The organism is Kribbella soli (genome assembly GCF_004331345.1).
In the GTDB taxonomy this organism is placed as follows: Bacteria; Actinomycetota; Actinomycetes; order Propionibacteriales; family Kribbellaceae; genus Kribbella; species Kribbella soli.
The window spans coordinates 568,275-681,831 of the sequence record NZ_SJJZ01000002.1; the positions used below are offsets into that span (position 1 = coordinate 568,275).

The following is a 113,557-nucleotide window of genomic DNA, read 5'->3' on the forward strand; positions in this document are numbered from 1 at the left end:
GGCGCAGGTGCTACCGGCTGCCCAGGGGGCGGCGCGTCGTCGGGGTGAGCCGGCTCTTCCGCGGGCGGCTGCTCCGCCGAGATCCGGCGCAGCATGTCGCGCTGCCAGTCAGGATCAGTCATTCCATCCGGTCGTCAGAACTTGTCCAGCAAGGTGGCGTAGACGCCGAACACTCCCAGCGCCAGGGGGACCATCACGATGATCACCCCGACCTCAAGATAGTCGAGCTGTTGTGTGAGCCGCGCGCGAACATGCTCCGCCGGTGCGAAACTGAGACCGAAGGCGCAGAACATCGCCACGAGCACCAGCAGCCCGAGTGCGATCAGCGCACCGCCCTGACCGTTGGCCGCGGCGATCAGCACGCATCCCGACACGATCGTGAACGCCGCCGCGAACAGGACGGCGACTTCGCTCGCCAACGGGTACAGCCGCGACCGCGACGCGAGCAGGAACGCCAGGACCAGGGCCAGCCCGACCGCCCAGCCAGAGCCGTACCGCAGCAGCATGATGCCGGCGACCGCCGACGACACAGCGATCGGCACGGTGGCGAGCGCGAGACCCAGATGCGCCGCGTTGAGTGCACTCCGCACATCGGTCCGCATGATCTCGTGCCCGGCAGCACGCTTGTCGTCAAGGCCCGGCAGCCCGGAGAGCGCGAGGGCCATCCGCGGCAAGATGCCCAGCAGTACGACTGCCAGCAGCGCCGCGAGCGCGCCGACCCGGTCCGCAGCCAGCCCGGTGCCGACACCGATCATCCAGACAGCGACGAAGAGCACCGACGTCGCACCAGCGACCACCCCGCCGCCGACGAGCCCCGCGACCGCGTAGAGCATCGGGCCGAAGGACAGGCAGAGCGCGCCGACCGTGAACACCAGACCGAGCTCCCAGCCCGCGTCCAGTGCCCAGAAGCCGATGGCGAGTGCGACGACGACCGTCGCGACCGTGACCAACGGGACCGCGACGAACTTGTTGCCGGCCCGGCCGATCGCGATACCGACGAACGCACAGATCGCGGCGACCAGGAGCAGCGCCGCCGCGGTCACCGCATGCGGTGCGATGACCAGGACCGAGAGCGCACCGGCGATGATCGAGAACCCCAGCCCCGCGCCGGCGAGGATGCGCCGGTGCTTCGGTGTGAACGTCGCACCCCGGCGTTTCAGGTCCTCGACCGCTTCCTCGGTGACGTCGTACACGGTCGGCGTCGGTGGCACCTCACCCTCGGCGGCGAGCCGCAGTACCGCGCCGTCGATGATCTGTGCGGACGCGAGCGTTCCCTCCGGTGACACGAGCGCACCGTTGGCAGTGGTCAGGAAACGGCGTTGCGGAGTCTGCTGCATCGGCTCGTCCAGCATCCGCAGCAGATCCGGAAGCAGTACGCCGAGCGGCTGGTCGGCGGGAAGCACCGCATCCAGGCGCTTGCGCTGACCGATCACCGTGACCCGGCTGTAGATACTCATGTCCGCCCTCGCTCGGCCCCAGGGATCAGCTTCTTCATCAGGTTCGCGTAGGTCTGCCAGTCGCGCGGGCTGCGCCCGTCGCCGATCGGATACCAGACCGCCGGCGTATGCGCGGGTCCGATCGCCAAGGCGCGGCTGATGCCCTCGACCTTCAGCACCTTCTCGAGGCTCGACGCCCGGACCGCCTCGTTCCCTGCGGCGACACCGATCGGGCAGGCCATCCCGAGGAACCGCGGTTCGTACGTCCCGTCCGCCGCGCCGTACGAACCCACCGCCATCGCCGACACCAGTTCGAAGTGGTCGGCGATCTCGTCGACCCACGCGCCGATCCGCTGGACGTCCGGGAGCTCGGGTCCAGGCTGAGCGACCGCCAGGGTCACGGTCTCGTCCAGTCCGGACCGCGTACGGCGGGTCTCTAGGGTGCCGACCGACGGCCCGACTCCCGGTTCGGGCGCACCAGCCAACACCAGCCAGGTCGGCTGTGGAGCGCGGCCGCGGCAGTACTCGGTCAGCGCCTCCGTGCTCCATTGCTGAGTCACAGGCTCGGACGTCGACCAACCGGCCGGCCCGGACCCGGAGGCCGCGGTGAACAACCGCTCGGCGACCCGCCCCAGAACGACGCTCGCAACGGGCTTGTGCCGCACCCGCACCGTCAGCTGCAACTGGCCGAACGGCGGCTCCTGGACGACGAAGTCAGGATGCAGGTCCGCGTTCTGCTCCCCTTGCACTGCTGGTGATCGAGCGATGAACAGGTCGCCGTTCCACTTCAGCCGTACGCCGTTCAGCCCGTCGAAGTACTCACCGTCGTCGCCGGTCACCACCCACCTGGAGAACGCGGTGCTGAACAGGGTCGACCGGACCGGCCAGGTGATCCGGGAAGTTCTCGGCGTGACCAGCTGGACCGCACGTCCGGCCGTCGTGGCCGACGCGACCGCATCACTGAGCCAGGCCGACATGCCGACCACCGGGCGATCCTGCATGACGACGGCGACCTTCTCGGTGATCAGGTCGACGCCAGGACTGAAGGTCAGTGCGTTCGGCATCTCACTCGCTCCCCTCGCTGGTGGTTGCCAGGCCGGTGAGGGTTCGGACGCCTGCCGACGTCCAGACCTGTCCACCGAGCCGGTTGATCAGAGTGGTCGCGTAGCGTTCCGCGAACTCCCGGGCGCCGTCCCGGGCCGTCGCGCGGATCTCCACCCACCACGCGGGAGTCGTGACCGAGCCGACCGCCGTACCGAGCATTCGCTCGACCTCACCCGGCACCTGGATCAGCAGCGGCAGTTCGATCGACACCAAGGGCTGGTCCTCGTCATCACACAGCTGGATGACGGCGCCCTCGCTCACTGCGCGGACACCCAGCTCCTCCCCCGCGGCGGCAAGGCCCGCCAGGAGGTCTTCGGTCGACGGAGGCTCGTCGACGAGAGCGACCAGGTCGTAGGTCATGTTGCTCCTTCTGCGTTGGTGACCGGGTCGGCCAGCGCGGTGTGCACGAGCTGCGGCCCGTCGCCCCGTCGTACGAACAAGCCCCGGCCGGGCGGGTAGTCGCCGGGGTATGCACCCGTGAAGAGCTGTCCCTCGCTCCGTTCGCCGGACAGCACCAGCCCGGCCGCTCCGGACTCCAGGACCGCTGACAGGAACGGCTCGTACATCTGCCGCGACGCGCCCGCGGCCCGCCGGGTCACGATGAAGTGCAACTTGATGTCCCGTCCGGAGGCGGCGTACGGAAGGAACGCGGCCATCGGCGACTGGCCGCCGGTAGTCAGCAGGTCGTAGTCGTCGGCCAGTACGACGATCCGCGGCCCGCCCTGACCGGCCTCCGGAATCTTGCCGGTGTCGTCCGGCATCCGCTTCGCCAGCTCCTCGGCGACGCCGGCCGCGAGCCCGGCGGCGACCCGACCGGTCGGCGCATAGCCACCGACATACGCCTGAGGTACGACGTCACGCAGACCGCGGCGCGGATCCATCACCGCGAACACCAACTCATCGGGCGTGTGCCGCTCGAGCAGCTGCTGCACGATCAGCCGCACGAGGTTGGTCTTGCCCGAACCGCTGTCGCCGAACACGACGAGGTTGCTGTCCCGGCCGGCCAGATCCAGGTACACCGGTGCCAGCGCCCGCTCGTCCACCCCGATCGGCAGCACGGCCGGCTGCCGAACCTCGTCGGCGACCTCGGCCCGCGGCAGCTTCAGCGGCAGGATCCGGACCTGCGGAGCGCGCGGTCCCTGCCAGGTGGACCGCACCGCCAGCGCCTGGGCTTCAAGGACCTCCGACAACCTCTCGTCGGACGCGACGCCGTCTACCCGCGGCAACGCGAACTGGGCGAACAGCTTGCTGCCCGGAACCAGCATCCGTCCGGGGCCGGCCTTCCGCAGTACCTCCTGCAGGCGTCGGTCGATGTTCGAGTCGGACGCATCGTTCAGCCGCAGCTCGAGCATGGTGCCGAACAGCGACTGGCTCTGCATCCGTACGTCGTTCCACCGCAGCATCGACGCCACCACATGGACGCCGTAGTTGCCACCCCGCTGCAGAATGTCGGTGACCGGCCCGTCCAGCTCGTCGAACGCGGTCCGGATCGCACCGATGTTGTCGATCACCAGGACAACGTCCGCAGTCGGCAGTTCGGGGATCCGGCCGGCCGCGTGCTCCTCGCGGAGCGCGTCCATGGTGTCGATGGCGTGGTTGCGGAACACACGCTCGCGGTGGTCGATCATGCCCCGGATCTCCTCGACCGTCCGCCGGATCTTCTCCCGGTCGGTGCGCAGCGCGACCCCGCCGACGTGTGGCAGTTGTTCGAGCGCCTGCATACCGCCGCCCGCGAGATCGAGCGCATAGATCGCGACCTCCTGCGGAGTGTGAGTATGAGCCAGCGAGGTGGCCAGCGTCCGCAACGCTGTCGTCTTCCCGGACTGCGGACCGCCGACGATCGCGGCATGTCCGCCCGCGCGGGTCAGGTCGAGCGGGAACACCTCCTGGCGCTGATTGCCCGGGTCGTCGATCACTCCGACCGGCGGCTGCATCCGCGGCGTCGACGCGGGCAGTTGCAGACCACGCCCGTCAACGAAGTCAGCGCGGCCCGCCAGCGCATCCAGCGTGCATGCGGCCGGTAGCGGCGGCAGCCAGATCTTCAGCACCGGCTCAGCCGCACGGCGTACCTGGTCGACGAAGAGCGTCAGCTCGGTCGGTCCCGTCGTACGCTCGGTCGCCTTCGATTCGACCGGCGCCTGCACCTCGTCCACGATCACCTGGTACGGCGGCAGCACCATCGGACGGGCGTCCGTCCCTTCGTCCTCGATCGTCTCGTCGGTGTCCGCGACGTACGGCCCGGAGATGTACGCCGCCCTGAAGCGCTGGTAGACGCTCGTGTCGACCTTGAGGTAGCCGAATCCCGGCAGCGGCGGCAGATGGAACGCGTCGGTCGTGTCCAGCACCGTCCGGCTCTCCTCCTCGGAGAACGTCCGCAGACCGAGCCGATAGGACAGGTACGTCTCCAGCCCGCGCAGCTTGCCCGCTTCGATCCGCTGACTGGACAGCAGCAGGTGAACACCGATCGACCGGCCGATCCGGCCGATCGAGAGGAACAGGTCGATGAAGTCCGGGCGTTCGTTGAGCAGCTCGCCGAACTCGTCGATGATGACGAACAGGTGCGGCAGCGGATCCAACTCCGGTTGTTGCGCACGCAGCAGCCGGTAGTCGGTGATGTTGGCGATGTTGCCGGCGTCCTTGAGCACCTGTTGGCGGCGCAGTACCTCGCCTTCCAGGCTCTTGTACGCACGCTCGATCAGGCTCGCGTCGTCGCGCAGGTTCGTGATGATGCCCGCCACGTGCGGCACTCCTTCGAACGGCGCGAACGTCGCGCCGCCCTTGAAGTCGACCAGCACGAACGCGAGATCCTCCGGAGAGTGCGTGGCCTGCAGCGCCATCACCATCGTCCGCAGTACTTCGGACTTGCCGGAGCCGGTCGCACCGATGCACAGCCCGTGTGGGCCCATACCGAGCTGAGCCGATTCCTTCAGGTCGACCAGGACGACGGAGCCGTGGCTGTCGACGCCGAGCGGCACCCGCAGGAACGCTCGATCCGGACGCGGCTGCCACAGCCGGCCGAAGTCCAGCTGGGCGACATCGCTGATCCCGATCAGCGCCATGAAGTCGACGTCGCCGCGCTGCGCGTCCTCCTCCAGCGACTCCGCGGACAGCCGCAACGACGCGAGCTCGCGGGCGATGCCCTCCGCGACCGCGGCCCCCGTCCGATCCACCTGCCCGCCGGCGACCATCGGGTACTGCCCGCGCAGGTCCTCGACGCGCACCTCGTCGCCGAAGACCGTGATCCGCATCGTCACCGCACTGGGTTCCTGCACCCGGTCGGCGACCAGGTGCAGGACGGTGACTCCGAGCTCTCCCGGTACCAGCGTGTCGTCGGCCTGAGGGCGCACCTCAGCAGCAACGTCGCCGTACGTGTCATGCAGCACCAGCAACCTCTTGGTCAGCCGGCGCCGATCCTCGAATGCCACCGATCCACGGCGCGACTCGGACGCCCACCGGACCCGCGCGCCCAGGTCGTCGGCGAGCAGCCTCGTCAGTTCCTGCGGCGTCTCCGCGATCCTGCGAAACGGCACCGGACCTTTCCTGCGGTCCTGGTCCACGACGTGCGGCAGCCAGTTCATCCACTGCCAGTCCGCCAAGGCAGCCGGCCGGAAGCAGGCCGCGATCGCGACATCCTCGGGCGCGTGGAACACCGCGGTCTGCACGAGCAGCGAGCGAGCCACCCGTACGACGCCCTCGCGGTCGCCGACGATGCTGACATTGCCGACGTGGTCCAGCGGCACCGTCAACGGCATGTCGGGCATCAGCGTGAACCGCCGTACCAACGCCTCGGCCTCGGCCGTCATGAACTGGTCCGGCGGCTCCATCGCGGATCCGCCTGGGCCGACCACCGCCGGGACTACCGGCACCCGGCCGGTACCGCAGCGAGCCTGCAGGAAGTCACTGTCGGTACGTCGACGCTCCCACAACCGCGACACGTCCGCGACGCAGTCGATCAGTGCGTCCGGCGGCGGATTCAGCTCGAGCGCCTGTGCGCGGGCCTTGCGTTCCGCTGCCGAGAACTCGTTACGCATCCGCTCGAGGTACTCGAGATAGCGGGTCCGCTGCTGCTTGCGATCCTTGCCGCCCTTCCCACGGGACGCCAGCATGCCGCCGAGCGACGCGATCAGCGTCAACCCGAGCAACCCGACGCCGACCATCACCGTGGGGCCCGACCGGCCCATTGTCATCATCGCGACAGAGCCGAGACTGCCCACCATCGGCAGCAACATCTGCAGCGAACCGCCGGCACCACCTCCGCCGGCACCACCGAGCGACGGCGCAGGTTCGATCACACGTTCCTGCTGCAGCCCGGGAGCAGGAGTCCGCCGCGCAGGGCGGTGCACGATCCGGCTTGCCACTAGGGGTTCCTCCGCCGACCGGTGCCCCGCACCGTGGGGGACTTCGGCGAGAGACTGACCGGTCCGGACGGTGTCGGTGTCGGTGCCGGCCGGTTCTGCTGCTCCTCCTCGGCCATCGACGACTTGAAGTAGGACACCCCGGCACAACCCGCGCAGGCGAGCGCGCCGATGAGCACACTCGCGAAGACCTTGCCGGTCTGCTCGTTGAGTGTGTTCTTCGTCCGCTCGGCGCCGAACAGCCAGGCCTCCCGCAGCCGCCGGCGCCGCACGGCCACCGACTCGATGACCTGCGTCCCGTAGTTACCTGACACTGCCGCTCCCCTGGTCCGGTCCGTCCGTGACATCTACCGGCCCGCTGTGGTCACGGACGCGCACATGCCAAATCCGGTCCGCTTCGTCGAAGTACTTCTCGTACGGATAGAACTCGGTGTGCGGCGGGTGGATCACTTCGTCGATGCGGCCCGGGCGGTCCAGGAACGACATGTCCTTGCCGTGCTGCGCATCGATGTGCACCACGACCCGGCCGGCCGAGTACTTGCTGCCACTGAACTCTTCGGCATCAGCCTCACTCTTCGCCGAGTGCTGGAACGCGGGTTCCCGCACCGAACCACCGGGTTCGTACCGGCTCAGGAACGCCTCGCGGTCCGCCGCCGTGTCGAAGGTGATGCCGCGGTGGATCTCGCCCTGGTAGTCGGGCAGCTTGTTCATCGCCGACGTCGCGACCCGGACGAGCGGCTTCTGCTCGACAGTCGAATCGCCGGAACGGAAGCGCTGGTTGATGTCCTGGTGGTCTATCCCCAGCATCTTCTCCATCGCCGTGAGATCGGCGTCCGACAGCTCGTCGATCACGTCTCCGAGCTGCCGCCGACCGCCCTCGCGATGCTGGGACATCCGCGGGTTCTCGCTCTTCAACGTCGCGTTGAACGCCTCCTCCTCCCGGGGCGACGCCCGGAACGAGCGGTCGGCCAACTCCGACGACGGCCACTCGGGAGCAGCCGGACGGCGGACCGGCTCAGCTCGGCCGTGGACCGGCTCAGCGTGCGGTGACGGTGACGGCGTCGGCGTCGGCGTCGGCGTCGGGTCCGGCGTCGGGTCGGGTGACGGCGTCCGGTGCGGCTGAGCCGACGGCGCATCGGGGACCACCGGGCGTGGATCCGGCGATGCCGTCTCCGGGGGTCGGGCGGACGGCGGGACCAGCTCTGTCAGGTCGTCCCATTCGCTGCGACCGGCGTCTTCCGCGTCCGGCGTACGCGACTCCGGGGTGTTCGGATCGTGCGGGTCCGGCACGTGGGGCTGGTCGCCGAGAGGGGTCTGCGGACGCAGGAACTGCAACTGCGAACCCGGCAGCATGTCCGGACTCCTCGGGACGCCCTCCCACCGTCCGCCCGGCTCCCGGATCGCGAACTGCATGGAGTTGATGTCGATCGGGTCCCCGGAACGCAGGTCCCGGTACGGATTGTTCGGGCGCGGATCCGTACTGCCGTCCGGGAACGCGTCAACGAGCCTGCCGCCAGGGGGCTGCGTGTCGAGGAACTTGACCTTGCCCCGCTCGTCGACGAACGCGTTGAAGACGTGGCCTCCGCCCGGAACGCGCGGATTACCGGACTCCCAGGTCACGAAGACATTCGCGTGGGTGCCTGGCTTCCTGCCGGCCAATGCGTCGCACAGCGTCCGGTAGGCGCCATCGGTGAACTCGGCCGGAGTGCGCGCTCCGTTCGGCGCCGCCAGCTTGTGCTCCGGCTTGAAGTCCGCCAGATCCATCCACTCGAGCGAGCCTTCCGGGTTCTCGCCGGCCTTGAACGTGTTCCCGGCAGCGAGCCGCGGGCGGCCACCGTTCAGGATGTCGGCGGCGTTGCGCCCCGTCTCCGGGCAGTTCATCAGGTAATGCCTGCTCTTCCCGGCGTCCGGGTTGACCAGGCCCTTCCAGGCATTCACGTTGCGCAAGGGCGCATTCCCGACCGCCTCGGTCAAGGCACCCCAGCGCGGATCGCGCACGTCCGGCGGGAGGTGCGAAAACGGGTCGACTTCCGGTCGGGGCTTGCCTGGTTCCGGACGCAGGTACTCCGGTTTCACCTTGTCCAACTCGACCTGCCGACGCAGCGGGTTGTCCCACTTCGGGTCGTTCGCAGCGTCGTACGGCGTGTGCCGCGGCGCCGCCGGCCGCGGCGGCCCGAACGGATGCTGCTGCACCGGCCCGAACGGCCGCACCGGCTCCTGGTACGGCGTCCTCGTGGATCCGGCCGGGTTGTTCTGGGTCCGGTGCGGCGCATCAACATGCCCCGGCACAACCGGTTCCCCGGTCCGCCCAGCCGGCACCTCACCCCCATACCCACCACCTGCCTTCCCCTCGGTCGTGCGCGTGGACTCGGGTGTGCGCGTGGACTCGGGTGTGCGCGTGGACTCGGGTGTACGCGTGGACTCCGGCGTGCGGGTCGACTCAGGTGTACGGGTCGACTCAGGTGTGCGCGTGGACTCAGGCGTCCGCGTCGACTCAGGCGTCCGGGGTCGGGCAGGTTCGGGCGTGCGCGTGGACTCGGGCGTACGCGTCGACTCCGGCGTCCGGGTGGACTCCGGCGTACGCGTCGACTCCGGCGTCCGCGTCGAGTCGGGCGTGCGCGTGGACTCGGGCGTCCGGGTGGACTCCGGCGTCCGGGTGGACTCCGGCGTCCGCGTCGACTCCGGCGTCCGCGTCGACTCCGGCGTCCGCGTCGACTCCGGCGTCCGCGTCGACTCCGGCGTCCGCGTCGACTCCGGCGTCCGCGTCGACTCCGGGGTGTGGGTGGTTGGGGTTGGTGTGCGGGGGTCGGGGATGGTGGTGCGGTCGGCGGGCGTGGTGGTCGGCGGGTCGGTGTGGGTGACCGGGGTCGTCGTACCAGGGTTGCTCGGGGATTCTGCTGTTGACGGGGTGTCGACGTTCGATCTGTCGGTGTTGCTGGGTACGTCGACTCCTTCCGTGTTGGCCGGACGCACCGGCGCGTCCGGACCGGCCGGGGTGTGCGTGAAGTCCGAACCATCCGGCGACGGCACCTCGACGTCCACCCGAGGGGTGCCCTCCAGCTTGAATCCGTCGCCGAAGACCGGGATCTTCGACAACCCGTTGACCACGTCGGCGACCGTCGGAATCTTCGTCACCGTGCGGAGAACACCGTCGTGCAGAGCGATCCGCGTGTTCTGAGCGATCTCGGCGACCCTGGAAACCCGTGCCACCGTCGTGCTCATCGCACCGAACCGCCCTGCGATCGCCGCAGTCCTGACAGCACCGGCCGCACCACCGCTCGCCACGACCGACACCACGTTGGCGAGCGTGATCCCGAACGCCTTGCCCGGGTTCTCCTTCCACTCGTCCCAGGCCACGAAGCTCTTGCCGATGCCCTCGGCCAGGTCCAGGCCCGACTCGGTCCACTCCTTCATGTCTTCGGTCCGTTCCACGCCGAAGACGGTCTCCTGGACCCACTCCGAGAACTGGATCGGAGCGGTCGCGACCTGCGCCGCGACGAAGCCCAGCCCGACCCACGCGTTACCCGCGTCCTCCCATTTCGGTATGTCGTAGTTGAGCGTGTCCTTCGCCCACTCCCGCAGTCCGTCGATCTCACCGAGCAACGGCAGCACCGGTACCAGAGTCAGAATGCTCTCGAGCGTCTCGCCGGCGACCGTGAGTACGCCGAGTACGACGTTCCCCGGAAACTCGAGCGTGTCCCGCCACCACGGCTTGTCCAGGTTCTCGGTGGTCCCCCATGGCGGCTCTTCCGATATCTGCTCGTCCTCAGCATCCGGCGGGTCCTCGCCGTCGCGTACGCCGGTCTCCGGATCCCACGTCTTGCCGCCGTGCAGCTTGACGATCTCGTTGGCAGCGGTGAAGCACAGCTCGGGGAGCCGGTCCGTCATGATCACCTCGACCATGCCGACGAGCATGTTCATCTCGTCGACCATGGCCTGATCGCTCTGCCAGTCCGGGTCGGCGTCCTTGCGACCCTGCCAGTCGTAGGCGCTGTCCCGGAGGCTCTCGAGCATCCCCAACCAGCCACGCGCCTCGTCGGCGAGTGTGGTCAGGTGCGTCGCCATCGCCGGCAGGCTCGGACCGAACTCGGTGAGATTGGTCTGGATGTTCACCGTCGAGCTGACCAGCAGCTCGCGCTCCGGAGCCTCGTAGACCTCGTTCAGCCCCTGGAACGTGTTGTGGATGCTGTTGCCCAGATCGCTGAAGTGGCCTCCCAAACCGCTCAGCTCCGCGACGTTCTCGTCGAGCGCCGCGACGACCGCGGCCACTTCCTCGACCGGGATGCCCTCGGGTTTGATCATGCCGGTTCGGTCCTCGCTCGGGCCGCCGCGATCGCAGTGGCAACCGTCTCCTCGCTCGGCGCGAACGAACTGATGCCGTGATCCGCCACCAGGAACATCAGATTGGCGTACCCCGGCGGAACGAACAGTAGGCACTCCTCCACCTGGTACGCCGTCCAGTCCGCCAACTGCTCCGGTGTCGCACCGAGCTCACGCTCCGATGCCTGGGCAGTCAGCCACTCGGCGAGGCGCTCCCTGCCCGCCCGGGCGACCCCGTCCGGTACCGCCGTCTGGCCGGTCATACCGCGGTGTCCCCGCCGTTCGGGTCCGTCACCGTGGACCCGGGAAGCTCGGGGATGTATCCGATGGAGGCCTGGTACTGGGCGTTCATCGCCATCTCTTCGTGCCCGTCCACGTAGGCCTGAAGAGCGTTCTGCAGTCCGGTCAGCGAGGCACCGACCTGCGTCGCCGCCGCGTTCAGGGTCGGCGCCCAGTGTTCGGAGTACTCGCCGACGGCCGTCGCCACCAGTGCGAAGATGTCGTAGTTCAGCCCCTCCATGATCGCCGCCAGGCTCTCGCCGTAATCCGTCGCGAGCTTGTTGAACGGCGCCGCCGCATTTGCCGTGCGCATGAGGACCAGGCCCGAGCCCTCGAGGTCGATGTTCCAATCCACTGCTGCTCCTCAGGTCTGCCGGTTCAGCCGCTGATGCCGTCGACGGCGGCCGACGCCTTCCGCAGCGTCGCGGCCGCGGTGGCGTCGTTCTGCACCAGCGTCTCCTTCAGCGAGGCGATGATCGCCAGGGTCGCGTCGGCCGCGGTGTTGAACTTGTCCTCGACGGCGCGGTAGCTCTCGGTCACGCCACTCGCCGAAGCGTCCGACAGCGCGCCCTCGACGTTCTGGCGGTGAGCTTCGATCAGGCCGGAGATCCGCCCGGAGAGGTTGTTGATGGTCGTTTGAACCTCGCTGGAGGCAGCGGTGTCGTAGCTGTTGCGGTTCGCCATCGTCGGATCCTCTCTCAGCGCTTTCCGAACCTGGCGCCGGTGAAGTCGGCGGCGCCCTGGTTCTTCTTGGCGGTGTCAGCCATCTCGGTGTCACCGGTGCGGAAGGCGGCATCCATGCCGGCCTGGCCCTCGGTGATCGCCGCGAGTCCTGCGTTCAGGTCGGCCGCGATGCTGTCGACATTGGATTTGAAGGAGTCGAACGTCGCCTTGCCGGAGCCGTTCATCTTTCCTTCCAGCGGTTCCGCCGCCGCGACCAGTTGCTTGACGAGCCCACCCAGGTCTTCGGTTCCCGTCGAGGTCTTCTTCACCAACTGGCCCAGGGTGTCCTGGCCCATGTCCCATCGTCCGGTCACGTTCTCTCCTTCGCACGGCGACGCTTCGACCCCGAGTTCACCAGGCCGTGCTTTCCATCCGCTTACTGTTCGCTTTCTGGTCCGTGCGGTGCGGGCCACCAGGGGCTGCTGGTCCGCGTCGACCCCGCACGCGGCACACTTTGGAGGGTGGGAGAGGCCTGGAGATGACTGGTACGACGAATGATTCGACGGTTCTGAAGGCGATCGCGGACCTGGCGCCGATGTGGATGCCCGGGTGCGTCGTCGACACCGCCGAACGTACGGTCGAGGTCGGCTGGGGCCGCGGCTCGCTGCAGATGTCGGCCGTGGTCGGTCTCGGCGAGATCATCGAACGGTGCCGTCAGCTCCCCCAGCAACTGTGGGCCGAGCAGATCGAGGCGTGGCTGCGCGCGGTCGTCGCGGAGGGCGAGCTGGCCACGGAGGAACATCGGTTCGGCGACGTCGCGGTCCGCCAGCGCGCGATGCTGCTGCAGCGCGGCTGGTCGGCGCGAACCTCCGGTCCGGTGGCGGACGCGTTGATCCCGTTCGGTGACCATTTCGAGGTCGTGGTGTTCGTCGGCACCGGTGCGGACTTCCGCCGGCTGACCGTCGTACGGCGCTCCATGCTGGGGCTCGGCGATCCCGACGTACCGTCGCCGGTGCAGTTGACGCTGGAGCACATCTCGGACCTGCGGCCGGTCGAGCACGACGGCTTCTCGGTGCTCGCCAGGGACGACGATCCGCTCGTGTCGATGGCGATCGTGGACCGCGAGAAGTTGTTGCCCCAGGCCTCCATCGGTCTGGGCGTGCTGGTCGGCGTGCCGAGGTTGAGCACTGTCGCGTTCTGCGCCGCCGATGCGGGGCAGCAGGCCGCGGACCGGTTGGCGCAGTACGTCGCCGACACCTATCGCGATGCGCCGGACCAGTGCAGCCCCGACCTGTACTGGTTGCAGGGCGACCGCATGGTTCAGGTGCCGGTCACGCTCGCGAAGCCGCCGGCAGTCATGTTGCCGGCGGCGTTGCTGCCGTCACCGCGTCGCACCTGGGTCCGGCACCTCTGGCAGCAACTCTTCCGCCGCTGAGTCGCCGGTCAGCCGGCGACGCGCTTCCTGGCGGTCGTCTTCTTCGCGGGCGCAACCTTCTGCGCAGTCTTCTTGGCCGTCGTCGTCTTGGCCGCTGTCTTCTTCGCGGCAGCGGTCTTCTTGACGGCCGCCTTCTTCGCCGGTGCCGACTTCACGGGTGCTGACTTCGCGGCGGCCTTCTTGGCGCTCGGCTTGGCGGCGCGGCCGGCAAGGATCTCGGCGAGGAACTGGCCGGTGTACGACGCGGGGTTGGCCGCGACCTCCTCCGGCGTACCTTCGGCAACCAGGGTGCCGCCCCGACGCCCGCCGTCGGGACCGAGGTCGATCAGCCAGTCAGCCGTCTTGATGACGTCGAGGTTGTGCTCGATGACCAGCACCGAGTTGCCCTTGTCCACCAGGCCGTTGAGGACGCCGAGCAGCTTGCGGATGTCCTCGAAGTGCAGACCGGTCGTCGGCTCGTCCAGCACGTACACCGTGCGCCCCGTCGACCGCCGCTGCAGCTCGGACGCCAGCTTGACGCGCTGCGCCTCACCGCCGGACAGCGTCGGCGCCGGCTGCCCGAGCCGGACGTACCCGAGGCCGACCTCGACCAGTGTCTTCAGGTGCCGCGAGATCGCCGGGATCGCCGCGAAGAACTCGGCCGCCTCCTCGATCGGCATGTCCAGCACATCCGCGACGGTCTTGCTCTTGTAGTGCACCTCGAGCGTCTCGCGGTTGTACCGGGCGCCGTGGCACACCTCGCACGGCACGTACACGTCCGGCAGGAAGTTCATCTCGATCTTCAGCGTGCCGTCACCCGAGCAGGCCTCGCAGCGGCCGCCCTTGACGTTGAACGAGAAACGGCCCTGCTGGTATCCGCGGACCTTCGCCTCGGGCGTGTCCGCGAACAGCTTGCGGATGTGGTCCCACACGCCGGTGTACGTCGCCGGGTTGGATCGCGGCGTCCGGCCGATCGGCGACTGGTCGACGTGGATGACCTTGTCGACGAGCTCCATCCCGGAGATCTTCGTGTGCCGCCCGGGCACCGCGCGGGCGCCGTAGATCTGCCGCGCCAGCGACGTGTAGAGGATGTCGTTCACCAGCGTCGACTTGCCCGAGCCGGACACTCCGGTGACCGCGACGAACACCCCGAGCGGGATGGTGACGTCGAGATCCTTCAGGTTGTTCTGGCGGGCGCCGTACACGGTCAGTTCGCGGCCCTCGGTGAGCGGCCGCCGGACGTCCGGGATCGGGATCTCCCGGCGGCCGGAGATGTAGGCGCCGGTGATCGAGTCCGGGTGGTTGCGCAGGTCCTCGACCGTGCCGGACACGACGACCTGGCCGCCGTGCTCACCGGCGCCCGGGCCGATGTCGACGACCCAGTCCGCGTGGTCGATGGTGTCCTCGTCGTGCTCGACGACGATCAGCGTGTTGCCCAGATCTTTCAGCCGGACGAGCGTCTCGATCAACCGCCGGTTGTCGCGCTGGTGCAGGCCGATCGACGGCTCGTCGAGCACGTACAGCACGCCGACCAGACCCGAGCCGATCTGCGTCGCCAGCCGGATCCGCTGCGCCTCGCCGCCGGACAGCGAACCCGCCGGCCGGCTCAGCGCCAGGTAGTCCAGGCCGACGTCGAGCAGGAACCGCAGCCGCTCGCCGATCTCCTTGACTACGCGCTCCGCGATCTGCTTCTCGCGCGGGCTCAGCTCCATCTGTGACAGGAAGCCGTGCACCTCGTCGATCGACATCGCACTGATCTCCGCGATGTTCTTCCCGCCGAGGGTGACCGCGAGCGAGATCGGCTTCAGCCGCGCGCCGTTGCAGGCCAGGCACGGCACCTCGCGCATGTACTCCTCGAAGCGCTCCCGCCCGGTGTCGCTCGACGCCTCCGCGTGCCGTCGCTCGACGTACGGGATGACGCCTTCGAAGCTCGTGTAGTACGACCGCTCGCGGCCGTAGCGGTTCTGGTACGAGACGTGGACCTGCTTGTCGTGGCCGGTGAGCAGCGCCTTCTTCGCCTTCGCCGGCAGCTCACCGAACGGTGTGCTGGTCTTGAACTTCAGGTCCTTCGCCAGCGCGTCCAGCAGGCGCTCGAAGTACTGCGAGACGTTCTGCCCGGACCACGGCTGGATCGCGCCCTCGTCGAGCGACTTCGACGGGTCCGGAACCAGGAGCTCCGGGTCGACCTCCATCCGGGTCCCGAGACCGACGCACACCGGACAGGCGCCGTACGGCGAGTTGAACGAGAACGACCGCGGCTCGAGCTCGTCGATCGCGAGCGGGTGATCGTTCGGGCAGGCGAGCTTCTCGGAGAACCGGCGCTCGCGGTGCGGGTCGTCCTCCGGGAGGTCGACGAAGTCCAGCACGAGCAGCCCGCTGGCCAGACCGAGCGCGGTCTCGACCGAGTCGGTCAGCCGCTGCTTGGCGGAGCTCTTCACCGCGAGCCGGTCGACGACCACCTCGATGTTGTGCTTCTTCTGCTTGTCGAGCTTCGGTGGGTCGGTGAGCTGGATCGTCTCGCCGTCGACCCGGGCCCGGGACAGGCCTTGACCGGTCAGCTGGCGGAACAGGTCCAGATACTCGCCCTTGCGGCCGCGGACGACCGGTGCGAGCACCTGGAACCGGGTGCCCTCCTCCAGCTCGAGCACGCGGTCGACGATCTGCTGCGGGGTCTGGCGCGCGATCGGCTCGCCGCACTCCGGGCAGTGCGGGCGTCCGGCGCGGGCGAACAGCAGCCGGAGGTAGTCGTACACCTCGGTGATCGTGCCGACGGTGGACCGCGGGTTCCGCGAGGTGGACTTCTGGTCGATCGAGACGGCCGGTGACAGGCCCTCGATGAAGTCGACGTCCGGCTTGTCCATCTGGCCGAGGAACTGCCGTGCGTACGCCGACAGCGACTCGACGTACCGCCGCTGGCCCTCGGCGAAGATCGTGTCGAAGGCCAGGCTGGACTTCCCGGACCCGGAGAGGCCGGTGAAGACGATCATGGCGTCCCGCGGCAGGTCGACCGAGACGTCTTTCAGGTTGTGCTCACGCGCTCCGCGCACGATCAGACGGTCAGACACAAGCTCTACTCTCAGCCGTTCTCGAGGGGTTCCAGGTGGTTCTCCGACTTGCCCGGTCATGCTAACGAGGCCCACCGACAAAAACTTCCGCCGCCGGATCCGGAGGCCGTTTCGAAAGTATATTCGATCGCCGAGGGTGGTCGCTGCGCCGGTGGTCCGGAGGTGCGAGGATCGGCGTGTCACCGAGATCAGGGAGAGGCAACATGCCGGAGTACCACGGGAACGTGAAGGTCGGCGGGGCAGCGCAGACCCACGAGTTGGCCCACTTGATGATCACCAAGGTCGCGGTCGGGCCGATGGACAACAACGCGTACCTGCTGCGCTGCCGGCAGACCGACGAGCAGGTGCTGATCGACGCCGCGAACGAAGCGGACACGCTGCTCCGGCTGATCGGTGACGGCGGCCTCGCGCGGGTGATCACCACGCACCGCCACCAGGACCACTGGGAGGCGCTGGCCGCCGTCGTCGCCCGCACCGGCGCCACCACGGTCGCCGGCCGGTACGACGCCGAGGGCATCCCGGTCCCCACCGACCAGCTCGTCGACGACGGGGACCACATCGCCGTCGGTCAATGCAGCCTCCGCGTCATCCACCTCGTCGGCCACACGCCCGGCTCGATCGCACTGGTGTACGACGACCCCGACGGCGCACCGCACCTGTTCACCGGCGACTCGCTGTTCCCCGGCGGCGTCGGCAACACCCAGGGTGACGCCGAGCGCTTCACCTCGCTCCTGAACGACGTCGAGACCAAACTCTTCGGCGACCTCCCCGACGAGACCTGGGTCTACCCCGGCCACGGCTCCGACACCACCCTCGGCACCGAGCGCCCCAACGTCCCTGTGTGGCGCGAACGCGGATGGTAGTCGGACGCGACCAACGTCGAGAGGCACGCCGGGCGCGCTTCCAGCAAGAGTTCGGTCGCAACGCGACGGTGGCGCTCGAACTGATAGAACTCACCGAGCTCGCCTGGCACGACTGCTACAACGAGCCGACGTTCTCCGACGAGATCCTCGACGACCTGCTCCTGGTTGCGGGTGGAAGCATCCAGAATCTGGTGCATGGCGCCTGGCTCGCGGTCACCGACTGGCGGGACCTGCGCGTCGCCGCGAACGAGCTCCGATCACCCTGAGATGCGTGAGCGGGCGCCCTCGATCTGGTCGATGATCGGCACCGCGCCGACCGAGGCCGCCAGTTCGGCGGCCTCGTCGGCCAGCCGCCGAGCATCCTCGGGACGGTCCTGGGCGATTGCCAGGTAGACGAGGCCGACGAGGTTTGCTGCGACGCCCGGAGTGAAGTTGAGGGTACGGCGGAGTGCTGTGGACTCCTCCAACAGCTCGCGGGCCTCGACGTAGTCGCCCGCCATGTGGGCGGCGATGCCCAGGTGGCGGAGGGCGTAGGACAGGGTGAGTTGGTCGCCGGTCTTGCGGGACAGGTCGGCGGCGTTGGTAAGAAAGGGGACGGCCGTCGGGTTGTCGTCGCGGACGACCTGGTGGAAGCAGCCGATCCAGAACTGGGCCTCGGCCTCGCCGCGCTCGTCGCCGACGCCGCGGAACAGGTCCGCCGCGCGCTCGAAGTACGCCAGCTCGTCCGGCGGCTCGACGCGCGACTCGAGGAAGCGGCAGTGCAGGATCCGCCCACGTTGCAGGAGCAGCCGCGCCTCGACCGCGTCCAGCGCGCGGTCCGCGTCGGGCAGACCGTCGTACTCGCCGTTGAAGACCGCCCGCTCGTACAGTTCGTCGACCTGCCGCATGAGTTCGTCCACGCGGCCGATCCTAGGATGCCTGCATGACCGGCTTCGCGGAATATCAGCCCGGGGCCGCCCGGCAAGCAGTCGACGTCCTGGTGCGCCCGGCCGTGGACGCGGATCTCACGACCTGCGCCGAGCTGATCGTGACGCGGACCGGCGGCCCGGTCGACGAGCGGCGGAGCCGCCTGGAGGCGGATCTCCAGAACCCCGATCGCTACACGGCGGTCGCCGAGATCAACGGTGAAGTCGTCGGGTACGGCGCGGTGATCCGGCACCAGGCCTCCCCCGCCGACCCGCCCACGACGGCTCCGGACGGGTACTACCTGATCGGGCTGATCGTCTCGAGCGAGTGGCGCCGCCACGGCATCGGCGACCTACTCACGCAGGACCGGATGCGCTGGACCACCGAGCGCGCCGACGAGATCTACACCTTCGTCAATCTCGCCAACGGCGCCATTCTCGATCTCACCCGGCGCTTCGGGTTCAGCGAGGTCACCCGCGACTTCACCTTCCCGAACGCGCCTCTGAAACCCGGCACCTGCGTCCTGCTGCACGCCGGGCTCAATCGCTGAGTTCGGCCGGATACGCGATCACGTCGACGAGCGCGTTGTTCCGGATCGCGGTGAGCTCGGTACGGCGGGCGATCGCGTCCTCGAACAACTGACGCTGCAACGACTGGGCATCTCGAAGCTGTACGCCGTTCACGGCCAGGACGAGGTCGCCCTGCCGTAGACCGGCTGCCGCCGCGGGGCTGGCCGGGATGACCTCGACGACCCGGAGCGCCGTGCGCTGGTCGAAGCGTTGCGCGAGAGCCGGCTGCAGTGGCGCGGGCTTGGTGACCAGCCCGAGGTACCCGCGCCGCACGCGACCGTCGTGCAGCAGCGAGAAGATGATCCGCCGCGTGGTCGGATTGACCGGGACGGCCAGGCCCAGCCCGATCCCGGCCACCGCGGTGTTGATCCCGATCACCCGCCCGTTGCCGTCGGCAAGCGCTCCGCCGGAGTTGCCCGGGTTCAGCGCGGCGTCGGTCTGGATCACGTCCTCGATGATGCGCTGAGCTGAGCCACTCTGGACCGGCAGGGATCGCCCAAGAGCACTGACCACGCCGGCGGTCACGCTCCCGGCCAGGCCGAGCGGATTGCCGACGGCAACCACCAGGTTCCCGACCTTCAGCAGGTCCGCGTCGCCGTACTCCGGCGGATCAGGGATCTCCCGGTCGGCCCGCAGTACGGCGAGATCGGACAGCCGGTCCACTCCGACCACCCGGGCCTGCGCCGTCGTACCGTCCGCGAACTCGGCCGACGCCTCGACGCCGTCGCCGACCACATGCGCGTTCGTGAGCAGATGGCCGTCGCCGGTCAGGACCACGGCGGAACCGGACGAGTCGCCCCGCCGGCTGTGGATCCGCAGGCTCGCGACCCGCGGGATCAGGTGTGCGGCCACGCCCGAGACCACTCGGGAGTAGGCATCAAGGACGTCGTCCCCGGCAATCTCGTCAGCCATAGCTCTCGCCTCCTGAATTACATCATTACACCGAAGACAACCGCGTGAAGCGGACCACAAAACTGACCGATCGGTTGAAAACTGGCCGATCGGTCAGTCATGATGCATGACATGGCAGTTACCACCCCGGCGCGGGAGCGGACCAGGCGCGAGATCGTGCGTCAGGCGATGGACCTGTTCCAGGCCGGCGGCTACAACGCGACGTCACTGCAGGACATCGCGACCGCGGCCGGCTGCTCCAAGGCGACCGTGCTGTACCACTTCAGCGGCAAGCCCGCCGTACTCGCCGCCGTCCTCGAGCCCGCCGCCGCCGACGTGGCCGCGCTCGTCAAGGCCGCCGCCGAGCTGTCCCGGGCCGACGCACAGGAGCTCGCCATCCAGAGCTTCATCGATCTCGCCGTCGTGCACCGCGGCGTCGTCGACGTGCTCCAGGACATCCTCCCGGTGATCGAGCAGATGCCCGAGGTCGCGCAGCTGGTCTCCGACGGCATGCAGCTGTCCGACTACCTGGCCGGTTCCGACGACCCACTCGAGCGGGACCTGGCGAAGTTCGCCATCAACGGCCTCCTCGGCGAGTGCCGGCACGCGCACGAACGCACCGACGACGACCTCCGAAAGCTCTGCGACATCGCCCTGCGGAGACTCCTCCGCCGCGCCTGAGCACCGAACCCGACTCCCCGCCGCCACGGGGCGATCACTTCTGCCCGTACGCCGTACCGATCTGAACGGACGCTCTTCACGATGGCCAATCTGCTGTACCGGCTCGGCCGGTTCTCCTACCAGCGCAGGCGCCTGGTCGCCGCGCTGTGGGCGCTGTTCCTCGTCGTCCTGGGTGTCGGTGCGCTGACGCTGGGCGGCAAGACCGCGAACACGTTCTCGATCCCGGGCACCGAATCGCAGCGCGCGCTCGACGCGCTCAAGCAGGAGCTGCCGGCCGCCAGCGGCGCGTCCGCCACGGTCGTGGTGAAGGCGCCCGACGGCAAGACGCTCGCCGACCCGACCGTGAAGGCCGCCGTCGGCGCCACCGTCGCCAAGGTCGCGAAGGTGCCCGAGGTGATCGCGGCGATCGACCCGTTCACCAGCAAGGCGATCAGCCCGGACGGTACGACGGGATTGATCAGCGTCCAGTTCGACAAGCCGGCCGACGAGCTGTCACACGAGAGCAGCGACGGGTACGACGGACTGAGCGGACTCAGCTCGGGTGATCTCCAGGTGGTGCCGGGCGGACAGATCAAGGCCGGAGTCCCGGAGATCGGTGCGACCGAGGTGCTCGGTGTCGCGGTCGCGGCCGTCGTACTCGTCGTCACGTTCGGATCGCTCGTGGCGGCCGGCATGACGCTGGTGACGGCGCTCCTCGGCGTACTGGCCGGGATGGCCGGGTTGTTCATCGTGACCGCGTTCACCGACGTGTCGTCGACGGCGCCGATCCTGGCGCTGATGCTCGGGCTCGCGGTGGGGATCGACTACTCGCTGTTCATCAGCTCGCGGCACCGGTCGCAGCTGGGCGAGGGAATGGATCCGGCGGAGTCCGTCGCTCGAGCTACTGCGACGGCCGGGTCGGCGGTGTTGTTCGCCGGCGCGACCGTGGTGATCGCGCTCGCCGGCTTGTCCGTGGTCGGCGTACCGTTCCTGACCGCGATGGGCCTGGCCGCGGCGGCGACCGTGCTGACCGCAGTACTGGTGGCGTTGACGTTGCTGCCGGCGTTACTCGGGTTCGTGGGCAACCGGGTGCTGCCGCGGAAGCTGCGCAAGGCGCCGGCTGCGGCCGCACCTGTCGAAGGCTTCGGCTTCCGTTGGGGTCGGCTGGTCACCCGGTTGCGGGTGCCGATCGTTGCTGTCGGCATCGTCGGGTTGGGCTTGCTGGCGATCCCGGCGAAGGACATGCAGCTCGCGCTGCCGGACGGTGCTTCGGCGGCGGCCGGAAGCAACCAGCGGGTCGCGTACGACCTGACGGCCGCGGCGTTCGGGCCGGGCGCCAACGGGCCGCTCGTGGTTGTTGTGAAGAGCAACGACGCGGCCACGTCCAACGCGCTGGTGCAGCAGGTGCTGGGCAAGGCGCAGGGTCTTCCGGATGTGGTTGCGGCACAGCCGGCCGCGGCGAGTCAGGACGGTACGACGCGGTTGCTGCAGGTGATCCCGAAGAGCGGACCGGCCAGCGAGGAAACCGCTGATCTCGTGAAGAACCTGCGGTCCGCGGTGCAGCCGCTCGCCACCGGCGACGCGAGTATCTCCGTGACCGGGAACACGGCGGTCGGGGTCGATGTGTCGAACAAGTTGTCCGACGCGTTGCCGACGTACCTGTTCGTCGTGATCGGGCTGTCGTTCCTGCTGTTGCTGCTGGCGTTCCGGTCCGTGCTGGTGCCGTTGAAGGCGACGCTCGGGTTCGTGCTGACGATCGGGGCGACGTTCGGGATCACGATCGCGGTGTTCCAGGAAGGGCATCTGGCGAGCCTGGTCGGGATCGACTCCCCCGGCCCGCTGGTGAGCTTCCTGCCGATCATCATGATGGGCATCCTGTTCGGGCTGGCGATGGACTACGAGGTGTTCATCGTGTCCCGGGTGCGGGAGGAGTTCGTGCACGGCCGGCACGCGAACGACGCGACCGTCCAGGGCCTCGGCCACGGCGCCCGCGTCGTCACCGCCGCGGCCCTGATCATGGCGTCGGTCTTCGCCGGCTTCATCCTCGTCGAGGACCCGATCATCAAGGCGATCGGCTTCGGCCTCACCATCGGCGTCCTGATCGACGCCTTCGTGGTCCGCATGACCCTCGTCCCCGCCATCCTCAGCCTCCTCGGCGACCGAGCCTGGTGGTTCCCGAAGTGGCTAGACCGCCTCACTCCCCGGGTAGACATCGAAGGCGAAACCCTGCGGGTCGACGAGACCCCGGATCCCAAGGAACTCGCGAGCGTACGCTGACACCGGACGTGGGGCGTCCATCGCAACAGGCGCCCCACCCAGCAAACTCGACGCATCGCCCACCCGGTACGGCGTGTAGTTCGCAGCCGAGATGCTCGTGCGGCCCGCGAGCACGGCACTCGGTATGACGTAGATGCTGCCGTCACCGAGAACGATGAAGAACAGGTCGATCGAGTCAGGGTCGTAGGGCATCTTCCCCGCTGTCTTGTCGAGCACGTACGGACGCCGACCGATACCGACATGCCAGTAGCCGCGCTTGGTTGGCGCTGCACAGGACTTCACTTGCACGCGCTGGACGCCGTCGGGCGTCGTGACCAGCAGGTCATATTCCTGAGGCTCGATTGGCAGTGCAACGGCACATCCGCGCAAGGTGAACCACGCCATCGCCAGCGCAGCTGCCGAATATCGAAGCATCTCGGGCCGGACCGGCTGGTCGAAGACCTCGATCGGTGCCGGCTGGGCCAGCGGCGACTTCAGATGCGTGCAGTCCAAGCCCAGTCGGACGGCATGACCCTTGATCCGCACCCGCTCTGCTCCGTTGTCGACAATGCCGAGTTCGACGATCACGTCCGCCCAGCAGCTCGCGCTCGCCACGGCCTCGCGGAGCCGCTGATCAGACCAGCGCCGCTGTCCCGTGAAGTGCGACGTGTCCAGCTCGAGGCGCAGTGCGTGCCGCTTGATCGCTGCTGTGGAGGTCTCCTTCAACCCCAGTGCACGAGCGACCGCCCGCCAGGACGGATTGCTCTCGATCGCCTCGGACAGTTGGGCATCGGTCCAGGTCCGTCGGTTCTCGGTGTTCGCCATGAGGACAAACGTAAAGAGGGGCACCGACAAATCGGTGCCCCTCTTTGGGTCGGGCTGCCGAGATTTGAACTCGGGATCTCTTGTCCCCCAGACAAGCGCCTTACCTGACTAGGCCACAGCCCGGAACCCGCTCCTCGAAGCGGACCGGGGTAAACCATACCCCATCCAACCGGGTGGTTCTTACAGGGTTCGGTCAGCGTTTCTTGTTCTTTTGGCGGGCTCGGATCTGGACGTGGACGGGGCTGCCGACGAAGCCGAAGTCCTCGCGGAGACGGCGTTCGATGAAGCGCTGGTACGACGGCTCGATCTGGCCGGAGGTGAAGATGGCGAAGGTCGGGGGCATCGTGGTGGCCTGGGTGCCGAACAGGATCTTCGGCTGCTTGCCCGAGCGGACCGGGTGCGGGTGGGCGGCGACCAGGCGGCCGAGGAACGCGTTCAGCTGCCCGGTGGGGACCCGGGTCTGCCAGCCCTCGAGCGCGGCCTCGATGGCGGGCACCAGTTTGTCCATGTGCCAGCCAGTGAGCGCACTGATGTTCACCCGCGGCGCCCAGCGGAACTGCACCAGGTCGCGGTCGATCTCGCGCTCCAGGTAGTAGCGCCGCTCCTCGTCCATCAGGTCCCACTTGTTGTACGCGATCACGAGCGCCTTGCCGGCTTCCTCGACCGCGTTCATGATCCGGAGGTCCTGCTCCGTCAGCGACTCCGAGGCATCGATGACGACCACGACGACCTCGGCCCGCTCGATCGCGGCGTTGGTCCGTAGCGAGGCGTAGTACTCGTGCCCCTGGACGTTCTTCACCTTGCGCCGGATGCCCGCGGTGTCGATGAACCGCCACTCCTGGCCGCCGAGCGTGATCAGTTCGTCGACCGGGTCCACCGTCGTACCGGCGACGTCGCTCACGACGACCCGGTCCTCCTTGGCGACCTTGTTGAGCAGCGAGGACTTGCCCACGTTCGGCTTGCCGACGATCGCGACCCGGCGCGGTCCGCCCAGCTCGCCGTCGCGCTCCGCCGGTGCCTCCGGAAGGGCCTCGAGTACGGCGTCCAGCAGGTCGCCCGTACCGCGGCCGTGCATGCCGGACACCGGGAACGGCTCACCGATGCCGAGGCTCCACAGGTTCATCGCCTCGGACTCGATGCGCTGGTCGTCGACCTTGTTCGCGGCCAGTACGACGGGTTTGCCGGACTTCCGCAGCACCCGGACGACCGCCTCGTCCGCGTCCGTGATGCCGACCACGGCGTCGACCACGAACAGCACCGCGTCGGCGGCGTTGATCGCGACCTCGGCCTGGGCGGCGACCAGAGCGGCCATGCCGACCGCGTCCGGGTCCCAGCCGCCGGTGTCGACGACCGTGAACTCGCGGCCGGCCCAGTTGGCGTCGTACGACACGCGGTCCCGGGTGACGCCCGGGGTGTCCTCGACGACCGCCTCGCGGCGGCCGATGATGCGGTTGACCAGCGTGGACTTGCCCACGTTCGGCCGCCCGACGATCGCGAGCACCGGCAGCGGGCCGGTGTCCTCCCGGTCGTGCGTCGGTAGTTCGGTGGGCAGGTCAGTCATCGGGGTCCTTCTGGTCTCGCCAGCCCGGAAGCGGGTGGCCGGTTTCGTCGACGGCCGCCTTCACATGGGCGCGCAGCACGTCGCCGATCCGGTCGGCGACCGCCTGTACGTCGGAGTGTCTCCTGGGAAAGGGTACGCGCTCGACGGCGAAAGGCTCGCCGTACACCACGTCGATCCGGCTCCCGGCCGGCGGAAAGCCCTCCACGTCGCCCCCTGGCAGCCGCGTCCCCATCAGCGCGACGGGCAGGATCGGCGCCCCGGTCACCATCGCCAGGTACGCCACTCCGGTCCGGATCCGGCTGAAGTCGCCGGGGCCGCGGGTGCCCTCCGGGTAGATGTTCAGCACCCGGCCGTCGCGCAGTACCTTGATCGACTGCCGGACGGCGAGTACGTCGTACGTCGACCGGTCGACCGGGATCTGACCGGTCCGGCGCAGGATCGCCCCCTGGAGACCGCCGAACACCTCGATCTTGCCGAGCTGGTGCAGCATCCGCGGCGCGATCGCCCCGAGCAGCGGGCCGTCCAGCAGACTCAGGTGGTTCGGCGCCATCAGCAGCGGACCGGTCAGCGGGAACCGGTCCTCGTGGTGCACGGTCAGTTTGTACTTGCGGCGGAAGTACGGCCTCGCCAGCCTTCGCAGCGGAAGCGCGAACCGGTACGGCAGTGCAGGTAGATCGTCAGTCCGGGGCAGGTCCTTGTGCCCGGTGACTTCAGCCGTCATAGCTCCCGGCCTCGAGGGACGGTCTCCTTGGCGAGCCGGCTGATCACGTCGACGACCTCCTCCAGGGTCAGATGGGTGGAGTCGACAGTGACCGCGCCGTCGGAGGCAACCAGGAACTGCGAAACGGTGGCGTCGTCGGCGTCGCGGCGGACGATCTGGTCCCGGAGTTGCTCGGCCGTCACCGAACCGGACTCGAGCTCGGCTGCCCGCCGGGACATCCGGGCGTCCTGGTCGGCGGTCAAGTGGACCTTGAGCTCGGCGTCGGTGGCGACCACGGTGGCGATGTCACGGCCCTCGACCACGATCCCGCCGCTCGACTGCGCGGCGTCGATGACGGCTCGCTGCCGCCGGATCAGCTCCTTGCGGACGTCCAGGTTGGTGGCGATCTTCGACACCACCTCGCTGATCCGCGGCTCCCGGATCGCGGCCGTGACGTCGGTCCCGTCGGCGATCACGAACTGGTTGCTCGGATCGGTGCTGACCTCCAACTCGAGCTCCCGCGCACGCTGCGCGACCGCCGCCGTGTCGTCCAGGTCCAGCCCGCGATCGACGGCCGACCAGGTCACCGCGCGGTACGTCGCACCGGTGTCCAGGTACCGCAGGCCGAGGCGGGTGGCCACTCCACGGGCGGTGCTCGACTTACCGGAGCCGCTCGGCCCGTCCACAGCGATGATCATGCCCCGAAGATTACCTTCGCCCGGGGACAGCTCAGCGGTGGACTACCCACCCTCGCTCGGTCAGTACGTCGACCAACTGGTCCACCGAAGCCGGCTTGACGGCCAGCTCGACCTCACCGGCCGGGCGGCCGGGGCTGTGGTCGATGCGGAGGTCCTCGACGTTGGCGCCGGATTCGGCCGCGTCGGCGAACAAGCGGGCCAGCTGGCCGGGGCGGTCCGGGATCGTGACGAGGACCGTGACCAGGTCGATGTGCGGCGTACCGTGCTTGCCCGGGACGCGGACCGCGCCAGACACGCCCTGGCCGAGGATCGCGGTCAGCTCGTCGCCCGCCTCTTCCTTGCCGAGGGCAACGAGCAACCGGTCGAGCTCGCCGCGGATCTGCTCCAGCAGGCCGGTCAGCGCGGTCGAGTTCGCGGACACGATCTGGGTCCACAACCGCGGGTCGCCGGCCGCGATCCGGGTCACGTCGCGGACGCCCTGACCGGACAGTTCGAGATGGGAGGACGGCGCATCCGCCAACGTGCCCGCGGCGAGCGCCGACATCAGGTGCGGAAGGTGCGACACCCGGGCGACACCGAGGTCGTGGTCCTCCACCGACAGCTCCACCGTCCGCGCGCCACAGGCCTCGGCGAGCCGCCGTACGAGATCGACCGCTTCCGGAGCGCTCGTCGCGTGCGGGGTGATCGCCCAGGTGGCGCCGTCGAAGAGGTCCGCGCGCGCCGCCAGTGGGCCGTTGCGTTCGGAGCCGGCCATCGGGTGACTGCCGACGTACCGGCTGACGTCATCGGTCAGGCTGCGTGCGTCGGCGAGCGGCTTCGACTTCACACTGGCCGCATCGGTGACGATGGCGTTGGTTTGTTGGAGTTGCTCGGCGACCACGGCACCGACATGGTCCGGCGGTACGGCGACCACGACCAGCTGCGGCTCGATGTCGACCACCCGCGAGCCGGCGCCGATCCGCTCGGCCATCAGCGCGTTGTCCGGGTTCCCGTCGACGAGCTCCACGACCACACCGAGCCGCACCAGCGCGAGGCCGATCGACGTACCGATCAGCCCGGTGCCGACGATGCGAACCGGGCCGCGCAACTCGCTCACTGTGCCACCCTCATTGGGCGCCGGTCAGGTCCGGGCGGAGCGCGACCGCTCCGTGCAGGTACACGTGCTGGATCTTGTCCCGCGACCGCGGCGTCTCGGTGTGCACCATCAGCCGCACCACCCGCGGCAGCGCGTGCGGCACCGGGATCTCCTGCATGCACATCAGCGGTACGTCGGTGAGCCCGATCTGCCGGCCCGCGACCGCGGGGAATTCCGAACGCAGGTCCGACGTGACGGTGAACAGGATGCTGATCAGATCCTCGTTCTCCAGATCGTTCGCCTCCAGGACCGCCTTCACCAGCTCCGCGGACCGCTCGAGCAGGTGCTCGCGCTCGTCCACGTCCAGCTGGGTGGCACCCCGGATCGCCCGTACCGCCACGTCCGCCTCCTTAGATCTTGTCCCCCAACCCTAGGCCAGAGTAGTCAAAGAGTGGACAGCCGTCTCAGCGGCGTCGACCGTCTGCTCCAGCAGCAGCGCGATCGTCATCGGCCCGACCCCGCCCGGGACCGGCGTGATCAGCCGGGCCACCTCGGACGCCTCCGCGAAGTGCACGTCACCGACATTGCCCTCGTTGTACCCGGCGTCGACCACGACCGCGCCCGGCTTCAGCCAGTCGCCGCGGACGAAGTTCGCCTTGCCGACCGCGGCGATCACCACGTCGGCGGTCCGGACCAGCTCCGGCAGGTCCCGGGTCCGGGAGTGCGCGTACGTGACGGTGGCATTCGATGCCAGCAGCAACATGCCGGCCGGCTTACCGAGGATCGGGCTGCGGCCGATCACGACCGCGTGCGCCCCTTCGAGCGGTACGTCGTACGCCGCCAGCAGCCGCATGATCCCGCCGGGCGTGGCCGACCGGAACCCGGGATCGCCGAAGGCCATCGCCGCGAACGACCGCATCGTCACGCCGTCGACGTCCTTCGCCGGGTCGATGGCCTCGAACGCGGCCCGCTCGTCGATCTGCGGCGGCACCGGGTGCTGCAGCAGGATCCCGTGCACGGCCGGGTCGTCGGACAGCTTGGTGATCTCCGCGACCAGCTCCGCGGTGGTCGTCTCGGCCGGCAGTACGACGCTCAGCGACGCGATCCCGGCCTTCTTCGAGCGGTTCTGCTTCATCCGCACGTACGTCGCCGACGCCGGGTCGTCACCGACCAGTACGGTCGCCAGACACGGCTGTACGCCGTACTGCTCCTGCAGGACCCGCGCTCGTTCGGCGGCCTTGGCGACCATGTCGGCGGCGAGGTCGGTCCCGATCATCAGTTCTGCGCTCATCTGCGCACTCCTCTGCGTTCGAAGTGTGCCCAGGCGCGCGGCGAAGCCGGATGGCAGACCGTTCCCCGGTGGTCGTCCACCTCAGCGCCAGTCGCGGTCCGCTGCCAGAATACCGACCCAGCCCCGTCGGAACGGCCGCGAGCCATCGATCCGGTCCTGGATCGGGCCCAACTTTGAGAAGCCACCGATCATTTCGCGGCCCCAGAAATGATCGGTGGCTTCTCAAAGTTGGCGGGGTGCGGCACTCGCGGAGTGCGGCCTCAGCTGTGATGTGCTGGGTCGGTAGGGGCGATCGTGGTGGATGCGCCCAAGGGCAGGGACTCGAGTTGTGCCGCCTCAGCCGCATCGATCAGGCCGCGCTCGCGCAGGCGTGCGATCGCCCGTCGACGCTCACTGAGCAGCTTGTCCCGTTCTTTGGATTCGAGCGCCTCGACCAGCCCGGTTGCCAGCTTCAGGTCCGGCGTCCCGATGGGGCGAAAGTTCCTCGGGACCGGGACCCGGCGCCCGCGGGAGAAGAGCAGCACGGCGGCGAGTAGTGCGGCGGCGAGCCCGGCGGCTGCCCAGACCGGGATCGACGGCGCGGCGAAGGCGTCGACCCCTCGCTCGCTCACGAGCTGCCCCAGAGCGAGAGCACCGCAGGCGACAGTCGCCACCAGATAGCCGACCTCCTTGGCATCCCGGTGACGGTCCGTCCGCAACCACCGGACGGCCACCGCCAGGACGCCGACCAGCACCACGGCGAAACACCACGACGTCAGCGGTACGCCGAGGTCGTTGTCGAGCGGATCCGCCGTGCCCGTTCGCACAGTCCGGCCACCGGACGTACTGAACATGTCGCCGCCGAGTGTGCTGACCCCGCCGACGAGCGCGAACAGGAACGCCGTGTGGACAGCCCAGCTGAGGAAGGCCCGGGGCGTCGGGCCCTCGACCCGCTCGTAACCGAGAACGCGCAGAACGTCGTCGTGATTCTTCAGCACGTACAGGTCGAGGTCACTCAACCGCAGGCCGTACGAAGGGACCGTCTTGGACCAGGTCCGGACGTTGATCGTCTGATTCGCCTTGGCCATGGAGTCCTCACCCGCCGGAAGTTCGTCACGGTCGTGCAGCATCGGATTCGCGGTCCGGCACAGAATAGCGGCGGGACGAGTCAGAGCAGGCCGGCGTGGTCGAGCGCGAGGTAGGCCGCGTCGACTCCGGTCATCGCACCGGGTGTGCGCAACTCGGCACGGAACGCGTCCACGGACAGCTCGACCGGGACACAGTCCTCGGCCTCGTCCAGCTGCTGCTTCCCGTCCGGCCGGCACCCCCGCGCGATCGCGACGTACTTCCGGTACGTCGAGGACGCACCGGACCACTGCCAGCCGACCACGTCCAGCGTCTCGCAGGTGTAGCCGGTCTCCTCCTCGAGCTCCCGCGCACCCGCGACGGCCACGTCCTCGTCGGCCTCCACCAAGCCGCCGGGCAGGTTCGTGACCACGCTGTCCGGACCGGCCCGGAACATCCGGATCGTGACGATCCGGCCTTCCGGTGTCAGCGGCAAGACGGTGATCCCAGTCGCCATGCCGCCCTCGGGCCCGAGGACGTCCCATTCGACCTCGCGGCCGTCGGGCATCCGGTACCGCCGCAGTCGCACGGTGAGGAACCGCTGGAACCCGGGCTCCTCCCCAAGCAACTCCCACGGCGCTGGATCGGCGGGCCGAGAAAGCTCAGCCGCCACCTCGTCGGTGGCGGCTGAGTTCTCGATCTGGTCCGTCACAGCGGACGGTCGTCGTCGGGATCCTCCGGCGGCGCGATCGGTGCGTCGTCGACCGGCGGAGCGACCGGGGTGTCACCCGCAGCTGACTCGCTGGAGTCATCCGCGTCCGAGTCAGCGCTCGTGTCGGCGTCGGACTTCTCGTCGACCGCCGGGCTGGACTCGCTCAGGATGCGGGCCAGCGTCTCCTCGGAGATGCGCTTGAACTTGCGCACCTGGGTCCGGGTCCGGTCCAGGACGGCGACCTCGAGCTGGTCCGGCGTCAGCTCCCGGACCTCGGTGCCGTCGTGGCCCAGCGCGTCCACCGCGAGCCGGAGTGCACCGGCCAGCGAGATGCCCTCGGTGTAGTGCTCGCCGATGTACTCCGCGACGGTGTCGGCCGCGCCGCCCATCACGGCGTACCCGCGGACGTCCGCGATCGAGCCGTCGTAGGTGAGCCGGTAGATCTGGTCGTCGGCCACGCCGACGCCGACCTCGGCGACCAGGATCTCGACCTCGAGCGGCTTCTCGCCGCCGGAGGAGAAGATCGCGCCGAGGGTCTGCGCATACGCGTTGGCCAGCGCCCGGCCGGTGACGTCGCGCCGGTCGTAGGAGTACCCGCGCATGTCGGCGAGCCGGACGCCGGCGATCCGCAGGTTCTCGAACTCGTTGTACCGGCCGACGGCGGCGAACGCCATCCGGTCGTAGATCTCGGCCACCTTGTGCAGGGCGGGCGAGCGGTTCTCCGCCACGAACAGGATGCCGTCGGCGTACTGCAGCGCGATCGCGCTGCGGCCCTTGGCGATGCCCTTGCGGGCGAAGTCGGCCCGGTCCCGCATCAGCTGCTCGGGCGAGACGTAGAACGGAACGCTCATCGAAGGTGTCGTCCTCTAATCAGTCGATCGGGCAGGGTCAGGTCAGGGACGTCGCGGCGGGGCCGTCGGGGCGCTCGTGCCGCTGGGCCCAGGCCGCGTCGACGAGCGCCGCCACCTCGTCCTCCGGCAGCCGCCGGTAACCGTCCGCGGTGACCACGCCGACCACCGGGAAGATCCGGCGCAGCATGTCCGGGCCGCCGGTCGCCGAGTCGTCGTCGGCCGCGTCGATCAGCGACTGGATCGCCACCGTCGCGCAGTCGGTCTCGGACAGGTCCTCGCGGTACAGCTTCTTCAGCGCGCCGCGGGCGAACAGCGAGCCCGAACCGACGCTGTAGAAGTGGGTCTCCTCGTACCGGCCGCCGGTCGGGTCGTAGGAGAAGATCCGGCCGCCCTTGATGTCCTCGTCGTAGCCCGCGAACAGCGGCACCACGGTGAGGCCCTGCATGGCCATCGGCAGGTTGCCGCGGATCAGCGCGCTGAGCCGGTTGGCCTTGCCGTCGAGGCTGAGGGTGGCGCCCTCGAGCTTCTCGTAGTGCTCCAGCTCGACCTGGAACAACCGGACCATCTCGATCCCGAAGCCGGCCGAGCCGGCGAACGCGACCGCCGAGTACTCGTCGGCGGGGAACACCTTCTCGATATCACGCTGGGCGATGATGTTGCCCATCGTGGCCCGCCGGTCGCCGGCCATCATCACGCCACCGGGGAAGGTGGCGGCGACGATCGTCGTACCGTGCGGGACTTCGCTGGACAGGTCACCCTGCCCCAGGGACCGTCGTCCGGGCAACAGGTCGGGCGCGTGCCCGGCCAGGAAGTCCATGAACGACGAGCCGCCTGGGGTCAGGAAGGCTTCCGGCAGCCGGCCGGAGGCATCAGATGTCATCGAGCGGTTCACTCCCCACCCTTTTGCACGAATCCGCGGACGAACTCCTCGGCGTTCTCCTCGAGGACCTCGTCGATCTCGTCCAGGATCGAGTCGACGTCTTCGTCGAGCCGCTCTTTCCGCTCCTGGACGTCCTCCGACGCCTCGACCTGCTCGACCTCTTCCTCGGTCGACGAACGCTTCGGCTGCTTGTGCTGCTGACCGCCGTCCTTCGCCATGGCACACCTCCTAGAACCGCTGGGAGGGCCGCCCAACCGGCCCTCACTAGCGACCCTACCCGGCGGCACCCCCAGTAATGGTGCGAACCAGGTCACTTGCGGTGTCGCATTGGTCAAGAAGTGCCCCGACATGCGCTTTCGTGCCTCGCAGCGGGTCGAGGGTCGGGATCCGCTGCAGCGACTCCTTGCCGGGCAGATCGAAGATCACCGAGTCCCAGGAGGCGGCCGCGACCTGCGGCGCGTACTGCTGCATGCACCGGCCGCGGAAGTACGCCCGGGTGTCGGTCGGCGGGTGCGCGACGGCCATCCGGATCTCCTCGTCGGTGACGATCCGCTGCATCCGGCCGGATTTCACCAACTTGTAATACAGACCCTTGTCCGGGCGCAGGTCGGCGTACTGCAGGTCGACCAGGTGCAGCTTGGGGTCGTCCCACTCGAGGGCGTCGCGGTCGCGGTAGGACTGGAGCAGTTTGTACTTCGCGACCCAGTCGAGCTGGTCGGACAGCTTCATCGGATCGATGGCGAGCTGGTCGAGCACCTGCTCCCAGCGGTGCAGCACGTCCTTGGTCTGCCGGTCCGCGTCGTCGCCGTACTTGTCCTCGACGTACTTGCGGGCCTGCTCCAGGTACTCCGTCTGGAGCTGGACGGCGGTGATCTTGCGGCCGTCCTTGAGCGTCAGGAGGTGCGTGCAGGACGGGTCGTGGCTGACCTCGTGCAGCGCCGTCACCGGCCGGTCGACGCTGAGGTCGTCGGTGAGCCAGCCGTCCTCGATCATCGCCAGCACCAGCGACGTCGTCCCGACCTTCAGGTACGACGAGATCTCGGACAGGTTCGCGTCGCCGATGATCACGTGCAGCCGGCGGTAGCGATCCGGGTTCGCGTGCGGCTCGTCGCGGGTGTTGATGATCGGCCGCTTCAGCGTCGTCTCCAGGCCGACCTCGACCTCGAAGTAGTCGGCCCGCTGGCTGATCTGGAAGCCGTGCGCCGCGCCGTCCTGTCCGATGCCGACCCGGCCGGCGCCGGTGACCACCTGACGGCTCACGAAGAACGGTGTCAAGTGCCGCACGATCGACGCGAACGGCGTCGACCGGCGCATCAGGTAGTTCTCGTGCGAACCGTACGACGCGCCCTTGTTGTCGGTGTTGTTCTTGTAGAGGTTCAGCTGCGGCGCCCCGGGGATCAGGCGGGCCTGCCGCGCGCCCTCCATGATCACCAGCTCGCCGGCCTTGTCCCACACCACCGCGTCCCGCGGGTTGGTGGTCTCGGGCGCCGAGTACTCCGGGTGGGCGTGGTCGACGTACAACCGGGCGCCGTTGGTGAGGATCACGTTCGCCAGGCCGGTCTCCTCGTCGGTGAGTTGGCTGGAGTCCGCCACCTCCCGGCTGAGGTCGAATCCTCGCGCGTCCCGCAGCGGGTGCTCCTCGTCGAAGTCCCACCGGGTCTTGCGCGCGAGCGGCTGCGTCTGCGCATAGCCGTTGACCACCTGGCTCGAGGTCAGCATCGGGTTCGCCCCGGGCTGGCCCGGCACCGAGATCCCGAACTCGGTCTCGGTACCCATGATCCGCCGAACACTCATGCAGCCGAGCCTACGCGGTGCCGACGACTAAAGGGCTTGCTGTGTCCACAGGGTTACCGTGAAACTGCGCGGGTGGACGAGATGGTGGCGATTCTGGACGAGGACAACCATGTCACCGGGGCGGTGCCACGGTCGGTGATGCGGCGCGACAACCTGCGTCACTCCGCGACGGGTGTCGTCGTACTGAATCCGGCCGGACAGATCTACGTGCACCGGCGGACGGCGACGAAGGACGTGTATCCGGGCCGGTACGACTTCGCCGCCGGTGGGGTCGTCGCGGCCGGTGAGGATCCGTTCCATGCCGTCGTACGGGAGCTGGACGAGGAGCTCGGGATCGCCGGTGTGGAGCTGACGCGGTTGCCGGAGGGCGACTACGCCGACGAGAACACCCGGTACCACGCGTACCTGTACACGTGTGTCTGGGACGGCCCGGTGCGGCATCAGCCGGAAGAGGTCGCCTGGGGCGCGTGGATGTCGCCGGCCGAGCTCGTGGCCAAGTTCGACGAGTGGTCGTTCATGCCGGATGCGCTGGCGCTGCTCGGTCCGTACGTGCGGAGCTTGGTATGACGATTGTCGAGGGGTGGGACAGCCACGCCTGGATCGACGGGCCGTGGATCCACCGGGCACCGCGTCGCGCGGAGGTCCGTCCGCGGCTGCTCGCCGAGGCGACGCTCCTCCCCTGGCTCGCGCCACAGCTCCCGCTGCCGGTCCCGGTACCTGAGCTGACAGCAGACGGCGTACGCCACCTGCTGCTCCCCGGCGAACCGTTCACCGACGGCGGCGTCGAGACAGGCCGGGCGCTCGGTGCCTTCCTGAAGGCGTTGCACGCGGTCGACACCGCGGAGGCCGTGGAGTACGGCGCATTGGACGCAGCGACCGCTACAGCGGAGAAGACGGCCGCTCTGGGCGAGTTCCGCGACCAGGTCGTGCCGTTGCTCCCGGTAGAGGTCCGGAGCACGGCGCTCGAGTTGCTCGACCGCGTCGCGAACGTCAGAACCGCGTTGGTCCACTGCGACTTCGGTCCGGACCACATCCTGATGACCGACGGACAGATCACCGGAATCATCGACTGGACCGACGCGGTCATCGGCGACCCTGCCCTCGACCTCTGCTGGCCCCTCAACGGCGCGCCGGAGGCCGTGGCCGCCGGGGTGCTCGAGGTCTACCAACCAGCCCCCGACCTGGTCGAACGCTCCAGGGACTGGGCGCGCCTCTCCCCCTGGTACGGCATCCATCGCGGCCTGCTCCTCGACCTGCCCGGCGACGTCGAGACCGGACTGGCGGAGATCGTCGCCGCGCTGTGATGCAACCACTTGGCATGCGGCCGGTCATTAGGTGATGTGAAGATCATCCTGACTGACGATACGGAGCCGTCGATGGGATCCGCAGGCGGCGGATCAGCGAGCGATCCGGGCTCGGACCAGGAGCTGTGGGAGCGGTTGCGCGCCGGGGACCATTTCGCCCTCGGCGAGCTCTTCGACCGGTACGCCGACGCCGTACGGGCGTTCGCGTTCCGGCGGACCGCCTCCTGGAGCACCGCCGACGACGTGGTGCAGGCAACGTTCCTGAGCACCTGGCGGCGGTTCGAGCGCAATCCACCGGGGCCGCTGACCGGATCGAGCGCTCGCGGCTGGCTGCTCGTCGTGGCCGGCAACGAGTGCCGGACGCTGGCCCGGACGGCGAGCCGCTTGCGGAACCTCGTCGATCGCCTGCCCGGTCCCGCACCCGATGACGACCATGCGCCGGACGTCGCCCGCCGCCTGGACGACGAGCTGCGGATGTCGGCGATCCGTCGCGCCGTCGCGAAGCTACCCCGGCACGAACGCGAGACGCTCGAGCTCGTCGTCTGGTCCGGTCTGACCACCTCCGAGGCGGCGGAAGCTCTCGGCGTACCGATCGGGACCGTCAAGGCCCGGCTGCATCGCACCCGTCGCCGTTTCCCCGACCTGCTCACCCGGGTCGCACTCAACGAGGAGCTCTCATGAACACCGAACTCGAACCGCCGCGCGTTGCACCGCTGAGCGCCGCCGAGCGCTCCCGGATGCGCAGCCAGCTGATGGAGCGGACCCGGCCCGCCACCCGGCGCCCGGCGCGGCACTGGGTCGCCCCGATGGTCGGCGTCGGAGCCGTCGCGGCCGTGGTCGCCGGCACGCTGGTCGTCACCCAGAACTCGCCCGATGAACCGGGCGCGGCCGGTGGGTCGACACCGCTCGCCTCGCCCGAGGCCAAGGTCGGGGTCGACCTCGGCGCGGTGCCGCAGGGCGACGTGGCCAAGATCGTCGCCGACTGCCAGTTCCCGGGCGAGACAGGTCCTGCCCAGCTCGTCTGGAGCCGTCACGTCCGGGGCATCACCAAGGACAGCAGCACGCTGGTGGCACTCGCGCTGAACACCCAGCGCGCCACTGCCACCAGCGCGCCGCCCACCGCGACCCGCGGTGGTCGCAAGCCCGGGTCGGGAGGAGCACCCGCCAGCGCCAAGCTCGGGTACCGGTTCTGCCAGACACGCATCCCACCGAGCGGCGAACTCGGCGCGGTCGGAGCCGTCGGACGGGTCGAGGACAAGGCCTGGCGGACCCAGGCAACGGCGCAGCGCGGTCTGGTGGCACTCGGCGGTTCGGACAGCGACTTCACGAACAACCTCACCACGTTGCAGGCGTGGCGGCTCTACCGGGCGCATCCGGACGTCGCCAAGGTCGAGGCCCGCTACGTGCTGGACCGGAAGACCGGCCCGTGGACGAACGGGGTCGTCGACGGCGGCTTCGCCTATGTCGAGGTCCAGGCGAACGGGAAGTTCAGGCTCGGTCAGCCACTCAAGACCGAGGTCCGTGCGTTCGACGCCCTGGGCCGGCCGGTACCGGTCGGCTAGCGGCGGCGGGCCATGGTGCGGGCGAAGTTGATGGCGACGAGGCCCGCCCAGCAGATCACGACGCCGAAGGGCCCGATCATGCCGGCCGCGATCGCGGTGATCGGGATCGCGGCGACGATCGACACGATCGCCAGCGCGAGCCCGCCCGGGTCGTTCTCGCGACTCGGGTGCCGTCGCGGCGCGGGCTCCGGCAGCAGCCCGGCGCCGCGATGCCGGTCCCGCGCGTCGAGCTTCTCCAGGAAGCTGTCGATGATCTCAGCCTCGTACTCCGGTCCCAGCTCCTGGCGCGCCGCCACAGCAGCACGCAGGTCCTTCCGCACCTCGTCCGTCGCCATATCAGCACGGTAGGCCCGCGCAACCGGCGTACCAATCGGGGAAACCCCCCGATCTCACCGGGTGTTAGACCTACCCCCACCACGCAGCAGACCGCCCTCGGACGAGTTGTCCGAGGGCGGTCCGCGTACGGCGCTGTTACAGGTACTGACCCGTGTTGGTCGCGGTGTCGATGGAGCGACCCGGCTCGGTGCCCTGCTTGCCGGAGATGAGCGTACGGATGTAGACGATCCGCTCGCCCTTCTTGCCGGAGATCCGGGCCCAGTCGTCCGGGTTCGTGGTGTTCGGCAGGTCCTCGTTCTCCTTGAACTCGTCCACGCAGGCCTGCAGCAGGTGCTGCACCCGCAGACCCTTCTGGTTCTCGTCCAGGAACGCCTTGATCGCCATCTTCTTCGCCCGGTCGACGATGTTCTGGATCATCGCGCCCGAGTTGAAGTCCTTGAAGTACAGGACCTCCTTGTCACCGTTGGCGTAGGTGACCTCGAGGAAGCGGTTCTCGTCGGCCTCGGTGTACATCCGCTCGACCGTGCGCTGGATCATCCCGTCCACGCAGCCCTGCCGGTCGCCGCCGAACTCACCCAGATCGTCGACGTGCAGCGGCAGGTTCGCGGTCAGGTACTTCGAGAAGATGTCCCGCGCCGCCTCGGCGTCGGGGCGCTCGATCTTGATCTTCACGTCCAGCCGGCCGGGCCGCAGGATCGCCGGGTCGATCATGTCCTCACGGTTCGAGGCACCGATGACGAGGACGTTCTCCAGCCCCTCGACACCGTCGATCTCACTCAGCAGCTGCGGGACGATGGTGTTCTCGACGTCCGACGACACACCGGATCCGCGGGTGCGGAACAGCGAGTCCATCTCGTCGAAGAACACGATCACCGGCATGCCCTCGGAAGCCTTCTCCCGGGCCCGCTGGAAGACCAGGCGGATGTGCCGCTCGGTCTCACCGACGTACTTGTTCAGCAGCTCGGGGCCCTTGATGTTCAGGAAGAACGACTTCTGGCCCTCGGTCCCGGTCCGCTCGGCGACCTTCTTGGCCAGCGAGTTCGCGACTGCCTTGGCGATCAGCGTCTTGCCGCACCCCGGCGGGCCGTAGAGCAGCACGCCCTTCGGCGGCTTGAGCTCGTGCTCCAGGAACAGGTCCTTGTGCAGGTACGGCAGCTCGACCGCGTCCCGGATCTGCTCGATCTGGCCGGACAGGCCACCGATCTGGGTGTAGTCGATATCCGGGACCTCTTCGAGGATCAGCTCCTCGACCTCGGACTTCGGGATCTTCTCGTACACGTATCCGGAGCGGGCCTCGAGCAACAGCGAGTCACCGGCCCGCAGGGGTACGTCGAGCAGCGGCGACGCCAGTCGCACCACGCGCTCCTCGTCGGCCTGCGCGATCACCAGCGCCCGCTCGCCGTCGGCGAGCAGCTCCTTCAGCATCACCACGTCGCCGACGACCTCGAAGTCACAGGCCTCGACCACGTTGAGTGCTTCGTTCAGCATCAGTTCCTGGCCGAGCTTGAGCGCGTCCAGGTCCACCGACGGGCTCGCCGCGACGCGGAGTTTCCGGCCGCCGGTGAACACGTCGAGCGTGTCGTCTTCGTTCCGTCCGAGGAAGGTGCCGAAACCGGACGGCGGTTGCGCCAGCCGGTCGACCTCCTCCTTCAGGGCGATGATCTTCTCTCGCGCCTCCCGCAGCGTGTCCGCCAGCCGCTCGTTCTGAGCGGTGACACTCGCCAAGGAGGCCTGGGTTTCGGACAGTCTGCCTTCGAGCGACCGGCTGTCCGCCGGGTGCTCGAGCAGCCGACGTCGCAACGCCGCGACTTCGGCCTCCAGGTACCGGACCTGGTTACGCAGTTCTGCCGCGGTAGGACTCTCGTCTCCAGCCACGATCATCACCTCACCATGTGGGGCTCGACCCTATGGACCTTACCCAGAAAACCTCGCCGGGCAAGCTGAATCCCATCACGTGTCGGTTGCGGATGGAGTCCGTTGCCTACGGCATGTCGCCGGAAGTTTCTGCGGATGCATCGGACGACGGCTCCGCGCGGCGCGGACCGGCGTAGTCGTCGCCGTACGCGCCCGGTGCCGGACGGCGCTTCTTCCGGGGTGCCTGCACCCCGTGCGCCATCCTCCGGGCGGTGACCAGGAAGGCCGTGTGTCCTTGCATCCGGTGGCCCGGACGGACGGCGAGACCCTCTACATGCCAGTCTCGCACGAGTGACTCCCACGCGCGCGGCTCGGTGAACTCGCCGTGTGCCCTCAGCGTCTCCACAACACGGCTCAGCTGCGTCGTGGTGGCTACATAGGCACAGAACACACCACCGGGTGAAAGTGCGTCAGCGACCACGTCAACGCACTCCCACGGCGCGAGCATGTCGAGGACGACACGGTCGACGTCCTGCTCGTTCAGCTTCTCGACCAGGTCGCCGACCTCGAGCCGCCAGGCCGGGTGCTCGCCGCCGAAGAAACCGGTCACGTTCTTCCGCGCGACCTCGGCGAAGTCCTCGCGGCGCTCGAACGAGATCACCTGGCCGTGGATCCCGACCGCCCGTAGCAGCGCGGTGGTCAGCGCGCCGGAACCGGCGCCCGCCTCGACCACCTTCGCGCCCGGGAAGATGTCGGCCATCGTGACGATCTGCGCGGTGTCCTTCGGGTAGATCACCGCGGCCCCGCGCGGCATCGAGACCGAGTAGTCGGCCATCAGCGGCCGCAACGCGAGGTACTCGACGTTGCCCTTGGACCTGATCACCACGGCGTCCGGGCCGTCGATCAGCTCGTCGTGCTCGATCCCGCCCTTGGTGGTGTGGAAGGTCTTCCCGCGCTCCAGCTTGACCGAGTGCCGGCGGCCCTTGGAGTCCTGCAGGGTGATCCACTCACCCTCCTGCAGCGGTCCGTGATGAACGCCGGAGTACGCCTGGTCGGGAAAGTCGCGCAAGTCAGCCATAAGGCGCTCACCTTAACTTTCGGTCACCGGAACCGAAGAATCAGCGGCCGCGGAAAGCGCGTTCTACATCGGCGGTCGCGAGGACGCCGTACACGCCGCCGTCGGCGTCCAGGACCAGGTACTCCGAGGCGGGATGCTCACGGAGTGTGGCGAGGATCTCCTCGCCGGTGTCGTTGACGCCGATGATGTGGCCCGCGCCGATCCGCTTGGAGACCTCGCTGACCGTGGTCCACGGACGCTGGTTCGGGGCGACCGCCGCGACCGCGGTCTCGGACACCAGGGCGTGCGGCTTGCCGTCGCCGTCGATCACCACGACCGCGCCGGCGTGCGCCTCTCCGGCCAGCCGGACGGCCTCCGCGAGCGGCGTACCGGAATGTACGGCGATGGCGCGTCGGGCCATCGTCCGGACCTGCAGGGCGGGCAGCTTGCGCCGCAGCCGGGCCTGCATCAAGGACGCGGTCGAGCCGGACCAGAGGAAGAAGCCGATCAGCAGGGCGATCAGGAAGTCGACCATCGACGGCGGCCGGTCCCAGATCTCCTCGAGCAACACCGGGAGCGCCAGCACCGCCATCGCGAGCACCCGCCCGGCCCACGCGGCCGCGATCGTGCCCGTGTGCATGTTGCCGGTGAGCTTCCAGACGATCGCCCGCAGCACCCAGCCGCCGTCCAGCGGCAGGCCGGGCAGCAGGTTCGTGACGCCGACGATCAGGTTCGCGACGCCGAGCTCCCACAGGGCGACGTACCCGACGCCCTCGTCGATGGCACGGGACCCGAGGTACGCGAGGCCGCCGACGATCAGGGACGCGATCGGGCCGACGACCGAGACCGCGAACTCCTCGAGCGGCGACTTCCGCTCCCCCTCGATGTGCGTGCCGGCCGCGAAGAAGCCGAGGTTGATCTCCGAGACGCCGATGCCGAACCGCATCGCCATCAGCGCGTGCGCCAGCTCGTGGAGCAGGATCGACACCGTGAAGGCGATCACGAAGGCGAACGCGGCGACGTACCGCCAGTTGCCGAGCTCCGGGAACTGCTGTCCGATGATCGCGGCGAAGCCGATCGCGAGCAGCATCGCCACCGGCAGCCAGGTGAAACGCATGGTCAGCCGGATGCCGCGGACGCGCCCCAGCACCCACGTTCCGGGCGGTGGTTGACCGGCCGGCTGGGCGGGGTTCTGAGGGTCACGCGAGTCTGGCATCAAGGCCAACGCTACTTGGCCAGTGTTAACTCGCTGCTACACACCCACCGTCAGCGTGGCGACGTACCCGCTGGAGATGTCTCCGGTGACGGTCGCGAGCTGGTGTACGCCGTCGTCGTCTCCGAACACGTTGTCGGTCTCCAGCGACGTCTGGCTGAGGTTCTGCGCGCTGCCGTCGTACCCGTCGGTGGCGTAGACGGTGCTGCAGACGTCCTTCGGGAGGGCGAGCTGCGAGGTCCGGGTGATCTGGCCGGCCTTGGTGGCTTCGGCGGCGCTGGCGTAGACCTCGAAGTGGATGTGCGGCCAGCGGCCCATGTACGCGGCCGGGAAGATCGTGGTGAACCTGACCTTGCCGGAGCCGTCCGCCGCCTGGACGCCGCGGAGGTAGTTCTCGTTCGTCACGCCATCGGAGTACAGCGAGTACCGGCCCTGGGCGTCGCAGTGCCAGAGGTAGACGGCGGCGCCTTCAAGGGCTTTGTCCTGGTCGGCGTCGACGACGGTGAGCTCGACGGTCAGCGGTACGCCGGTCGCGACGCCGGACGCGGAGCCGAACGACTTGGTGATGTCGCTGCGGACGATGCCGGACTGGGTGAGGACGTTGGGTCCGTTCGAGCCGTCGCCTGGGTACGGTCCGCCGGTCTCCTGCGGGATCTCGTCCACGTCCACGGAGGCATCCGTCGTCGCGCTCGACGTACTCGAGCTGGTCGACGGCGTCGCGCTTGTGGCGGTGCTGCTCGGCGTGCTCGTCGTCGTACTGTCGTCCGTCGCGCAGCCGGCGACGACGGCGAGGCCGGCGGCCGTGAACAGGCCGAGGAAGCGGCGGCGGTGCAGGGTCGCGAGGTCGTACTCGAGACCGCGGTCGTGGTTCGGCGGAGGCTGCGTCGGTGGCGTCATGCATCGAGCATGACGACGCGGCCCGGCGACCGGCCGTGAGTCTGCTGGGAGTTTGCTGTGAAGCGGTTTTCCACAGGCTCGGGGTGGGGGCGGGCGAACTGTCGGTGGTTGTGCCTAGGGTTTGGGGCATGAGCGTTGCAGCTGCTGTCGATCCACACGTGCATCCGCGCGGGGCGTTGTCGCCGTCCCGGGCCGCGGACTTCATGAGCTGCCCGCTGAAGTACCGGTTCCGGGTGGTCGACCGGCTGCCGGAGAAGCCGTCGGCGGCCGCGGTGCGCGGGACCGTCGTGCACGCGGTGCTGGAGCGGCTGTTCGACCTGCCGCGCGGCGAGCGGACGCTGGAGCAGGCGGCGCAGATGCTCGAGCCGCAGTGGCAACGGGTGCTGGAGGAGGAGCCGGAGGTCGCGGAGCTGTTCGCGGAGGACGCGAGCGGCGAGGAGCTGGCGAAGTGGCTGGCCGAGGCGCACCAGTTGCTCGGCAAGTACTTCACGCTCGAAGACCCGAACGCGCTGGAGCCCGCCGAGCGGGAGCTGTACGTCGAGACCGCGCTGGACTCCGGTCTGGTACTGCGGGGGTACGTCGACCGCCTCGACGTGGCGCCGACCGGAGAGATCCGGGTGGTCGACTACAAGACCGGTCGCTCGCCGTCGGAGTTCTTCGAGGCGAAGGCGCTGTTCCAGATGAAGTTCTACGCGCTGGTGCTGTGGAAGCTGCGCGGTGTGGTGCCGGCGATGCTGCAGCTGGTCTATCTCGGCAACGGCGAGATCGTCCGCTACGTCCCCGACGAGGCCGACCTGCGCGCCTGCGAACGCAAGGTCTCCGCGCTGTGGATCGCGATCACCAGAGCCCTCGACTCCGGCGACTGGCGCCCCAGCAAGGGCCCGCTCTGCGAATGGTGCGACCACAAAGCCATCTGCCCGGCCTGGGGCGGCACACCCCCGCCGCTCCCCACCCGCTCGGTGGAGGAAGTCGCCGCCGAGTCGGCAGGCATAGACCTGATCACAGTCGACGGTTAGGCCCGACCTCGCCCCGGCGGAGGAACCCTGGGTAGATACGGTTCGTCGCATGAGTGTGGGCGATGTGGCGGTGCGGGCGGCCGGAGTCTGGAAGCGGTACGGCGGTGGCCTCACGCAGGTGGATGCGCTGGCCGGCGTGAGCGCGGACTTCGGGAAGGGCCGGTTCACCGCGATCATGGGGCCGTCGGGTTCCGGCAAGTCGACGCTGCTGCACTGTCTCGCGGGGCTGGACAAGCCGTCCGACGGCAAGGTGTTCCTCGGTGACGTCGACCTGACCACGCTGCCGGAAAAGCAGCTCACGCACCTGCGCCGCGACCGGATCGGTTTCGTGTTCCAGGCGTTCAACCTGGTCCCGACGCTGTCCGCGCTGGAGAACATCACGCTCCCCCTCGACCTGGCCGGCCGCAAACCCGACCAGGACTGGATGACCACGGTCGTCGACACGATCGGCCTGATGGACCGCCTCCGCCACAAACCGTCCGAGCTGTCCGGCGGCCAGCAGCAGCGCGTCGCCTGTGCCCGCGCGCTCGTGTCCCGCCCGGACGTGGTGTTCGCCGACGAGCCGACCGGCAACCTCGACTCCCGGTCCTCCGGCGACGTCCTCGACTTCCTGCATCGCTCCGTCCGGGAGTTCAACCAGACCGTTGTGATGGTCACCCACGACCCGACGGCCGCGTCGTACGCCGACCGCGTCCTGTTTCTGGCCGACGGACAGCTGCAGTCCGAACTGGTCGACCCGACGGCGGAGACCGTCCTCGACGCGATGAAGCAACTGGAGACCCAGCAGGACACCGCGGACGAGCTGGCCGGCTGATGTTCAAGCTCGGCCTCCGTTCGGTGCTCGCGCACCGGCTCCGCTTCGTGCTGTGCACGCTCGCCGTCACCCTCGGCGTCGCGTTCGCCGGCGGCGCGATGGTCTTCACCGACAGCCTGTCCACCGCGCTGAAGAAGAACTTCGCGGTCAGTACGGCGGAAGTCACCGTCACGCCGACATCCCCGATCGAGACCGGCACGGACCGCCCCGCGACCTTCCAGATCGACCTCGTCGACCGCATCGCCGCCGTACCCGGGGTCGCTGCCGCGGTCCCGCAGCTCCTGGTCAGCAACGTGCAGATCCTCGGCCCCGACGGCAAGCTGCTGGAGAACTACGGTCTGACGTCCTTCGGCGCGGCCTGGCCGCGGGACCCCGGTGCGGCGCCGTTCAAGCTCGTCGACGGTACGGCGCCGTGGGGCGGCGACCAGCTCGCACTCGACGAGTCGACCGCGAGCCGCGCGGGCTACCACGTCGGTGACCAGGTCCGGATCGTCACGCCGGCCCGCGCCGTCACCGCGACGCTGACCGCGACCACAACCCCCGCGCAAGCCGGTGCGGCGGCCGGCGCGCCGCTGGTCAGCTTCGACGGCGCGACCGCTCAGCTCCTGCTGCTCGGCAAGCCCGGCTGGACGTCGATCACCGTCTCGCTCAAGCCGGGTTCCGACGCGAACACGGTCAGCAAGGCGATCGGGGACACCATCGGCGACTCGGTCACGGTCCGGACCGCGAAGCAGGTCACGACCGACGGCGAACACGACCTGGACAACACCTTCGGCGGGTTCGGCACCGTGCTGCTGCTGTTCGCCGGTCTCGCGCTCTTCGTCGGCGGGTTCCTGATCGTCAACACGTTCGCGATGGTCGTCGCGCAACGGTCCCGGGAGCTCGCGATGCTCCGCGCGATCGGCGCGTCCCGCGGCCAGATCACCGGCACGGTGCTCGCCGAGAGCGTCATCATCGGCTTCGTCGGAGCGACGCTGGGCCTGCTGGTGGGCATCGGCGTGGCCGCCGGGATCCGGTTCGGCTACGAGTTGCTCGACCTGCGCATCCCGACCGCGTCGCTGCAGGTCACACCGACCACGATCATCGCCAGCTACGTGATCGGTATCGGCGTGACGGTCGCCGCCGCGGCACCCGCCGCCCGCCGGGCCGGGAAGCTCCCACCGGTCGCGGCGATGCGCGACGACGTCCACGTCCCGGAACGCTCGCTGCTCGTCCGGTTGCTGATCGGCGCCTTCATGCTGCTGATGGCCGTCCTCTTCTTCGGCATCGGTGTGAGCACCGGCGGACTGCCCGGCGCCGTCCTGATCACGCTCGGTACGGGCACCGCCGTCCTCGCGATCGTGATGCTCAACCCGATCATCAGCCGGTACGTCGTCCGCGCGTTGATGTACCCGTTCGGCCGCAAGGCGCCGGTCACCCTCGGCCGTCGCAACGCCGAGCGGAACCCACGCCGTACGTCGGCCACCGCGTCCGCGCTGATGATCTCCGTGGGGCTGATCAGCGGCCTGCTGGTGATCGGCGCCTCGGTGAAGGCGTCGATCGACAAGAGCATGGTCGACGCGCTCGGTACCGCCGAGATCCTCATCACGAACGACGGCACCCCCAGCTTCAGCACCGAGGTCGGCGACCGGACCGCGAAGATCCCGGGCGTCCAGGCCGTGCAGCGGGTCCGCCAGCAGTCCGGTGAGGTCGGCAGAGCGAACGTCCAGGTCACCGGAGTCAGTGACGGCACGCTGGCCGGGCCGGTCACGACCACGTTCGACGCCGGCTCCGCCGCGGCACTCGATGCCGGCCAGGCCCTCATCCCCCGCAACCTCGCCAAGACCCTCAAGCTCACCGTCGGCAAACCGTTCGACCTGAAGACCACGAGCGGCACCCATCGCCTGACCGTCGGCGGGATCGTCGCCCCGAACCGCCAGCTGAACGCGGTCGTCGTCTCGCTCCCGACGTACGCGACGCTCGGCGGGTCGCCGAGCGACAACCTGCTGTACGTCGAGGTTGCCAAGGGCAACCAGGTGGCGCAGGTCCGGACCGGGATCCTGGACCAGCTGCGCAAGGACTACCCGACGCTCCAGGTCCGCGACCAGGAGGCGTACGCCGCGGTCGCGCGGGAACCCGTGAACGGCGTCCTGATCGCGGTCGGGTTCCTGCTCGCGATGGCGATCCTGATCGCGCTGCTCGGCATCGTGAACACGCTCGCGCTCGGCGTGGTCGAGCGGACCCGAGAGATCGGCCTGCTGCGCGCGATCGGGATGGACCGGCCGCAGCTCAGCCGGATGCTCCGGGTCGAGTCGATCGCTATCACGTTGCTCGGCGCGTTCCTCGGTCTGGCGATCGGCGTCGCGTTCGCCACCGCGGTGCAGTCGGCGATGGTGGACGACGGCCTCGCGGTCCGCGACATCCCGGTGCTGCAGCTGGTGATCGCGGTCGTGCTCGCGGTCGTGTTCGGCGTACTGGCCGCGGTCTGGCCGTCACGCCGCGCGGCCCGACTCGACGTACTGCAAGCGATCGCTTCAGAGTGATCGTCCGGCGTGACGTGTGAGGTGGAGCCAGACCAGTGATTCACAGGTAGCCTGCCGGTGTGCCGGGGACCGTGCAGTCGATCGAGCGGGCCGCGGCGGTGCTGCGACTGCTCGCCGCCGCGCCTGACGGGTTGGGGGTCGCCGATCTCGGCAACGCGCTCGGCCTGGCGAAGACCACCGTGCACGGGATCCTCCGGACGCTGCACCAGGTCGGGTTCGTCGAACAGGACCACAGCGGCGCGCACTACCACCTGAGCGACGCGTTCGGCCGGCTCGGCGAGAGCTACCTCGATCCGAACGAACTCCGCAGCCGCGCGATCAACTGGGCCGACTCGCTCGCGTCGCGCAGCGGCGAGGTGGTGCGCGTCGGCCGCCTCGTCGAGGGCAAGGTCGAGGTCGTGCACCATGTCTTCCGGCCCGACGACAGCGACCAGGACCTCGACGTCGGTACGACGCTCCCTCCGCATGCGACCGCGCTCGGCAAGGCCGTCCTGGCGTACGACACCAGCGCCCGGCCACGAAGCCTGGAGGCGTACACGACGCGGACGATCACCGATCCGGTCCAGCTGGGCGAAGAGCTCGCGACGGTCCGGTCGCGCGGGTGGGCGACCGAGTTCGAGGAGCACACGGTCGAACTGGCGAGCATCGCGGCGCCGATCCGGGGACTCGGCGGGCTGGTCGTCGGCGCGGTCGGTCTCGCCGGCCGGATCGAGCGCATCTGCGACAGCCGGCTCCGGCACCGCGGCGACCTGGTCACCATGGTCCGCGCCACCGCCGACGCCATCGCCCGGGACCTCCGGGACGACACATGACTGTTGGCGCGATGGAGCGGGACCGGGTGAGTGGGGGGTGGGGGCATGGCTGAGCAGTATGTGGCCGCGGTGGACCAGGGGACGAACTCGAGTCGGTGCATTCTGTTCGACCGGCGCGGACGGCTGGTGTCGGTCGCCCAGCGGGAGCATCGGCAGTTGTTCCCGCGACCGGGCTGGGTCGAGCACGACGCCGAGGAGATCTGGCGGAACGTGGCCCGCGTCGTGCCGGCCGCGATCCGGCAGATCGGCGCCGCGCCGTCGCAGGTCGTTGCCATCGGCATCACCAATCAGCGCGAGACGAGCCTGCTGTGGGACCGACGTACCGGACAGCCGATCGGTCACGCGGTGGTCTGGCAGGACACCAGGACCGACCGGCTCGTCACCGAGCTGGCCGGTGACGAGGGAGCGGACCGGTTCGCGGACCTGTGCGGTCTGCCGCTGACGACGTACTTCTCCGCGCCGCGGATCAAGTGGATGCTCGACCACACGCCCGGTCTGCGGCAGCGGGCCGAGCGCGGCGAGGTCCTGTTCGGGACGATGGAGACCTGGCTGATCTGGAACTTCACCGGCGGCCCGAACGGTCAGGCGCGGCACGTCACCGACGTCACCAACGCCAGCCGCACGATGCTGATGAACATCGAGACCTTGGACTGGGACGACAAGCTGCTCGAGGCGTTCGACGTACCGCGAGCGATCCTGCCCGAGATCCGGCCGTCGTCCGGGGTGTTCGCGACCGCGACCGAAGTACTCCCGGGTGTCCGGATCGGTGCGGCGCTCGGCGACCAGCAGGCGGCGCTGTTCGGGCAGACGTGCTTCAGCGCGGGCGAGGCGAAGTGCACGTACGGCACGGGTTCGTTCCTGCTGCTGCACACCGGGCAGGAGATCGTCCGGTCCAAGCACGGGATGCTCACAACGGTCGCGTACCAGATCGGTGACCAGCCGGCGTCGTACGCGCTCGAGGGCTCGATGGCGGTCACCGGGTCGCTCGTGCAGTGGTTCCGGGACGGGCTCGGGATGATCCACACCGCGGCCGAGATCGAGACGCTGGCGCGGACGGTCGAGGACAACGGCGGCGCGTACATCGTGCCCGCGTTCTCCGGACTGTTCGCGCCGCACTGGCGCAGCGAGGCGCGGGGCGTGATCGCCGGGCTGACCGGCTACATCACCAAGGGGCACCTGGCCCGCGCCGTCCTCGAGGCGACCGGGTTCCAGACCCTCGAGGTGGTCGACGCGATGAACGCCGACTCCGGGATCGCGCTGACCGCGTTGAAGGTGGACGGCGGGATGACGGCCAACAACCTGCTGATGCAGTTCATCGCCGACCTGCTCGACGTCCGCGTGGTCCGTCCGATGGTGACCGAGACGGTCTCGCTCGGAGCGGCGTACGCCGCCGGACTGGCCGTCGGGTACTGGCCCGACCTGGAAGGCCTGCGCAGCAACTGGCATCGCGCCGGCCAATGGATGCCGCACATGGATCCGGCCCGCCGCGCCACGGAGTACGCGAACTGGCAGGCCGCCGTCCAACGCACCTTCAACTGGATCCGCCCCGAGGACCAAGACCTGTAGCAACCCTTTCGGGCACAGCCGAAGAGCTTCAGCCGAGATGTGGCTGTCAAACGCTTGATACATCGCCTGCTTAGCGTCCTGAGCCATCAGGTAATTCCAACTCGGGAGGAAGCACGCTCATGTTGTCAGCAGGCAGGATTCTCGCCGCCGCCGGGCTCGGACTGAGCACCATCGCCTTCGCACCGGTCGCGGCCGATGCGACCCCACAGGCAGGCCTGGTCATCACGCACATCAAGTGCAACGAGCAGGAGGACAACACCGGTGCGGACGACGCGTACCTGGTGGTCGACGGCAGCACCATCTGGGGGCCGGTGCAGATGACCACCGGTGACAGCAAGGACGTCCAGAACGTCGCCGTACCGCAGGGCAAGGTGCTGACCCTGATGGAGGGTGACTGGCCGGACGACGACGACAACCTCGGCGCCAAGACCATCAACGGTCCCGGCGACTACACCTTCAGCGACGACGGCTCCAACTACGTCGTCACGGTTGCCAACGGCTGACGAAACTTGGGGAGGGCTGTGTAGTGCAGCCCTCCCCACCCCTCCGGACTAGGCCGGGGAGACGATGTCCGGTGCTTCGAGGCGGACCTTGTCGGCGGACTCGTCGTCGGGCTGGTCCTGCGAGTCGCGTTCGGACTCGACCCGCCGGGTGTAGAACGAGACCTCGCGCTCGATCGTCGCCTCGTCCCAGCCGAGGATCGGCGCGACCAGCCGGGCCGCCGCCTCGGCGGCGCCGACGCCGCGGTCCCAGGCCTCGATCGAGATCCGGGTACGCCGGGCCAGGATGTCGTCGAGGTGACGGGCGCCCTCGGCCTTGGCGCCGTACACGATCTCGGCCTTCAGGTAGTCCTGCGTACCGGGCAGCTGCTCGCCCAGCGACGGATCCTCGGCGACCAGATCGAGGACCTCGTGGATCAGCGCGCCGTACCGGTTCAGCAGGTGCTCGATCCGGGCGACGTGCAGGCCGGACCGTTGCGCGATCAGGTGCCGCTGGTTCCACAGCGCCTGGTAGCCGTCCGCGCCGACCAGCGGGATGTTCTTCGTGACGCTGCGCGGCACCCGTCCGTCGAGCGCGTCCGCGGCCGCGTCGATCGCGTCCTTGGCCATCACCCGGTACGTCGTGTATTTGCCACCGGCAACCACTACGAGACCCGGCGCCGCGTGCGCGACGACGTGTTCGCGGGACAGCTTCGACGTACTCTCCGACTCGCCGGCGAGCAGCGGCCGCAGCCCGGCGTACACGCCCTCGACGTCCTCGCGGGTAAGCGGTGTGGTGAGAACGGCGTTGACGTGGTCGAGCAGGTACTCGATGTCCTTGCTGGTCGCGGCCGGGTGCGCCTTGTCCAGATGCCAGTCGGTGTCCGTGGTGCCGATCAGCCAGTGCCGGCCCCACGGGATGATGAACAGCACGGACTTCTCGGTCCGCAGGATCATCCCGGTGCTGGACTGGATCCGGTCCTTCGGTACGACGAGGTGGATGCCCTTCGACGCGCGGACGTGGTACTGCCCGCGCTCCCCCACCATCGCCTGCGTGTCGTCGGTCCAGACACCGGTCGCGTTCACGACCTGCTTCGCGCGGACCTCGAACTCGTGCCCGCTCTCCAGGTCCTTCGCCTGGACGCCGGTGACCCGCTCGCCCTGCCGCAGGAAACCGGTGACCTTCACCCGGTTGGCGACGAAGGCGCCGTACGACGCCGCGGTCCGGGCGAGCTCCATCGTGTGCCGCGCGTCGTCGACCTGCGCGTCGTAGTACTGCAATGCGCCGACCAGTGCGGACTTCCTGAGCGACGGCACGAGCCGCATCGCGCCGCGCCGGGTCAGGTGCCGGTGGATCGGCAGTCCGGCGCCGAGGCCGGAGCTGACCGCCATACCGTCGTACAGCGCGACACCCGCGCCGGCGTAGAACCGCTCCCACCAACGGTGCTGCAGCGGGTACAGGAACGGCACCGGCTTCACCAGGTGCGGTGCCAGGCGTTGCAGGAGCAGACCGCGCTCCTGCAACGCCTCGTGCACGAGCCGGAAGTCGAGCATCTCCAGGTAGCGCAGGCCACCGTGGATCAGCTTGCTGGACCTGCTGGAGGTGCCGCTCGCGAAGTCGCGGGCCTCCAGCAGTCCGGTCGTCAGGCCACGGGTCGCGGCGTCGAGCGCCGCGCCGGTGCCGACCACCCCGCCACCGACCACCAGGACGTCCAGTTCGCGCCCGTCGGCCAGCGCGTCGATCGCGTCGGCCCTTGCTTGCGGTGACAGAGCCACTACAGCCACTGTGTTCGTCCTTCCGAGCTAGTTGCCAGCCTTACCGATACTGCCTGATCAGTCGACGTCGACCCAGTCAAGCGTGCGCTGGACGGCCTTCTGCCACCCGGCGTACCCCTGAGCACGCTGCTCGTCGTTCCACTGCGGGTTCCACCGCTTGTCCTCGTTCCAGTTCTGCACCAGCTCGTCCTTGGTCTTCCAGAACCCCACGGCCAGACCGGCCGCGTACGCCGCGCCGAGCGCGGTGGTCTCCGCGACGACCGGCTTGCTCACCGGTACCCCGAGGATGTCGGCCTGCATCTGCATGCAGAGCTCGTTCGCCGTCACACCGCCGTCCACCTTCAGTACGTCGAGCCGCACGCCGGAGTCCTTCTCCATCGCGTCCGCGACGTCCTTGCTCTGGTAGCAGATCGCTTCCAGTGTTGCGCGCGCCAGGTGCGCGTTGGTGTTGAACCGCGACAGACCCACGATCGCGCCCCGGGCGTCGGACCGCCAGTACGGCGCGAACAGGCCGGAGAACGCTGGCACGAAGTACACGCCGCCGTTGTCCTCGACCTGACGGGCGAGCGTCTCGGTCTCGCTCGCACCGGAGATGATGCCGAGCTGGTCCCGCAGCCACTGCACCGCGGATCCGGTGACCGCGATCGAGCCCTCCAGCGCGTACACCGGGGCCTCGTCGCCGAACTTGTAGCACATCGTGCTGAGCAGGCCGGCCTTCGAGCGGACCAGCTCGGTGCCGGTGTTCAGCAGCATGAAGTTGCCGGTGCCGTAGGTGTTCTTCGCTTCACCAGGGTTGAAGCACACCTGACCGACAGTCGCCGCCTGCTGGTCGCCCAGGTCGCCGGTCAGCGGTACGACGCCGGCCAGCGGACCGTTGGCGAGCGTCTCGCCGTACATGTTCGGATCCGACGACGGCCGGATCTCCGGCAGCATCTGCCGCGGGATGTTGAAGAAGCTGATCAGCTCGTCGTCCCAGTCGAGGGTCTCGAGGTTCATCAGCATCGTGCGGCTGGCGTTCGTGACGTCAGTGATGTGTACGCCACCGTTCACGCCACCGGTCAGGTTCCACAGCAGCCAGGTGTCGGTGTTGCCGAACACGGCGTCACCGGCCTCGGCCGCCGCCCGGACGCCGTCGACGTTGTCCAGGATCCACTGCACCTTGCCGGCCGAGAAGTACGTCGCCGGCGGCAGGCCGGCCTTCTGCCGGATGACATCGCCCTTGCCCTCGCGTTCGAGCGCGGAGGCGATCCGGTCGGTCCGGGTGTCCTGCCAGACGATCGCGTTGTAGTAGGGCCGGCCGGTCTTGCGGTTCCAGACCACAGCCGTCTCGCGCTGGTTGGTGATGCCGAGCGCCGCCAGGTCGCTCGACTGCAGACCCTTCGAGCCCAGCGCGGTCTGGATCACCGAGCTGGTGCGCTCCCAGATCTCGACCGGGTTGTGCTCGACCCAGCCGGCCTGCGGCAGGATCTGCTCGTGCTCCAGCTGGTGCTTGCCCACCTCGTTGCCGGAGTGGTCGAAGATCATGAAGCGGGTGCTCGTGGTGCCTTGGTCGACGGCGCCGACGAAGTCAGCCATGGATAGTCCTCTCCTCACGCTGCGCGGTCATGCTGCGGTCTTCTCCTCCGGGATGCGGCCCGGCTCCTCGTCCTCGTCGGCGATCGGAAGGTTCCGGCCGACCAGCAGGTCGTACAGGAACGCACCCACCAGCGCGCCGATGATCGGTGCCACGATCGGCACCCAGAAGTAGTAGTCCCCGAACTGATCCTTGAGTGCTCCTCCGTAGCCGGTGATCAACGACGCGACCCGGGGACCGAAGTCACGGGCCGGGTTGATCGCGTACCCGGCGTTGGTGCCCCACGCCATCCCGATCCCGACCACCAGCAGGCCGACGAGGAACGGCGCCATGTTCGCCGCCGGGGCCGTGTTGCGCAGGTCGGTGATCGCCAGGATCACGAACATCAGGATCGCCGTACCGATGATCTGGTCCCGGAAGCCGCCCCACATGTGCACGCCGAGATCCAGGCTGCCGTTGCCGGGCAGGGTGGAGAAGATGCCCTGGGTCTTGATCGTGTGCCCGGGGTCCACCTTGCCGATCGCCTCGGTGTAGTTCCAGCGAACCACGAGCGCCGCCAGGAACGCCCCGAGGAACTGCGCCACCACGTACGGCAGCACCTTCTTCCAGCTGAACCCGCGGAACGCCGCCAGCGCGATCGTCACCGCCGGGTTCAGATGCGCGCCGGTCATCCGGCCCGCGGTGTAGATGCCCATGGTCACACCCAGACCCCACGCCCACGAGATCGAGTCGTGGTCCCCGATCCCGCCCGCCACCACCTGCGCCACCACGCCGACGCCGAACAGGATCAGGATGAACGTGCCCGCCAGTTCCGCCGAACACTCCCCCAGAAGGGTCTTCGCTTTGACCGCTTCGGTCGTAGCCATACCGAACCTCCCTTCCCCGCCGTGACGACCACGGCTTGCTGGAATGTAGGAGCGATCGTGAGGCGGCACAACGCCCATCGTTCGACATTGTCGAACGCAGCGCACAGGACTTCCGGCTGCGACACCCACTGAACTCACCGCAGCGAGTACGTACCTCCCGGCCCGGCGACCGTAGCCTGCAATCCAGGCTCACCCACCGCCACTCTCAGGTCGACTTCCAGAGCCTCGAGTACGGCGTTGACCTCGTTCGGCCGTGGGTGCGTCGCCCCGAAGTCGACCAGCTCCACCGACGGCAACCCCGACCCCGCCGGATGCCGACTCGTCCCCCAGTCGATCAGGAACGGCACAATCCCGTCGTACGGCGCCGGGTACGTCGAGGTCAGCCGCCAACTCAGCAACTCCCCCGCGGGCGTCCTCCGACTCATCGGCTCGATCGACCCGAGATCCGCACCAGCCACCCGCGCCGCAACCACCGCGGCCTCGAGATCCGCCGCCCGAACCGCCCACGTCACCAGCCGCGCACCCCGAAGCCCCTCGATCCCGAACGGCATCGCCCCCGCAACCGGCCGCTCCACATCAGGCCCAATGATCTCCAGGTACGACGCAGCACCGAACCCGACCAGATAGTTCCGCGTCCCCCGCCCCACATGCCGCCCACCCTCAACAGGCTCCACCCCAGTAGCCGCAGCAAACTCCGCCACACTCTTCCGAAGATCGTCAGTAGCCAGAACCAGATGATCGAACATGCCCCGACCCTACGACTCTCGACGTACGACGAGATTGACAGCAACAGGCCGTCTCCGGCCCACCACGGGCCTCAGGGCCCGCTCGCCGGCACGACTCGCCCTTAGTGGAGAGTTTCCAGCCCATCGGTGGAGGGATTCTGGCCCCTATCGCAGGAAAATCCTCCTACCACCAAGGCCACAATTACTCGGTAGGTTTGGTCTCCGGTTTCGTCTCACCCAAGGAGCACCGCTGTGGCCCGCTCGCCCTACACGTTCACCGGCGCGCTGGAGCTCCTGGACCCCGACCGCAAAGCCGGCAACGTCCTCGGCAAGATCTTCGGCGGAGCCCTGTTCGTCGGTGCTGGCGCCGCCTTCGTCGCCGGCGGCCCGGTGGTCGGCATCACCGCAGCGGGCTGGCTGGCACTGATCGACCCCAAGAACGAGGCTGTCAGCCTGCTCGACACGATCGTGACGAACGTGTCCAAGCGACTGCGCGGCACGAAGGACAAGAACCAGCTCGAGCTCGTCGTGGCCGCCCACACGATCACAGCGGTCTCGTCGTTCTTCGACGCGCTGCCCCAGATCATCGGGCCGAAGTACCGCGACCTCGGCCTGACCGACCAGGAGCGGCGCCGGCTGCTCGCGGTTCCTGGAACCGACCCCGACGACCTGTTCGACGCAGTCGTACCGTTGTCGTCGCCGGAACTCGGGCTCGAGGAGAACCTCGACCGCAACCTCAAGCCGTACTACGAGCGGCTCGGGCGACGCTGCCTCGACTTCTTCACCGGACTCGAGGCCTGGAGCCGGCTCGAGCCGGTGCCGGCGGCCGCGCTGCTGGATGTGATCGTCGAACGGGCGGCGTCGCTGTACAGGAGCCGGATGCTTGAGCTCAGCACCTCCGCGCCGTTCAGTCTGTGGGTGACGCTGAACGAATTCTCCGGGACCCGCGAGCTGATCCGCACGCAGGGAGACGTACAGGCGGCGGCGCTGGGCGAGCTGCGGATCATGCTCAAGATGGTCATGCCCGGCAGTCCCGCGCCGCGGAACAGCTACCGCAAGAAGTTGGCACTCGCGGCCCGGGAAGTCCTCGACGAGCCGTTGCTGCGGTCGCGTACGCAGTCCGTCGCGTCACCGATGGTCCGGGACGGGTTCGTCGAACCGTCGTTCCACTACGCCGTCGCGGACGGCCGATCGCGGCCTTCAGACGAGGACTGGTGGTCTGAGCAGCCGGAGCATTCGTCGCTGGTCGAGTACGTCGCGAGCTATTTGGCGAGTCCCGAGGGCGCCCGTCGGCCACTGCTCCTGCTCGGCCATCCCGGGGCTGGAAAGTCGCTCCTCACCGAGGTGCTCGCGGCCCAGTTGCCGGACGACGCGTTCGCAGTCGTCCGCGTACCGCTCCGTTCGGTCAATCCCGACGACGACCTAACGCTCCAGATCAACAAGGAGCTGCAGCGGACTCTTCAGCGGCCGAACGCCGATCTGGACGAGCTACGTCAGGAATGCGGGGCGTGCGAGTCCTGCAATGACGTGAGCAGCTGCCCGCACCAGTGTCATCTCGTCGTACTGCTGGACGGCTTCGACGAACTCGTCCAGGCCACCGGCGTCACCCAGTCGGCGTACCTGTCGAAGATCGAGGAGTTCCAGAAGCGCGCCCGAACCCTCGGTACGCCGACCTCGGTCATCGTCACCTCCCGGACGGTCGTCGCCGACCGCGCCGAGATCGCCGCGGACACCCCGATGATCAAGCTGCGGGAGTTCGACCGGCCGCGGATCGAGCGCTGGCTCGCCGCCTGGAACGCCGCGCACGCCGGGCTCGCCGAGTTCGTGCCGCTCGAAATCGAGGAGATGACGGCCTCGGACGAGATCACCGAGCTGAGCAGCCAGCCGCTGCTGTTGCTCATGCTCGCGGTCTACCTGGCCGAGCTCGGCGCGAACCAGCTCGGCGGCGCCGACCTCACCCAGAGCGAGCTGTACCAGCGGATCATGGACCGCTTCATCACCCGCCAGATCACCGAGAAGACGGCACCGGACGCTTCGGACGCCGAACAGAAGCTGCTGCAACGTCAGCAACGCCGTCAGTTGCAGTACGCCGCCATCGGCATGTTCAACCGCGGCCGCCAGCACATCACCGACACCGAACTGAACGCGGATCTCGCCGCGCTCGACCCACCCACCGGCACCGCCGCCGGACTCCAGCCCCTGAGCGCGGCCGACCGCGTCCTAGGCGAGTTCATGTTCGTCCACAACCCCCGGGCCGACCGCGAACAACGCAGCGCCTACGAATTCCTCCACGCCACCTTCGGCGAGTTCCTGGTCGCGGAACTGGTCCTGGAACTCCTGGTCCAACTGATGCGCCACCGCGACCTGGAAACCACCTCACTCAGCCCGCAGCCAACCGGCCTCGACGACACCCTCCTCCGCCGCCTCCTCAGCCACCAACCAATCAGCACCCGCGCACCCGTCCGAATCTTCATCGCCGAGCTCGCGGAGCAGCTCCCCGAAGGACAACACCCGTCCCTCCAGGCCACGATCAGCCATCTCCTACGCCGCGAACAAACCCGCCCAGACCCCGACGACCAGCTCTACCGCCCGCTCCCCTACCACCCGGTACGCCGCCGGGCCTGCTACACCGCCAACCTCACCATCCTGCGCGTCGGGCTGGACACTGAGCCTGTCTCGGTGCTCGAGTTGTTCGACCTCGAGAACAACGGCGACGGCTGGCGCGGGATGGTACGCCTGTGGCGCGCCGGCATGGACATGGTCGGCTGGTACACGGTCATGCAGGTCCTGGCCATCGAGGCTTCTGAAGAGCAACGTCCCTGGTGGGAGTTTCGGGTCTGCCTTCGCCTCGAGCCCACCCACGATCCGATGATCAACGAGGCAGAGCTTGTGGGCGACCCCGAAACCAAGGCGCGATTGACGGTGGGCGCCAACGTCACGCGCTCGAGCGACGACCCTTGGAGAGAGGCAGATCTGGACGCGATCTCGCAGATCGCGATGATCCAGTTCGACAGCACGGGGACGCCGCGCTTCGGCCACCTACTACCTTATGACTTCGAATGGTACTTGGGTCTGCTCGCCATCGTGTCGGGTCGCCCGCCCATCAACGGGAACGTCAAGCGCGCAATCGTGGTGCTCCTCTCGCGGGCGGCCGCCGATCTCCCGACAAACTACGTCCGCAACCTCCTGGGCCACGCAATTCCGCCACCCGACGTCGATGGTTCTGGGGTCGAACTCGCAGCCATCGCCGCGAGGCACCCGTCGCTGCTCGACGATCTGGCCGGGCTTCGGGAGTGCATCGTTGCGACCACGGCAGCGTTTGCGCCGACGGCCGTTGCCTTGCTCTGGCATGCCGAGCAGCAGGCATCGGGAGCCGAGCGGGGTTTGCTCAGGCAGGTCCGGCTCGATCTCGACCGACGCCTCTCGGACGAAGGCATCGCCCCGTACGAGGACGTCTACTTCGCCCCGGAGTTCCTCACGTACCTTCGCATCGAACAGCCGCCGCACTGGGCTCCGGAGCTTCCCCTGCCGCGGATGTTCGACGGCCTCGATGAGCCGATTCTCGCGACCATCGCTCCGGAAGACGCGCTTTACGTGGCGGTGACCTGGGCGGACTTCGACGGCGGATTCGCCATGAGGTACCTCGCGAGCCGAGACGTGCCTCTTGAGGACGGGCAGGACGCGCTCGAGGTGTTGCGGGCGTACGTCGGTTCCTGAGAGGGAGCTGAGGGCGGCGGGTGCTTGCCAACCTGTTTGGCCGGTTGGGCGTCTCGGCAGTGGGTCTGCTGGTTTGGAGGGTCGGATGAGTGTGTCGCTGCTCGGGGGATGGTTTCCGGTGGTGCTGGAGGTGCTGGCTGCCGGTGTGTTGGTTGCGGCGGTGGGATGGCGGGATCGGCGGTGGCGGCGGCGGATGCCTTGGTTGGCTGGTGGGGCTGGGCTGGTGACTCTGGTGGCGGCTTATCCGGGGGCCAAGGTGGTTGGGCTGACGGATCCGTTGCCGTTTGTTGTTTGGTTGTGGTTTGGGGTGGGTGTGGGCGCCTTGATCGTGCTTGGGGTGGGGTGGCGGTCGGCTCGGTGGTGGCGGCGGGGGGCTGGGGTTTTGGCGGTGGGGTTGGCGGGGGTGGTTTGTGCGAATGGGATCAACCAGTTCGTTGGGTACTACCCGACGATCGACTCCGCGGTGAACGACTGGACCGACACGCCGTTGCCGGGGCAGGTGTCGATGTCGGGGCTCGCCCACGCGGCCGGTACGACGAAGATGCCGCCGGCGGGGCGGCTGGTCGCGGTGGACATCCCCGCGACATACAGCCACTTCGACCACCGGCAGGAGCTCGTGTACCTGCCGCCGATCTGGTTCGTCCGCAGCGCGCACCGGCAGGCGCTGCCGGCGGTCGAGTTGATCGGTGGCGAGCGCGGTGGGCCGGGTGACTGGGTGCGGCTCGGCAACGCCGTACAGGTGTCCGACGCGTACGCCCACCGGCACCACGGTTTCGCCCCGATCCTGGTCTTCGTCGACGCCACACATCGCTTCGACAACGACACCGAGTGTGTGAACGGTCCGCGGGGCAACTCCGCCGACCACCTCGACGAGGACATCCCGCGGTACGTCGAGAAGACGTTCGGCGCCTCCACCAACCCGCGGCAGTGGGCCGTCGCGGGGTTCTCGATGGGCGGCACCTGCGCCCTCGACCTGGTCGTCGAGCACCCGGACGTGTTCGACCACTTCGTCGACATCTCCGGCGACCTCGCGCCGTACACCACGACGCCGGCCGCCAGCCTGCACGATCTGTACGGCGGCGACGTGGCGCTGGAGAAGGCCAACGAACCGCTCCTCGTGATGCGTGCCCACGGCAAGTACCACGGGGTCAACGGCCTGTTCCTGACCAGCACCGAGGAGCTGCGCCACCAGCACGAGGCCGAGGAACTGTCCAAGGCCGGAGCCAAGGTGGGCATCTGGTCCCGGGTCGAGATCTCCCCCGGCACCCACGTGTGGCAGTTCGCCGCGCCCGCGTTCGCGTCGGCCTATCCTTGGCTCGCGAACCAGCTCGTCCTCCCCCAGCACGAAGGGAGCCACACCAAACCGGCGTGATCCAGACACTGCGGCGGCTCGCTGCCGGCTTGCTCGTGCTCGCGTTCGTCAGCGCGGTCACCGGTGCCGACACGGTCAGCGAGGTCCTCCCACCGAAGCCTGGTGAGGTCCGGGTGGTGGCCCTCGGCGACTCGGTCACCTCCGGGTCCAACTGTGATTGCGCCGCCTTCCCCCAGCTGTACGGCGACCTGCTCCACAACCGCTCCGCCGTACCGGTCACGGTCGACAACCAAGGCGTCGCGGGCCTCGACTCGACCGGTCTGCTGCAGGAGCTCGACCAGCGCAACTCCCTCGTCGAGCAGACCGCGAAAGCCGCCAACGTCGTACTGCTCACGATCGGCGCGAACGACTTCGGCGACCACCACGACGACGTCACCAGCGGACAGTGCACCGGCGACTGCGTGTCCGACGAGTACGAGCAGCTGACCGCCAACCTCGGCCGGATCCTGAGCCGGGTGCACGCGCTCCGCGGCGATCTGCCGACCACGATCCTGATGACCGGCTACTGGAACGTCTTCAAGGACGGCGACGTGGCCAAGCAGCAGTACACCCCCAGCGGCCGGATCGCCAGCGACCAGCTCACCGTCCGCACCAACAACGCGATCGCCGCCGCGGCGCGGGCCGACGATGCGACGTACGTCGACATCTACACGCCGTTCGAGGACAGCGCCGACATCACCGCGCTGCTCGCCTCCGACGGTGATCACCCGGACGCGGCCGGTCACGCGCTGATCGCCCGGTTGCTTCTTGCTGCAACGCCCAACCCTTTGCCTACGTCCCCACGTCAGGGAGGGTAGACGGACCAAGGGGGACAGATGGCCGAGGCGACCGCGTTCGCCGAGTTCGCGACCAGCAGGCACGGCGCGCTCTTCCGGTACGCGTACCTGCTGACGAGCGACCGCGGCCTCGCCGAGGACCTCGTCCAGGAGGCGCTGGTCAAGACGTACGTCGGCTGGCACCGGCTCCGCGATCCGAACAACGCCGAGGCGTACACCCGCCGCGCGATCACCACCACCGCGATCGGCTGGTGGCGCCGGAAGTCCTGGCGCGCGGAGCGGCCGTACGACGACGTACCCGATCAGCCCGTCAGCGCCGACGACGCGACCGCCCGGGTCTGGCTGTGGCGCGAACTGCAGAAGCTCCCACCGCGGCAGCGGGCCGCGCTGGTGCTGCGGTACTACGAAGATCTCACCGAACCGCAAACCGCCGAGATCCTCGGCTGCAGCGTCGGGACCGTGAAGAGCCAGGTCTCCGACGCACTCAAAAAGCTCCGGACCCGCCTGGGCTCCGATGTTGTGTTGAAGGCAGGAGTCACCGAATGAACGACCTCCTCAGGGACACCCTGGCCGAGCGTGCCGCCGGCACCGAGCCGCCGCCGCTCGACCTCGACGGCATCATTGCGGCCGGCAACCACCGTGCCGCTCGGCGGCGCACCCTCGGCATCCTCGGCGGTGCTGTCGCGACCGCGGCCGTGGCCGTCGGCGGAGCGAGCGTGCTGAGGCCCCGCAACGAACAACCCCAGCCGGCCCACCCCGGGCCATTCACGCCGCGCCGCGCGACCTTTGCACTGGGCAACGAGATCCACTACGGCTCCGAGGTCATCTCGGTGGCACCGCACAAGGTGACCGCCTTCGTCCAGACCGACGCGGGCTTCGTGTTCCTGAACGCCGACAACGCGATCCACGTGGCTGACCGGGCCGGCGTCCGGAGCCTCGGCAAGAGCGCCTGGCGACTCACCGCCGACCACCGCGGCAATCTGGTCGCCTGGGTCGAGACCCACAACGACCAGGGCGAGTCGGTCGTGTACGACGTCGCCGCGGGCCGCGAACTCGTCCGGACGCCGATCGGCAACAAGTTCCCGAAGTACGCCAGCCTCGCCCACGGCCCGGAGATCGTCGCCCTCGACGGCAACACGGCGTACTTCGGCACGCTGGACGGCCTGTACCGCTGGGACATCCGGAAGAACCAGGGCGAACTGATCGCCAAGGTCTCGACGATCGCGGTCCGCGCCGTGACGGCCGGGCAGATCGTGTTCCAGCAACCGCTCGAGCAGCGTCCACCCGCCGTGAGCCTGGCGGTCGCGAAGACGGTGTCCGCAACCGCTCCCGCAAGGTTCTCCGGCCAGCAGGCGTTCCTCTCGCCGGCCGCGAGGTACCTCTTCACTGAGACGGACGACGCCCTGATCAGCATCGAACCGGGCTGGGCCGGCCCCAAGCTGTACGAGGTGGAGACCGGCCGGAAGATCAAGCTGCCGTACGCCTACGACAGCCTGTTCTTCGGCCAGTGGCTCGACGACGACAGATTCATTGCCGCAGGCAAGCGCCGGTTCTCGGAGGCGGCCGAGACAGATCTGCTCGTCGTCACCGCCGCGACCGGCGCCGTGAAGGTCGCCGTACCGAACTTCTCCAAGCTCATCTTCAGCACGACGCCGCCACGGATCGCGCCGTTCGCGTTGCCGACCGGCGGGCCGATCATCGACCTGGCCGAATGATCAGTCGGCCGAATCCGCCTTGGCGGCCGGTGCTTCCACGTTCTCCGGGAAGTGGCAGGCGGTCTGGTGACCCGGGGCGAGCTCGACCAGCGGTGGCTCCGTGACCTTGCAGATCTCCTGCGCCTTCCAGCAGCGGGTGTGGAAGCGGCACGCCGGCGGCGGGTTGATCGGGCTGGGGACGTCGCCCTGCAGCCGGATCCGCTCCTGCTTGGCCTTCCGCTTGGTGTCCGGCACCGGTACGGCGGACAACAGCGCGACCGTGTACGGGTGCATCGGCTTCTCGTACAGGTCGACGCGGTCGGCCAGCTCGACGATCTTGCCGAGGTACATGACCGCGACACGGTCCGACACATGCCGTACGACGGACAGGTCGTGCGCGATCATCACGTACGTCAGGTCGAACTCTTCCTGCAGGTCCTCCAGCAGGTTCACGACCTGGGCCTGGATCGACACGTCCAGCGCGGACACCGGCTCGTCGGCGACGATCAGCTTCGGCCGGAGCGCCAGCGTGCGCGCGATCCCGATCCGCTGCCGCTGACCGCCGGAGAACTCGTGCGGGTACCGGTTGTAGTGCTCCGGGCTCAGACCGACCAGCTCGAGCAGCTCCTGCACGGCCTTCTTCACGCCGTGCTCGGTCTTCACGTTCTGCAGCCGGAACGGCGCACCGACGATCTTGCCGACCGTGTGCCGCGGGTTCAGCGAACCGTACGGGTCCTGGAAGATCATCTGTACGTCGCGGCGCAGCGGACGCATCTGGCCCTCGCGCAGGTGACTGATGTCGCGACCCTCGAACACGATCTTGCCCGACGTCGGCTCCAGCAGCCGGGTCAGCAACCGGCCGGTCGTGGTCTTGCCACAGCCGGACTCGCCCACCAGCGACAACGTCTCGCCACGGGTCACGTTGAACGTCAGCCCGTCGACCGCCTGCACTGCACCGACCTGGCGCTGCAGGATGCCCTTGCGGATCGGGAAGTGCTTGACGAGTCCGTCGACCGACAGGATCTCCTCACCGATCTTCGGAACGGCGGGAGTGGATTCGGCGTCGGCAGTAGTCCCTGGAGTGCTCACAGTCGTCCCGTTCACAGCTTCGGCTTGATGTCGGTCTCCCACGCCTTCTGGCGTTCCTGCGGGGAGAGATGGCACGCGACCAGGTGGCCGTTACCGGTGTCTAGCAGCTCGGGCCGCTCGGTCTCGCTGGCGCCGCCGTTCAGGTGCGCGTAGTTGCAGCGCGGGTTGAACGCGCAGCCCTTCGGCACGTTGATCAGGCTCGGCGGCGTGCCCTTGATCGGCATCAGCCGCTCGGAGCGCTCCCGGTCGATCCGCGGCATCGACCCGAGCAGACCCCAGGTGTAGGGGTGCTGCGGGCGGTCGAAGATGTCCTCCGCGGTGCTGTACTCGACCGCGCGGCCGGCGTACATCACCTGGATGTCGTCGGCCAGCTCGGCGACCACACCGAGGTCGTGGGTGATGATGATGACGGCCGAGTTGAACTCGCGCTGCAGGTCCCGGATCAGGTCCAGGATCTGCGCCTGCACGGTGACGTCGAGGGCCGTCGTCGGCTCGTCGGCGATCAGCAGGTCGGGGTCGCAGGACAGCGCCATCGCGATCATCGCGCGCTGCCGCATGCCGCCGGAGAACTGGTGCGGGTACGCGTCCACCCGGCGGTCCGGCTGCGGGATGCCGACCCGGTCGAGCATCTCGATCGCGTGCTTCTTCGCGACCGCCTTGCTGACCTGGTTGTGCACCCGGTACGCCTCGACGATCTGCGTGCCGACGGTGTAGAAGGGGTGCATCGCGGACAGCGGGTCCTGGAAGATCATCGCCATCCGCTTGCCGCGCAGCAGCCGGACCTCTTCACGCGTCGACGTCACCAGGTCCTGGCCGTCGAGGAAGATCTGCCCGCTGATGTTCGCGACACCCGGCTTGTGCAGGCCCATGATCGACAGGCTGGTGACGCTCTTGCCGGAGCCGGACTCGCCGACGATGCCGAGCGTCTTGCCGCGCTCCAGCTGGAACGAGATGCCGTCGACGGACTTCACCACACCGTCGTCGGTCGGGAAGTGCACCTTCAGGTCGCGGACGTCGAGGAAGGCTTCGCCTCGCTCCACCCGCTGCACGGAGTCCTGCTGTGCGGAATCCTGCTGTGCGGAATCCTGGGCTTCTTCGATCGGCTCGGTCACGAGATCCGCACCCTCGGGTCGACGACGGCGTACAGGAGGTCAACGACCAGGTTCGCCAGCACGATGAAGAACGCGGCGACCAGGGTCACGCCGAGCACCTTCGGCAGGTCGTTGGCGCGCAGCGCGATGACGGCGTACTGACCGATGCCGGGCAGCGAGAATGTGGTCTCGGTGAGGATCGCTCCACCCATGAGGAGGCCGAGGTCGAGACCGAAGATCGTCAGGATCGGCGTCAGCGCCGACCGCAGGCCGTGCCGCAGCACCACGGTTCGCTCGGTGAGGCCCTTGGCGCGGGCGGTCCGGACGAAGTCCTCGTTCATCGTCTCGAGCATGCCGGCCCGGGTCAGTCGTGCGTACGCCGCGGCGTACAGGAAGGCCAGCGTGACCCACGGGAGGATCAGGTCGTACGCCCACCACAACGGGTTCGTCTCGTCGAGTGGGTTGACGCCGCCCTGCTGGGTCCAGCCGAGGCCGTAACTGAAGATCGACAGCGACAGCAGGCCGGTGAAGAAGATCGGCAGCGACACACCCGCGAGCGCCACCGACATGAGTGATCGGTCCAGCACCGACCCACGTCTCAGTGCCGAGACGATGCCGGTGCCGACGCCGGTGATGAGCCAGATGAAGGCCGCACCACCGGCGAGCGACGCAGTCACGGGTATTCGCGCGACCAGGTCCGGCCAGACCGGCTGCTGGGTCAGGAACGAGTAGCCGAAGCACGGAGCCGGGCATCGCTCGGTTCCGGTGCCGTAGTTGTAGTCCTGGCCAACTACGAGGCCTTTCACGAAGCGGCCGTACTGCACGTAGAGAGGGTCGGTGAAGCCGAGCCGGACCGCAGTGTTGTGGATCTGCTCCTGCCCCGCGCTCTTGCCGACGTAACGGCCGGCCAGGTCGTCGGCGGTGGCACCACCGAGTCTCGGGACGAGGAAGAAGATCCCGAACGTGACGGCCGTGACGATGAAGAGCAGGAGTACTGCTCCGATCACCCGGCGGACTAGATATGCGAACACCGTGCTCGGCGTGGTGGCCGGTGATCATCGCTGATCACCGGCCACCCTCAGCCTTCACCTACCTCTACTGGTGATTGTTGGTCAGGGCAACCGACTGCCGACTACTACTTCTGTGCGAGTCCGATGCTCGCGTAGTCGTACATGTTCTGACCGTCGTTGCTGAACACGTTCGCGAGCGTGTCCGGGCGGTACAGCAGGCCCTTGGCCCAGATACCCGGCAGCACGCCGGCCTGCTCCATGACCTTCTTGTCGACGTCCACCCAGATCTGGTTACGGGCGGCCTCGTCGGTCGTCGCCAGCGCCTTGTCGATCAGCGTGTCGACCTCCGGGATCCGGATACCGAGGTTGGTGTTACCACCGGCGGCCCGGATCACCCGGCTGTCCACGATCTGGCTCAGGAAGCCGAAGCCGTCCGGCCAGTCCGCACCCCAGCTGTAGACGATCATGCCCAGGCCGTTGGCCTTCGCGTAGTCCGGCTTGCCGGCGTACAGCTTGGTGTAGTCACCGGTCGGGAAGCCCTTCGGCGTCAGCTTGATGCCGACCTTGGCCAGCGACTGCTGCAGCGACTCGGCGACGGCCTTCTCCTTCGGCCGGTCCGCGCGGTAGGCGATGTTGGTGCTGAAGCCGTTCGGCATTCCGCACTTCGTCAGCGCTTCCTTCGCCTTCGTCGGGTTGCCGTTCTTGTCCTGCTCGAAGCCGTAGTCGTCGAACTTCTGCGCGCCCGCGACCGACGGCGGCATCAGGTTCGTCGCGATGTCGCCACCGATCGGACCGCCGTACGCACGCTGGTAGCCCTCGTGGTCGGCGGCGTACAGAACCGCCTTGCGGCACTCGACGTTGTCGAACGGCTTGACCTCACTGTTGAACACCGTGAAGTTCAGGCGCGTGGACAGCACGTTGTCGGTGTGCGCCTTCAGCTTCGGGTCGGCGAGGACCTTCGCCTGGGTCTCGGCCAGCACACCGGTGCCGACGATGTCGACGTCGAGGTCGCCGGCCTGCAGCCGGTTGTCGATGTCGGCGCCGTTCACGTTGTAGGCGACGGTGATCTTGTCCGGCAGCGCCTTGCGGCCCGAGTCCGGGTCGGTCGCCGGGTCGTACTGGTCGTTGCGGACCAGCGTGAAGCCCTTGTTCGCGTCGTTGCTCTCGAACTTGTACGGGCCGCTCGAGATCGGGTGCAGCTGGTACTTCGTGCCGGTGTCCTTCGCCTGCGGGACCCCCGCGGTCGACGGCAGCTGCGCGAAGTAGTCGAAGCCGGCGAACGTCTTGTTCAGGTGGAAGACGATCGTGTAGTCGTCCGGCGTCGTCATCGCCTTGGCCAACTGCTTCATCTGCGGGTCCTTGGCGACGCTGTAGTCCTTAGGGACGTCGACCAGGAAGTCGTTGAAGTACGTCGGGCCGTTCGGCAGCGTGGTCTTATCCAGCGACCGGGCGACGCCGTACATGACGTCCTTGGCCTTGACCTCGGTGCCGTCCTCGAACTTGACGCCCTTGCGGAGCTTGTAGGTCCAGGTCTTGGCGTCGTCGGTCGGCACACCGGGAGCCTCGGCGAGGTCCGGGACGACCTTTCCGCCTTCCTTGCCCGGTGCCGACTTGAAGACCATCAACGGCCGGACGTAGTTGCGCGCCAGGTTCCAGGAGAGGCCGTAGTAGGTGTCACCGGGATCGGTGGAGTCCCACTTCTCGGTCGCCGCCATCCGGAGCGTGCCGCCCTTTTTGTCGCTCGGGTTGAAGATCTTCCCGTTGGCCGCGTCGAACTCAGGTGTCGCCGCGCTGCTGCCGCCACCCGACCCTCCGGAGGAAGCCTTCGGTCCCCCGCAGGCCACCAGGCTCAAGGCGACGGCCGCACTGACGGCGGTTACCGTCGTGATGCGATTCCATCTCATCTCTTGTTGCACCCCTTTAATCGTTGAGAGCCAGGCTCCCTGGTTGATGCGAAACGCCTACCGGGATCGCGGGTCGAGCGCGTCGCGCAATCCGTCACCGAACAGGTTGAACGCCAGCACGGTGACGAAGATCGCCAAACCGGGCGGAATCATGTACATCGGGTCGACCTGGTACCAGTTCGCCGCGCCGGACAGCATGTCGCCCCAGCTGGCCGTCGGCGGCCGGACACCGAAGCCCAGGTAGGACAGGCCGGCCTCGAACAGGACGTTGGTCGGAATCAGCAAGGTCGCGTACACCAGGATCGGCGCGATCAGGTTCGGCAGCAGTTCGGTGAACAGGATGTACGGGCGGCGCGCACCGAGACTCCGGGCCGCGTCGACGAACTCCCGCTCCCGCAGCGACAGTGTCTGCCCGCGGATGATCCGGCCGATGTACGGCCAGCTGAAGAAGCCGATGATGAACACGATCAGCGCGACCCGCAGGGTGTTGCCTTTCAGCCCGAAGATCTGGTCCGGGATCGCACCGACCATCGCCAGCGCGAACAGCACCAGCGGGAAGGCCAGGAAGATGTCCATCAGCCGGCTGATCAAGGTGTCCACCCAGCCGCCGAAGTAACCGGCGACGATACCCAGCGTGACACCGATCACGACCGACAGCAGAGTCGCCAGGAACGCGATCAGCAGCGAGATGCGGGCGCCGTACACGATCCGCGCGAAGATGTCCCGGCCGTTCACCGGCTCGATGCCGAACGGGTGGTCCCAGCTGATCCCGCCGAGCTTGCCGATCGGGGTCTGCAGCGACGGGTCCACCAGATCCTGGTGGAAATCGTTCGGGGTGACACCGACCAGTTTGCAGACCACCGGCGCGAAGATGCCGACCAGGATCAGCAGCAGTACGAAGGCACCGCCGGCGAGCGCGACCTTGTCACGCTTCAGCCGGATCCACGAGATCTGCCACAGCGACCGGCCCTCGATCTTGCCCGCGCCTTCGAGGATCGCCTCGGGTTGCGCTGAGGTTGATCCCGGCTCGACCTCGAGTGGCGTGCTCACGCGATGAGTTCCCCTGCCTGGTTCGGATGAACCGGAACGAAATCCGGAATGGCTGCCGCCTTAACCTGCCGCCATTACAGCCCGGAGTCAAACGCGGAAAGTGCTGCGTTGCCCGATCGTGATCGTCAGGAAATCGTCCCGTATCGTGGACTTTCCGCAGTAAACCACGGCGTCGCACCCACGGTCGCCGGGACCTCGCGAACCGTTACTGCCATGGCATCTTTGTGTCACACAGCCGAAGGCTGGAATGTCACCGTCGAAGACCGGAAAGATAGAGGAACGAGAGCGGATCGAGAGCCGTCTTGAGGTTCTCCAGATCCTTGCCCGCGACCACCGCGACCCGACCCTGCCAGCTGGGAATCACCGGAACCTCCCGTGCGATCACTCCCTGTAACTGCCCGATGAGATCGTCGCGTTTCAGACCGTTCTGCTCGGTCCGTTCCTGCTGCAGCAACTTGCTGGCAGCCGCCGATCGGTAGCCGTTCACGAACGGGGTCAGGTAGTCGTCCGCATCCGGGTACGCCGGAGTCCAGCCGGCCTGGTAGAGGTCGTACGCCCCGGCCTTCGTCAGCGCCTGGTACTGCGGCCACTCCGCGCCCCGCAACGTCACCCGGAACAACCCGGACGCCTCCAGCTGCCGCTTCAGCTCCAGCACCTCGGCCTTCGCACCGGTGCCGTACTGCGACGGGGTCCACCCGATCGTCAGCGGCACGGGTACGGCGATGTTCGCCTCCTTGAGGATGGCCGCGGCCGCTGTCTTGTTCGGCTGCTTGTACTCCGTCTTGAACGCGTCGGCCTGCCCGCCGTAGCCGGGCGGCACGACCGAGTACAGCGGCGACACGTGGTCGCCGTACGCCTTCTTCGCGATCGCCGGGCGGTCGATCAGCTGCGCCACGGCCCGCCGTACGGCCGGATTGCGGGCCAGCAACGACTTCATCTGGAACGCGAACAGCCGGATCTCCGCGGAGCCCGTCTCGACGACCTGGACCTGGTCGGACTTGCGCAGCTTGTCCAGCAGGCTCGGGCCGAAGCCGTGGAACGCGAGGTCCGCCTTGCCGGTCGTCACCGCCTGGTAGAGCGCGTTCGAGTCCTTCATCAGGCTGATCGTGACGCCGTCGTTCTGCGCCGCCCGCGGACCGCGGTACCCGGCGAACTTCGTCAGCGTGACCTCCGTACCCGGCTTGTACGCCGCCAACTGGTACGGCCCGCTGCCGATCGCCTTCGTGTCGAGCAGCTTGTTCGCCGGGTACGACTCCTCGTCGACGATCGAGGACGCGGTCGTCGTCAGCAGGTACGGCAGGCGCGCGTCCGGGCTGGTCAGGTTGAACACCGCCGTCAGCTCGTCCGGCGTACTCACCGACTTCACCGAGGAGAACAGCGCCGCCGCTCCCCCGGCCGTCTTCAGCCGGACCAGCCGGTCGAAGCTGAACTTCACGTCCGACGAGGTCAGCTCGTGCCCGTTCGGGAAGGTCAGGTGCTCCTTCAGGCTGCACGTGTACGTCGTCGGCGAGTCGAACTGGCAGTCCGCGGCGTCCGGCACCGGGGTCGGCTTGTCCGGCAGGATCGTCAGCAGCGTCTGGTAGAGGTTCGCCTGGACGGTCCGCGAGCCCACGTCGTACTTCCCGGCCGGGTCGAGCGACGAGATCGTGTCCGTGGTCGCGAGCCGCAGCAGCATCAGCTTCGGCGTCGGCTCCCCCGGGTGCGGGGCGTTGTCGTCCGGCTCACCGCAGGCAGCCAAGGACACGCCCAGCGCACCTACCGCCACGGCCGCCGACACCCGGCGCACCCACTCACTCACCGTCTCACCTTTCCCCAGCCCATACCCCACTACCGAACAACGCCCCCGAGGGCACCAAGTGACGGTAGCTCGTCAACGGAGCAGCGAACGCAGTGACTCCGGGGTGAGCGGCTCGAGCGACTTCACCACGAGCCGCCGCGGCGCGTCCGGGATCGTCACCCACTGCGGTACGGCGACGACGTACATGCCGGCCGCCGTCCCGGCCTGGGTGCCGGTCATCGAGTCCTCGATCACGACGCAGTTCGCCGGGTCCACACCGAGCCTGGCGGCGCCGGTCAGGTACGGCTCCGGGTTCGGCTTGCCCAGCGTCACCTCGTCACCGGCCACGATCACCGCGAACGGATCCGGCGGCAGGTGCCCGAGCACCGCGTCGATCATCACCCGGTACGACGCCGACACCAGCGCGCACGGGATGTCTTCCTTGCGCAGCGCCTGCAGCAGCTCGAGCGCACCAGGCTGGAAGGCCACCTCCTTGCGGAGCGCCTCCACCACCTCGGAGAACATCCGGTCGGCCAGCTCCTCGGCGCTGATCACGCCTTCCGGGATCCGCGCCATCCAGACCTGTACGGCGTCGCGCAGGTCGCTCCCGATCAAGGTCATGCAGTCCTCGATCGTCCAGGTCGCGCCGAGCTCGGCCAGCAGCTCCAGCTGCACCTCCGCCCAGACCTTCTCGGAGTCGACCAACGTCCCGTCCATGTCCCACAGCACCGCTTGCAGGGCCGGCAACTACTGCTCCTCTGTTGTTGTCGGTGGTCGTCTCCACCGCTCAGGTCCCGTCCATTCTCCCTGGTCCGGCGCGACACGTTCCGCCTGGGGTGAAACCAGGCACACGCGAACAGCGGAGCACGTAGGCTGGGCAGTCCGGTTTCCGGTGACCCCACCGGATTCGCTACAGAGACGACAGGGAGCCTGCGAGTGGTTGACCTCGCGAACCTGAGGGACCCGGTCGTGATCGCCGCGTTCGAGGGCTGGAACGACGCGGCCGAGGCGGCCACCGGAGCGGTCGACCACCTGATCGACGAGTGGGAGGCCGAGCTCGTCACCGCGATCGACCCCGAGGACTACTACGACTACCAGGTGAACCGTCCCCGGGTCGGCCTCGACGAGGACGGCGTACGGCACCTGACCTGGCCGACCACCCGGATCTACCTGGCCCGTCCGGACGACACCGGCCGCGACGTGCTGCTGATCCGCGGCGTCGAGCCGAACATGCGCTGGCGGGCGTTCTCCCGGGAACTGCTGGAGATCGTCGACGAGTCGAACGCGCAGCTCGTCGTCGTCCTGGGCGCCCTGCTCGCGGACTCCCCGCACACCCGTCCGATCCCGGTCTCCGCGACCTCGTCCGACGAGGAACTGACCGCGGCGTGGAGCCTGGAGCCGTCGACGTACGAAGGTCCCACCGGCATCACCGGTGTCTTCGCCGACCTGTGCACCACCCTCGGCGTGCCGGCGGTGTCCATCTGGTCCGCGATCCCGCATTACATCGCAGGTACGCCGTGCCCGAAGGCGTCGCTGGCGTTGCTCAGCAAGATCGAGGCGCTCCTCGACATGGCCATGCCCGAAGGTGACCTCCCGGAGCTCGCGCGCGCCTGGCAGCGCGGCGCGGACGAGCTCAGCGAGGAGGACCCCGAGGTCGCGGAGTACGTGCAGTCGCTGGAGGAGCAGCGCGACACGGCCGACCTCCCGGAGGCCACCGGCGAGGCGATCGCCGCCGAGTTCGAGCGCTACCTCAAACGCCGCAACAAGAACCACGGCGACTAGCTCTTCGCATCCCCGCCGCGCCCGTAACCGCCACAGGGTGTGGACCGTTGTTACCAGTGGGTTTATTCTCGACCGGACTACTGGGGGGTGACGGTCTGCCGTCACCGGGACCACGGGGAGCAATCGGATGCGCGACGAGCGAGGCAGTACGTCGGTGCCTGCGCTGGCTGTGCTCGTGCTGCTCGGCGTGGTCGCCGCCGTCGGGATCCTCGGCAACAAGAAGCACGAGACCGTCGACCTCACCACGCTGACCGCCTCGACGACCTCGACGACGATCACCACCGCACCGCTCGACGGTGAGCCGTACGCCGGGACCACCGGGCTCGTCGTGCACCCGCGCGCCGAGGAAGCGCTGTACAGCTCTCCCGACGCGGACGCGTTCGGCAAGATCGGCCCGACCCAGTTCGGGCCGACCTGGCTGCCGGTGGTCGAGCAGACCGACGGCTGGGTCCGGGTACTGCTCCCCTCCAAGCCCAACCGGTCCACCGGCTGGCTCCAGGACGAAGGGCTCGACCGGGCCACCTCGTCGTACCTGATCCGCGTGCACACCAGTTCGCGGACGCTCGAGCTCTTCGAGAACAACAAGAGCCTCGGCACCTGGAAGGCCGGGGTCGGCGCGACGAAGACGCCGACGCCGCCGGGACGGACGTTCCTGCTCGGCTCGATCATCGACCACAAGCGCTCGGCGTCGCCGATCGTGCTGCCATTGGGTGCACACAGTCCCACCTTGGACACGTTCGGTGGCGGACCTGGTACGGTCGCGATCCACGGCTGGCCGAATCCGCGCGTGTTCGGTGCCGCGATCAGCGCGGGCTGCGTCCGGGTGCCGAAGACCGCCCTCGCCCACCTGCAGAAGGTTCCGCTCGGGACGCTCGTCCTGATCGACAGCAAATAAGGAGATTCCGATGCGACGACAGTTGACTCCGACCGTGCTGACGGCTGCGGCCGTGGCGGGCGTCGTGACGTTCAGCCTGGTCGCGAGCGCCCCCGTCGGCAACGCGGCGGCCCGCCCGTCCTCGGCGTACGCCGTGAGCGCCGAAGGCCAGGTGCCGATCCCGAAGACGCCGTACGCCGAGTCTCTGGACGGCACGCGGCACACGACGTCCGCGCTCGAGCTCCCGAAGAACCCGCTGATCTCGGTCCGGGCCGGTACGGCGACCGCGGGCAACGACTCGGCCTCGGTCGAGCTGTTCGACATCGTCGTCGGCCCCGACATCCTGAGCCAGGTGACGATCCCGCCGGAGCTGAAGCAGCAGTGCTCCACGCTGCCGAAGACCGGCGCGGACAACCTGCCGCTCCCGGACATCGCACTGCCCGACCTCGGTCTGCCGTTGCCGAAGCTGAGCACCAAGGACCTGCCGGTCAAGAACCTGCCGGACCTGTGCAACCTGCTGCTGAACCCGCCGAAGTCGCTGCTCGGCATCGACTCGCTGAACGTCTGGTGCTCCGGCGACGAGGGTGGCGTCGACATCGGCTCGCTGACGCTGCTCGGTCAGACCATCAAGCTGCCGAGCACGAAGCAGAGCGCTTCCTTGCCCTCCAACCCGCTGGCGAGCATCACGGTCAACAGTCAGGGCAAGCACTCCGACGGCGCGTTCACCATCACCGGCCTGAGCATCAACCTGGGCGGCGGGACCGAGGTCATCAACCTGGCGTCGGCGACCTGCGCCAAGCCGGCCGCCAAGCCGAAGCCCAAGCCCCAACCGCAGGCGCCCCACGAGGCCCCGGCCCAGGTCAACACCCCGCCGGCCGCCCCCGTCCCGACCCCGGTCAAAACCCACCACCCGGTCACCGGCTGACCATCGAACTTGGGGAGGATCTTGTGCCGAATCGGGCACAAGATCCTCCCCAAGTCGTTCGATTAGAGCTTCACACCCAGTAGCGCGTCACAGGCTTGGGCGATGAGCGCGGGCGCCTGCGGATCGTCGCCGTCGGTTGCCGCCCACTCGTCGAGGGCCGCCAGTGCGCCGGCGGAGTCCAGGTCGTTGGTGAGTGCCGCCCGTACGGCGTCCACGACAGCCGCACCATCCGGCCCGGCGTCGCGCGCCACGGCCGCACGCCACCGCTCGAGCCGAGCCTGCCCGTCGGGCAGGTCGGACTCTGCCCAGAACCAGTCGGTCCGGTAGTGGTGGGTGAGCAGCGCGAGCCGGATCGCCATCGGGTCCGCGCCCGCGAGGCGCTCCTTCGAGACCAGCACCAGGTTGCCCTTGGACTTCGACATCTTCTCGCCGTCGAGACCGACCATCGCCTGATGCACGTAGGCCCGAGCGAAGGGGTGCTCCCCCGTCGCGACCTGCGCGCCGCTCGCGGACATCTCGTGGTGCGGGAAGATCAGGTCCGACCCGCCGCCCTGGACGTCGAACGACATCCCGAGGTACTTCAGCGCGATCGCGGAACACTCGACGTGCCAGCCCGGCCGGCCACGGCCGAGCGCCGAGTCCCAGGCGGGCTCTCCCGGGCGCTCGTGCCGCCACAGCAGGCTGTCCAGCGGGTCCTGTTTGCCTTCGCGGTCCGGGTCGCCGCCGCGCTCCGCGAACAGCTCGCGCATCGTGTCGCGGTCGTAGTTGGACACGCCGCCGAACGCCGGGTCGGCCTTCACGGCGAAGTACAGGTCGCCGTCGACGGAGTACACCGCGTCGGCGGCGCGCAGGTCCTCGACCGCGCTCGCGACCAGGTCGATCGACTCGACCACACCGATGTAGTGCTGCGGCGGAATCACCCGCAGCGCGGTCATGTCGTCGCGGAACAGCTGGATCTCCCGCGCCGCGAGGTCGGTCCACTCGACACCGGTCGCGGTCGCGCGCTCGAGCAGCGGGTCGTCGACGTCGGTGATGTTCTGGGTGTACGAGACGTCGTACCCGGCGTCCCGCCAGAGGCGGTTGATCAGGTCGAACGTGACGTACGTCGCGGCGTGACCCATGTGCGTCGCGTCGTACGGCGTGATGCCGCAGACGTACATGCGAGCGGTCCCGCCGTCGGTCGGCGGCACCTCGACCAGGCCGCGCGAGGCGGTGTCGTAGAGGCGTAGCCGCCGGGCGGGCCCGGGTACGCCCGGGATGTCTGGTTTCGTCCACGCCTGCATGTATCGGAGCTTATGCCAGTCCGATTTTCAATGACGCGACACGGTTCCACTCCGTGGTCCGGCACCCGGCATGCACCCCGCCTGCGGATAGCCTCGCGGACGATGAGTGCAGACTTCAGTCCCGAGCTCCAGTCGTACGGCGGCTGGATCGCCGCGGCCGCGATTCAGCAGCAGGACCTGTTCAACGAGGTGGTCGGACCGGACTCGCTGCAGGCCGATCTCGACGCGCGGACGCTCGGCGGTGAGCGCGGCGTACTGCGTGGGATCTCGCTGCTCGGCAGCTTCTCGGAGCTCGACCGGACCTGGCTGTGGGGCTGGGCGAACCCGGGCTTCGGGCCGGACGCGCCCGCGGTCGCCTCGACGCTCGCGATCCGCGAGTTCGGTGAGCGCCACGGGATCAGTGAGTTCACCACCGAGAGCCCGGATCTGAGCGGGTTCGACCAGCCGGCGCAGGCGGCGATCACGCTCGCGATCACCGCCGGCTCCGTCCTCGGCGGCCGTGGGGTCTGGTCGACCGCGATCAACGAGGGCCGCGGGCACGTGTACCTGCATGTCGCCGACGAGCAGCTGCCGCTGGCCGGGTTCGACGCGGTCGCCACGCCGCGGCTGCTGATGACCGCGATCAGCGTCTTCCCCGCCGACCACCGGCAGGTCGTCCGCGGCTACTTCCACCACTTCGGCCTGCAGTACGACGAGAGTTCGAACGCGATCCGCGGTACGTCGCCGAACGGCAGCACGGTCGTCGTCGAGTTCGACGAACTGGGCCGGGTCGGCAACGTCAGCGTGCAGCCGAAGGCCTAGAACGCCGGCCAGGGGATCGCGGGCCAGTCGTCGCTCGGGTACGGGAAGATCCCGGTCTTGAGCAGCGTCGAGCAGCGTTCCCGGGTCGCGGTCAGCTCGACGGCGGTGACGAGCTCACACAGTTGTTGCCCGAGGCCACCGGCCAGTTGATCGGCCAGTCGCCGTACGTCGTCCAGCATGCCTGCCGGGATGGGGTCACCGGCCCAGCCCCACAGGACGGTACGGAGCTTGTCGTCGGCGTTGAACGTGACGCCGTGGTCCACGCCGTACACCCGGCCGTCGCCCGGGTTCAGCACGTGGCCGCCCTTGCGGTCGGCATTGTTGACCACGGCATCGAACACGGCCATCCGCCGCAACGCGTCGTTGTCGGCGTGCACCAACGAGACCGGGTTGTGGCGGCCGTCGAGCGCGTCCAGGACACCGACCCATCCGGCGGGCACGCGGCCCTGCGGCACGATGTCGACCAGCTCGGTCTCCCCCGGTCCGAGCTCGGCCTCGTCGATCCACAACTGGACCATGCCTTCACCGAGCGGCCCGTCGCGCAGCAGCGTCGGCGGCACGATCGACCAGCCGAGCGCCTCGGACACGACGTACGCCGCGAACTCACGCTGGGCGAGCGTGCCGTCGGGGAAGTCCCACAGCGGCCGCTCCCCCTCGATCGGCTTGTAGACCACGGTCGCGGTCTCGCCGGCCAGGCTGACCGAACCCTGGTACGTACCGTTCGACGCCGCGACCAGGCGACCGTGCAACGACAGCTCCCCTAGAGCGAGGAGCTCCGGATCAGTGGTCATTCCGGCGTCATTCCGGCAGATGCCTGCGGTAGCCGTTGGCCCGCGGGCAGATGTGGCCGTCGGCGTCGATCGGCCGGCCGCAGAACGGGCAGCTCGGACGTCCGGACGCGACCAGCGCGACCGCCCGCCGGGCGAACGCACGGGCCTGCTCCTCGGTGATCCGGACGATGAACACCTCGGCGTCGTCGGACTCCATCGCGGCGGTGACCGGGTCGGTCTCCTCCAGGTCGGCCTGCTCGCCGGTGACGACCGCGAACACCTCGATCACCACCCGCTCGGCGTCGGCCTCCCACGCCAGCGTCATGGTGCCGGCCCGGAACTCCTCCTCGATCGGCTGCTCGAGCGGCGCGGTGTCGTCCCCCGCGGTCTGCGCGACCGGGTCGCGGTCGAAGCGCCGGGCCACCTCGTCCAGCATCACGTCGAGTCGCTCCGCGAGCGCCATCACCTGTTCCTTCTCGCACGCCACCGACGTGAGCCGTTGCCCGGCCCGGGCCTGCAGGAAGAACGTCCTCGCACCGGGTTCCCCCACGGTGCCGGCGACGAACCGCTCAGGGTCGTCGAAGGAGTGCACAACTCGCGCCATACGTAGACCCTAGAACATGCGCGGTTGTCCCGTGCCGTCGCGAGCAGGTGCCCGGTGGTGTAGCTGGGTGTGCTGGGGGCGAGGTCTCGATGCGGAGCATCGTGGCCTTGCCACCAGTGCAGCCAGATGCGCCGCCGGGTGCCGCGCAGTAGGCACGGGGCAACCGCGCATGTTCTCAATTACCGTCCACCGACCACAGCGTCGGACGACTGCTTCTTGGGCTTGCCTTTCGCTGACGGCTTAGGGATCAGCGATGCGAGTTCGCTGCCGGAGTCGTTCAGCCGGACCAGGAACGGGCGGGTCGCGGTGTAGGTGATGATCGTCGTCGACGCCGTGTCCACGACGATCCGCTGGAACGTGTCCAGGTGCTGACCGAGAGCGTCCGCGACGATCGCCTTGATCACGTCGCCGTGCGAGACCGCGACCCAGATCGCGTTCGGCCCGTGGCTTTTCGCGAGCTCCGCGTCGTGCGCCCGGACGGCGTCGACACCGCGCTGCTGCATCGCCCGCATCGACTCGCCGTTCGGGAACGTGACGGCGGACGGGTGCTGCTGCACGACCGCCCACAGCGGGTCCTTCGCCAGCGTGGCGATCTTCTCGCCGGTCCAGTCGCCGTACCCGCACTCGGTCAGCCGGCGATCCGTTGCCGGACGCAACCCGGCGTGGTGCTTCGCGATCGCGGCGGCGGTCTGCTTGCAGCGCTCGAGCGGGGAGGTGACGATCGCGGCCAGCGGCAGTTCGGCGAGCCGCTGCGCGACGGCAGCGGCCTGCTGTACGCCGGTGTCGTCCAGCTTCACGCCCGGCGTACGACCCGCCAGCGTGCCGGACGTGTTCGAGGAACTACGACCGTGGCGAACGAGAATCACGGTGGGCATGCAGTGCACGTTATCTCCTCCGCGCAAGTCCTGATGCCATGATGGGGGTGTGATCGTGGACTGCGGGGTGTATGCCGCCGGGGAGCGGCAGGACCTGCCCAAGGATCCCGAGACGGTTGCCCAGGCCATCGACGAGAGGGCCGACAGCTTCGGCTGGATCGGGCTGCACGAGCCGTCGGACGCCGAGATGGCGCGGGTACAGCGGCTGTTCGGCCTGCACGATCTCGCGATCGAGGACGCGCTGCAGCTCCACCAGCGCCCCAAGGTGGAGCGGTTCGGTGACACGCTCCTTGTCGTACTGCGGACACTCTGGTACGTCGACGAGGGCGACGCCGTCGAGACGGGGCAGGTGACGGCCTTCGTCGGACCGCGGTACGTCGTGACCGTGCGGCACGGGGAAGGCGGCGAACTCGCCACCACCCGGCACCACCTCGAGGAACGCGCCTCGATGCTCGGGCATGGCCCGGCCGCGGTGCTGTGGGCGATCTCGGACGCGATCGTGGACGACTACGAGCGGGTCGCCGAGCAGGTCGAGATCGACGTCGACGAGATCGAGTCCTCGGTGTTCTCCCCCGAGCGGACCAGCGACGCGGAGCGGATCTACCGGCTGAAGCGCGAGGTGCTGGAGATGCGCCGCGCGATCGACCCGTTGCGGGAGCCGATGGAGCAGTTCGCGCACGGAGTGGCCGGGCTCGGCCCGAAGGCGAGCCCGTTCTTCCGCGACGTCGCCGACCACCTCAGCCGGGTCTCCGACCAGGCCGAGGCGATCGACACACTGCTCACGTCCGCCCTGAACGCGCACCTCGCCCGCGTCTCGGTCCAGCAGAACGACGACATGCGCAAGATCTCCGCGTGGGTCGCCATCGCCGCCGTACCGACGATGCTGGCCGGTATCTACGGCATGAACTTCGACAACATGCCGGAGCTCCGCTGGCACTTCGGGTACTACGCCATCCTGCTGCTGATGGCGGTCGTCTGCGTCACCATGTACCGCTTCTTCCGCAAGGTCGGCTGGCTCTAGGTTGCCGTGATCGTGCTCGTCGACAGCAGGATGATCAGCACGATGCCGAGCAGGACGCGGTAGAACGCGAAGACCTCGATCGAGTGCTTGGCGACGAACCGCAGCAGCCACGCGACGGACGCGTACGCGACCACGAAGCTGACGGCCGTGCCGACCAGCAGCGGTACGACGCCGACGTCGCCGTTGAGCGCATCCTTCAACTCGTAGATGCCCGCCCCGACCAGCGCGGGAATGCCCAGCAGGAACGCGATCCGGGTCGCGGCGACCCGGTCGAGGCCGCAGAACAGACCGGCCGAGATCGTCGCACCGGACCGGGACACGCCGGGGATCAGCGCGAGGCACTGCACGACGCCCATCACGATCGCGTCGAGGAGCGTGATGCGGGTGAGCGGGCGCTCCTTCGTGCCCAGCCGCTCGGCGGCGACCATGACGAACGACCACCCGATCAGCGCGCCGGCCACCCACCACAGGCTGCGCAGCGGCCCCGAGATCAGGTCCCGCGCCAGGAAGCCGACGATCACGATCGGCATCGAGCCGACGATCACGTACCAGCCCATCCGGTGGTCGAACTCGCCGCGGTACTCCGGCTTCGCGATGCCGCGGACCCAGGCGATCGCGATCCGCCGGATGTCCTTCCAGAAGTACAGCACCACCGCCGCGATCGCCCCGATCTGGATCACCGCGGTGAATCCGGTGATCGACGGGTCGTCGATCTGCAGCCCGAGCATCTTCGCCACGATCGTCAGATGCCCGGTGCTGGAGACCGGCAGGAATTCGGTCAGGCCCTCGACGATGCCGAGGATGATGGAGTCCCAGATCGTCATATCAGTTGCCGACTCCGGAGAGCTCCAGAGCCTCGGCAGCGGTCCGCAGGTCGGCGATCCGCTGCTCGACGGTCGACGCGAACGGCGTCAGTGCGACCGTCGTCGCCCCGGCCTCGGCGTACGCCGTGAGCTTGTCGGCCATCCGCTCCTTGCTGCCGAGCAGCGAGATCGAATCCAGGAACCCGAACGGTACGGCGGCCATCGCCTCGCGGTGCTTCTTGTCCAGGTAGAGGTCCTGGATCTCCTTCGCCTCCTCGGCGTACCCCATCCGGACCGCGAGCGCGTTGTAGAAGTTCTTCTCCCGGCTGCCCATGCCGCCGATGTACAGGGCGGCGTACCCACGGACCGGGTCGGCCGCCGCCTGGATGTCGTCACCGGTCATCAGCGGGGTGGTGACGACGACGTCGAAACCGTCGAGGTCCTGCTGACGAGGCTCCGCCGACCTTCTTCGGCGGCCCGTCTTGATGTGGTTCAACTGCTCTCCAAGGAAGCCGGGGTCGTTGAGGATCCCGAGCCAGCCGTCGGCGATCTCGCCGGCCAGCTCGAGGTTCTTCGGGCCGACCGCGGCCAGGTACACCGGCACGTGGTCGCGGATCGGCCGCACGGTCAGTTTCAGCGCCTTGCCCGGTCCGTCCGGCAGCGGCAGGGTGAAGTACTTGCCCTCGTACGCCACTGTCTCGCGCCGCAGGGCCGCGTTCACGATGTCAACGTACTCACGGGTCCTGAGCAGAGGCTGAGAAAACCGCACGCCGTGCCAGCCCTCCGACACCTGTGGCCCGGACACGCCGAGACCGAGCCGGAACCGGCCGTTCGACAGCCGGTCCAGGGTGGCCGCCGTCATCGCGGTCATCGCCGGCGTCCGGGCCGGGATCTGGAAGACCGCGGCGCCGACGTCGATGGTGGTGGTCTGGGCGGCGATCCAGCTGAGCAGCGTCGCGGCGTCCGAGCCGTACGCCTCCGCAGCCCAGGTGACCGAGAAACCGAGCGCCTCGGCCTCCTTCACCAGCCTCAGGTGGTCCAGATGGTCGTCGCCGCCGTAGACGAAGCCGATGTTGAGTCCGAGTCGCATGACTGGCGAGCCTAGCGAGCCGTTGTCGGTGGGCCGCAATAGGCTCGGTACATGCAGCAGCGCTATCTCGGTCACAGTGGACTGGCGGTGAGCCGACTCGGGCTGGGCACCATGTCGTGGGGCCGGGACACCGACGAGCACGAGGCGCGCGAGCAGCTCGCCGCGTTCGTGTCCGCCGGCGGCACGCTCGTCGACACCGCCGCGGCGTACGGCGACGGCGACAGCGAGCAGCTGATCGGGTCGCTGATCGGCGACGTCGTGGACCGCGACGACCTGGTGATCGCGACCAAGGCCGGGTTCAGCGTCCGCCGGGGCGAGCGGGTCACCGACACCTCCCGCGGCGCGCTGCTGCGCGATCTCGAGGGCTCGCTGCGCCGGATGAACGTCGACCACATCGACCTCTGGCAGCTGCACACCTGGTCCGACGACGTGCCGCTGGAGGAGACGCTCTCGGCGCTCGACCACGCCGTCAGCTCCGGCAAGGTGCGGTATGTCGGCATCTCGAACTACGCCGGCTGGAAGGCCGCCCGCGCCGTCACCTGGCAGCAGGCGTGGCCGGGCCGCGCGGTCCCGGTCTGCAACCAGGTCGAGTACTCGCTGCTCGCCCGCGACGCCGAACTGGACGCGATCCGCGCGGCCGCCGGCCTCGGGATCGGGGTCCTCGCCTGGTCGCCGCTCGGCCGCGGCGTGCTGACCGGGAAGTACCGCACAGGCATCCCCGCAGACTCCCGGGCGGCGTCTCAGCATCTGTCCAGATTCGTCGACCCCTACCTCGACGCGCGGGCTTCAGGCATCGTGGAAGCGGTCGCACGAGCCGCCGACGGGCTCGGCTGGACCCCGCTCGAGGTCGCACTGACCTGGGTGCGGGACCGGCCGGGGGTGTCAGCGGCCATCGTCGGGGCCCGGACGGCACTGCAACTGAAGTCTGTACTGGGTGTGGAGGAGCTCACATTGCCGCCCGCCATCGCCGCGGCACTGGAGGATGTTTCCTGAAGGTCGTAGTTGGAGGTGTGGATGGCCGAGTACGAGCTGCAGCAGTTCGAGGTATCCAGGACGGAGTCCCGCGGTGCGGTGCGCAAACTGCTCACCGAGCACGCGGAGTACGGCGGGTGGGAGCTGGCCCGTCTGCGTCGCTATCCGGACGGTTCCCGACGCGTGTGGTTGCGCCGCCGCATCATCCGCGTGATGCGGACCCTCTGAGCAGGACGGTTACCAGTTCCCGTCGGCTGCCGACGCCGACCTTGTCGAACGACGCCCGTACATGCTCCTGCACGGTGTGCGGCGACAGACACAACCGCTCCACGATCTGCCGCGTCGAGTACCCACGCAGCAACAACTCGGTCACCCGCTGCTGAGCAGGTGTGAGCCCGTGCAGGTCAAGCAGCAGGGATCCCAGCTGGGCCGGCGTCACCGGCTCGATCACGACCGCCGTCTGCCCGTTCTCACCGAGCTTCGACGCCTGCAGCCCGAGCCACTCACCCCGCCGCGTCCTGACCTTCAGCCGGGTCGTGGCCCGGTCGACGTGCATCCGCGCAGCCACCGACCGCACCGCCACCGGCAACTCCCCCGGGGCACCGAGCTCATCGAGCCAGTACTCCGCCTCAACGCTGACCGACTCCACCCGCAGTGCAGCGTCGAGGACCACGACTCCTGGCCCCGGTTGTTCGCCCTGCCCGGTCGTCGCAGGGTTCTTTCCGAGTCCGCGGCGTAGTCCCTCGCCGAGATGCGGCGCGAGCCGCCGTACCAGCTGGATCTCGTGCTCGGAGAACCCCGCGTCGGCGTCCTCCCGGTGCAGGCAGAGCACTCCCCAGCACCGGCCGTTCGACATCAAGGCCGCCCGCAACTCGTCGCCCAGGCCGAGCGGCCGCATCACCTCGACGTACCGCGGGCTGCTCCGCCAGTCGCCCCGCGTCGCCTGAGCGAGCGTTTGCACCGGCTCCGGCCCACCGGCGAGGACGGCGAACTTGTTCACGTCGTCCTGCCCGAACTCGTTCGCGATGAACTGGCTGGTGACCGCGCCGAGCGGCTCGTCCACCAGCACCGAAGTGAACAGGACAGTCGCCGGATCCACCGTCGCGAAGAACGCCGCGTCGACTGTCAGCACGCCCCGCAGCCGCGCGAGCGCCTCGGAGCGCAACTGATCGGCATCCAGTCCTGCGTCGCAGCGCTGGATCAGCACCTCGAGGCGATCCCCCACCCCCATGATTGCGATGCTACGCCGGTACGACACCGAGTTGCTTGAGAAAGCTGAGATCGTCGAGCCGTCCCCAGCGCTCCACGATCAGACCGTCGCGGAGCCGGAAGATGTTGATCCCCGGCAGGCTGATGACCTTCCCGGTCGCCGGCACCCCCATCACTTCGCCGCGGTGCGTCCCACCGGCCGTGAACCGCTCGACGACGAGGTCGCCTTCCGCGATCAGCTCGTGCAACTCACTGCGCCAGTCCGGGAACGCGGCGCGCATCATCCCGCCGGCCGTCCGCATACCCTCACGGTCGGCCGTGACACCGAACGGCGGGTCGTGGTTGACGAAGTCCTCGGCCAGGTAGGTGTCCACCGCGCCGAGATCCCCCTTGGTGAACAGACCGTCGATGAAGTCCTTGACGACGGCTTTGTTGCTGTCTGCTGAACTCATGGTCGCGCTCCTCGCATCGATCCTCATGTCATCGATCGTCGGCGCGACCCCGTCCGGCCGGTACCCCGATTAGTTGGGGTTCTCGCTGGTGAATTATCTCTGCAACAGAGGTATTCTCGACTGTGTGACCGAGGTTCTCGCCGAGGAGTTGCTGGCGGCGATCGGGCTGGTGCGGCGGCACCTGCGCCGATCCGTCGGGCGGCCGTTTCCACTGTCCGCGCTCACCGACTCCCAGGCGGAGCTGGTCCGGACCGTCCGCCGCAACCCGGGCATCTCCGTCGCCGAGGCCGCGGCCGAGCTCGGCCTGGTCGCGAACACCGTGTCGACCCTCGTCGGCCAACTCACCGAGCGCGGCCTGCTGGAGCGCACCCCCGACGAATCCGATCGCCGCGTCGCGCGGTTGACGCTGACGGAGCCGGCCCGCGAACAGGTCGAGGCCTGGCGCGATCGCCGGACGGCGTTGGTCACTCGGACGCTCGACGACCTGACCTCGGACGACCGTGCGGCGTTGAGGTCGGCACTGCCCGTTCTCGCCGTACTGGCTGAACGCTTGCACCCCTTGGAAGAACAGCAACGGAAGGTGCGCACATGACTGCAGACCCCCCGCCCGCAGTGGAGGTCACCGGGCTCAGTCATCGGTTCCGCGACCAGGTCGCGGTCGACGATCTCGACCTGACCGTCTCCCCCGGCGAATGCTTCGGCCTCCTCGGTCCCAACGGGGCCGGCAAGACGACAACGCTGCGCGTGCTGAACACGCTCTACCCGCCCCAGTCCGGATCGGTCCGCGTCTTCGGCCTCGACGTCCACACCGACGCGATGTCCGTACGGCGCCTGCTCGGATACGTCCCGCAACAGCTGTCCATCGAGGGAGCGCTCTCCGGACGAGAGAACGTTTCCTGGTTCGCGCGGCTGTACGACGTACCGCGGCGCGAACGGGCCGCGCGGGTGGCCGAGGTACTGGAGATCGTCGACCTCACCGATGCGGCCGACCGGCTCGCGTCGTCGTACTCCGGCGGCATGGTGCGGCGGCTCGAACTCGCGCAGGCGCTGGTCAACCGGCCCGCGCTGCTCGTGCTGGACGAGCCGACGGTCGGGCTCGACCCGGTGGCGCGGGACTCGGTGTGGGCGCGGGTGCAGGAGATGCAGGAGCGGTACGGGATGACCGTGCTGCTGACCACGCACTACATGGAGGAGGCCGACATCCTCTGCGACCGGGTTGCGTTGATGCACCTCGGCCGGCTCCGCGCCGTCGGTACGCCGAACGAGTTGAAGGCCGAGCTCGGTCCGGACGCGAGCCTCGAGGACGTGTTCCGGCACCACACCGGCGAGAGCCTCGAAGGTCAGGCGAAGGGAGGCCTGCGCGATGTCCGTGGCACCCGCCGCACCGCCCAGCGCATGGGTTGATTCGCGGCCGCGCGCCGTGCTCCGGCTGTTCTCCAGGATCGGCACGTTCTGCCTGATCGAGCTACAGAAGCTCCGGCACGACCGGACCGAGCTGATCACGCGAGCAATCCAGCCGGTGCTGTGGCTGGTGATCTTCGGCCAGACGTTCAGCCGGATCCGGGCGATCCCGACCGGCGATGTGCCGTACCTGGACTATCTCGCGCCTGGGATCATCGCGCAGTCGGCACTGTTCGTGGCCATTTTCTACGGGATCCAGATCATCTGGGAACGTGACGCCGGGATTCTCACGAAGTTGCTGGTCACGCCGTCACCGCGTTCCGCACTGGTCGCCGGGAAGGCGTTCGCCGCCGGCGTGCGGACGATCTCCCAGGCGATCGTCGTTCTCATCGTCGCAGCGCTGCTCGGCGTCAGCCTCACGTGGAATCCGCTGAAGCTGCTCGCCGTTCTCGCGGTCGTGGTCCTCGGCGCCGCGTTCTTCTCCTGTCTCTCGATGACGATCGCCGGCCTGGTCCTGCGTCGCGACCGCCTGATGGGCATCGGCCAGGCGATCACGATGCCGCTGTTCTTCGCCTCCAACGCCCTCTACCCCGTCGACATCATGCCCGGCTGGCTCCGAGCCCTCTCCCACGCCAACCCCCTGACGTACGAAGTGAGCGCTCTCCGAGGCTTGCTCATCGGCCAGCCCACCAACTACCTACTCGACTTCACCGTCCTGATCGTCGCCGCCATCGCAGGCATCTGCGCGGCCGCCGCTCTCATGGGCCGTCTGGCGCGCTAGAGAACGCGTTTCCGATGGGGTCGTTGTGCATGAACGCCGGCCACGCGTCAGCGAACTCGTACATCCGCTCCAGGTACTCAGGCCGCTCGGCCAAGGTGGTGATCGCGATCTCGGACATGACCTGCAGTCTGGCACCGAAGCAGCACTAGTACGGCGACAGCCGCGGTGACGAGCCCCGATCCGATCAACGCGATCTCGGCTCCGAGAGCGCCGATGATCGGTCCTCCGACGAGCATCCCCGCCGCGCTTCCGGCGTTCACGACGACGCTTTGCCCGGAGAGCAACGCGCGTCGCTCGGCGCCGGCCGACGACCGGGTGATGAGAACGGAGATCGCCGCGATCCCGATCACCACGGTCACTCCCGACAACGCGCCCATCACGGCGACCACGGGAGGTGTCGTCCACACCCCCATTCCGACCCAGCACAGCCCGCTCCACGCCCACGCCATCGACGCGGTCACGACCGGCCTGGTACGCCGTACCACTGCCAACGACACCGCAGTCCCGACGAGCGACCCCACGCCATACCCGGTCATCCCCGCCGCCAGGTAAATCCCAGGCTGCCCGCGCTCCTCGCCCAGCACCGACAGCCCCAACGTGAACGCGAACCAGGTAACGCATCCGGTTCCGCGGACCACCCACCCGTACGCGACCTCGGGCCGGCCGCGCAGGCTCCCGCGGATCGACGGCGTCACCCCTCCTTCTGGGGCGCGCTCGGCCCGCACACTGCACGCCAGCAATCCGGCGCCGGCAACTGTTGCGGCCTCGACCCACAGCAACCCGCTCGTCAACCCGGTCGACACCGCCAACGCACCGACGGTCGGGCCGATCAGCATCCCCAGTCGTCGTAGTCCGTCCTGCCAGGTCAGCAACTGCACTGCCCGACCGTCACCCCATCGGTCGCCGGTGTCGGCGAGCAATGCCGACCGTCCTGGGGTCGCCAGGGCGTCGCCGCACCCGAGCAGCAACCCGCTCATGATCAGCAACTCCGCAGACATGATCCCCAACCCGGCCGCCGCCGGTACCGACGCCAACGCGATCGCGGACACCAGCGCCACAACCGCGAGCCGCGGCCCCGAGTCCACCCACTGCCGCGCCTTTCGAGCCCACCACGGCGACAGCAGCACGGGTACCCCAGCCGCGCCAGCAACGAGTCCGGTGGCCGCCACCGATCCCGTTTCCCGAAGGATCACCAAGGGCAGCGCGACCTGAGAAATCCGGAACGCGAAGTCCGCCGTACCGCTTCCTGCCAGCAACGCCAACGCTTCAGATCTCGCCTTCACGCCTTTAATTCTTGGCGTTTCCCGCGGTCTCAGGTAGCCTGCACAGTTTGCCCGCATGCCATAGGCTCAGCCTATGGCCTCATTACCCTCGGTCGAGGACCTGCGGCTGGTCCAAGCCGTCACCCGCACCGGCGCTGTCGGCACAGCAGCCCGCGAACTCCGCATCTCCCAGCCTTCGGCGTCCCAACGCCTCGCCCGGCTGGAACGCCTCTGCGGCACCAAGCTGTTCGAGCGCGACACCCGCGGCGCCCGCCCCACCCCCGCCGGCGCCGAACTCGGCCGCCGCGCCGACCACATCCTCGGCCACCTCGAGGAGGTGTACGACGCCGCGCGCGCGGCCGCCGTCACACAGCGCCTCGTGATCGGCACGTTCGCCAGCCTCGCGCCGATCCTCTTCCCGGTCCTCGACGCCGACCTTCCCGACCTGGAGGTCCAGCAGCAGGTCGACCACGGCCATTTCCTCGTCGAACGCGTCGCCGAGGGCACCATGGATGCCGCCTTCATCGCGATCGCCGACCAGATGACACTCCCCCGTGGCACCGCCGCCCGCCGCGTCGGCCGCGACGAACTCGTCCTCTTCGTCCCATCCGGCGCCCGCCCACCCGGCCGCGGCCGCCGACCCCTGAAAGATCGCCAGATCGCGTTCTCCACGTACGACCGCGGCTCCGAAGAAATCCACTCCCGGCTGGCCGCCCAAGGCGCCGTCCCACGCCGCGGCGTCACCCTCAGCACCACCGTCGCGATGGCCCGCCGCAGCTCCCACCTGGCCCTCGTCCCCCGCAGCGCCCTGGCCACCGAGCTCCGCCCTGGCGAACACCTCACCCCCGCCCCCTTCCACTACCGCCTCACCCTCTCCGTAGTCACCACCCCAACCCCACCCAAGCCCCTGATCGCTCACCTCCCCCACCTCCGCGCCACGTTGAACTTGTCGTGAACAGCGGTGAGTCGCGGCGTCAGGTGTTGCAGACTCGGGCGCATGAAGCTGGGGCGGTTGGCGCGTGGGCGCCGGGTACTGGCAGGATTTTGGGGTGCGACTGTCGTGCAGGTTGCGGCGATCGTCATCGACGCCAAGATCCTCAAGCAGTCCAGCAAGGTCACGTTGATGCCGCTGCTCTGGCAGTGGTCGCGCACGCAGGACGCCCCGCCGCTCCTCCAGGCGGCACTGCTCGCATCGGCCGCCGGTGACCTCCTACTGGAGACCGACCTCCAACTCGCCGGTATCGCGGCGTTCGCGGCGGCACACGCTTGCTATCTCGCAGTGTTCCTCAGCAATCCGGCGCAGCGATCCTGGCGGGTACTCGCGGCGTACGCAGCCTTGTGGGCCGCCCTCATCGCGGTCCTGTCACCCGGACTCGGCAGCCAGCGCATCCCCGTCGCCGCCTACGCACTGTTGCTCACAGCAACCGCAGTCGCATCCCGCTGGCACAACACACGCAGCGGACTCGGTGCAGCGCTCTTTCTCGTTTCCGACGCGCTCATCGCCCTCCGCCTCGCCGGCCGCGACTTCCCCGGCCGGGGAGCGCTCACCATGTCGACGTACGCCGTCGGCCAGTACCTGCTGACCTCGGGCGTCACCACTAAGCAGGACGATCTGACCGGTAGTGGTCATCGCCGTTGACCGCGGGTCGCCGGTCCCTGTGGGGTGAACAGCATGGCGACCGTCGACGACGTACGACGACAGTTCCGGAACCCGCCGCCCGAGGGGCGGCCGATGATGCGCTGGTGGTGGTTCGGACCGTCCATCGAGCGAGACGAAATCGACCGCGAGCTGGAAGCCATGGCCGCGGCCGGGCTCGGCGGCGCCGAGGTGGCGTTCGTCTACCCGATGGGACCGGTGACGGCGCCGTTCGGATCGCCCGAGTTCCTCGAACTGGTCGGCCACGCGGCGCGAACCGCGCGACGACTCGGGTTGCGGTTCGACGTGACGCTCGGGAGCGGCTGGTCGTACGGCGGTCCGCACGTTGGGCCTGAGTACGCGGCACGGCAGTTGCACTGGGACCGTCGCGAGATCGGTGCGGCGGCGTACGACGTACCGATCGTGGCCGCCTGGCCCGGTGACGAGTTCGTCGCGGCGTACGTCGGCGACGGGTCGGGCGGCGCGCCGTCGTCGTACGTCGAGGTGCCCGTGAGCGACGGGATCATCCACGTACCGGCCGGCGGCCAGCCGCGCGAGGTGCTGATCGCGACGTCGCGCGTGACCGGGCAGCAGGTAAAGCGGACCGCGGTGGGAGCCGAGGGACACACGCTCGACCACTACTCGGCCGCCGCCGCGAACGAGCACATCAAGCAGGTCGCCGAGCCGTTGCTGCTCGCGGCCACGCCGGAGCTTCTCGGGTCCGTGTTCTGCGACAGCCTCGAGGTGTACGGCGGGGACTGGACGCCGACGATCTTCGACGAGTTCGTGAAACGCCGCGGGTACGAGCTGCGGCCGCGGCTCTTCGAGCTGCTCGTGGACACCGAGGGCTCGCGGCAGCTGCGGATCGACTTCGGGCGGACGCTGTCGGAGCTGTACGAGGACAACTTCCTGAAGGTGTTCCAGCAGTGGGCCGCCGGGTACGGCGTACCGTTCCGGATCCAGAGCTACGGTGAGCCGCCGGCGACGATGAGCAGCTATCGGCACGCCGACCTGTTCGAAGGCGAAGGCTGGGGATGGACGCGCATCCCCGAGACCCGCTGGGCGTCGTCGGCCGCGAACATCTACGGCCGTTCGGTCGTGTCCGCCGAGGTGTGGACGTGGGTCCACTCCCCCTCGTTCCGCGCCACGCCCCTGGACCTCCAGGGCGAGGCCCACGAACACTTTCTCTCCGGCGTCAACCAGCTCATCGGCCACGGCTGGCCCTACTCGCCGTCCGACGGGCCGGGGCTCGGGTGGATCTTCTACGCCGCCGGCGCACTCGACGACCGGAACCCATGGTGGCCGTCAGCAACCGCTCTCTTCCGTTCTCTCCACCGTCTCTCCTGGCTGCTCCAGCAGGGAACGCCGGTCCGGCCGGTGAAGATCTACATCCCGGCCTCCGACGCGTACGCCGCCGTACGCACGGGGCACGCCGAGCCGCTGAACCTCTACCGCGTCGCCCGCCGGCTGATCCCGGAGAGCGCTCCCCGGATGATCCGGGAGGCCGGACTCGACTTCGACCTGATCGACGACGACGCGCTCGCGGTCCTCGATCCCGCAGACGCACCGCTGGTCGTCGTACCCGAAGGAACCACGACACCGCCGGAGACCCAGCGCTGGCTGGATGCTGTCGTCGCGGCCGGCGGAAAGGTGATCGCCGACGTCAGCACCCTCGGCGAGCAGCTCCCGCCACCGGCGCTCGCTCCCCAACAGGACGTGGGCGTGGTCCACCGGCGCCTCGACGACGGCGACTTCTACTTCGTCGCCAACACCGGCCCGGAGATCCGCACCCTCACCTTCGACCAGCCGCTGGAACGCTGGAGAGCGCTCTCTGATGACGCCGAACTCACGGACACCGTCACTCTTCACCCCTACGAGTCAGCCGTCCTCATCCCAACCACCACACCCGCGACGACAGCTGAGGCCGCCACTGGTAAGGGGCTGCTGGTCGACCCGCTTCAGGACGGCTGGTCGGTTGCCTTTGGCAATGACAGTCGCCCGATCACGCTCCCGCACCGCTGGGAGGACGACCCGGCGCTGACGACGTACTCGGGCTCCGCGACGTACCGGACCGAGGTCGAGCTCCTGGACACCACAGGCCGCCTGCTCCTGGACTTCGGCGCGGGTGAACCGGTGGCACCCGACGGCGAGCCCTACGTCCCGGGCAACTCCTACCGCGCGCTCATTACCCCGCCCGTGGGCGTCGCGGCCGACATCTGGCTCAACGACACCCACTGCGGTTCGCTCTGGGCGCCGCCGTACCAGGTCGACCTCACAGGCGCCGCACGACCGGGCGTGAACGAGCTGCGCATCGTCGTACACAACACCGCCGCGAACGCGCTCTCCGCCGATCACCACCTGCTCGAGGCGGCAGCAGACGTCACCGCGCGCTACGGGCGGCGGTTCGACCTCCAGCACATCGAACACGCCGCCGACTACCTCAACTCCGGCCTACTGACCGAGCCGAGGATCATCCGTCAGGCCTGATCCAGGAACCGGTCCAGTACTCGCGACCCGAACTCGAGCGCCGAGGTCGGCACCCGTTCGTCGATGCCGTGGAACATGCCCATGAAGTCCAGGTCCGGCGGCAGCTGCAGCGGTACGAATCCGAAGCACCGCACGCCGAGCCGGCTCCACGACTTGGCGTCCGTGCCGCCCGACATCAGCAGCGGCGCGGTGCGGCTCTGCGGGTCCTCGGCCGCGAGGCACGCCTTCATCGCCTCGACCAGGCCGCCGCTGAACTCGGTCTCCAGCGCGATGTCCTGGACGACGGTCTCGCGCTGCACCTTGTCGCCGAGCAGCTCGTCGATGGTCGCGAAGAACTCGTCCTCGTGCCCGGGCAGGAACCGCCCGTCGATGTGTGCCTCCGCGTCACCCGGGATCACGTTCACCTTGTAGCCGGCGTTCAGCATCGTGGGGTTCGCGGTATTGCGGATCGTGGCGCCGAACATCCGGCTGAAGCTGCCCAGCTTCGCCAGCGTCGCGGTCATGTCCTCCGGGTCGAGCTCGACCTCGAGCACGTCCTCCAGCGTCTTCAGGAACTCGCGGACGGTCGGCGTGACGCGCAGCGGCCACTCGTGCGAACCGATCCGGGTGACCGCCTCGACCAGGTTCGTGACGGCGTTGTCGGTGTTGACCATCGACCCGTGCCCCGCCGTACCGCGGGCCTTGAGCCGCATCCAGTTCATGCCCTTCTCGGCGGTCTCGATCAGGTACAGCCGCAGGTCGTCCTTGACCGTGATCGAGAAACCGCCCACCTCGCCGATACCTTCGGTGCAGTCGGCAACGGTGTCCGGGTGGTTGTTGATCAGCCACTGGGCGCCGTACACGCCGCCGGCTTCCTCGTCGGCGGTGAACACGAGCCGGACGGGACGCCGCGGCTTCACGCCGGCGCGCTGCCGCGCTCGCACCACCGAAAGCACCATCGCGTCGAAGTCCTTCATGTCGACCGCGCCGCGACCCCACACGCACCCGTCGAAGATCTCACCCGCGAACGGGTCGACCTTCCAGTCCTTCGGATCCGCCGGTACGACGTCGAGGTGCCCGTGCACGAGCAGCGGGTCCGCACTCTGGTCCTCGCCGTCCCAATGCGCGACCAGCGTCGCCCGCCCCGGCTCCGACTCGTAGATCGTCGATTCGATCCCGACCTCGTCCAGCTTCGCGGCGACGTACTCCGCCGCGACGCGCTCCCCGTTGCTCTTGCCGTTCCCGTAGTTCGTGGTGTCGATCTGGATCAGCTCGCTACAGAGCTCCACTACTTCGGCATCGGGCGTGTACGCCGTACGGTCGCTGGAGGTCGTCATGTGCCCCATCCTCTCCCACCACGGCTGCGGAGGGGGATTCAGGTCAGGGTGATCGCGTCGCCTGAGACAGTGATCTGCTTCGGCGGCAGGGGGCGCGGCGCGGGGCCGGCCTGCACGGAGCCGTCCTCGACCGCGTACTTGCTGCCGTGGCAGTCGCAGTTGATCGTCCCGCTAGCAACGCTAGCGACCGGGCAGCTCTGGTGCGTGCAGATCGAGCTGAACGCCTTGAACGTGCCCTGGACGGGCTGCGTGACCACGACCTGCTGCGGCGCGAAGATCTTCCCGCCCCCGACCGGGATGTCCGCGGTCGGGCCGAGGAGGGTGTCGGCCGGCGCGGGCGCGGGCGTACTTTGCGGCTCGCCGTACTTCGCGCAGCCGGCCACAGTCGCCAGTCCGGCGGCGGCTCCGGTGAGGATGGTACGGCGGCTGGGTGCGTCCACAGCGGGTCCTTTCAACGGATGACGCCGAACGTGGTGAAGAACCACAGCGCCGAGGTGAGCCACAGCCCGATCAGGCCGGTGAAGACAGCCCCGCCCGCGAGCGGGAGCAGCCAGGACGGCGCGCCCGCTCGGGTGAGCGCCAGCATCTTCACGACGAACGCGCCGTAGAAGAAGCAGCCGAGCAGGGAGTGGATCAGCACGCGCGGTTCGCCGTACTGGAAGCCCAACGCGTAAAGGCAATGCGCGACGACGGGGAGGGTGACGAAGACGGCAGCTCTCCCGGACCAGCGGTGCAGGGGTGCGAGCTGCGGCCGGCCTCGGTACAGCGCGGCTGCGCTCGCCAGTTGGAGCAGGCCGAGTACGGCGGCCAGCGTGGCCAGCCAGCTCTTGACCGCCTGGAAACTGGAGAAGCCCGCGATGTCGATCGCCACGCCGGTGGGATCGTGCAATCGCCCGTAGACGCCCAACGCGACGGCCGCTGCAGCGCCGGCGATCAACGGGACCGCAACGGCACTGCGACTCGCCACGGACGTCGTACTCATCTACCCACCTCCATCTGCTCCACCTCAGAAGGTCTCGTCGCCGGCGATGGATTGAGCGGTGACGGAGGCACCGTTCACAGTGGCGGATCGGGTCGCGGGGTCGAGCGGCGGTGCGGCGGCGGGAGTGCCGTCGTTGTCGATGCCTACCTGCGAGCCGTCGGGGAGGACGATCCAGCCGATCGTCGACGTGCTGTTTTTGGCCCGGTAGAGGCCCGCGGGTGGTGGTGCCAGGGTCGCAGTGAACCGCAGGGGGCGACCGCGCAGCGTCAGTTCTCCTGAGGCGGCCTTCGCGGTGACGACGCCGGTCAGGCGCTCCCCTGTGCGCGAGCGCAGTACAAGCTGGCCTGAGCTGAAGGTTCCTGTCAGCCAAGCCTCTACGCGGCGGCCATCGCATATGTAGGCAACGGCCTTGGCACCCTTGACGGCGACGGCGAGCGTCGCCTCCCGAGCTGCCGTCCGGCCGACGTACACCACTTGGTTCTGCGCGGCCGGCGGCGTCGTTTGCTCCGGCGTCGCGCTCGTCTGCTCCGGAGTGGTCGGCGCCGCGGTCGTGGGCGTCGGCGTCGGGTCAGCCGTCGCTGTCTGGGTGGCGGTCGGCGCGGCGGCCGGACTGCCGGTCTGCGTGCTGTTGACCACCAGCAACCCGACCAGCCCGACGGCCGTCGCCGCGAGCGTCACCAACGGACTACGCTGCCCCATCGCCCCACCCCGAGCCTCGGTCTCACCCCGAGTCGAGGATCCCGCCCGCCCGGCACCCGGTCAACGGCTCGGGAACCATCACGGCTTTCAGAGCACCTTGAGGCCGTACATCTCCCCCAGCGGATCGGAGATCAGTTCGATCCGGGCGCCGTCGGGGTCGCGGAAGTAGATCGACGTACCGCTCTCCTCCTGGAACTCGACGCCGTGCTCGACCAGGCTCGCCTTCAGCCGATCCCACTGCCCGGGCTCGACCGATATCGCCAGGTGGTGCAGTCCGCCGAGCACCTCGGCGTACGGCCCGAGGTCCAGCCCCGGGAAGTCGAAGAACGCCAGCAGGTTCCCGTTCCCGATGTCGAAGAAGAAGTGCGTCGACCCCTCGTAGTCCCGGTTCCCGACCATCTCGGTCAGCGGGAAACCCAGCACCTCCTGGTAGAACCGCACCGTCCGCTCGACGTCCGCGCACAGTAACGCAGTGTGATGCAGCCCACGCGCCGACGACGCCGTGCCGCCCTTCAAGTACGCCGTACGCAGCCGCTCACGATCCGCTTCAACGGCCGAGAGATCGATCTCCGTCATCTCCACCCACCCTTCGTCCAGCCCCATCAGACACCCCGGTCCGCCCGATGTGAATTCCACCCCTGGAGTTTGCTACTGTTCTCCGGTCGGTACCGCTGAGGCGGTCAGACCACTCGTCCGGGTGGCGGAATAGGCAGACGCGCTAGCTTGAGGTGCTAGTGCCCTTCGCGGGGCGTGGGGGTTCAAGTCCCCCCTCGGACACCCTTCTTAACCCCACGCAGGGCGGGAGTAATCGCCACGTCCGCCATCTGCAGTCGGTGGTCATAAGCGATCGCGAGGCCCAAGGCTTCGTACAGCTCGGCCAAATCGTTACGGTCCGCGAGATCCAGCGCCTTCGCCATGTCACCAAGCTGCGTCACCAGCGCGCGGATGTCGTCTGCGGTCAGTTGAGGCACTGGATCGACAGCCTTCGGACCGACTTCCGCAGCTCGCTTGTCGGCCGCTGCCGCGTTGTACTGCTCGGTGAGGGTTTCCGGATCCCAGCCCACCTCGATCGCCCGCCGCAGGCGCTCCATCGTCGACTCCGCGGCCGCGATGCGGCGCCGGAATGATTGCGCTTGGGTCTCAATCCTGTCAGCCAGCTCATCGGCGTCGGCCAGCGCCTCCACAGTGCGCTGGATGTGCGCCGGGGCGAACAACCGGGCGATCCACGCGTTGATCTTGGCTGTCAGGTGGTCCTCGCGCAGATAGACGTTCGCCGGATGGTCCTGCAGCGCGGGTGACCCGGCGCGGACATCTCCAGCTGCACTCGCGTGAAGTCCTCGACCGACACGATCGCCGGATGGGCAGGCTCGCGTGATCGCACGATCCTCGACGCCGGCGAACGCTTGTACCTGACGACTTGGCCCGCCGCGACGTCATCCGGGTCAAGCAGCTCCTCGACTTTCTGCCACCTGCCGTAGATCGCGTACCCCGTGTACCGCGGATTGCACAGGATTGCCCTGACTGTCGAGCTCTCCCAGCCGTCGCCTGCACGGCGTCGGTTCTGATGAGGAGTGTGAGCAGCCGGACATGGGACGTGCTCGGCATTCAGCAGTTGGGCGATGCCCTTGTGACCGACACCTTCGAGGTATATCGCGAAGATCCGTTCGACGGCTGGCGCCGCCACCTCGTCGACGGCGAGGACTCGCAGCCGGTAGCCCTCCTGCGCCTTCCGCGGGTTCGGGTGTGGTCCTGCGTCGACGACCTGATAGCCGTACGGCGCACGCCCGCCCTGATGCTTCCCGTCGATCAGAACCTGAGCCGCTATCGCGGCTCGAACTCGACGCTGCACGTGCTGCCGCTCCGACTTCGACAGGCCACCCGTGATCGTCATCGCCATGTCGTGCACCGTGTTCTCGGCATCGAATCGTCCACCGAGATCTGACTTCTCCATGCGTGTTCAACGCACGAGCTATGCACAGTCCTCAACGCTTCGCAACGTCAGCGGGTTGTCCGGCGCGGGTCAGTCGTCGAGCCACTCTTCGCCAATCGCGTCCCGATGCGGACCCTGGTGATAGCCGAGGAGGCACGGTTCATCCGTGCGGGGATTCCGTGCGTCGCAGTCCAGTTCTTGCGCAGAACGGAGCACCGGCCATTCGCGTCCGCTCTGCCTGGTCAAATCCACTTCCCCGTCCTCCGATCACAGCCATCGCTTGGATCGGCCAGGGCGACGGGGCAGGAGAACCGCACACCACCCGGCGTCCTCGCTCGCCTGGCCGAGCTCTACCAGTGCTCTGTCGCCGACCTCGTCATCGACCTAGCCGACTACTCGAATCTCGACACAGCCCGAGCCACAAGCGGCGACCTCAACGGTCTCTGGCTCTCCCGCTACAGCTACTTCTCCACCGGCCGCGACGCCAGCCTGCAAGGCGAACACACCATCCGCCTCCACCACACCGGCAGCCGGCTCCACGGCACCAATGATCCCGCCGACGGCGAATCACGGCTGACACTCGATCTGTCCGTCAGCGGAGCCATCGCCACCGGAACCTGGAAAGAGCGAACCGCGCCCACCGGCTACTACCGCGGCGCGGTCTACCACGGCACCATCCAACTAGTCGTCAGCCCTCACGCCCGCGGCATGAACGGCCGCTGGCTCGGCTTCGGCAAGAACTTCATCGTCAACTCAGGCGACTGGCACCTCGAATGGCTAGAAGCCTGACCGTCAGACCTCCGGCACCTCGCCGGACCCACTGATCAACGCAACGATCGTCGCACCTCTCGGAAACGCGTTGCGAGCCACCTGATCGAACAGTGCGTACATCATCTTCGCCTCGTACACCCAGTCCAACCGCACACCGTGCCGCACCTCGAAGTCGTCGATGAACTCGCCGAGCTCAGGCGTCCGCTTCGCATAGCCACCGAAGTGGTAATCACACTCAAGCCGCCAAGCCCCAGTACGCGCGCCGTACGCCTGCTCCTGGAGCGCAACGATGTCATCCTCAAGGAACGCGCCACCCTTGAGCACCGGAACCCCAATCACTAGCTGATCCGGCCGCATACCGGCAGCCACACCCGCGAGCGTCCCCCCGGTACCAACCGCACAGAACACGACGTCGACGGACGCATCCAGCTCGGCCGGCAACTCCGCACATCCCCGGACCGCGTCGGCATTGCTGCCACCCTCGGGAATCAGATAGAAGTCGCCGAACTCCCGACGCAGCGCCCCGATCACAGCCTCCGAGGCCTTCGCCCGGTACGTCGTCCGGTCGACGTACATCAGCCGCATACCGCGCGAGACGGCATACTGAAGCGACGAGTTGAGCGGCAGATGCTCCTCACCACGAATCACACCGATCGTGCCGAAGCCGCAGTACGACCCCACCGCAGCAGTCGCCCGGATGTGATTCGAATACGCCCCACCAAACGTCAGCAGCGTCCCGAACCCCAACTCCCGAGCACTCGCGACGTTGTACTTCAACTTCCGCCACTTGTTACCCGGCACTTCCGGATGAATCAGATCATCCCGCTTCAGCAGAACCCGCACCCCCGCAGCCCTCAACCGGTCGTCATCAATCTCAACTACCGGCGACGGCAACCGAAGCCCCGCAATCAACCCATCCTCCACCACGCCAGCATGGCACGCCGCAATGCTGGCTGCCTTCCCGCAGGCCCAGCGTCCGACCACGACACCAAGGCCGCCGCTGCTGCCCCACCAGCCCGATCGGCCGTGATGTCCTACCGGTCCACCACCAGCGCAAGAATCCTGCCACCACCCCCGCGCCCCTCGGGCCAAACGACAGACCGAAACGCTGACAGTCGAGCAATCGCTCGAAGGGACCTGGCCGCCCGCGGTGACTGGCAGCAGTTCCGGGGGTACTGCCGACGAGGTCGGAGTCCAACTCGATGCATGTGCGTGCTCGGCCTCGGACGCACCTGCGGACCGCACTCGTCGAGGCACGAATGATGCCCGGCGGCAGGGCCGCTGGCGGTCAGCCGTCCGTGGGGTGGGCGGCGCCGGCTCGCTCTTCGCGTGCGGTGCGCCGGGCGGCCTGCCACGGGAAGTCGCGCAGCGCGGCGGCCTGCTCCTCCGGGGCTCCGCCGCTGATGATGTACGCCCGCCGGTGGTCGGCGGACCGGTTCGGGGACGTGTAGTGCAGGGTGCGGCTGGCGTGGATCGTCGCCCCGCCGGCCGGGATCGGACACGCCACGGCGGTGGAGACATCGACCGATCCGGGCTCCACTTCGAGGCCGTGCACCCGTGGGTCGCCGCCGATCGGCCGGTGCGGGACCACCTCGCCGCGGTGCGAGCCGGGGACGAAATGCATGCAGCCGTTGTCAACCGTTGCCTCCTGCAACGGAATCCAGATGCTCAGCGCGTGGTAGCTGACCGCCGGGTTCCAGTACGCCTCGTCCTGGTGCCAGGGCGTCTCGACCCCGTTCCGGGGCGGCTTGTTGATCGCATGGTCGCCCCCGAACGTCGCCTCCGGACCGAGCAGCTCGGCCAGCACCTCCTTCGCGCGATCGAGCGTCTCGCTGCGCAGCAGCTCCGGCGCGTACCGCGACGGGTTGAGGATCTGCGGGAGGTTGGCCTCGCTCTCCTCGTCGTCCGCACCGGCCAGGTCGAACTGATCGCCGGCCGAACGTCCGGCCCGCTCGGCGAAGAGACGGTCGTAGATCGTACGCATCCGCTCGACCTCCTCGGCGGAGATGAAAGACTCGAGCGCGAGGAAACCCTGGTCGTGGTACCGGACCACATCGTCTGTTGTCAGCATGACCACGACGGTAGGGACGGCTCCGACAGCATGCGTCCGGAATCGAACCCGAGAGAAGATCGAACATGGCCGACCGACTCGAGCTGCAGGATCCCGGCCTGCCCGGAGTCATCGCTCTCGGCCGCTATCGGTACTCCTATGCGCACGACGTACTCGGCGCGCACTCCCACCCCGGATGCGTCGAGGTCTGCTACCTGGCCCGGGGACGGCAGCGCTACCGGCTGGGCGACCGGGTCTATCAGCTCAGCGGCGGCGACCAGTTCGTCACCCTCCCGGACGAGCAGCACGACAGTGCCGGCGAGCCCGAGGACAAGGGCGTCCTGTACTGGCTGATCGTCCGCGTCCGTGACTCGCCGCTGCTCTACTTGGACAGCACCCGCCGACGACAGCTGACCCAGGCGCTACTGGGCATCCCGACCCGGCAGTTCCGAGCGCACCCCGAGGCAGGGTTCCTGTTGGACGACGCGATCGCGCAGCTCAGCGGCCAGTCAACCGAGCTCGCCCGACTCCAGGCGGCGATGTCCCTCGCGCAGTTCCTGGTCCGGACAGTGACGGCGAGCGCCGCCGACCAGGCGCGGCCGGTGTCGGCGGTGGTAGACCGGAGTAGGCAGTACGTCGCAGAACATCTCGGCGAGACGATCACCGTGCCGATGCTCAGCCGCGCCGTCGGCCTGTCACTGGCCCGCCTGCACGCACAGTTCCGCCAGGAGCTCGGATTGCCGCCGGGCGAGTTCATACTCCGCAGCAAGATCGAGCACGCCCGCACCTTGCTCAGCGAGACCGATCTGCCGATCACCGAGATCGCGCACTCCCTCGGCTTCGCCAGCACGCAGTACTTCGCCACCGCGTTCAAGCGGCTGACCCGAACCACCCCAACGGCGTACCGACGTGGGTAGGCGCCTCGTGCTCGTCCAGCACCCGCGAACACGTGCTCGGGCTGGTTCGGGACGGTGGCTGGTCCGATTGAGCAAGTCTGATCGACTCCAGCTGGAATCAGCGGTTACAGGGTCAGACCGCCGGGGTGAGGATTGAGGTCGAGGCGTGTGGTTAGGGTGCGTGTTGCTCCTCGGACACCAAACTTAAGTCACGCAGAGCGGGCTTACGGAAACTTCAGCCGATCTGGTCTCGTGGTTGTAACCGCTTGCAGACCCAGCGCTTCGTACAGCTCTCGCATGTGGCTCGCATCCGCCTGTTCTAGCGCCGCCATCATCTCCGCGGCCCACTTCAGAACCCGCCGCGTTGTACTCAACCAACGCCACGGGTCCCCGCGTACCGACTCAACCTGCAGACCGTGATGCAGGACGAGTTAGCCGGAGCATGGCGGTGAGGACCGGGCCGTCGACGGACGGCTGCTGCGTACTGATCGGCTCGTACCCCCAGGATTCGTAGAGCGCCTTGACCTTCCCATCGCCGTTCAGCGCGTTGACCAGCAACGAGACCTGCACCTCGGGACGATCGCGAAGAAGGTCGTCGTGGATCAGCCGGGCGATCCCCCGCCCCCGCCACGGCTTGCGCAGCATGATCTCCTTCACCGCCACAGTCGACGCCTCGGCACAGCCATCAGGAATCGGAGTCGTCATCCGGCGCCACCAGCGATCGTCGGGCGTTACGGCGTTCGCGTACGCAAAACCCACCGGCTCTGCCGCGTCGTAGCCGATGACAACTTCCCACCCGGGATCGGAAGCGTGCCTCGCGAGCTGCTCCCCGAAGCGCTCAACCGAGTAGTGCGGAAGATGAAGCTGATCCGCACGTACGTCGGCACACACCTCGATCAGCGCGCTCCACACATCGTCGATCACCGTGGAGTGGCACAGCGCAATCCCGTCAGGGGTCACAGAAGCTTCCTCAATGAGTCGTGTGCGTAATGGTCCCAGGCGGTTGCCGAGTCGCTGGCTGGCGCGGCGATCCGCAGTGCGCTGCCGAAGTCTTGAAGCATCGAGGTGACGCGTGGACGCAGACCTGTCGGTTCGATCGGAGTCGATATCGCGGTGGCGACCGCTTCCTCCAGATGGTGTAGATCTCTTCCAACCTAACGGCCGCTACGAGCCGAAAGACTGGAATCCACGCCCGACCTGCGCGTTTGTGTCTCAGCGTTCCTCGGTGGTGATCGTCGCCGCCATCGTTTCACGGAGCTGTGATGGAGCAGGAAGTCGCCTGGAGCAACCTTTGCGCGCTCGGGCAAGACGATTGAGAAGATGCGACTGACCGGCGTCGGCTTGTTCGGCGACCTCGTTGTCCGACAGTTCGCGGGAGGACGGCATGATTCCGCGGGGTAGGGACCGGGCAGTGCTTGAGGAAAGTCATCCGTGGCAGCCGACAGTTCATCACATCGCGGGATGTCTGCGGTCGCGGGCCAACGACTGTTGTTCCGGCGCACACCTCTCAGTACTCTCCGGCTATGTCGGCCGGCCACAGGGGTGAGATGTGATGAGTGATGTTTACGGCTGGTTCAACGGATTGCAGCCTGCTGCCGCTGCTGCTTTGGTCTCGTTGATCGTTGCGCTGGTGACCACGGTCGCGACCGTGCTGATCGCTCCGTCGGTCAAGTACGCGTTCGACCGCCGATTGGAGAACCGGAAGCTGGATCTGGCGTACCGGTTCGAGCAACGAAAGGCCCTTAAAGACCACATCGGACGGCACAAAGGAGCGTTCCTGGAGTCGGCCGAGGCATTGAGCGGGCGGTTGCAGAACTTCCACGTCCACGAGCAGCGGGGTTGGCTCGAGTTGAAAGGGAAGTACACAGGCGAGATCGCCTACTACCCGAAGACCTTTGCCTACCGCCTCCTGCTCGCGCTCGGGACAGGGCGGGTGCTGGAACGAGAGGCCCTGTTCATCGACGCGAGTGTGGCCAGTGATGACGACTTCAGCTTCCTGAAGGCCGTCAAACTCAACGCGCTGGTCTGGCGGATGGCTTCCCTGTTCGACCAGGTGCCCTACAACGACGAGGAAGCAGAGGACCACTTCTTCAAGGACTCGCTCGCCTCCATGGCAGACTCGTTCTTCGAGGACGGCAAGGTGCTTAGCCTTCGGCAGTTCACAACGGCGATAGCCCAGCACGAGCACCCTTATGTCGATGTCTTCCGGTTCTTCGACGGTATGCATGCAAAGGATGGCCGTCTTCGCTACCAACGACTGGTCTGTGCGCACCTAGTACTGATGGTGACACTCAACAGCTTCGGCTACGACTTTCAGCAAACCGAGCAAGGAAAATTGCGAGACGTGGCGACGCTCCTCAGCGCGCCGGGCGTTCGCGCCAATCTCATCCAGCTGATCCAGCGGATGAAGCTTGAGCGTGATGCGAGCTTCGCGCAACTGGTCGAGATCCTGGCCGAGCCGACCTCCATATCGCCGGCGTATCAAAAGCCGGCTGTGTAAGGGGGCAACTCTCAGCATCCCATTGACCTCACTGACAGGCACGACCGGTAGCGGACCAAACACGACCATGGCAGCGGACCGCCGCGACCACGGACTTGTTTGCCGGGCAACGCGAACATCTTGCTCGGCACGCTCGGCCCCGGGCTGCCCTACCGCGTTCCGCCGAACAAGATGCCGGTGCAGGAGGCGAGCCCGGTCCGAGGACGTCCGCAGCAGTAACGACGACGGGCGAGCGGCCGCCGGTTCACTTGGCCTGGGCGACGGCCTGCAACTGCGGCAGCAGTAGTGCCGCCTGCTTCGCCCGCGCGGAGACACCGAGCATCTCGCGAGCCAGCAGCACCAGCGAGATCGGGAACATCACGATCGCCACCAGGATCACGAAGATAGCGGCGAGGCCGTCCAGGGCCGAGTCGTTGCTGCGGGCATCGCCGCTGCTCGGTGAGGAGAAGTTCAAGCTGTCGCGCTTGCCCGTCTCGAGGAGACACCGGAACTTCGGCTTGTACGGGCGCACCGTCGCCTTGCTCCAGTCGGCGAACCGGAGCCTGATGCGGCTGCGGATGAACACGGCGCGGGACACCCTCGTCACCGCGGGCAGTTGACGCCACGGACGGTCGGGGCGCTCGAGGACCGAGATGCCGCCCTCGTGGACATGCAGTCCGGTAACGGTCTTGTTCATCAGGACCATCGTCACGCCCGCGGGTACGGGAGCCTCGCACGCGGCGCGAATCTCTTCGACCGTGTGTTGCGGCAATGGGTCGGCTTGCTTCTTCGCCACGATGTTCCCTCTGGAGGCCGTGATCGATTCGTCCCCGGAAGGCTAGCGTCTGCCCGCCGGCCACTCGGTGGTCTGAGTCGTGCCGCCGTTCGCGTGTCTTGCCACACGGGCGCCGCGGACGTGTCTGCGACGTGGTGTTTCATGTCCTCGCATCGGCAACCCATTCGCGAATGCGCCGCAACAGCTCGCCCCGGTGCCGCTCAGCAAAGGTCTACAAAGCCCCGTCCGACGACTTCTTCGCCGAACTCCAGGCGTGTGGTTAAGGTGCGTGTTCCTCCTCGGACACGGTTCTTATCCACACAGTCGGCCGACGGGTCGACCTCCACATCGACTATCTGGCCGGTGTGGTGATACGTCAGCGACAGTCGAAATGACGAGTCGACCTCACTCAGCTCCTCCGGCTCAGCAGAGTCCAAAGCCTGCGCGACGTCGCCGAGCCGGTCGACGTACGCCTCGAGTACTTCACGGGTCAGACCGCCCGCCGCGAGCGGTCCGACTTCGGTCCATCCCCACGAGACACGCGGGGCCGTCTCGTCGGGTCGTACGAGGTCAACCGGCGGGTGAGGTGAGACGGTTTCTTGTATGGCCTCGCATCTCCTTCCCGTCCTCGGCGATGGCGAGCTCGTTGAGCTCGACGCCGACCTCACCCGGGCCGCGGTCACCGCGCTCGCGGTGACCGCCGTCGATCCCGGTGGCGTGCCTCGCGCGAAGTTCGTGCCGCGCGAGAAGATCGCGGAGACGCACCGGTCCGGGCTGGGGGCGGCACCGAGCTGGCATGTCTTCTGCATCGACAACGGCATCGCGTTCACGCCTGAGCTGGGCGTGCTCGGTGACCAGCGGCTGCGTCCCGACCTGCGCGCGCTGCGCGTGCTCGGCGGTGGCCTGGCCTGGGCGCCGGCGGAATTCCATGAACAGTCCGGCTCGCCCTCGCTGCTGTGCACACGCGGGCGGCTACGGGAAACGGTGGACGAGTTGGCGTCACTCGGCGTGACCGCTACCGTCGGCTGCGAGGTCGAGTTCGTGCTCACCGCCGCCGACGGCGCGGCGCTGACCGAACGCCCGTGGAACTGCTACGGCCTGACCGCAGGGCTGGACCGGGAGGACTTCCTCCTGCGACTGCTCGACGACTGCCGAACCGCCGGGCTCGACGTCGAGCAGTGCCATGCCGAGTACGGCGACGACCAGTACGAAATCTCGTTCTCCCCCACCGATCCGGTCGCCGCGGCCGACATGGTGGTACTGGCGCGCATCGTGATCGGCCGCGCGGCGCGGCGCTCAGGGCTTGCCGTGTCGTTCTCGCCGGTGCCGTTCGCGGGTGGTAGCGGCAACGGGGCCCACATCCATGTCTCGCTCGATCGCGACGGTACGCCGATGCTGTCCGGAGGGCCCGGATCGCACGGGCTGACCGTGGAGGGCGAGTCGGCGATCGGCGGCATCCTCGCCGGGCTGCCCGGCGTGGTCGGCGTGCTCGCCGGGTCCGTGCTGTCGGGTCAGCGGCTGCTTCCCGGGCACTGGTCGGGCGCGTTTGCCTGCTGGGGACTGGAGAACCGCGAGGCCGCAGTGCGTCTGTGCGCGGTCGAGGCAGGCAGCGCCAACATCGAGGTCAAATGTGTCGACCCGTCCGCCAACCCCTACCTCGCGACCGCGGTCGTGCTCGGATTGATCGTGGACGGACTGCGGCGCAGGACCCCGCTGCCGGCCGAGGCCACCACTCATCCGGCCGACGCGCAGCACCGGACACTGCCTACCGATCAGACCGCGGCGCTGGACGCGCTCCGGGAGTCGGCCCAGGCCAAACACATACTCGGCGCAGGCCTGCTGTCCGCGCTGCTGGCCGTACGGCGGCACGAGGTGACCGCCTTCGAAGGACAGGATCCGTCCGCAGTGGCCGACAGGTTGCGGTTCGCGTGGTCGGCATGAGCGATCAAGGAGCGATCCTGGACGAGGCGCGGCGCGGGCTGGACCTGCTGGACCGGGCCCTCACCGACATCGAGTCGGGCGGGTTCGACGACGAGAAGCCGGCCGGTCATGCGGGCTGGTGAAAGCGTCATCGAGCTGGCCGCCGAGTTGCCGCTGATCGACCACCACTGCCACGGCGTACAGACCGGCACCGCGACCGATGCGGAGGTGGAGCTGCTGGCCACCGAATCGAACTGGCCTGCCCCACCCGGCACGTCGGTGTTCGACAACCCGTTCGGGATCACGGTGCGCTCGGTGTGCGCGCCGTTGCTCGACTTGCCGCGGCATTGCACCGCAGAGGAATATCTTCGGCGCCGCGGCGAGCTGGGCGGCACGGAGGTCAGCGCGCGGCTGCTGGCTTCGAGCGGAACCGAGCGGTACCTGCTCGACACCGGCTTCCGGGCTTCGACGGTCATGACGCCGGACGAGATGGCGACCCTGACCGGCGCGGCTACCGAGGAGATCGTGCGCCTGGAAGCGCTCGCCGAGTCGATCGCGCCGGGCTGTACTGCCGCCGGCTTCGCCAGCGCGTTCGACGACGCGCTGGAGGCGGCCGCCGCAAACGCCGTTGGCGTCAAGTCGATCATCGCCTACCGGCACGGTCTCGACTTCGACCCGGCCCCACCGGAACCTGCGCAGGTAACCGCGGCCGCGGGCCGCTGGCTGACGGCAATCGAGGCAGGCTCACCGACGCGTCTCGCGGACCCGGTGCTGCTGCGGCATTTGTTGTGGCGGGCGGTGGAACTCCGTCAACCGATCCAATTGCACGTCGGCTACGGCGACCCGGACATCGTGCTGCACCGCTGCGATCCGTCCCACCTCACCGGGTTCGCGCACGCGACACGTACGACCGGCGCTCGGCTGATGCTGCTGCACTGCTACCCGTACATCCGTCAGGCCGCGATTCTCGCGCAGCTCTTCCCGCATGTTTGGCTGGACACCAGCTCCGCCGTCAGCCATGCCGGGCCGTCCAGCCAGACGCTGGTGCGGGAGTCGCTGGAGATCGCGCCGATGCACAAGGTGCTCTACGCCTCGGACGCGTTCGGCCTGCCCGAGCTGTACGCGTGCGGATCGTGGCTCTGGCGCCGGGCCGTCGGCCGGGTGCTCGACGAGTGGCTGGCCGACGATCTGATCGGCGCGGCCGACGCGCGTCGCTACGTCGAAATGCTGGGCCGCGGCAACGCCGTTCGAGCTTACGGTCTGGAGTAGACAGTGATCGAGGTGATGGCCGAGCTTGGCGGCTTGCTTGCCCTGAGCCCCCATGAGAACTGCAACTGGGAACGAACAGACCCCGCCCGCGGGCGGGGTCTGTTGCTTGGTTCTACCGGGACGGAGTTTCCTCAGATCTCGCGCCTGGTGCCGGGACGTAGCCGGTGGTTCGGGTGGTGAAGGTTCCGCGGCCCTGGGTACGGCTGCGCAACTGCGTTGCATAACCGAACAACTCGGCCAGCGGAACGGTGGCGACGATCACCATCGTGCCGGGTCGCGACGTCGTACCCGAAATCCGGCCACGCCGTGCCGCCAGGTCGCCGAGCACACCGCCCATGGCATCCTCAGGCACGGTCGCCGTGACCTCGGCGACCGGTTCCAGGAGCACCATCGCACTGGCACGCAGCGCTTCCCGGAGCCCCAGCCGGCCGGCCGTACGGAACGCCATCTCCGAGGAGTCCTTCGAATGGGTGGCCCCATCCGTCAGCGTGACACGCACCCCCGTCACCGGGTGCCCGCCGAGTGGCCCCTCAGCCAGAGCATCCCGGCAGCCTGCTTCGACTGCGCGGACATACTCCTGCGGCACCCGTCCACCGACGACGACCGACCGGAACGCGAAGTTCTCCGTGCTGTCGTCATCAGCTACCTCCAGCGGTTCGACGTCGAGGGTGATCTGGGCGAACTGACCTGCCCCGCCGTCCTGCTTGACGTGCCGGTACACAAACCCGGACACCCCGCGCGCGACTGTTTCGCGGTAGGTCACCTGCGGCCGGCCGACCCCGACCTCCAGCCCGTGAGCGCGACGTACCTTCTCCACCGCGACCTCGAGGTGCAGCTCGCCCATTCCCGACAGCAGCGTCTGACCGGTCTCGGAATCGGTCCGGACCGTCAGCGAGGGGTCCTCCTCGACCAGCCGCGTCAGTGCCGACATGAGCCGGTCGGAGTCGACGCTCTTGCGGGCCTCGACTGCCACGGCAACGACCGGGGCAGCCACGGCTGGAGGTTCGAGAACCAACGGTGCTGTCGGCGCGCACAAGGTGGCGCCGCCCCGTGCGGACTTCGGCCCGATGACCGCGACGATGTCGCCGGCGAACGCCTGCTGGACCTCCGCGTGCTGGTCGGCCTGCACCCGCAGGATCCGGCTGATCCGCTCAGTACGTCCCGCGCCCGCGTCCACCACCGTGTCTCCCTTCCGAATCGTTCCCGAATACACCCGCAGGTACGTCAACCGCCCGGTGGCGGTCGAGCTGACCTTGAACACGAGCGCAGCGAACGGCGCCCTCGGGTCGGCGATCCGCTCCTGTACGACGCCGTCCGATATGCCGCGCACCGCAGGCACCTCTTGTGGCGAAGGCAGATAGGCGACCACGGCGTCCAGCAGCGGCTCGATCCCGCGGTTGCGGTACGCCGACCCGCACAGCACCACCACGCCGGTACCAGACCGGGTCAGGTCCCGCAGTGCGGCAGCCAGCGTTTCCGCCGAGACCGTTGACCGCGCATAGAACTCCTCCAGCGCGACCGGGTGGAGCTCGGCGACGGTCTCCTCGAGCAGCCGACGTCGTCGCTTCGCCTGTTCCAGAAGGGCATCGGGAACCTGACGCTCTGCAAAGGTGTCGTCGTTCCAGACATACGCCCGCATCCTGATCAGATCGATCACTCCACTGAAGCCGGCCTCCTGTCCTATCGGCAACTGGACCACCAGCGGCGTCACGTGCAACCGCTCGCGGATCGAGGCCACCGCTGCGTCGAGGTCGGCGCCGGGGCGGTCCATCTTGTTGACGAACGCGATCCGCGGCACCCCGTGCCGGTCGGCCTGGCGCCAGACCGACTCGCTCTGCGGTTCGACTCCCGCGACGGCGTCGAACAGCGCGACGGCACCGTCGAGCACCCGCAGCGAGCGCTCCACCTCGTCAGAGAAGTCGACGTGGCCCGGGGTGTCGATCAGGTTGATCGAGTGCCCGTCCCAGTCGCAGCTGACGGCTGCGGCGAAGATCGTGATCCCGCGATCGCGTTCCTGCGAGTCGAAGTCGGTGACGGTCGTGCCGTCGTGGACCTCACCGCGCTTGTGGATGGTGCCGGTGAGATACAGGATCCGTTCGGTGACGGTGGTCTTGCCTGCATCGACATGGGCGAGAATGCCGACATTGCGCAGGCCGGACAGCGGGTGGTTCTGTTGTCGGAGGTCAAGGTTTGTACGCATGGGCCGATGGCCTTTCCGATGATCCGGATCGGGACAGCGCGATTCGCGGACGAAGCGACCTGTGTCAGGCCACGCGCCATATCCCCGGCGGCGCGGAATGCAGCCGCTGGCAGGGCAGGCTCGATCAGTTCGTCACGGACAGGGGCCGACCGCGCAGCCGGCACCTGACACACGAAGACACCAGGATCACGTCGTACCGAGACTGGGAAACACTCACAGCGATGCGGTAACGCACGGCCGGGCTCCCCTCACTCGTCAAAGCGCCTGCCCTCGCGGCGGCGCTCAGTTCGATCCAAGGGTAAGGGGACCCGCGATGCCGGACCACCGGATTTCACCGCAGGACCGGACCGACCGTACGCGCTGCGCCCTGCGCGGCCGAGGTAGCGTGCTGTATGGCCACCATCGACGACCTCGCCGGGCTGCTGGTGGCCATCGCGGCGGGTGACCGCACGGTCGTCAAGGCATCACTCGACGCCGGACCCCGGTTGGCGACGGCACGGTTGGCGCGACGCGAAGAAAGCTTCATGACCGAGTGTCAGGCGCAGGTCTACGAAGGCGACACGGCGCTGCACGTCGCAGCGTTCGCGTACGACGTCGAGCTCGCCGAAGACCTGGTGGCGCGCGGCGCCGACATCGGCGCCCGCAACCGCCGCGGCGCCGAACCTCTGCATGCAGCCGTCAGCGGCGGACCCGGCGGAACGCACTGGAACCCGCTCCGCCAGCAGGCGATCATCGAATACCTCATCGAAGCAGGAGCCGACCCGAACGCCGCCGCACTGGGCGGGGTCACCCCCATGCACCGAGCCGCCCGAAACCGGTGCTCAGCGGCCGTCGAGACACTCCTGCGCCTGGGCGCGAATCCTCGCCTGGCGAACGACCACGGCTCAACTCCGGCCGACCTCGCCCACTGGACCACAGGCCGCGGCGGCTCAGGCTCCGAGGCAGCCAAACTCGAACAGCGAGCCATCATCCAACTCCTCAACAACGCCACGGCCTGAAGCCCGGCGAGCGCTTGAGTCCGACGACGTGGTGGGGATGATGGGACGATGAGCCCTTCGTCGAACGGTTGGCCTGTGGTGCTCCTGCACGGGTGGCCGGTCACGGAGACGCATTGGCAAGGCCTGCTGCCAATCCTGCGTCGCAGCGGTTTCACATCCGTTCCGGTCACCCTGCCGGGGCTTGGCAAGCCGGCCGAGAGCACACCAAGTTTCAGGAAGAGCGACCTTGCGCACCGCCTCGGCAACGATCTGAGCGAGCGCGGACTTGCCCGCTTCTCGCTGGTAGGCCACGACTGGGGTGGAACGGTCGCGATTCTCCTGACCGCTGCAATGCCCCAGGCGGTGAACGCGGTCGTGATCGAAGAGGAGATCCTCCCCGGGATCGACATCGACATCCCCGCACCAGGCGCTGAGCACTATCCGTCCTGGCACGGACCGTTCAACCGCACACCCGGCCTCGCCGAACAGCTCGTCCCGGGCCGGGAAGACGCCTACTACGGGACCTTCCTCCGGCAGAGCGCCGGCCCGCCAGGGCTCGCCCCGGATACAGTCCGTTCCTACATCGACGCCTACACGACGGCCGATGCTCTGGAAGCCGGGCTCGGCTACTACCGATCCCGAGCCGACGACATCGCCGACGTCCAACGGCTCCAACAGAATCCGATCCACACGCCCGTGCTCGCGATCGGAGGACGATACGCGATGGGCTCCGCCGTCGCGGACGGCCTCCGCACGCTCTCCACAGACGTCACCGGCCTCGTCCTGGAACGATCCGGCCATTACCCCGCCGAGCAAGAACCCGAACCCGCCGCCGAAGCCATCATCGAGTTCCTCCAACGACACCGCGATCAGCCGGCCCCATAAGGCCTCACCGTGCATGTTGGTGCCGACAGCGGTCTGGTCGTGACGAGGGGCGGCAGCGACCGAGGTCCGGTGATCGCGATGGACGGAGGTCGGTTCGTCATGCGCGGGCCTCCGAGTTCCCAAGAGCGGAACCAGACTGACCTAACTGCGATGGTGGGGTTCACCGTCGCAGCGGGTTTCCGGGCACGACAAAGTGTCGTGAACGCTATGCCCGGTTCCGGCGACACGTCACGTGACATCCATTGCAACAACATGCAATCTTCAGCATCAACTGACGAGGGGGCCCGAAATGGTTCCGCTCAGAGTGGCGTACCCATGCGCTCCGACGCATCGTCGATGATGCACGCCGATATGCCGAGCTGCGGTTCGCCCGCCCCTGAATCGCTATGGCTATCCACGCCGCTAGAGCTCGAGGCAGCGGCGACAACCTACCGGCATTGACCGCTATGGCCACGTCGCCTGGTCGACCTGCTCGCTCGCGACCCGGATCTGCAGCTCGGCACGTATCGCAGGATCGAGTCCGCCGGAGTCGACCAGCACGTCCTCGCGTCGGCGACGGGCGAGCCGGATGACGCATTCAGCGACCAGCGCCGGCCACAAGGCATCGCGGCGGGGCTCATGCGCGCCGATCAGGTTTACAACCAGCGCGTCGATGGGCTCAAGATCCAACCAGCGCCCGGGTGGCACGGTGGAAGACTCCGCGCGATCGATCCAGCGGACGGTGGTCGTGGCGGGCTCGTCCGCATCCCGTGGCGCAGAAGGAATCTGAGCGGCGGATACCTCCGGCTTTCCTGGTGCGTCTCGCGCGGGGGAAGGCGGAGTGACCGACGTCCCCGGGGTCAACGACAGCGTGATCGGCGTACGCCCGGTGCCGCCGGACAGTTGCAACCTCGCCTCGGACTGGACGACTGGGCTGAGCGCGTCGAGGGAGTGCGCGACGAAATAGCCATCCGGCGCTTGGGCCACGATCCGTGACAGCGGACCGGCGAAACTAATGCCGCGCTCCTCGTCGTGGAGTTCCGTGAAGAGGATGCGCGCCTGCGGAAAGTGGCCCCGCAAGATGGCGAGTGCCGAACCGCTCACGACGGGTGTCAGCACGATGTTCGCGGAGTGCGGTGCGGACCTCATGTCGACGACGGCGTACCCCGGGCCGAGCATCTCGCTCAGCTCCGCCCGAGCCAGTTTCGACAGAGGCATGGCGGTCACCACGAGTACCGTCGAACCGGCGCCCTGCTCGGGCGTTCTGGTCAACAAATACTCCTTCGGGTGTCGCTTCAAGTCCGTCTTGGCAAGGTCGCCGATCATATTGTCGCTGCCACTGACTCCCGGGTCGCGGTCCGACACCCTTGCTTCGGCGGTTGGTGGTCGGCTGGTTTCGTTGATTGGTGGTGGCGCGGTTAGGGTCTGCCGGGTGTCCAGCTTCGATGTCGCCGCGTCAGACCGCACAGTGCAGGATGTAGAGGATCGCGCTTGGCGCGAAGTGTCGGACGTCGGTGTCGCCGCCGCCCGGATCGAGTGGGCGGGCGCCGCGCGGGAGCTGCTGATCGTCGCAGCCAAGAAGTACCAGGCACTCAGGCAGCAGAAGGACATCGCCGCGGGCGTGCAGGAGTTGACCGGCATCCGCACCAAGCAACCGGCCCGGCAGTGGATCGGTGGCGTGCTCGCCGAGGTGTCCGCGGAGAGCCTGCGGCGCGGTGAGCCGATGTTGTCGGCGCTGTGCGTCAATCCCGACGAGAGCGTCTTCGACGGGTACGCCGCGATCGTGGGTGCGGCAACAGGTACCACTCCCCCGGACGCGGATGTGCACGCCTCGCACGAGCGCGTCGCCAGCTACCGTCACTTCGAGGCGGCAGGCCTGCCCGCCGACGGTGGCAGCGCGATGATCCCGGCGAAGCTCGCCGCCGCCCGCGCGCGGGCCCGCAAGGCCGCGATCGCCGAGCGCCCGATCAACAAGTGCCCCCTGTGCAACCTGCAGACCCCGGCCAACGGGATCTGCGACACCTGCGCCTGATCGCAGTTGTCACCACACGAGGTGACCCGCGGCGAGGTGAGCGGGCAGAGGCTACGTTGGACTGGGTCAGTTGAGGTTAGCAGTCGCTGCAGATGGCGATGCTCGTGGTCAGCATCCTGCCGATCCTGTTCGTCTACCCGTTCCTTCAGAAGCACTTCGCCAAGGGGATCATGATCGGCGCCGTGAAGGGTTGACCACCAGGGCCCCGGCAACGTCGAGGCCCTGGTGGTTCGGGTCAGAAAGCGAACGGGTTCAGTACGGCGAACTTGTCGGCTGCTCCGCCGTTCGGGACTGCGACGATCCGGCGGGTGATGGAGCCATCGGCCGGGAGGTCGAGTTTGAACTTCGACATGGTCCAGATCGACTGCGAGTACCCGGTAAAGGGACCGCTCGCGGTGTCGTAGACGAGGCCGTAGGTCTGGTTGTCGGCGCCCGTTCCGGACTGGCCGATCCAGCGTTGGGCGTCCGGGGTCTGGGCGAACGGCCGCCACTGGTGACGGGAGCGTTGCCCGAGACGGCCGAGCGAGAGCCCGCGCCGTCGTGGTCGAGCGCGTCGGCGGCCCACACCGTCAGCGGCGCATCGGTCGCGTTGGTGAAGGTCGTGGCCGCGGTGATGAGGGCGACGGCGCGCGAGAGCACGTCGTACTCGAGGCTGAGCAGCCAGGTCACCCGATTGCCCTCTTGACGGACGCTCGAGTAGCCCGTCGACGCAATGACGTGGGCCGAGGCCGACGAGGCACCGGTCAGGAACAACATGACCGTAAGCCCGGTGAGCATCAGCAGACGTCGCATGAGGTCTCATCCCACGCGACTCCGGCAACGTCTCAGTGACCGCTCAGCAAACAAGCCGCAACGCTGGCCCTACCGGGGAACGATCTCGCTCCGCCCCTGCCACGAGCCGTGCTCCGACAGCGGCCGGAACCGCAGGGTGGCGAACTCGTGGTGGAAGTCCCTGCGCCGCCGTTCAGCCATTGCGACGGCATGACGATCGGGATCCGGGACAGTGCTGTGGCCGTGCACCATCTCCTCCATCTGCCGCACGGACCGCCAGACCGAGAACGTAGAGATCGTCCGAGGCGGGCGCATCGCGGCCAGCGCCAGCGTGGTCCCCGGATGGTCGCGAACCAGCCGTTCCACGGGCTTGCCCCACTTGAGGAACCTCGGCACCTCCAGAAGGCGCATCCGGGCCAGCGTGACCGCCACCACGGGTTCGGCAGGGTCCCACTCGCCCGCTCTCGCCGGGAGGTCGGGCAGCGCCGCAAGCCGCGACCACCGGCGCAGAAACTGCATGCGCACGTGCCAGCC

111 protein-coding genes, 2 tRNA genes and 1 riboswitch (2 of these 114 only partly in view) are annotated in these 113,557 nt (G+C 68.4%); of the genes, 45 read left to right on the plus strand and 68 right to left on the minus strand.

The features are described 5' to 3' along the window. From E0H45_RS16910 to E0H45_RS16960, 11 genes are all read right to left on the minus strand, one after another. Window positions 1-122, minus strand: partial view of a MinD/ParA family ATP-binding protein gene (locus E0H45_RS16910; protein WP_131338322.1) — the 5' end (the start) only. The gene continues 910 nt to the left of window position 1, outside the view; 122 of the gene's 1,032 nt are visible here — the first part of the coding sequence; its start codon is at window positions 120-122; the stop codon falls past the left edge of the window. A gap of 12 nt (window positions 123-134) precedes the next feature. Next, a complete protein-coding gene (locus tag E0H45_RS16915; protein ID WP_131338324.1) occupies window positions 135-1,457 on the minus strand; it encodes an EsaB/YukD family protein in 1,323 nt (440 codons plus the stop codon). Continuing rightward, on the minus strand, window positions 1,454-2,500 hold the full coding sequence (locus E0H45_RS16920) for a DUF6177 family protein (protein ID WP_131338326.1): 1,047 nt from the start codon (window positions 2,498-2,500) through the stop codon (window positions 1,454-1,456). The genes E0H45_RS16915 and E0H45_RS16920 overlap by 4 nt, the downstream gene beginning before the upstream one ends. A 1-nt stretch (window position 2,501) precedes the next feature. Further along, a complete protein-coding gene (locus E0H45_RS16925; protein WP_131338328.1) occupies window positions 2,502-2,900 on the minus strand; it encodes a hypothetical protein in 399 nt (132 codons plus the stop codon). Then, complete coding sequence (gene eccCa / locus E0H45_RS16930; protein ID WP_238155054.1) at window positions 2,897-6,832, minus strand: type VII secretion protein EccCa; 3,936 nt, start codon at window positions 6,830-6,832, stop codon at window positions 2,897-2,899. The genes E0H45_RS16925 and eccCa overlap by 4 nt, the downstream gene beginning before the upstream one ends. A gap of 65 nt (window positions 6,833-6,897) precedes the next feature. After that, window positions 6,898-7,209 carry a hypothetical protein gene (locus E0H45_RS16935; RefSeq protein WP_131338332.1) on the minus strand — a complete coding sequence of 104 codons (312 nt, stop codon included), beginning with the start codon at window positions 7,207-7,209 and terminating at the stop codon, window positions 6,898-6,900. Next, window positions 7,199-11,197, minus strand: a complete 3,999-nt coding sequence (locus tag E0H45_RS16940; protein ID WP_131338334.1) for a toxin glutamine deamidase domain-containing protein — start codon at window positions 11,195-11,197, stop codon at window positions 7,199-7,201. The genes E0H45_RS16935 and E0H45_RS16940 overlap by 11 nt, the downstream gene beginning before the upstream one ends. Beyond that, window positions 11,194-11,478 (minus strand): hypothetical protein, encoded by a 285-nt coding sequence (locus E0H45_RS16945; protein WP_131338335.1) that lies wholly within the window; start codon window positions 11,476-11,478, stop codon window positions 11,194-11,196. The genes E0H45_RS16940 and E0H45_RS16945 overlap by 4 nt, the downstream gene beginning before the upstream one ends. Beyond that, window positions 11,475-11,849: a DUF6507 family protein gene (locus E0H45_RS16950; protein WP_131338337.1), complete on the minus strand. Its 375-nt coding sequence runs from the start codon at window positions 11,847-11,849 to the stop codon at window positions 11,475-11,477. Before E0H45_RS16950 ends, E0H45_RS16945 begins: the two co-directional genes overlap by 4 nt. Before the next feature lie 23 nt (window positions 11,850-11,872). Then, window positions 11,873-12,178 (minus strand): hypothetical protein, encoded by a 306-nt coding sequence (locus E0H45_RS16955; RefSeq protein ID WP_131338339.1) that lies wholly within the window; start codon window positions 12,176-12,178, stop codon window positions 11,873-11,875. 14 nt (window positions 12,179-12,192) lie between these two features. Beyond that, window positions 12,193-12,531, minus strand: coding sequence for a hypothetical protein (locus E0H45_RS16960; RefSeq protein WP_238155055.1), 339 nt, complete (start codon window positions 12,529-12,531; stop codon window positions 12,193-12,195). Between the two features lie 164 nt (window positions 12,532-12,695). Here E0H45_RS16960 and E0H45_RS16965 point away from each other — a divergent pair, with 164 nt between their 5' ends. Then, on the plus strand, window positions 12,696-13,592 hold the full coding sequence (locus E0H45_RS16965; RefSeq protein ID WP_131338341.1) for a hypothetical protein: 897 nt from the start codon (window positions 12,696-12,698) through the stop codon (window positions 13,590-13,592). 8 nt (window positions 13,593-13,600) lie between these two features. Here E0H45_RS16965 and uvrA read toward each other — a convergent pair whose 3' ends face one another. Continuing rightward, window positions 13,601-16,636: an excinuclease ABC subunit UvrA gene (gene uvrA, locus E0H45_RS16970; protein ID WP_131338342.1), complete on the minus strand. Its 3,036-nt coding sequence runs from the start codon at window positions 16,634-16,636 to the stop codon at window positions 13,601-13,603. A 203-nt stretch (window positions 16,637-16,839) separates the two neighbouring features. On the opposite strand from uvrA, the gene E0H45_RS16975 reads away from it, so the two are divergent. Both E0H45_RS16975 and E0H45_RS16980 read left to right on the plus strand, forming a co-directional pair. Continuing rightward, window positions 16,840-17,499 carry an MBL fold metallo-hydrolase gene (locus E0H45_RS16975; RefSeq protein WP_131338344.1) on the plus strand — a complete coding sequence of 220 codons (660 nt, stop codon included), beginning with the start codon at window positions 16,840-16,842 and terminating at the stop codon, window positions 17,497-17,499. Beyond that, a complete protein-coding gene (locus E0H45_RS16980) occupies window positions 17,493-17,765 on the plus strand; it encodes a hypothetical protein (protein ID WP_131338346.1) in 273 nt (90 codons plus the stop codon). The genes E0H45_RS16975 and E0H45_RS16980 overlap by 7 nt, the downstream gene beginning before the upstream one ends. Here the strand turns inward: E0H45_RS16980 and E0H45_RS16985 are convergent. Continuing rightward, window positions 17,757-18,398 (minus strand): tetratricopeptide repeat protein, encoded by a 642-nt coding sequence (locus tag E0H45_RS16985; protein ID WP_238155056.1) that lies wholly within the window; start codon window positions 18,396-18,398, stop codon window positions 17,757-17,759. The genes E0H45_RS16980 and E0H45_RS16985 overlap by 9 nt on opposite strands. Window positions 18,399-18,421: 23 nt before the next feature. Here E0H45_RS16985 and E0H45_RS16990 point away from each other — a divergent pair, with 23 nt between their 5' ends. Further along, window positions 18,422-18,955 carry a GNAT family N-acetyltransferase gene (locus tag E0H45_RS16990; RefSeq protein ID WP_131338351.1) on the plus strand — a complete coding sequence of 178 codons (534 nt, stop codon included), beginning with the start codon at window positions 18,422-18,424 and terminating at the stop codon, window positions 18,953-18,955. On the opposite strand, the gene E0H45_RS16995 is transcribed toward E0H45_RS16990, so the two are convergent. After that, window positions 18,945-19,886: a S1C family serine protease gene (locus tag E0H45_RS16995; RefSeq protein ID WP_131338353.1), complete on the minus strand. Its 942-nt coding sequence runs from the start codon at window positions 19,884-19,886 to the stop codon at window positions 18,945-18,947. The genes E0H45_RS16990 and E0H45_RS16995 overlap by 11 nt on opposite strands. Before the next feature lie 111 nt (window positions 19,887-19,997). Here E0H45_RS16995 and E0H45_RS17000 point away from each other — a divergent pair, with 111 nt between their 5' ends. Both E0H45_RS17000 and E0H45_RS17005 read left to right on the plus strand, forming a co-directional pair. Then, window positions 19,998-20,546 (plus strand): TetR/AcrR family transcriptional regulator, encoded by a 549-nt coding sequence (locus tag E0H45_RS17000; RefSeq protein WP_131338355.1) that lies wholly within the window; start codon window positions 19,998-20,000, stop codon window positions 20,544-20,546. A gap of 81 nt (window positions 20,547-20,627) precedes the next feature. After that, the gene (locus E0H45_RS17005; RefSeq protein ID WP_131338357.1) at window positions 20,628-22,802 is read left to right on the plus strand and encodes an MMPL family transporter; all 2,175 of its coding nucleotides are present in this window, start codon (window positions 20,628-20,630) and stop codon (window positions 22,800-22,802) included. Here the strand turns inward: E0H45_RS17005 and E0H45_RS17010 are convergent. From E0H45_RS17010 to dop, 14 genes are all read right to left on the minus strand, one after another. After that, window positions 22,710-23,606, minus strand: a complete 897-nt coding sequence (locus E0H45_RS17010; protein ID WP_131338359.1) for a group I intron-associated PD-(D/E)XK endonuclease — start codon at window positions 23,604-23,606, stop codon at window positions 22,710-22,712. The two genes, E0H45_RS17005 and E0H45_RS17010, sit on opposite strands and share 93 nt — an antisense overlap. A gap of 49 nt (window positions 23,607-23,655) precedes the next feature. After that, window positions 23,656-23,729, minus strand: a tRNA-Pro gene (locus E0H45_RS17015). A gap of 70 nt (window positions 23,730-23,799) precedes the next feature. Beyond that, entirely contained in the window at window positions 23,800-25,167 is a 1,368-nt protein-coding gene (gene der / locus E0H45_RS17020) for a ribosome biogenesis GTPase Der (RefSeq protein ID WP_131338361.1), read from the minus strand. Beyond that, window positions 25,160-25,888: a lysophospholipid acyltransferase family protein gene (locus E0H45_RS17025; RefSeq protein WP_131338363.1), complete on the minus strand. Its 729-nt coding sequence runs from the start codon at window positions 25,886-25,888 to the stop codon at window positions 25,160-25,162. Before E0H45_RS17025 ends, der begins: the two co-directional genes overlap by 8 nt. Further along, complete coding sequence (gene cmk / locus E0H45_RS17030) at window positions 25,885-26,565, minus strand: (d)CMP kinase (RefSeq protein WP_131338364.1); 681 nt, start codon at window positions 26,563-26,565, stop codon at window positions 25,885-25,887. The genes E0H45_RS17025 and cmk overlap by 4 nt, the downstream gene beginning before the upstream one ends. A 31-nt stretch (window positions 26,566-26,596) precedes the next feature. Beyond that, a complete protein-coding gene (locus tag E0H45_RS17035) occupies window positions 26,597-27,661 on the minus strand; it encodes a prephenate dehydrogenase (protein ID WP_131338366.1) in 1,065 nt (354 codons plus the stop codon). A 10-nt stretch (window positions 27,662-27,671) separates the two neighbouring features. Next, window positions 27,672-28,040, minus strand: a complete 369-nt coding sequence (gene aroH / locus E0H45_RS17040; RefSeq protein ID WP_130385491.1) for a chorismate mutase — start codon at window positions 28,038-28,040, stop codon at window positions 27,672-27,674. A 30-nt stretch (window positions 28,041-28,070) separates the two neighbouring features. After that, complete coding sequence (locus E0H45_RS17045) at window positions 28,071-28,931, minus strand: bifunctional 5,10-methylenetetrahydrofolate dehydrogenase/5,10-methenyltetrahydrofolate cyclohydrolase (RefSeq protein ID WP_131338368.1); 861 nt, start codon at window positions 28,929-28,931, stop codon at window positions 28,071-28,073. Window positions 28,932-28,951: 20 nt separating this feature from the next. Next, window positions 28,952-29,036: riboswitch (ZMP/ZTP riboswitch) on the minus strand. Between the two features lie 155 nt (window positions 29,037-29,191). Then, window positions 29,192-30,040: a hypothetical protein gene (locus tag E0H45_RS17050; protein WP_131338370.1), complete on the minus strand. Its 849-nt coding sequence runs from the start codon at window positions 30,038-30,040 to the stop codon at window positions 29,192-29,194. Between the two features lie 38 nt (window positions 30,041-30,078). Further along, entirely contained in the window at window positions 30,079-30,687 is a 609-nt protein-coding gene (locus tag E0H45_RS17055) for an NUDIX hydrolase (protein ID WP_131338372.1), read from the minus strand. After that, complete coding sequence (gene prcA / locus E0H45_RS17060; protein WP_131338374.1) at window positions 30,684-31,538, minus strand: proteasome subunit alpha; 855 nt, start codon at window positions 31,536-31,538, stop codon at window positions 30,684-30,686. The genes E0H45_RS17055 and prcA overlap by 4 nt, the downstream gene beginning before the upstream one ends. Window positions 31,539-31,575: 37 nt before the next feature. Next, window positions 31,576-32,418: a proteasome subunit beta gene (gene prcB / locus E0H45_RS17065; protein ID WP_131338376.1), complete on the minus strand. Its 843-nt coding sequence runs from the start codon at window positions 32,416-32,418 to the stop codon at window positions 31,576-31,578. Between the two features lie 8 nt (window positions 32,419-32,426). Next, complete coding sequence (locus E0H45_RS17070; RefSeq protein ID WP_130448384.1) at window positions 32,427-32,636, minus strand: ubiquitin-like protein Pup; 210 nt, start codon at window positions 32,634-32,636, stop codon at window positions 32,427-32,429. A 55-nt stretch (window positions 32,637-32,691) separates the two neighbouring features. Beyond that, a complete protein-coding gene (dop, locus tag E0H45_RS17075; protein ID WP_131338378.1) occupies window positions 32,692-34,212 on the minus strand; it encodes a depupylase/deamidase Dop in 1,521 nt (506 codons plus the stop codon). Window positions 34,213-34,293: 81 nt separating this feature from the next. On the opposite strand from dop, the gene E0H45_RS17080 reads away from it, so the two are divergent. From E0H45_RS17080 to E0H45_RS17095, 4 genes are all read left to right on the plus strand, one after another. Further along, window positions 34,294-34,779: an NUDIX hydrolase gene (locus E0H45_RS17080; protein ID WP_238155172.1), complete on the plus strand. Its 486-nt coding sequence runs from the start codon at window positions 34,294-34,296 to the stop codon at window positions 34,777-34,779. Continuing rightward, the gene (locus E0H45_RS17085; RefSeq protein ID WP_131338382.1) at window positions 34,776-35,516 is read left to right on the plus strand and encodes a phosphotransferase; all 741 of its coding nucleotides are present in this window, start codon (window positions 34,776-34,778) and stop codon (window positions 35,514-35,516) included. The genes E0H45_RS17080 and E0H45_RS17085 overlap by 4 nt, the downstream gene beginning before the upstream one ends. Before the next feature lie 72 nt (window positions 35,517-35,588). Then, window positions 35,589-36,197: an RNA polymerase sigma factor gene (locus E0H45_RS17090; RefSeq protein ID WP_238155057.1), complete on the plus strand. Its 609-nt coding sequence runs from the start codon at window positions 35,589-35,591 to the stop codon at window positions 36,195-36,197. Then, window positions 36,194-37,078: a hypothetical protein gene (locus E0H45_RS17095; protein ID WP_131338386.1), complete on the plus strand. Its 885-nt coding sequence runs from the start codon at window positions 36,194-36,196 to the stop codon at window positions 37,076-37,078. The genes E0H45_RS17090 and E0H45_RS17095 overlap by 4 nt, the downstream gene beginning before the upstream one ends. Here E0H45_RS17095 and E0H45_RS17100 read toward each other — a convergent pair. The 5 genes from E0H45_RS17100 to E0H45_RS17120 all read right to left on the minus strand — a co-directional run bounded on the left by E0H45_RS17100 (window position 37,075) and on the right by E0H45_RS17120 (window position 42,435). Beyond that, on the minus strand, window positions 37,075-37,413 hold the full coding sequence (locus E0H45_RS17100; protein ID WP_131338388.1) for a hypothetical protein: 339 nt from the start codon (window positions 37,411-37,413) through the stop codon (window positions 37,075-37,077). The two genes, E0H45_RS17095 and E0H45_RS17100, sit on opposite strands and share 4 nt — an antisense overlap. A 136-nt stretch (window positions 37,414-37,549) precedes the next feature. Further along, window positions 37,550-39,295: a proteasome ATPase gene (gene arc, locus E0H45_RS17105; protein ID WP_131338390.1), complete on the minus strand. Its 1,746-nt coding sequence runs from the start codon at window positions 39,293-39,295 to the stop codon at window positions 37,550-37,552. Window positions 39,296-39,395: 100 nt separating this feature from the next. Continuing rightward, complete coding sequence (locus E0H45_RS17110; RefSeq protein ID WP_131338391.1) at window positions 39,396-40,346, minus strand: tRNA (adenine-N1)-methyltransferase; 951 nt, start codon at window positions 40,344-40,346, stop codon at window positions 39,396-39,398. Window positions 40,347-40,386: 40 nt separating this feature from the next. Continuing rightward, window positions 40,387-41,541, minus strand: a complete 1,155-nt coding sequence (locus tag E0H45_RS17115) for a site-2 protease family protein (protein WP_238155058.1) — start codon at window positions 41,539-41,541, stop codon at window positions 40,387-40,389. Between the two features lie 36 nt (window positions 41,542-41,577). Continuing rightward, window positions 41,578-42,435, minus strand: a complete 858-nt coding sequence (locus tag E0H45_RS17120) for an intradiol ring-cleavage dioxygenase (protein WP_131338393.1) — start codon at window positions 42,433-42,435, stop codon at window positions 41,578-41,580. A 128-nt stretch (window positions 42,436-42,563) separates the two neighbouring features. On the opposite strand from E0H45_RS17120, the gene E0H45_RS17125 reads away from it, so the two are divergent. The 6 genes from E0H45_RS17125 to E0H45_RS17150 all read left to right on the plus strand — a co-directional run bounded on the left by E0H45_RS17125 (window position 42,564) and on the right by E0H45_RS17150 (window position 49,668). Then, window positions 42,564-43,451 (plus strand): RecB family exonuclease, encoded by an 888-nt coding sequence (locus E0H45_RS17125; protein ID WP_131338395.1) that lies wholly within the window; start codon window positions 42,564-42,566, stop codon window positions 43,449-43,451. Window positions 43,452-43,500: 49 nt separating this feature from the next. Beyond that, window positions 43,501-44,265 carry an ABC transporter ATP-binding protein gene (locus E0H45_RS17130; protein ID WP_131338397.1) on the plus strand — a complete coding sequence of 255 codons (765 nt, stop codon included), beginning with the start codon at window positions 43,501-43,503 and terminating at the stop codon, window positions 44,263-44,265. Beyond that, on the plus strand, window positions 44,265-46,787 hold the full coding sequence (locus tag E0H45_RS17135; protein WP_131338399.1) for an ABC transporter permease: 2,523 nt from the start codon (window positions 44,265-44,267) through the stop codon (window positions 46,785-46,787). The genes E0H45_RS17130 and E0H45_RS17135 overlap by 1 nt, the downstream gene beginning before the upstream one ends. A gap of 59 nt (window positions 46,788-46,846) precedes the next feature. After that, on the plus strand, window positions 46,847-47,599 hold the full coding sequence (locus E0H45_RS17140; protein ID WP_131338401.1) for an IclR family transcriptional regulator: 753 nt from the start codon (window positions 46,847-46,849) through the stop codon (window positions 47,597-47,599). A gap of 45 nt (window positions 47,600-47,644) precedes the next feature. Then, on the plus strand, window positions 47,645-49,165 hold the full coding sequence (gene glpK, locus E0H45_RS17145) for a glycerol kinase GlpK (protein ID WP_131338403.1): 1,521 nt from the start codon (window positions 47,645-47,647) through the stop codon (window positions 49,163-49,165). 119 nt (window positions 49,166-49,284) lie between these two features. After that, complete coding sequence (locus E0H45_RS17150) at window positions 49,285-49,668, plus strand: hypothetical protein (RefSeq protein WP_131338405.1); 384 nt, start codon at window positions 49,285-49,287, stop codon at window positions 49,666-49,668. 48 nt (window positions 49,669-49,716) lie between these two features. Here E0H45_RS17150 and E0H45_RS17155 read toward each other — a convergent pair whose 3' ends face one another. The 4 genes from E0H45_RS17155 to E0H45_RS17170 form a co-directional block, all read right to left on the minus strand. Further along, the gene (locus E0H45_RS17155) at window positions 49,717-51,429 is read right to left on the minus strand and encodes a glycerol-3-phosphate dehydrogenase/oxidase (protein ID WP_131338408.1); all 1,713 of its coding nucleotides are present in this window, start codon (window positions 51,427-51,429) and stop codon (window positions 49,717-49,719) included. A gap of 48 nt (window positions 51,430-51,477) precedes the next feature. Next, entirely contained in the window at window positions 51,478-52,995 is a 1,518-nt protein-coding gene (glpK, locus tag E0H45_RS17160; RefSeq protein WP_131338409.1) for a glycerol kinase GlpK, read from the minus strand. A gap of 27 nt (window positions 52,996-53,022) precedes the next feature. Continuing rightward, the gene (locus tag E0H45_RS17165) at window positions 53,023-53,859 is read right to left on the minus strand and encodes an MIP/aquaporin family protein (RefSeq protein ID WP_131338411.1); all 837 of its coding nucleotides are present in this window, start codon (window positions 53,857-53,859) and stop codon (window positions 53,023-53,025) included. Window positions 53,860-53,993: 134 nt separating this feature from the next. Next, entirely contained in the window at window positions 53,994-54,605 is a 612-nt protein-coding gene (locus tag E0H45_RS17170; RefSeq protein WP_131338413.1) for a VOC family protein, read from the minus strand. 231 nt (window positions 54,606-54,836) lie between these two features. Here E0H45_RS17170 and E0H45_RS17175 point away from each other — a divergent pair, with 231 nt between their 5' ends. The 5 genes from E0H45_RS17175 (at window position 54,837) to E0H45_RS17195 (ending at window position 62,164) form a co-directional block, all read left to right on the plus strand. Then, entirely contained in the window at window positions 54,837-58,301 is a 3,465-nt protein-coding gene (locus E0H45_RS17175) for an NACHT domain-containing protein (RefSeq protein WP_131338415.1), read from the plus strand. 403 nt (window positions 58,302-58,704) lie between these two features. Next, window positions 58,705-59,673, plus strand: a complete 969-nt coding sequence (locus E0H45_RS17180) for an alpha/beta hydrolase (RefSeq protein WP_165546490.1) — start codon at window positions 58,705-58,707, stop codon at window positions 59,671-59,673. Further along, on the plus strand, window positions 59,670-60,470 hold the full coding sequence (locus E0H45_RS17185) for an SGNH/GDSL hydrolase family protein (protein ID WP_165546491.1): 801 nt from the start codon (window positions 59,670-59,672) through the stop codon (window positions 60,468-60,470). Before E0H45_RS17180 ends, E0H45_RS17185 begins: the two co-directional genes overlap by 4 nt. Before the next feature lie 18 nt (window positions 60,471-60,488). After that, window positions 60,489-60,995 carry a SigE family RNA polymerase sigma factor gene (locus E0H45_RS17190; RefSeq protein WP_131338420.1) on the plus strand — a complete coding sequence of 169 codons (507 nt, stop codon included), beginning with the start codon at window positions 60,489-60,491 and terminating at the stop codon, window positions 60,993-60,995. Then, window positions 60,992-62,164: a hypothetical protein gene (locus E0H45_RS17195; protein ID WP_131338422.1), complete on the plus strand. Its 1,173-nt coding sequence runs from the start codon at window positions 60,992-60,994 to the stop codon at window positions 62,162-62,164. Before E0H45_RS17190 ends, E0H45_RS17195 begins: the two co-directional genes overlap by 4 nt. Here the strand turns inward: E0H45_RS17195 and E0H45_RS17200 are convergent, their stop codons facing one another. From E0H45_RS17200 to E0H45_RS17230, 7 genes are all read right to left on the minus strand, one after another. Continuing rightward, window positions 62,165-63,232 (minus strand): ABC transporter ATP-binding protein, encoded by a 1,068-nt coding sequence (locus E0H45_RS17200; RefSeq protein ID WP_131338424.1) that lies wholly within the window; start codon window positions 63,230-63,232, stop codon window positions 62,165-62,167. A gap of 11 nt (window positions 63,233-63,243) precedes the next feature. Further along, on the minus strand, window positions 63,244-64,272 hold the full coding sequence (locus tag E0H45_RS17205; protein WP_202872463.1) for an ABC transporter ATP-binding protein: 1,029 nt from the start codon (window positions 64,270-64,272) through the stop codon (window positions 63,244-63,246). Window positions 64,273-64,340: 68 nt separating this feature from the next. Continuing rightward, window positions 64,341-65,354, minus strand: a complete 1,014-nt coding sequence (locus E0H45_RS17210) for an ABC transporter permease (RefSeq protein ID WP_131338428.1) — start codon at window positions 65,352-65,354, stop codon at window positions 64,341-64,343. A gap of 104 nt (window positions 65,355-65,458) precedes the next feature. Then, window positions 65,459-67,237: an ABC transporter substrate-binding protein gene (locus tag E0H45_RS17215; protein ID WP_131338430.1), complete on the minus strand. Its 1,779-nt coding sequence runs from the start codon at window positions 67,235-67,237 to the stop codon at window positions 65,459-65,461. 57 nt (window positions 67,238-67,294) lie between these two features. Continuing rightward, entirely contained in the window at window positions 67,295-68,287 is a 993-nt protein-coding gene (locus tag E0H45_RS17220) for an ABC transporter permease (protein ID WP_131338432.1), read from the minus strand. Between the two features lie 250 nt (window positions 68,288-68,537). Further along, window positions 68,538-70,085 carry an ABC transporter substrate-binding protein gene (locus E0H45_RS17225; protein ID WP_131338434.1) on the minus strand — a complete coding sequence of 516 codons (1,548 nt, stop codon included), beginning with the start codon at window positions 70,083-70,085 and terminating at the stop codon, window positions 68,538-68,540. A 72-nt stretch (window positions 70,086-70,157) separates the two neighbouring features. Beyond that, window positions 70,158-70,811, minus strand: coding sequence for an HAD family hydrolase (locus E0H45_RS17230; protein WP_238155059.1), 654 nt, complete (start codon window positions 70,809-70,811; stop codon window positions 70,158-70,160). 189 nt (window positions 70,812-71,000) lie between these two features. Here E0H45_RS17230 and E0H45_RS17235 point away from each other — a divergent pair, with 189 nt between their 5' ends. The 3 genes from E0H45_RS17235 (at window position 71,001) to E0H45_RS17245 (ending at window position 73,645) form a co-directional block, all read left to right on the plus strand. Then, a complete protein-coding gene (locus E0H45_RS17235; protein ID WP_131338436.1) occupies window positions 71,001-71,846 on the plus strand; it encodes a PAC2 family protein in 846 nt (281 codons plus the stop codon). A gap of 127 nt (window positions 71,847-71,973) precedes the next feature. After that, window positions 71,974-72,741, plus strand: a complete 768-nt coding sequence (locus tag E0H45_RS17240; RefSeq protein WP_131338438.1) for a L,D-transpeptidase — start codon at window positions 71,974-71,976, stop codon at window positions 72,739-72,741. 10 nt (window positions 72,742-72,751) lie between these two features. Further along, window positions 72,752-73,645 carry a hypothetical protein gene (locus E0H45_RS17245; protein WP_131338439.1) on the plus strand — a complete coding sequence of 298 codons (894 nt, stop codon included), beginning with the start codon at window positions 72,752-72,754 and terminating at the stop codon, window positions 73,643-73,645. Window positions 73,646-73,707: 62 nt separating this feature from the next. Here E0H45_RS17245 and mshC read toward each other — a convergent pair whose 3' ends face one another. Continuing rightward, a complete protein-coding gene (gene mshC, locus E0H45_RS17250; protein WP_131338441.1) occupies window positions 73,708-74,928 on the minus strand; it encodes a cysteine--1-D-myo-inosityl 2-amino-2-deoxy-alpha-D-glucopyranoside ligase in 1,221 nt (406 codons plus the stop codon). A 102-nt stretch (window positions 74,929-75,030) separates the two neighbouring features. Between mshC and E0H45_RS17255 the strand changes: the two genes are divergently transcribed. Next, window positions 75,031-75,729, plus strand: a complete 699-nt coding sequence (locus E0H45_RS17255) for a DUF6882 domain-containing protein (protein ID WP_131338443.1) — start codon at window positions 75,031-75,033, stop codon at window positions 75,727-75,729. On the opposite strand, the gene E0H45_RS17260 is transcribed toward E0H45_RS17255, so the two are convergent. From E0H45_RS17260 to E0H45_RS17275, 3 genes are all read right to left on the minus strand, one after another. Then, the gene (locus E0H45_RS17260) at window positions 75,726-76,520 is read right to left on the minus strand and encodes an SCO1664 family protein (RefSeq protein ID WP_131338445.1); all 795 of its coding nucleotides are present in this window, start codon (window positions 76,518-76,520) and stop codon (window positions 75,726-75,728) included. The two genes, E0H45_RS17255 and E0H45_RS17260, sit on opposite strands and share 4 nt — an antisense overlap. A 7-nt stretch (window positions 76,521-76,527) precedes the next feature. Next, complete coding sequence (locus E0H45_RS17265) at window positions 76,528-77,103, minus strand: DUF3090 family protein (RefSeq protein WP_131338447.1); 576 nt, start codon at window positions 77,101-77,103, stop codon at window positions 76,528-76,530. 179 nt (window positions 77,104-77,282) lie between these two features. After that, window positions 77,283-77,978, minus strand: a complete 696-nt coding sequence (locus E0H45_RS17275) for a histidine phosphatase family protein (protein ID WP_131338450.1) — start codon at window positions 77,976-77,978, stop codon at window positions 77,283-77,285. 49 nt (window positions 77,979-78,027) lie between these two features. Between E0H45_RS17275 and corA the strand changes: the two genes are divergently transcribed. Continuing rightward, on the plus strand, window positions 78,028-78,999 hold the full coding sequence (gene corA / locus E0H45_RS17280; protein WP_131338451.1) for a magnesium/cobalt transporter CorA: 972 nt from the start codon (window positions 78,028-78,030) through the stop codon (window positions 78,997-78,999). Here the strand turns inward: corA and E0H45_RS17285 are convergent. Further along, window positions 78,996-79,823 (minus strand): undecaprenyl-diphosphate phosphatase, encoded by an 828-nt coding sequence (locus E0H45_RS17285; RefSeq protein ID WP_131338453.1) that lies wholly within the window; start codon window positions 79,821-79,823, stop codon window positions 78,996-78,998. The genes corA and E0H45_RS17285 overlap by 4 nt on opposite strands. Before the next feature lies 1 nt (window position 79,824). Next, window positions 79,825-80,892 (minus strand): LLM class F420-dependent oxidoreductase, encoded by a 1,068-nt coding sequence (locus E0H45_RS17290; protein ID WP_131338455.1) that lies wholly within the window; start codon window positions 80,890-80,892, stop codon window positions 79,825-79,827. Window positions 80,893-80,943: 51 nt separating this feature from the next. Here E0H45_RS17290 and E0H45_RS17295 point away from each other — a divergent pair, with 51 nt between their 5' ends. After that, complete coding sequence (locus E0H45_RS17295; protein WP_131338457.1) at window positions 80,944-81,885, plus strand: aldo/keto reductase; 942 nt, start codon at window positions 80,944-80,946, stop codon at window positions 81,883-81,885. Between the two features lie 21 nt (window positions 81,886-81,906). Beyond that, on the plus strand, window positions 81,907-82,092 hold the full coding sequence (locus E0H45_RS17300; protein ID WP_130385444.1) for a DUF5703 family protein: 186 nt from the start codon (window positions 81,907-81,909) through the stop codon (window positions 82,090-82,092). Here the strand turns inward: E0H45_RS17300 and E0H45_RS17305 are convergent. Further along, window positions 82,067-83,095 (minus strand): GAF domain-containing protein, encoded by a 1,029-nt coding sequence (locus E0H45_RS17305; protein WP_131338459.1) that lies wholly within the window; start codon window positions 83,093-83,095, stop codon window positions 82,067-82,069. The genes E0H45_RS17300 and E0H45_RS17305 overlap by 26 nt on opposite strands. Before the next feature lie 10 nt (window positions 83,096-83,105). Beyond that, complete coding sequence (locus E0H45_RS17310) at window positions 83,106-83,525, minus strand: ester cyclase (RefSeq protein WP_131338461.1); 420 nt, start codon at window positions 83,523-83,525, stop codon at window positions 83,106-83,108. 124 nt (window positions 83,526-83,649) lie between these two features. Between E0H45_RS17310 and E0H45_RS17315 the strand changes: the two genes are divergently transcribed. Genes E0H45_RS17315 through E0H45_RS17325 form a run of 3 tightly spaced genes read left to right on the plus strand, consistent with a single transcriptional unit; the run spans window position 83,650 to window position 85,707 of the window. Then, window positions 83,650-84,117, plus strand: coding sequence for a MarR family winged helix-turn-helix transcriptional regulator (locus E0H45_RS17315; RefSeq protein WP_131338463.1), 468 nt, complete (start codon window positions 83,650-83,652; stop codon window positions 84,115-84,117). Beyond that, entirely contained in the window at window positions 84,114-84,929 is an 816-nt protein-coding gene (locus E0H45_RS17320; protein WP_131338465.1) for an ABC transporter ATP-binding protein, read from the plus strand. Before E0H45_RS17315 ends, E0H45_RS17320 begins: the two co-directional genes overlap by 4 nt. Beyond that, on the plus strand, window positions 84,889-85,707 hold the full coding sequence (locus E0H45_RS17325; protein ID WP_131338467.1) for an ABC transporter permease: 819 nt from the start codon (window positions 84,889-84,891) through the stop codon (window positions 85,705-85,707). Before E0H45_RS17320 ends, E0H45_RS17325 begins: the two co-directional genes overlap by 41 nt. 77 nt (window positions 85,708-85,784) lie before the next feature. Here the strand turns inward: E0H45_RS17325 and E0H45_RS17330 are convergent, their stop codons facing one another. Further along, on the minus strand, window positions 85,785-86,990 hold the full coding sequence (locus E0H45_RS17330; RefSeq protein WP_165546492.1) for an MFS transporter: 1,206 nt from the start codon (window positions 86,988-86,990) through the stop codon (window positions 85,785-85,787). Window positions 86,991-87,063: 73 nt separating this feature from the next. On the opposite strand from E0H45_RS17330, the gene E0H45_RS17335 reads away from it, so the two are divergent. The 3 genes from E0H45_RS17335 to E0H45_RS17345 all read left to right on the plus strand — a co-directional run bounded on the left by E0H45_RS17335 (window position 87,064) and on the right by E0H45_RS17345 (window position 91,092). Further along, the gene (locus E0H45_RS17335; protein ID WP_131338471.1) at window positions 87,064-87,924 is read left to right on the plus strand and encodes a LysR family transcriptional regulator; all 861 of its coding nucleotides are present in this window, start codon (window positions 87,064-87,066) and stop codon (window positions 87,922-87,924) included. Window positions 87,925-88,029: 105 nt separating this feature from the next. Beyond that, a complete protein-coding gene (locus E0H45_RS17340) occupies window positions 88,030-88,608 on the plus strand; it encodes a lysoplasmalogenase (protein ID WP_165546493.1) in 579 nt (192 codons plus the stop codon). A gap of 33 nt (window positions 88,609-88,641) precedes the next feature. Next, window positions 88,642-91,092 (plus strand): glycosyl hydrolase, encoded by a 2,451-nt coding sequence (locus E0H45_RS17345; RefSeq protein WP_131338475.1) that lies wholly within the window; start codon window positions 88,642-88,644, stop codon window positions 91,090-91,092. Here the strand turns inward: E0H45_RS17345 and E0H45_RS17350 are convergent. The 5 genes from E0H45_RS17350 to E0H45_RS17370 all read right to left on the minus strand — a co-directional run bounded on the left by E0H45_RS17350 (window position 91,083) and on the right by E0H45_RS17370 (window position 94,665). Continuing rightward, window positions 91,083-92,408 (minus strand): M20/M25/M40 family metallo-hydrolase, encoded by a 1,326-nt coding sequence (locus tag E0H45_RS17350; RefSeq protein ID WP_131338477.1) that lies wholly within the window; start codon window positions 92,406-92,408, stop codon window positions 91,083-91,085. The two genes, E0H45_RS17345 and E0H45_RS17350, sit on opposite strands and share 10 nt — an antisense overlap. A 38-nt stretch (window positions 92,409-92,446) precedes the next feature. Beyond that, entirely contained in the window at window positions 92,447-92,848 is a 402-nt protein-coding gene (locus E0H45_RS43245; protein WP_238155060.1) for a Rieske (2Fe-2S) protein, read from the minus strand. A gap of 11 nt (window positions 92,849-92,859) precedes the next feature. Further along, window positions 92,860-93,390, minus strand: coding sequence for a DUF6529 family protein (locus E0H45_RS43250; protein ID WP_131338481.1), 531 nt, complete (start codon window positions 93,388-93,390; stop codon window positions 92,860-92,862). Between the two features lie 24 nt (window positions 93,391-93,414). After that, window positions 93,415-94,089, minus strand: a complete 675-nt coding sequence (locus E0H45_RS43255; protein ID WP_131338483.1) for a hypothetical protein — start codon at window positions 94,087-94,089, stop codon at window positions 93,415-93,417. An 87-nt stretch (window positions 94,090-94,176) separates the two neighbouring features. Continuing rightward, window positions 94,177-94,665, minus strand: a complete 489-nt coding sequence (locus E0H45_RS17370) for a VOC family protein (RefSeq protein WP_131338485.1) — start codon at window positions 94,663-94,665, stop codon at window positions 94,177-94,179. 115 nt (window positions 94,666-94,780) lie between these two features. On the opposite strand from E0H45_RS17370, the gene E0H45_RS17375 reads away from it, so the two are divergent. Further along, window positions 94,781-94,866 (plus strand) — tRNA-Leu (locus E0H45_RS17375). On the opposite strand, the gene E0H45_RS17380 is transcribed toward E0H45_RS17375, so the two are convergent. Both E0H45_RS17380 and E0H45_RS43865 read right to left on the minus strand, forming a co-directional pair. After that, window positions 94,848-95,303 carry a hypothetical protein gene (locus tag E0H45_RS17380; protein WP_131338487.1) on the minus strand — a complete coding sequence of 152 codons (456 nt, stop codon included), beginning with the start codon at window positions 95,301-95,303 and terminating at the stop codon, window positions 94,848-94,850. The two genes, E0H45_RS17375 and E0H45_RS17380, sit on opposite strands and share 19 nt — an antisense overlap. A gap of 29 nt (window positions 95,304-95,332) precedes the next feature. Continuing rightward, the gene (locus E0H45_RS43865; RefSeq protein WP_420323341.1) at window positions 95,333-95,773 is read right to left on the minus strand and encodes a recombinase family protein; all 441 of its coding nucleotides are present in this window, start codon (window positions 95,771-95,773) and stop codon (window positions 95,333-95,335) included. Here E0H45_RS43865 and E0H45_RS43260 point away from each other — a divergent pair. Further along, window positions 95,684-96,031 (plus strand): hypothetical protein, encoded by a 348-nt coding sequence (locus tag E0H45_RS43260; protein WP_238155061.1) that lies wholly within the window; start codon window positions 95,684-95,686, stop codon window positions 96,029-96,031. The genes E0H45_RS43865 and E0H45_RS43260 overlap by 90 nt on opposite strands. 114 nt (window positions 96,032-96,145) lie before the next feature. Further along, a complete protein-coding gene (locus E0H45_RS42900; RefSeq protein WP_202872368.1) occupies window positions 96,146-96,808 on the plus strand; it encodes a hypothetical protein in 663 nt (220 codons plus the stop codon). Window positions 96,809-96,811: 3 nt separating this feature from the next. Here the strand turns inward: E0H45_RS42900 and E0H45_RS17395 are convergent, their stop codons facing one another. Continuing rightward, window positions 96,812-97,774 (minus strand): 1-aminocyclopropane-1-carboxylate deaminase/D-cysteine desulfhydrase, encoded by a 963-nt coding sequence (locus E0H45_RS17395; protein WP_238155062.1) that lies wholly within the window; start codon window positions 97,772-97,774, stop codon window positions 96,812-96,814. 304 nt (window positions 97,775-98,078) lie between these two features. Then, window positions 98,079-98,861: a phytanoyl-CoA dioxygenase family protein gene (locus E0H45_RS17400; RefSeq protein WP_131338491.1), complete on the minus strand. Its 783-nt coding sequence runs from the start codon at window positions 98,859-98,861 to the stop codon at window positions 98,079-98,081. A gap of 65 nt (window positions 98,862-98,926) precedes the next feature. Between E0H45_RS17400 and E0H45_RS17405 the strand changes: the two genes are divergently transcribed. After that, the gene (locus E0H45_RS17405) at window positions 98,927-99,757 is read left to right on the plus strand and encodes an AraC family transcriptional regulator (RefSeq protein WP_131338493.1); all 831 of its coding nucleotides are present in this window, start codon (window positions 98,927-98,929) and stop codon (window positions 99,755-99,757) included. Between the two features lie 381 nt (window positions 99,758-100,138). Here the strand turns inward: E0H45_RS17405 and E0H45_RS17410 are convergent, their stop codons facing one another. Next, the gene (locus tag E0H45_RS17410; protein WP_131338495.1) at window positions 100,139-100,696 is read right to left on the minus strand and encodes a GNAT family N-acetyltransferase; all 558 of its coding nucleotides are present in this window, start codon (window positions 100,694-100,696) and stop codon (window positions 100,139-100,141) included. A gap of 592 nt (window positions 100,697-101,288) precedes the next feature. Here E0H45_RS17410 and E0H45_RS17415 point away from each other — a divergent pair. After that, complete coding sequence (locus tag E0H45_RS17415; protein ID WP_131338497.1) at window positions 101,289-102,236, plus strand: hypothetical protein; 948 nt, start codon at window positions 101,289-101,291, stop codon at window positions 102,234-102,236. A gap of 244 nt (window positions 102,237-102,480) precedes the next feature. On the opposite strand, the gene E0H45_RS17420 is transcribed toward E0H45_RS17415, so the two are convergent. Beyond that, complete coding sequence (locus tag E0H45_RS17420; RefSeq protein ID WP_131338499.1) at window positions 102,481-102,912, minus strand: hypothetical protein; 432 nt, start codon at window positions 102,910-102,912, stop codon at window positions 102,481-102,483. A gap of 681 nt (window positions 102,913-103,593) precedes the next feature. Between E0H45_RS17420 and E0H45_RS17425 the strand changes: the two genes are divergently transcribed. From E0H45_RS17425 to E0H45_RS17430, 3 genes are read left to right on the plus strand one after another with little or no spacing between them, the layout of a single operon-like run. Beyond that, window positions 103,594-104,931, plus strand: a complete 1,338-nt coding sequence (locus E0H45_RS17425) for a type I glutamate--ammonia ligase (RefSeq protein WP_131338501.1) — start codon at window positions 103,594-103,596, stop codon at window positions 104,929-104,931. Continuing rightward, window positions 104,928-105,053, plus strand: coding sequence for a hypothetical protein (locus tag E0H45_RS43645; RefSeq protein ID WP_272948991.1), 126 nt, complete (start codon window positions 104,928-104,930; stop codon window positions 105,051-105,053). The genes E0H45_RS17425 and E0H45_RS43645 overlap by 4 nt, the downstream gene beginning before the upstream one ends. After that, window positions 105,040-106,179 (plus strand): amidohydrolase family protein, encoded by a 1,140-nt coding sequence (locus E0H45_RS17430; protein ID WP_131338503.1) that lies wholly within the window; start codon window positions 105,040-105,042, stop codon window positions 106,177-106,179. The genes E0H45_RS43645 and E0H45_RS17430 overlap by 14 nt, the downstream gene beginning before the upstream one ends. Before the next feature lie 112 nt (window positions 106,180-106,291). On the opposite strand, the gene fusA is transcribed toward E0H45_RS17430, so the two are convergent. Continuing rightward, window positions 106,292-108,379, minus strand: a complete 2,088-nt coding sequence (gene fusA / locus E0H45_RS17435; protein WP_131338505.1) for an elongation factor G — start codon at window positions 108,377-108,379, stop codon at window positions 106,292-106,294. Window positions 108,380-108,771: 392 nt separating this feature from the next. On the opposite strand from fusA, the gene E0H45_RS17440 reads away from it, so the two are divergent. Together E0H45_RS17440 and E0H45_RS17445 are read left to right on the plus strand one after the other, a co-directional pair. Continuing rightward, window positions 108,772-109,377, plus strand: a complete 606-nt coding sequence (locus E0H45_RS17440) for an ankyrin repeat domain-containing protein (protein WP_131338507.1) — start codon at window positions 108,772-108,774, stop codon at window positions 109,375-109,377. 75 nt (window positions 109,378-109,452) lie between these two features. After that, window positions 109,453-110,241 carry an alpha/beta fold hydrolase gene (locus tag E0H45_RS17445; RefSeq protein ID WP_202872369.1) on the plus strand — a complete coding sequence of 263 codons (789 nt, stop codon included), beginning with the start codon at window positions 109,453-109,455 and terminating at the stop codon, window positions 110,239-110,241. A 444-nt stretch (window positions 110,242-110,685) separates the two neighbouring features. Here the strand turns inward: E0H45_RS17445 and E0H45_RS17450 are convergent, their stop codons facing one another. After that, window positions 110,686-111,585 (minus strand): hypothetical protein, encoded by a 900-nt coding sequence (locus E0H45_RS17450; protein ID WP_131338511.1) that lies wholly within the window; start codon window positions 111,583-111,585, stop codon window positions 110,686-110,688. A 67-nt stretch (window positions 111,586-111,652) separates the two neighbouring features. Here E0H45_RS17450 and E0H45_RS17455 point away from each other — a divergent pair, with 67 nt between their 5' ends. Then, window positions 111,653-112,252 (plus strand): hypothetical protein, encoded by a 600-nt coding sequence (locus E0H45_RS17455; protein ID WP_131338513.1) that lies wholly within the window; start codon window positions 111,653-111,655, stop codon window positions 112,250-112,252. Between the two features lie 235 nt (window positions 112,253-112,487). On the opposite strand, the gene E0H45_RS17465 is transcribed toward E0H45_RS17455, so the two are convergent. Next, complete coding sequence (locus tag E0H45_RS17465; RefSeq protein WP_131338515.1) at window positions 112,488-112,817, minus strand: hypothetical protein; 330 nt, start codon at window positions 112,815-112,817, stop codon at window positions 112,488-112,490. Window positions 112,818-113,113: 296 nt separating this feature from the next. Continuing rightward, on the minus strand, window positions 113,114-113,557 hold the 3' portion of the coding sequence (locus tag E0H45_RS17470) for a hypothetical protein (RefSeq protein WP_131338517.1). Its footprint extends 255 nt past the window's final position; only the last 444 of its 699 coding nucleotides appear in the window; the start codon falls outside the window, past its right edge; its stop codon occupies window positions 113,114-113,116.

Coding starts and splice junctions, on each gene's coding strand:
- E0H45_RS16915 (WP_131338324.1), bottom strand. CDS start 1,457: ATGAGTATCTACAGCCGGGTCACGGTGATCGGTCAGCGCAAGCGCCTG.
- E0H45_RS16920 (WP_131338326.1), bottom strand. CDS start 2,500: ATGCCGAACGCACTGACCTTCAGTCCTGGCGTCGACCTGATCACCGAG.
- E0H45_RS16925 (WP_131338328.1), bottom strand. CDS start 2,900: ATGACCTACGACCTGGTCGCTCTCGTCGACGAGCCTCCGTCGACCGAA.
- E0H45_RS16940 (WP_131338334.1), bottom strand. CDS start 11,197: ATGATCAAACCCGAGGGCATCCCGGTCGAGGAAGTGGCCGCGGTCGTC.
- E0H45_RS16945 (WP_131338335.1), bottom strand. CDS start 11,478: ATGACCGGCCAGACGGCGGTACCGGACGGGGTCGCCCGGGCGGGCAGG.
- E0H45_RS16955 (WP_131338339.1), bottom strand. CDS start 12,178: ATGGCGAACCGCAACAGCTACGACACCGCTGCCTCCAGCGAGGTTCAA.
- E0H45_RS16965 (WP_131338341.1), top strand. CDS start 12,696: ATGACTGGTACGACGAATGATTCGACGGTTCTGAAGGCGATCGCGGAC.
- E0H45_RS16975 (WP_131338344.1), top strand. CDS start 16,840: ATGCCGGAGTACCACGGGAACGTGAAGGTCGGCGGGGCAGCGCAGACC.
- E0H45_RS16980 (WP_131338346.1), top strand. CDS start 17,493: ATGGTAGTCGGACGCGACCAACGTCGAGAGGCACGCCGGGCGCGCTTC.
- E0H45_RS16990 (WP_131338351.1), top strand. CDS start 18,422: ATGACCGGCTTCGCGGAATATCAGCCCGGGGCCGCCCGGCAAGCAGTC.
- E0H45_RS16995 (WP_131338353.1), bottom strand. CDS start 19,886: ATGGCTGACGAGATTGCCGGGGACGACGTCCTTGATGCCTACTCCCGA.
- E0H45_RS17000 (WP_131338355.1), top strand. CDS start 19,998: ATGGCAGTTACCACCCCGGCGCGGGAGCGGACCAGGCGCGAGATCGTG.
- E0H45_RS17005 (WP_131338357.1), top strand. CDS start 20,628: ATGGCCAATCTGCTGTACCGGCTCGGCCGGTTCTCCTACCAGCGCAGG.
- E0H45_RS17010 (WP_131338359.1), bottom strand. CDS start 23,606: ATGGCGAACACCGAGAACCGACGGACCTGGACCGATGCCCAACTGTCC.
- der (WP_131338361.1), bottom strand. CDS start 25,167: ATGACTGACCTGCCCACCGAACTACCGACGCACGACCGGGAGGACACC.
- E0H45_RS17025 (WP_131338363.1), bottom strand. CDS start 25,888: ATGACGGCTGAAGTCACCGGGCACAAGGACCTGCCCCGGACTGACGAT.
- cmk (WP_131338364.1), bottom strand. CDS start 26,565: ATGATCATCGCTGTGGACGGGCCGAGCGGCTCCGGTAAGTCGAGCACC.
- E0H45_RS17045 (WP_131338368.1), bottom strand. CDS start 28,931: ATGAGCGCAGAACTGATGATCGGGACCGACCTCGCCGCCGACATGGTC.
- E0H45_RS17050 (WP_131338370.1), bottom strand. CDS start 30,040: ATGCTGCACGACCGTGACGAACTTCCGGCGGGTGAGGACTCCATGGCC.
- prcA (WP_131338374.1), bottom strand. CDS start 31,538: ATGAGCGTTCCGTTCTACGTCTCGCCCGAGCAGCTGATGCGGGACCGG.
- prcB (WP_131338376.1), bottom strand. CDS start 32,418: ATGACATCTGATGCCTCCGGCCGGCTGCCGGAAGCCTTCCTGACCCCA.
- E0H45_RS17070 (WP_130448384.1), bottom strand. CDS start 32,636: ATGGCGAAGGACGGCGGTCAGCAGCACAAGCAGCCGAAGCGTTCGTCG.
- dop (WP_131338378.1), bottom strand. CDS start 34,212: ATGAGTGTTCGGCGGATCATGGGTACCGAGACCGAGTTCGGGATCTCG.
- E0H45_RS17080 (WP_238155172.1), top strand. CDS start 34,294: ATGGTGGCGATTCTGGACGAGGACAACCATGTCACCGGGGCGGTGCCA.
- E0H45_RS17085 (WP_131338382.1), top strand. CDS start 34,776: ATGACGATTGTCGAGGGGTGGGACAGCCACGCCTGGATCGACGGGCCG.
- E0H45_RS17090 (WP_238155057.1), top strand. CDS start 35,589: ATGGGATCCGCAGGCGGCGGATCAGCGAGCGATCCGGGCTCGGACCAG.
- E0H45_RS17095 (WP_131338386.1), top strand. CDS start 36,194: ATGAACACCGAACTCGAACCGCCGCGCGTTGCACCGCTGAGCGCCGCC.
- E0H45_RS17100 (WP_131338388.1), bottom strand. CDS start 37,413: ATGGCGACGGACGAGGTGCGGAAGGACCTGCGTGCTGCTGTGGCGGCG.
- arc (WP_131338390.1), bottom strand. CDS start 39,295: ATGATCGTGGCTGGAGACGAGAGTCCTACCGCGGCAGAACTGCGTAAC.
- E0H45_RS17110 (WP_131338391.1), bottom strand. CDS start 40,346: ATGGCTGACTTGCGCGACTTTCCCGACCAGGCGTACTCCGGCGTTCAT.
- E0H45_RS17115 (WP_238155058.1), bottom strand. CDS start 41,541: ATGCCAGACTCGCGTGACCCTCAGAACCCCGCCCAGCCGGCCGGTCAA.
- E0H45_RS17120 (WP_131338393.1), bottom strand. CDS start 42,435: ATGACGCCACCGACGCAGCCTCCGCCGAACCACGACCGCGGTCTCGAG.
- E0H45_RS17125 (WP_131338395.1), top strand. CDS start 42,564: ATGAGCGTTGCAGCTGCTGTCGATCCACACGTGCATCCGCGCGGGGCG.
- E0H45_RS17130 (WP_131338397.1), top strand. CDS start 43,501: ATGAGTGTGGGCGATGTGGCGGTGCGGGCGGCCGGAGTCTGGAAGCGG.
- E0H45_RS17135 (WP_131338399.1), top strand. CDS start 44,265: ATGTTCAAGCTCGGCCTCCGTTCGGTGCTCGCGCACCGGCTCCGCTTC.
- glpK (WP_131338403.1), top strand. CDS start 47,645: ATGGCTGAGCAGTATGTGGCCGCGGTGGACCAGGGGACGAACTCGAGT.
- E0H45_RS17150 (WP_131338405.1), top strand. CDS start 49,285: ATGTTGTCAGCAGGCAGGATTCTCGCCGCCGCCGGGCTCGGACTGAGC.
- glpK (WP_131338409.1), bottom strand. CDS start 52,995: ATGGCTGACTTCGTCGGCGCCGTCGACCAAGGCACCACGAGCACCCGC.
- E0H45_RS17165 (WP_131338411.1), bottom strand. CDS start 53,859: ATGGCTACGACCGAAGCGGTCAAAGCGAAGACCCTTCTGGGGGAGTGT.
- E0H45_RS17170 (WP_131338413.1), bottom strand. CDS start 54,605: ATGTTCGATCATCTGGTTCTGGCTACTGACGATCTTCGGAAGAGTGTG.
- E0H45_RS17190 (WP_131338420.1), top strand. CDS start 60,489: ATGGCCGAGGCGACCGCGTTCGCCGAGTTCGCGACCAGCAGGCACGGC.
- E0H45_RS17195 (WP_131338422.1), top strand. CDS start 60,992: ATGAACGACCTCCTCAGGGACACCCTGGCCGAGCGTGCCGCCGGCACC.
- E0H45_RS17215 (WP_131338430.1), bottom strand. CDS start 67,237: ATGAGATGGAATCGCATCACGACGGTAACCGCCGTCAGTGCGGCCGTC.
- E0H45_RS17240 (WP_131338438.1), top strand. CDS start 71,974: ATGCGCGACGAGCGAGGCAGTACGTCGGTGCCTGCGCTGGCTGTGCTC.
- E0H45_RS17245 (WP_131338439.1), top strand. CDS start 72,752: ATGCGACGACAGTTGACTCCGACCGTGCTGACGGCTGCGGCCGTGGCG.
- mshC (WP_131338441.1), bottom strand. CDS start 74,928: ATGCAGGCGTGGACGAAACCAGACATCCCGGGCGTACCCGGGCCCGCC.
- E0H45_RS17255 (WP_131338443.1), top strand. CDS start 75,031: ATGAGTGCAGACTTCAGTCCCGAGCTCCAGTCGTACGGCGGCTGGATC.
- E0H45_RS17260 (WP_131338445.1), bottom strand. CDS start 76,520: ATGACCACTGATCCGGAGCTCCTCGCTCTAGGGGAGCTGTCGTTGCAC.
- E0H45_RS17265 (WP_131338447.1), bottom strand. CDS start 77,103: ATGGCGCGAGTTGTGCACTCCTTCGACGACCCTGAGCGGTTCGTCGCC.
- E0H45_RS17275 (WP_131338450.1), bottom strand. CDS start 77,978: ATGCCCACCGTGATTCTCGTTCGCCACGGTCGTAGTTCCTCGAACACG.
- E0H45_RS17285 (WP_131338453.1), bottom strand. CDS start 79,823: ATGACGATCTGGGACTCCATCATCCTCGGCATCGTCGAGGGCCTGACC.
- E0H45_RS17290 (WP_131338455.1), bottom strand. CDS start 80,892: ATGCGACTCGGACTCAACATCGGCTTCGTCTACGGCGGCGACGACCAT.
- E0H45_RS17295 (WP_131338457.1), top strand. CDS start 80,944: ATGCAGCAGCGCTATCTCGGTCACAGTGGACTGGCGGTGAGCCGACTC.
- E0H45_RS17300 (WP_130385444.1), top strand. CDS start 81,907: ATGGCCGAGTACGAGCTGCAGCAGTTCGAGGTATCCAGGACGGAGTCC.
- E0H45_RS17305 (WP_131338459.1), bottom strand. CDS start 83,095: ATGGGGGTGGGGGATCGCCTCGAGGTGCTGATCCAGCGCTGCGACGCA.
- E0H45_RS17310 (WP_131338461.1), bottom strand. CDS start 83,525: ATGAGTTCAGCAGACAGCAACAAAGCCGTCGTCAAGGACTTCATCGAC.
- E0H45_RS17320 (WP_131338465.1), top strand. CDS start 84,114: ATGACTGCAGACCCCCCGCCCGCAGTGGAGGTCACCGGGCTCAGTCAT.
- E0H45_RS17325 (WP_131338467.1), top strand. CDS start 84,889: ATGTCCGTGGCACCCGCCGCACCGCCCAGCGCATGGGTTGATTCGCGG.
- E0H45_RS17335 (WP_131338471.1), top strand. CDS start 87,064: ATGGCCTCATTACCCTCGGTCGAGGACCTGCGGCTGGTCCAAGCCGTC.
- E0H45_RS17345 (WP_131338475.1), top strand. CDS start 88,642: ATGGCGACCGTCGACGACGTACGACGACAGTTCCGGAACCCGCCGCCC.
- E0H45_RS17350 (WP_131338477.1), bottom strand. CDS start 92,408: ATGACGACCTCCAGCGACCGTACGGCGTACACGCCCGATGCCGAAGTA.
- E0H45_RS43250 (WP_131338481.1), bottom strand. CDS start 93,390: ATGAGTACGACGTCCGTGGCGAGTCGCAGTGCCGTTGCGGTCCCGTTG.
- E0H45_RS43255 (WP_131338483.1), bottom strand. CDS start 94,089: ATGGGGCAGCGTAGTCCGTTGGTGACGCTCGCGGCGACGGCCGTCGGG.
- E0H45_RS17370 (WP_131338485.1), bottom strand. CDS start 94,665: ATGACGGAGATCGATCTCTCGGCCGTTGAAGCGGATCGTGAGCGGCTG.
- E0H45_RS42900 (WP_202872368.1), top strand. CDS start 96,146: ATGCGGACCCTGGTGATAGCCGAGGAGGCACGGTTCATCCGTGCGGGG.
- E0H45_RS17400 (WP_131338491.1), bottom strand. CDS start 98,861: ATGCTGACAACAGACGATGTGGTCCGGTACCACGACCAGGGTTTCCTC.
- E0H45_RS17405 (WP_131338493.1), top strand. CDS start 98,927: ATGGCCGACCGACTCGAGCTGCAGGATCCCGGCCTGCCCGGAGTCATC.
- E0H45_RS17415 (WP_131338497.1), top strand. CDS start 101,289: ATGAGTGATGTTTACGGCTGGTTCAACGGATTGCAGCCTGCTGCCGCT.
- E0H45_RS17420 (WP_131338499.1), bottom strand. CDS start 102,912: ATGAACAAGACCGTTACCGGACTGCATGTCCACGAGGGCGGCATCTCG.
- E0H45_RS17425 (WP_131338501.1), top strand. CDS start 103,594: ATGGCCTCGCATCTCCTTCCCGTCCTCGGCGATGGCGAGCTCGTTGAG.
- E0H45_RS43645 (WP_272948991.1), top strand. CDS start 104,928: ATGAGCGATCAAGGAGCGATCCTGGACGAGGCGCGGCGCGGGCTGGAC.
- E0H45_RS17430 (WP_131338503.1), top strand. CDS start 105,040: ATGCGGGCTGGTGAAAGCGTCATCGAGCTGGCCGCCGAGTTGCCGCTG.
- fusA (WP_131338505.1), bottom strand. CDS start 108,379: ATGCGTACAAACCTTGACCTCCGACAACAGAACCACCCGCTGTCCGGC.
- E0H45_RS17440 (WP_131338507.1), top strand. CDS start 108,772: ATGGCCACCATCGACGACCTCGCCGGGCTGCTGGTGGCCATCGCGGCG.